Origin of the sequence: Serratia symbiotica (genome assembly GCF_000821185.2) — a bacterium.
Taxonomy (GTDB): domain Bacteria; phylum Pseudomonadota; class Gammaproteobacteria; order Enterobacterales; family Enterobacteriaceae; genus Serratia; species Serratia symbiotica.
In genome coordinates this window covers 2,583,910-2,699,252 of record NZ_CP050855.1, presented here as the reverse complement: position 1 = coordinate 2,699,252, position 115,343 = coordinate 2,583,910, and the positions used below count along the sequence as shown (strand labels likewise).

Genomic DNA, 115,343 nt, shown 5'->3' with positions numbered 1-115,343 from the left:
GGCACGGTTGTAGCCCCTGTTCAATAAGTTGGCGGCAGACTTGCTGTTTTTCGCTGCTCATCAGTGCGCCACAGAGCACTTCACCCTGAGCATTAATGGCTTGCCAGAGGAACAAACGCTGAGCCTTCAAGACTGTTCTCCACCTTCTGTGGTGATATCTACCACGCGATACAGCTCTTCTAGCGAGGTGACTCCTTTGGCAACCAGAGCCAGCCCAGCTTGGAGCAACGTTATATGCCCCTGAAGACAGGCGATGTCTGCCAGTTGGCGAGGGGAGGTGTTCTCCAGCAGACCGGTTTGCACCTCCGGTGTAATGGTCAACAGTTCATAGACCCCAATGCGGCCATAGTAGCCGCCAAAACAGTGTTCGCAGCCATTGGCTTGCCAGGCAGTCAGCGGCTCCGGCCACAAGTTGGCTGGAAAGTGTACTGGTTTATTCAGTGGGTAGCGGCAGTGTTCGCATAATCTGCGCACCAGCCGCTGGGCGATCACCAGTTTCAGGCAGGCAGCGATCAGATAGCCGGGGATGCCCATGTGCGTCAGACGCGTCAGGGTTTCGCCGGTGGAGTTGGTATGCAGCGTCGATAACACCAAATGGCCAGTCTGTGCAGCCTTAACGGCGATCTCGGCGGTTTCCCGATCGCGTATTTCACCGATCATGATGACGTCGGGATCTTGCCGCAGCAGGGCGCGTAACACCCGTGAGAAGCTCAGTTCGGTTTTGATGTTGACCTGGGTTTGATTGACACCAAATAGCGGGATCTCGATCGGATCCTCGACGCTGCACAAGTTGCTCTGCGTGTCATTCAATTGACGCAGGCCGCTGTATAACGTTATCGTTTTGCCGCTGCCAGTTGGGCCGGTGACCAGGATCATGCCCTGCGGATTGGCCAGTGCCGCCGTATAGCACGCCAGCGCTGCCTGGCTCATCCCCAACCGATCCAACGGCAATTCCTGCCGCTCGGATGGCAGGATGCGCAATACCACTTTTTCACCGTGCAACGTTGGTAGCGTAGCGATACGCATCGAATAACGGGCGTTATCCAGCCACAGGCTGAACTGTCCGTCTTGCGGCAACCGGCGTTCGGCAATATCTAACTGCCCCATAATCTTCAGCCTGGTGCTCAGTCGTGTGGCCAACTCAGGCGGCGGTGATGCACTGGCCTGCAAAACGCCGTCGATGCGCAAGCGGACGCGAAAACGCTGTTGATAAGGCTCAAAGTGAACGTCTGAGGCACGGCGATGAATGGCTATACGCAGCGTTTGGTTGATAAACTGCACCACCGGTGCATCGCTGTCGTCGTCAAGGGAAGCGGTATCGAGTTGATACTCGGCGGTGGCTTGTGCTGGCGGTTCAACCTGTCGTTGGCGCTGATGCAATGCCAGCTCAAGCCGGGCTGCTGGCCATTGCTCCAGGTGTATGCGTTTGCCCGTGGCGAAACGCAGCGCCGCCAGCAACCCCTGGGGTGCCTCCTCGCTGAGTGCAACTGTCAGGGTGGTGTGGTTTTCGCTGAGTGCCAGCGCTTGATAGCGCTGACACAGGGTCTGAACTTCTTCGCTGATCGCCTCATCCATCACCGTTACTCTACGGCGGTGTCGAAGTGGAAGACATCCTGGCATACCTTGGCCAGATTGGCGTTTTCGCTGGTGCATAGGCGAGTCCAGCGAGTTTGGCCACCGGGATTTTGCGTGGGTGTCAGCGCCACTTTTAACCCCAGCAGCGTCTGAGCGCCAGTGAGGGTGATCACCCCCCGGCTGACTTGCACCGCGCTGACGTAGCGCGAGGAGCCGTTGGTAGGAATGCCCTTGCTGCCGGCGTTGCAGTCGGTTGGCACACCGTCGTCCAGTAGGCACAATTCTACGGCCATTTTATACGGTGTCATCACCTGCAACATGTCGGCCAGCGCTGCTTTATGGATGTAACCTTGGTAGGTGGGAATGCCAATGGCGCTCAATATGGCGATAATAGCAATCACCACCATCAGTTCAATCAGGGTAAAACCGCGTTGTGATTCCATTTGTTGTTTCCTCCATGTCAGTATGGAGGGCAGGGTAGTTGACCCAATGGCGCGTTTCGAGGCGCTTTGGCGCATTTCCCAGCGTGCTTCTGATACAAGTTGTCGCGGTTGCAGCAGGAAAAAAAAAGTTGGGGCTTGCCTCGCAATTTTGGCGCGAAAACGCCCCGCCGTAGCGGCGGGGAATTATTTGAAACGCATCGACAAGTCGAGAGCAATCACATGCTTGGTCAGTGCGCCCACTGAAATATAGTCCACGCCGGTTTCGGCAAAGGTGCGCAGCGTTTCGCTGGTGACGTTGCCAGAGACTTCTAGCTGGGCGCGGCCTTGGGTTTGTGCTACCGCTTGGTACATCATCTCGACGGTGAAGTTGTCCAGCATCACGATGTCGGCACCCGCGTCCAGTGCCTGTTGTAACTCATCTAGCGATTCTACCTCCACTTCAATCGGTATATCAGCATTCTGCCGAAAAGCTTTCTCTACCGCGTTTTTGATCGAACCGCAGGCGATGATGTGGTTTTCCTTGATAAGGAAAGCATCGGATAACCCCAACCGATGGTTGTTGCCGCCACCGCACAGCACCGCGTATTTCAGCGCGGTGCGCAAGCCGGGTAGCGTCTTGCGGGTATCCAGCAGACGGGTTTGAGTGCCGTGCAGCAGTGCCACGTAGCGGCTGACCTCAGTCGCCACGCCGGACAGCGTCTGCACAAAGTTCAGCGCAGTGCGCTCGCCGGCCAGCAGAACTTGGGCTGGGCCGCTAAGATGACACAATGGTTGATTCGGCGTCAGGCGGTCGCCGTCCGACACCTGCCATGTCACCTTCACCTGGTTGCTCAGTTGGATAAAGACTTCGTTCAGCCAGCCTTGGCCACAGAACACGCCAGCTTCACGGGTGATGATGGTAGCATTGGCCTGTTTGGCCGCCGGTAACAATTGCGCGGTAAGATCGCGCTCGGCGTTGACTACACCGCCCAGATCTTCACGTAGCGCCTGGGCGACGGCATAGGGAATATCACTGTCAATTCGTTCAAGAAGCTCGGTGCGGCGGCGGTGGGCACTGTAGCGGCGTGTCGGCATGGGAAACTCCGAAATGGACGGTGGGATTACGGGGGAACATGCTACCCTGTTACCAAAATAAGTACCACCATCGAGCGGTGTCTGATGCAGTGGGAAATGGCTTGATGATGGAGTAACCAGCGCGGGCTAACTGCACAGCGTTTGGCCGTTAGGCGGATTTGGCAGTTTACCGGTACGCGTGATCCAGCAAGGTATCCTTATTATTTTGCTGACATTCCGTCACGGTGGTGTGACCTAGCCTGGCGGGTGTTTGACGGGCATCTCTGGAACAACGCTATGCTTGAGAATAGGAAAAGGGAGAGGAGTCGCTAATGACGTTGTTTACGCTAGTACTGGTTTTGGCATGGGAACGCCTGTTCAAGCTGGGTGAACACTGGCAGTTGGATCACCGCCTGGAGGTGGTGTTCCAGCGGCTGCATCGGGTGTCGCTGGCGCAGACGCTGCTATTGACCCTCGCTTGGATGGGGGGAATGTGGGGCATGCTGTGGCTGGCGCAAGGGATGTTCTTTGGCATAGTGACACTACTGCTGTGGATTATTATTGGCTTGCTGTGCATCGGGGCTGGCATTGAACGCCAGCATTACCACGCCTATTTGCAGGCCGTGCGGCAGGGGGATAGCCACGCCAGCGACCAGATGGCGGAAGAACTGGCGCTGATCCACGGTTTGCCGATAGATTGTAGCGAAGCGCTGCGCCTGCGCGCACTGCAAAATGCGCTATTATGGATTAACTTCCGCTACTATCTGGCACCGATATTCTGGTTTGTGGTCTGTGGAGCCTATGGGCCGATAGCACTGGCGGGATATGCTTGTTTGCGCGCTTATCAAACCTGGCTGGCGCGCCACCCTACGCCGCTGGATCGTTCACATTCGGGTATTGATCTGTTGCTGAACTGGCTGGACTGGCTCCCGGTACGGGTGGCGGGAGTGGGTTATGCGCTGTTGAGGCATGGTGAGAAAGCGTTACCAGCCTGGTTTGCATCCTTGGGTGACCGTCATTCTTCATCGTATCAGGTGCTGACGCGGTTAGCGCAATTCTCGCTAGCGCGTGATCCGCATAGCGATCCGCTGCAGACGCCGCGCGCTGCGGTGGCGCTGGCGAGCCAGGTGACGGTGACCCTGGTAGTAGTGGTGGCGCTACTGACCATTTACGGCATGCTGCTGTAAATGGCAGCAAAAAACAACGGGTGCTACGGCCAGCTCCCGTTGTTTTTACCGTGCAAGCTTACAGCTTGGCGAAGCAGCGTTGCGCGGCGTCGATAGTGCGCTGAATATCTGCCTTACTGTGTGCCACGGACATGAAGCCCGCTTCAAACGCCGAGGGTGCCAGATAGATGCTTTCTTCCAGCATCAGGTGGAAAAAGCGCTTGAAGCGCTCCACGTTGCATTGCATGACCTGCTGATAGCAGGTGACCGCTGAGGCGTCAGTGAAAAACAAGCCGAACATGCCGCCGACATGGTTGACCACCAGTGGGATGTTTTCTTCTTTCGCCGCGTGCCGCAGACCTTCCGCCAACCTGTCGGTCAGTTCGGTCAGTGTCTGGTGTACGCCTACCTGCGACACTGCGGTCAAGCAGGCGTAGCCCGCTGCCATAGCGATCGGGTTGCCGGACAGGGTTCCTGCTTGGTAAACCGGGCCGGTTGGTGCCAGCACGTCCATCACCTCACGGCGTCCACCGAAGGCTCCTACCGGCATGCCACCGCCGATAATTTTACCCAGGCAGGTCAGATCCGGTTCGACGTGATAATAGGACTGCGCCCCAGCCAGCGCTACGCGGAAGCCGGTCATCACTTCATCGATGATCAGCAGTGCGCCATATTCGTCGCATAGTGTGCGCAGGCCCGGCAGGAACTCCGGTAGCGGGGGTACGCAGTTCATGTTGCCGGCCACGGGTTCGACGATGATGCAGGCGATTTCTGAAGGGTATTGCTCGAACGCCGTGCGCACTGAGTCCAAATCGTTATAGGTGCAGGTGAGGGTGTGCTTGGCAAAGTCCGCAGGTACGCCCGGCGAGTTTGGCTGGCCGAGGGTCAATGCGCCGGAACCAGCTTTCACCAGTAGGCAGTCGGCGTGGCCGTGGTAGCAACCTTCAAACTTGATGATTTTATCGCGGTGGGTGTAGCCACGCGCCAGACGAATGGCACTCATGGTGGCCTCGGTGCCTGAGTTAACCATGCGCACCTTATCCATGGTCGGCACCAGTTCGGTGACCAACTGCGCCATGCTGATTTCTATCTCGGTTGGCGCACCGAAGCTTAGGCCGCGCTGTGCCGCTTCGATTACCGCGTTGCGGATCGCCGGGTGATTGTGCCCCAGCACCATCGGCCCCCAGGAGCCGACATAATCGATGTAGGCTTTGCCATCGACGTCGAACAGGTATGCTCCCTCTGCCCGCTCGATAAACAGTGGCACACCGCCGACACCCGTGAAAGCGCGTACCGGAGAGTTAACCCCACCGGGGATCACCTGTTGCGCCTGGGCATACAGACTTGCGGATTTGCTGGGTAAACTCATAAATCGGCTCCTGGATTTTTTTGAATGATTTGACCGCGCTATTCTAGAGGAGAGTGTCGCGTTATGAAATGTTCATCGACAAAGAGTGATGAGTCGCAGTGGGCGGCTAAGAGCCTACTGGGATAGGCTCTTAGCCAGTGGTAAGGTGACGGAGAAACGGGGTAAAGCAAATGGGGTGAATACTTGAACACAATACTTAGGTATCGGATAATCGTCAGTATTAATCAGGCAGCTAGTGTAGCGATCTGATGCTGAACCAGGTTGGGAGTAAAAGAGTATGAATGATGAAACTGCATTGCCCCTGCAATTTACTGAGGCAGCAGCAAACAAGGTTAAATTTCTGATCGCTGATGAAGAAAACCCGAACCTAAAGTTACGAGTTTACATTACCGGCGGCGGCTGTAGTGGGTTTCAGTACGGCTTCACATTTGACGACAAAATCAATGATGGCGACATGACCATTGAGAAGCAAGGTGTGGCGCTGGTGGTCGATCCGATGAGCCTGCAATATCTGGTGGGGGGGGCGGTGGATTATACTGAAGGGCTGGAAGGCTCACGCTTTGTGGTGACCAACCCGAATGCCAAAACGACCTGTGGCTGTGGTTCCTCATTCAGTATCTGACTTTTCCCCGCTAGGGTATGACCCGTCTTCCCTCATGGCTGGCGGGTTAATGCTCCTGTTATTTCCTACACGACAGTTTGTTCGGTGAGGGGCGCTTGGCTGCACTTCAACCGCGTTTGGCCAGGGCTTGCAGCATGGCGTTAACCATCATCGTGGACTGTTTGGCCGCCACTGTGAGGAATTCGTCAAAGCTGATGTGGGATACGCTGTCGGCGACGTCGGAGATAGCGCGCACCACCACAAACGGCGTGCTGAACAGGTGGCAGACGTGGCTGATCGCTGCAGCTTCCATTTCAACTGCCACAACGTTTGGGAAGGTGGCGCGAATACGTGCCAACGGTTCTGCACCATTGATAAATGCATCGCCGCTGCAAATCAGGCCGCGCACTGCGTTCAGGTTTAACTGTTTGATGCCACTTTCTGCCAGAGCGATCAGCGCGCCATCGGCCACGAACGCTGCTGGGCAACCGGCCATCTGGCCTGGCTCATAGCCAAAGGCGGTTACGTCGGCATCGTGGTAACGCACTTCTTCGGACACCACGATGTCGCCAACCTTCAGCGTGCTGGCAAGGCCACCGGCGGAGCCGGTATTGATCACCATGTCCGGCTGGCAATGTTGCAGCAACAGGGTGGTGCCTATGGCCGCAGAGACTTTGCCGATACCGGATTTCAGCAGGGCAACGTCGACGCTGCCGATCTGGCCGGTATAGATTTCACTGCCCGCGCGTTGAAGGGTTTGACGGTTTTCGATTTGATCGCGCAGTAGGGCGACTTCTTGCTCCATTGCGCCGATGATGGCTACTTTCATAAATAACACTCGCTGATTAGGTAGGGGAATTGCACCATAGTCTATCATGGCTGTCAGAGAGATAATTCATTGCATCCGCTGGCGGGAATTGTTATCACAGAGGTAGGTGCGACTGAGGAGAAACAGATGTCCGGGATCGACTTCAAGCAAAAAATCAGCTTCCTGCGGCCATTCGGCAAACCTATTGAGGCCAAAGATGAGTACGACATTGTGCGGCAGTTTGAGAGCGATCGCGGGCGCATTATCAATTCTGCCGCCATCCGCCGTTTGCAGCAAAAAACCCAGGTCTTTCCGTTGGAGCGTAATGCGGCCGTGCGTAGCCGCCTGACCCATTCGATGGAAGTGCAGCAGGTCGGGCGGCATATCGCCAAAGAGATCCTCAACCGCTTCAAACTGGCTGGGCGCATTGATGAGCTTGGCCTGACCCGGTTGCTCGCTCCCTTTGAAAGTATCATCGAAACGGCCTGTCTGATGCATGATATCGGCAATCCGCCGTTTGGCCACTTCGGCGAGTCGGCGATCAACGACTGGTTCACCCAGCGGCTCGATCCTGCCAGTTGCGGCAGCGGGCCGGGTAGCCACGATAGGTGTCGGGTTGAGCTGCTACGCCTGCATCAGGGTGAAAGCGATCTTAACCGGCTGCGCAGCCGCATTCGTCAAGATCTCAGCCATTTTGAAGGCAATGCTCAGGCGATCCGCATGGTCTATACCCTGCTGAAGCTCAACCTAACTTACGCGCAGGTGGGTTGCATTTTGAAATATACCCGCCCGGCCTATTGGGCGAGCGAGATCCCAGCTAGCCACAGCTACCTGATGAAAAAGCCCGGTTATTATTTGGCGGAGGAAGCGTATGTTGATCGCTTACGGCGCGAACTGCATATGGGCGAATTCAACCGTTTCCCTCTGACCTATATTATGGAAGCCGCCGACGATATTTCTTATTGCATTGCCGATCTCGAAGACGCCGTGGAAAAAAATATCTTCACCGTTGAGCAACTTTATCAGCATCTCAAGCAGGAATGGGGGGAAGTGATCACGGGGGATTTATTCGATAAAACCGTTGCCAGTGCCTTCCGCAAAATTGACAGCGGCGGGGATCAGTTCTTCATGTATTTGCGGGTATTGACTGTGAAGCGGCTGGTGCCACACGCGGCGAAACGCTTTATCGACAACCTGGAGGCGGTGTTTCAGGGCCACTTCAATCAGGCATTGCTGGAGGATGCTGGACAAGAATGTAATTTATTGAAAATATTTAAGAATGTGGCATTCAAACGTGTGTTCAACCACCCAGAAGTGGAACAGCTTGAGTTACAGGGGTACCGGGTTATCAGCGGTCTGCTGGACATTTACAGCCCGCTGCTAGCGATGCCGTTGGCCGATTTCACCCGGCTGGTGCAGCAGGACAGCCATCGCGCTTATCCGATCGAAACGCGGTTATACCACAAGCTTTCCACTAAACATCGGCTGGCCTATGTCGAAGCCGTGGAAGGGTTGCAGCATCTATCGGCAGAACAACAGGCGATTAGAGAATATTATTTCCGCGCACGTTTACTGCAAGACTATATCAGCGGAATGACCGATCTTTATGCTTATGATGAATATCGGCGATTAATTGCAGCAGAATAATTAATTGGGTAATTAATTGTTGTTTTCCCGTGCTACAGTCGGTGAGCCGTTTTGTAAAGACAGACAATATTTGTTTACTATTACCAATAACCTGCGTCGGAACTTTAGGCTATTAATTAGCTCTGACAATGCACCGGATGGATTGAAAGACTTTTCTTAACGACTCGATAAAAGAGACATACAGATGAAAAAAACCGCATTAATCCTGAGTGCACTGACATTCAGTATGGCGATGGGGCCGCTCAAGGCCAGCGCCGCCGACACCACGTTTTCCAGCTCGCAACCGTTGCCAAGTTTGGCACCGATGCTGGAAAAAGTGATGCCTTCTGTGGTGAGCATCAATGTAGAGGGTAGTACTACGGTCAATACGCCAAGAATGCCACCGCAGTTCCAGCAATTCTTTGGTGAAGACTCGCCGTTTTGCCGCAATGGTTCGCCATTCCAGGGTTCGCCGCTGTGTCAAGTTGGGCCGGATGGGCAGCAACAGGGTACACAGCAGAATTTCCAGGCACTGGGTGCCGGGGTAGTGATTGATGCAGCCAAAGGCTATGTCGTGACCAACAACCATGTGGTGGATAACGCTAATAAAATTCAAGTAAAGCTGAGTGATGGCCGGCGCTATGACGCCAAAGTGATCGGCAAAGATATGCGTTCCGATATCGCCCTGCTGCAACTGAAGGACTTTAAGAACCTGACAGCCATCAAAATGGCAGACTCCGATCAACTGCGCGTTGGTGATTACGCTATCGCCATCGGCAACCCTTACGGGTTGGGTGAAACCGCCACTTCAGGTATCGTTTCTGCACTGGGTCGCAGCGGCCTGAATATCGAAAATTACGAGAACTTTATCCAGACTGACGCCGCGATTAATCGTGGTAACTCCGGTGGCGCATTGGTCAACCTGAACGGCGAGTTGATCGGCATCAACACCGCGATCCTGGCACCGGATGGCGGCAACATCGGCATCGGCTTTGCCATCCCAAGTAACATGGTGAAAAATCTGACGGCGCAGATGGTCGAATATGGTCAGGTGAAACGTGGTGAACTGGGCATTAAAGGCACCGAACTGAACTCTGAACTGGCCAAAGCGATGAAGATCGATGCGCAGCGTGGGGCTTTTGTCAATGAGGTTGTGCCTAAATCCTCCGCCGCCAAAGCAGGCATTAAGGCTGGCGATGTGATCGTCACCATCAACGGCAAAGCTATCTCCAGCTTCGCTTCTTTCCGGGCAGAAATCGGCACGTTGCCAATTGGTAGCAAGATGGCGTTGGGTATCATCCGTGACGGTAAACCGATGACCCTTGACGCCACGCTGGAGCAAAGTACCCAGACGCAGATCGAGTCTGGCAATATCTATACCGGTATCGAAGGAGCCGAGTTAAGTAATACCCAGATCGGCGCTCAGAAAGGTATCAAAGTGGACAACGTCAAGGATGGCAGCGCCGCCGCACGCATTGGCCTGAAAAAGGGCGATGTGATCCTGGGCGTTAACCAACAGCCGATCCAGAACCTGGGCGAATTGCGTAAAATGCTCGACAGCTCGCCTCCTGTGTTGGCGTTGAATATTCAGCGCGGCGAGAACAAACTGTATTTGCTGATGCAGTAACCCTTGCCAGCAGGCAATGTAAGGGCGCAGTTCACAATGAACTGCGCCCTTTTATACACTAAATAACTCATGTGGCAGGCAGACGGCAACGCAGCGACAAATCGCTTGGGAACCGATTTGAGCAACGTTTGCTGAACCTCAGGGATAAGGTTGATTAATCCCCCAGGCGCTGACACCCGTCAGTAATTGGGGGGAATGGGGAAAGCTTACGCACAGGTAACTTGAAGTATGACGGGCATAATATGCCGCCACTGTGACTAGGTTCTACCCATTGCTCAACATTAAGAACCTATCCCATTAGGCTATTTTATTTGCCATTTTGTACCTGGGCAGAGATCACCCTCCTCACGGACTTCTTGTATGCGCTGGTTGTTCCACGCTGTCGGTGCGTAAACGGGCTACAACAATGTACGCCTACGGGCATAGGCTGTAGGCCAGTTTTTTCCTGTTCGGTCATTGTTTATCGGGTCAGTTGAGCCGGGTTGTCATCGCGGTCTAACACCTGGAAACGGAGTGCGCGGGCGATACCCGGCATCGGCTGGCCTTGCATGTCTTTCAGCTCCAGGGTCAGCAACTGGCTGATTTTTCCGTCTGCCGTCAAGGTGCTGCTGTTGGCGTCAATCAGTGGGGCTTGCACCGTTACCCGGGTTTCGTTCGGATCCGAGATATTGCCCTGGCTGTCTACGGTGACACCGCTGGCGGTGTAATGGTTGACGCCCAGTTTGAACTGATAGGCGGGCAACACCAGGCTATAGTCCTGGGCGCTGTCCTGAACGATTTTGCCGCCTGCTGCCAACAGCACCGGGGCTGACCAATCGATACGCGCTAGCGCGTGACTGCTGGTGACCGAGACTTCCAGGGATTTTTTCTCCCCACCATAGCCGGTCACCTGCGATGCGGTATGCAGGCGGATCAGTTCCTTCTTGCGGTACGCCAGGATAATGTTGTTATTTCTCTCCACCAGGGCGTAGCGGCTGCCTGCCAGGCTGCGCATTGCCGCCACGGCAGTGGGATTGATCTGCTGCTGTCATGGCATACATGGTCACGCGACAGGTCATAATCAGTAAAGAAATTGGCACCGAGCCTATAACGGGGCGCGAAGTGGCGCAGCCCGGCACCGAGGTTAAGCTGGGTACGCTCATCGGTGCGGTGCAGGCTGCCCTGGGTGAAGAGCAGGTTGTCGCCCTGGTCATACAGCGGAGCCAGCAGGTCAAACTGCGAGTTTTTCAGCGAGAAGTGCTTATCCGCGCCCAACTGCACACGGGCGGTGCCGAAGCGGCGCAGCCACGTTATAGCGATAGTTAAGCTGGAAAGTATGGTGGCGATCCTGGCAATAGTCGCGAGGAGCGCCTGTTTTACCGAAGCCATGCTTGCGAGTAGGTTCAGTTTGCTGGCAAGACTGGAAAGTTCGCTGACTAGACGCGCCAACGCCCCGCCTGTCGGAAACTTCAGCAACGGAATAGCCGCGTTCGGTGATTTGACGAACAGCGACTTCCTAAAATTCAGGGGTAAATCGTGGCAGGGGCCAGTCCATTACCCTAGTCAAGGTGCCAAATAAACGGGGTTCTCAGCAATCTAAGACACTCTTTGGCGTGTCTTCTTACGTTATGCTGGATGGAGTATTACTCAGGTGGGTACGTGCCGCCTGTCTCACCAGTGCAATTTCATCCAATAGCTCCAACCACTCCGGTTCTAACTGTGCGTGGCTGACGCCCTGACGCAACTGCTGCTCCAGGTAGAAACACAACTGCTTCAGGCGTGGTACGCCGTTGTAGCTACAACTGCCATGCAACTTATGGATCAAGTCGAGAATGCTGTCGTCCGGCTGGCCGTCGAGCAGCGCTTGTACCCGTTCGTCGACCTGTGGCAGGAAACCGAGTAGCATCTCTAGCATGTCGCGTGCCAGATCCTGTTTGTTGGCTGCCTGGCGCAGCGCCATCGGCCAGTTGAGCGACAATAGCTGTTCGGCGACGTGCGGCTCGCCGCTGTGATAGCGGGATAGCACACGGGTTAGCATTGCTTCGTCGATCGGTTTGGCCAGATAGTCGTCCATTCCGGCCTTGAGCAGATGCTCGCGTTCGCCGCTGATCGCGTGGGCGGTGACTGCGACGATCGGGGTTGACTTATGGTGCGGTAGTTGGTGGATCAATTCACTGGTGCGGATGCCGTCGATCTTCGGCATCTGAATATCCATCAGGATCAGATCCAGCACGTTGTCGCGTGCCAGCGCCAGTGCTTCTTCACCACTTTCGCATAGCAGGGTTTGCTCCACTTGTTCTGCCAGCAGAGTGCCAATAAGTTTCAGGTTAGCCGGGTTATCGTCGACTGCCATCACCGTTAGCGGCAGTCGTTTGCGCTGTGGTTGGGGGCTGAGGCGCAGTGGTACCTCCATCCGCAGCAGTGGGAATAGGCGATTGCTGGTGATCGGTTTGATCAGGCAACCGAGTGCGCCCTGCTGCTTCAACTGTTCTGCATCGATCTGCGATTGATATGACAGCGCCAGGATCACCCGGCTGGTCACCTTCAGCGCCGCTAGCAGCGTGTTATTATGCTGCACCATACTGCTGGTGACCGGGATTGGTGCGCCAATGAGCAGAAAGTCATATTCGTTTTTTGGTAACTGGGCCAAGGTCAGCGAATGGGTGATCACCAGTGGGGTGACGCTAAGCATATTGAGTGTCGCTTGCGCCGCCGCCGGGTTGGATTCGATGTAAGCCAGCGTTTTACCGCGCAGATCCGTCAAGCTAGGTTGCAATGATGGCATGCCTTCGTTCAGGTCGAGTTGGATATAGAACCAGAAGGTCGAACCACGGCTAAGTTGGCTGTGGAAGCAGATATCACCCCCCATCTCCTTCACCAGCTTTTGGGTGATCACCAGCCCCAGCCCGGTGCCGCCGTGGCTGCGGGAAATGCTGGCATCCGCCTGACGGAACGCCTGGAAAAGCTGCGATTGCTGGCGCTCGGAAATGCCGATGCCCGTGTCGTGGATCTGCACTTCCAACTCCACCCTGCATTCCAACTGTTTACGCAGCTCGACGCGAATATCGATGCTGCCGGTCTCAGTAAATTTGACCGAATTGCCCAGCAGATTGGTGATGATTTGCTGCAAGCGCCGCGCGTCGCCGAACACCTGCTCTGGCACGTTGTTGTGCACGTCCAGCGTCAGCTCCAGCCCTTTCTCATGAGCGCTGGGGGCCAGCAGCACTATCACGTCATCCAGGGTTTCGCGCAGCGAGAACGGGATGTGTTCCAACACCAGTTTGCCGGCTTCCAGCTTAGGTGTGCCACGAATGTACCCTATGGCAAATAAGGGTGCAATGCTGTGCGAGAGATGAGGGGCGGCCCCTCGGAGGCGGTGTCCAGATGCAGCCTTCAAACTACCCTGAGCTGCTGCCGTTAAGAGCGGTGGTGGTGAGCGTCAGGGAAAAGGCGCAGTCAGATGCGTCATGTATGTGTTGTGAAGATGAACGAGAGTGAACTGTAGATGCAGTGTCGAAAGGAACAAGATGATGTCAAAAACGCGCTTTCTAAGCGGTGCGTGATAAGTCCAGCGGTTATCTGGTTACTGGCTGGTCGGCATCCGGCATATAGACAGCATGAGCACAACACAGGCTCTGGCATGGAACGTGGGAACCTGTCGTCCCGATGCGAAGGGAGCGGCGTCGAGCAGAAACCCTGCGAGCGCCAGAGTACCAATGCGGGGCACAGGGGCAGATGGTTCCGTAGTAGTGATGAAGCGTCTGTAATGGACGTGGAGCGAAGGGGGCCAGTCGTTGGGGCTGTACTGCAGGCCAACCGCATAAGCGGGAGGAGCCTGTGAACCAGTCCAAACCGTTTGCGTTATCCAGACATGCCGTCTGGAGCGCGTACAAGAAAGTAAAAGCCAACAAAGGCAGTGCTGGGATCGATGGTCAGTCGATTGAGGAATTTGATAGGAACCTCGTGGGGAACTTGTACAAAATCTGGAACCGAATGGCCTCGGGCAGCTATATGCCGCCAGCGGTTCGGCGTGTTGATATACCCAAGGCGACGGGTGGAACGAGACCCCTGGGGATCCCCACAGTCTCGGATCGCATTGCGCAGATGGTTGTCAAAGACATGCTGGAGCCGATTCTGGAGGCACTGTTCCACAATGACTCTTATGGCTATCGCCCGCACAAATCTGCGCACGATGCCCTGAGGATGGCCCGGCATCGATGTGTAGTGGCACACTGAATTTGGCCACCTGAACAGAGGTGATATGCTCACCTCAGGACATTACAGGTGCTTCAATGAAAAAAAGAAATTTCAGTGCAGAGTTCAAACGCGAATCCGCTCAACTGGTCGTTGACCAGAACTACACCGTGGCAGATGCAGCCAGTGCTATGGATGTCGGCCTTTCCACAATGACGCGATGGGTGAAGCAGTTGCGTGATGAGCGGCAGGGAAAAATACCTAAAGCCTCTCCCATTACTCCTGAACAAATTGAAATACGTGAGCTGAGGAAAAAAATACAACGTATTGAAATGGAAAACGAAATATTAAAAAAGGCTACCGCGCTCTTGATGTCAGACTCCCTGAACAGTTCTCGATAATCGGGAAACTCAGAGCGCATTATCCGGTGGTCACACTCTGCCACGTGTTCGGGGTTCATCGCAGCAGCTACAAATACTGGAAAAACCGTCCTGAAAAACCAGATGGCAGACGAGCTGTATTACGCAGCCAGGTACTGGAACTGCATAGCGTCAGCCATGGCTCTGCTGGCGCAAGGAGTATCGCAACTATGGCAACCATGAAGGGCTTCAGGATGGGACGATGGCTCGCCGGCAGGCTCATGAAAGAGCTGGGGCTGGTCAGTTGTCAACAGCCCACTCATCGGTATAAATGCGGTGGCCTTGAACACATCGCTATCCCGAATCACCTTGAGCGGCAGTTCGCAGTGACAGAGCCTAATCAGGTGTGGTGTGGCGATGTGACCTATATCTGGACAGGCAGGCGCTGGGCCTACCTCGCCGTTGTTCTCGACCTGTTCGCGAGAAAACCGGTGGGCTGGGCAATGTCGTTCTCACCGGACAGCAGGCTGACCATCAAAGCGCTGGAGATGGCGTGGGAGGCCCGGGGAAAACCAGCCGGAGTGATGTTCCACAGCGATCAGGGCAGCCATTACACAAGCAGACAGTTCCGGCAGTCACTGTGGAGGTATCGGATCAGACAGAGTATGAGTCGGCGTGGAAACTGCTGGGATAATAGCCCAATGGAGCGCTTCTTCAGGAGTCTGAAGAACGAATGGGTACCGGTGACGGGTTACATAAACTTCAGCGATGCAGCCCACGCAATAACGGACTATATCGTTGGGTATTACAGCGCGCTCAGGCCGCATGAATATAACGGTGGGTTACCACCAAACGAATCGGAAAACCGATACTGGAAAAACTCTAACGCGGTGGCCAGTTTTAGTTGACCACTACAATGCTGGCGTACTGACTGGGTGCTGGACGTGGACATCAAGGGGTTCTTCGACAATATCGATCACGAACTCCTGATGAGAGCGGTGTGCAGGCATACGGACTGCAGATGGGTGAAACTCTACATTGAGCGATGGCTGACCGCATCGGTGTGTATGCCGGACGGAACGGTGCAGATGAGGGACAAGGGAACGCCTCAGGGCGGAGTCATTAGTCCATTACTTGCCAATCTGTTTCTGCATTATGCATTCGATATGTGGATGACGCGGGAATTCCCCGTCGTCCGGTTCGAGCGATACGCTGATGATGTAGTCATTCACTGCAAGAGTCATGCTCAGGCAATGATGCTGCGTGGCAGGCTCAGAAAACGGCTGGCTGAGTGTAAGCTGGAGATGAGTCCGGGCAAGACTAAAGTCGTTTACTGCAAGGACAGGGAAAGAACGGAAGCATATCCTGAAATCAGCTTCGACTTTGTGGGCTATACGTTCAGGCCAAGAAAGTCCTTCTCGAAAGAGGGAGAGCTGTCGGTGAATTTCCTGCCAGCAATGAGCGGCAGAGCTGCGAAGGCAATCCGGCAGACGGTACGGGGCTGGGATCTGAGCCACAAAACGCCGTTATCGCTGGAAGTCATGGCCCGTTGGCTCAACCCCATGTTACGGGGCTGGGTTAAGTACTATGGTCACTTTTATCGTTCAGCAATGAACTGTATAGCCACTCATGTAGATCTGCACCTTGCGAAATGGGTCGCCCGCAAATATAAGCGGGTCCACGGTAGTCTGGCTCAGGCATATGAATGGTTAAGACGGATACAGCGCGCCAGGCCCGGTCTGTTTGCACACTGGGAAATTTGTACGCGGCGTGAGTGGTCAACGACAAGAGCCGGATGACGGGAGACTGTCACGTCCGGTTCCGTGGGAGCGCAGGGGGGAAGTTCCCTTGCGCGACCCGATAGAAGTCCAGCACGTCGTTGATGATGGTCAGCAGGTTATTGGCCGAACGCTCGATGGTTTGCAGGTAATCGGCTTGGGTTATACTCAGATCGGTTTTCAGCATTTGACGGGTAAAGCCGATAACGCCGTTCAACGGGGTGCGTAGCTCGTGCGACATATTAGCCAGAAATTCGGACTTGATACGCGCCGCTTCCTGGGCTCGCTTTTTCGCCAGATCCAGTTCGACGTTTTGGATCTCCATCTGTTCCAAAGTTTCGCGCAGATCGGAGGTGGCCTGATCGATGTTCTGCTGCATTTCTTCGTGGTAGGCGGTGAGCGACATCGCCATCGAGTTGATGCCGTTCTTCAGCGTGTGCAGTTCGCCAAGCATAAAGCCTTCGACACGGCTGTCGAGCTGGCCTCGGCGAATGCGGTCAACGGTATTCACCATATTGCGGATTGGGCCAGTCACGTCACGCATCAGGCGGTAGGCGAACAGCATAGAGATGCACATGCACAGCAACAGCAGTAGGGTGGAGATGAACACTTCTTTATATTGCTGTAGCCGCACCGACTATAAACCCAGCTCGATCGCCACATAGCCTAGGTTGTTGTCAAGATTGCCGCTATTGTCGGCAGTTCCATCGGGATACTGGTTTTCGGACCAGATTGGCGTGCGCAGGATCAGCGAGTCGCCGCGCCGGGTCAACATGAGATCGGCAGGAAGAGGTGCCCCTGTCGGTAGCTGTAGTCGGGCGAAGTTGTGATGATGATTGGAGGTGACAAACAGGTTATTCTGCGCATCGAACACGGTAATCGAACGCACAATCTCTGAATGACGGCGGTGCAATAGACTGACTAGCTGCCTGACCGATTCGCGGCTGTGGAAAATCATGCCGTACTCGCTGGCCACCGCCAGCGGCTCGATAATGTTGACACCGGCGTTAACCAGTTGTTCCTGCAACTCGTTATAGCGATGCACCACAAAAGAGGTGCTGAGCAGCAAACCAATCAGCAAAGTTGGTGCCAAAATTAGGATCATCATGCGCGCACGCAGGCTGTATTTGGTCATGGGATTCCAATGATAGGAGAATTGACAACTGACGCTAGCTCAGAACCTATCCCAGCAGGCTATTTTATTTGCCATTTTGGCCCTGGGCAGTGCCCACAATCATCACATACGCCATGTATGCTGCGAGGATTGCGCGCTGTCCTGGTCTAAACTGGCTTCAACTAATTATACGCCTACTGGAATAGGCTCTTAATATAAACCAGCACATCATCGACAAACATGGCGCAATTCTACCCTGTCAAACGCCGTATGACGACTTGGCTGAATTGACAAATCACTGAGCGGCCTCGATTCCATTGCCCAAGGCAGGGTGCAAACGGGCAGAAATCCAGTTGACCCCAAATAAGCCCCCATCGCCCGTAGTGGGCAGAAGCGTACTGGTACCGCTCATGTAAGGTGTTGCCACGCTGGTAGTGAATGGGCAATATAATGGGCATAAGAATATCCTTAAGAAAATGTCTCGTTTTCGATGAAAACAGGGAGGCAGACGTTGAGCGACAAGATGGATGGCGCAAAGAGTCGATCAGGCGGTGCTGGAACCTACCCGGGCCGGGACGCTTGGAAGGATGTCACAGATTATGATCACTGGGTGTGATGTATCCCACACTACGAAGGCAAGCGACTGGGTACCGGTTAGTGTCTGGCATGCGTGCGGGTGCGGTATACCCGTGATACTTCACGTTGCTTGTGCGTTAGCTTTCTTTGCTTACCCCTGTCACTGACTGGTTAAGCGCCTGGGGATTAATCAACCCCATCCCTGAAGTTAAGCCTGCGGCCCAGTGCAAGCGCGGTTCAAATTGGTTCTCGACCGATTTGTCGCTACGTTGCTGCCTTCCAGCAACTCGAATTATTTAGGGTATAAATGTTTCCGCATACGGGGCATCTTGGTCAATGGCGCTGCAAAGTAGAGAGGGGTTGGTTATGGTTGCGGTAAGGAGTGCACATCTGAATACGGCGGTTGAATTCGCTCTTGATGAGTGGATAGCCAGTTTGGGGCTAACTAGCCCACAGTCATGTGAGCGATTAGCCACAACCTGGCGTTATTGTGAACAGCAGACCCAAAACTACCCTAATGCGCCGCTGTTGTTGTGGCGTGGGCTTGAAATGGTAGAAATTCTCTCTACCCTGAGCATGGATAATGACAGTATGCGCGCCGCGCTGCTGTTCCCATTGGCGGATGCCGGCATCGTGCAGGAAGAGACCCTGACCGCAACGTTCGGCAAGGAGATCACCTATCTGGTACATGGTGTGCGCGATATGGATGCTATCCGTCAACTGAAAGCCACCCAAAATGGTTCGATGGCCTACGAGCAGGTCGACAATGTGCGTCGTATGTTGTTGGCGATGGTGGAGGATTTTCGCTGTGTGGTGATCAAGCTGGCGGAGTGCATCGTCCACCTACGTGAGGTAAAGGACGCGCCCGAAGATGAGCGCGTGTTGGCCGCCAAAGAGTGTTCCAATATCTATGCACCGCTGGCCAACCGCCTGGGCATCGGTCAAATCAAATGGGAATTGGAGGATTTGTGCTTCCGCTATCTGCACCCGGACGAATACAAGCGTATCGCCAATCTGCTGCATGAGCGCCGCATTGATCGCGAACAATTTATCGACGATTTCGTTGCATCGTTACGCGGTGCCATGGCTGATGAGAACGTCAAAGCTGAGATCTATGGACGCCCGAAACACATCTACAGCATCTGGCGTAAGATGCAGAAAAAACATCTTTCCTTTGACGAACTGTTTGATGTTCGGGCGGTGCGTGTGGTGGTCGAGCGTTTGCAGGACTGTTATGCCGCGCTAGGGATTGTGCATACCCACTTCCGTCACCTACCGAACGAATTTGACGATTACGTTGCCAACCCGAAGCCCAACGGCTATCAGTCGATCCACACGGTGGTGCTTGGCCCACGTGGTAAAACGCTGGAAATCCAGATCCGTACCCGCCAGATGCACGAAAACGCCGAGCTAGGCGTGGCCGCGCACTGGAAATATAAAGAGGGTGCCGGAGCGACGATGCGTTCTGGTTACGAGGAGCGCATCGCCTGGTTGCGCAAACTGATCACCTGGCAGGAAGAGATGGCGGACTCCGGCGAGATGCTCGATGAAGTGCGTAGCCAAGTGTTTGATGACCGAGTGTATGTCTTTACCCCGAAAGGTGATGTCGTGGATCTGCCGGCGGGGTCGACGCCGCTCGACTTTGCCTACCATATCCACAGTGATGTGGGGCACCGTTGCATTGGTGCCAAGGTTGGTGGCCGCATCGTGCCTTTTACTTATCAGTTACGGATGGGTGATCAAATTGAGATCATCACTCAAAAACGGCCCAACCCGAGCCGCGATTGGTTGAACCCCAACCTGGGCTACGTGACCACTAGCCGTGGGCGTTCGAAGATCCACCACTGGTTTCGCAAACAAGATCGTGACAAGAACATTCTCGCCGGGCGCCAAATGTTGGATAACGAGTTAGCGCACCTGGGCATCAACCTGAAAGAGGCTGAAAAATTGCTGATCCCGCGCTATAACATGCACTCGTTGGATGAGGTATTGGCGGCGATCGGTGGCGGCGACATTCGCCTTAATCAAATGGTGAACTTCCTGCAAAGCAAGTTCAATAAGCTGAGCGCCGAAGAACAAGATCGCGAAGCGCTGCGCCACCTGGTGCAACATAAAGCGCCGCCGCCAACTCGCTGTAAAGACAACGGCCGAGTAGTGGTGGAAGGGGTGGGTAACCTCATGCATTACATTGCTCGCTGCTGCCAGCCGATCCCCGGCGACCCTATCGTCGGCTTTATCACCCAGGGGCGTGGCATCTCAATTCACCGTGCCGATTGTGATCAGTTGATTGAACTACAGTCACATGCACCGGAGCGTATCGTCGATGCTGTATGGGGGGAAAGCTATTCCAGCGGGTATGCGCTGGTCGTGCGTGTGATGGCGAATGATCGCAGTGGGCTGCTGCGTGACATCACCACCATTTTGGCCAACGAGAAGGTCAATGTGTTGGGTGTCGCTAGCCGCAGCGACACCAAAAAGCAACTGGCTACTATTGATATGGATATCGAAATCTACAACCAGTTGGTACTGAGCCGGGTGTTGGCGAAGCTTAATCAACTACCAGACGTGATCGACGCCAAACGTTTGCATGGCGACTAAGTCCCCTGTGCCTTTCGAATCGTATCGTTTTGGCTACCAGCGCCTGGATGCGATTGGCAATAAACTGTGCGGGTACAGAAATGAGTGCCCATCCTTTTTTTATTCTCAGAGATTTTCCTATGACTTCATCTCCCCCGCTGCAACGCCTGCTGAATATTATGACAACGCTGCGCCACCCGCAGGCGGGTTGCTCATGGGATCGCCAGCAGACCTTCGCCACCCTCGCACCTTATACACTGGAAGAGACCTACGAAGTACTGGACGCCATTGAACGTCAGGACTACGCCGACCTGCGTGACGAGTTGGGTGACGTGCTGTTCCAGGTGGTATTTTACGCCCAGATGGGGCAGGAACAAGGGTTGTTCAATTTCGATGAAGTGTGCAACGCTATCAGCGACAAACTGGAGCGCCGTCATCCGCACATTTTTGGTGCCGACAGCGAGAACGTGGCGGCGCGTTGGGAGCAACTGAAAGCCGATGAGCGTGCCGAGAAGGCACTGTATTCGGCATTGGACGATATCCCACAGGCGCTGCCAGCGCTGATGAAAGCGCACAAAATCCAAAAGCGCTGCGCTGCTGTCGGCTTTGACTGGAACACCTTAGCTCCCGTGCTGGACAAGGTGTATGAAGAGATCGACGAGGTGATGCATGAAGCCCGCCAGGCGGTAGTTGATGAGCAAAAACTGGAGGAAGAGATTGGCGATCTGCTGTTCGCCACGGTCAACTTAGCGCGCCACCTCGGCCATAAGGCTGAAAACGCCTTGCAGGTGGCGAATCGCAAGTTCGAACGGCGTTTCCGCCAGGTGGAAGAGATCACCAGACAGCAAGGGCTACGCCTGGAAGAGGCTACGCAAGAGCAAAAGGAAGCGGCTTGGCAACAGGTTAAACGCCAAGAAAACTGATCCACAGGCGCGGTACCCGATGTTGATGGGTGACAAGGCCCATTCAAGTTGAAACGGTTAAGAACTTATCCCATAAGGCTATTTTATTTGCCATTTTGGCCCTGGGCCGTGCTCACCCTCCTTACGGACTCCCTGTACGCTGCGGTTGTTGCGCTGTCCTGATCCAAACTGGTTGCAACAATGTACGCCCACTGGGATAGGCGCTAAACTTCAAATCTGCCACGTTTAAACCAGGCGTGGTAGCAGGAAATCCAACAAACTGAAACAGAAGGTGTTTTATCGTGACAGCGAGACAGTAAAATAAGATTTTTTCTGTTAACTGGCTGTTTTATCAATAGTTATAGTGGTGTTGAAGGATAAAAACCCCGATGAAGACCGGAGGGGGGCAGAGATGATGGGCAGTAAAACGATCGTTTGTAGGCCGAATGAGGTTCGGGTATACTGTTTTCCCGTCCTGGTTCCCATCGTCTTTAAACCTAAACTCTCAGGTTCAGCATGACAACTAATTATATTTTTGTGACCGGCGGGGTTGTATCCTCTCTGGGTAAAGGCATTGCCGCAGCCTCCTTGGCGGCTATTCTTGAAGCCCGTGGCCTCAACGTTACCATCATGAAACTGGATCCGTACATCAACGTCGATCCGGGTACCATGAGCCCGATTCAGCATGGGGAAGTTTTTGTCACTGAAGATGGCGCAGAAACCGATCTGGATTTGGGTCACTACGAGCGCTTCATCCGCACCAAAATGTCGCGCCGCAACAACTTCACCACCGGCCGTATCTACTCCGACGTTCTGCGTAAAGAACGCCGTGGCGATTATCTGGGTGCCACCGTGCAAGTTATCCCGCATATCACCAACGCGATCAAAGAGCGCATTCTGGAAGGCGGCGAAGGCCATGATGTGGTGTTGGTGGAAGTCGGCGGTACTGTTGGCGATATCGAATCACTGCCGTTCCTCGAAGCCATCCGCCAGATGGCGGTGGAAGTCGGCCGTGAGCACACCCTTTACATGCATCTGACGCTGGTGCCTTATATGGCAGCGGCGGGTGAAGTGAAAACCAAACCCACCCAGCATTCCGTAAAAGAGCTGCTTTCAATTGGTATCCAGCCGGATGTGCTGATTTGCCGTTCTGATCGCACAGTTCCTGCTAACGAACGCGCGAAAATCGCACTTTTCTGCAACGTACCGGAGAAAGCGGTTATTTCCCTTAAAGATGTTGATTCTATTTATAAAATTCCAGGTCTATTGAAATCTCAAGGGTTAGATGATTATATCTGTAAACGATTCAGCCTGAATGTGCCGGAAGCGAACCTGGCAGAATGGGAACAGGTGATCTACGAAGAAGCCAATCCGGGCGGCGAAGTGACCATTGGCATGGTAGGAAAATATGTCGAACTGCCAGATGCCTATAAGTCGGTGATTGAAGCATTGAAGCATGGCGGGCTGAAAAAACGTCTGACCGTGAACATCAAGTTGATCGACTCGCAGGATGTGGAAACCCGTGGCGTAGAAGTGCTAAAAGGGTTGGATGCGATCCTGATCCCTGGCGGTTTCGGTTATCGCGGCGTGGAAGGCATGATCATGGCCGCGCGCTATGCGCGTGAGAACGCGATCCCTTACCTGGGCATTTGCCTGGGGATGCAGGTAGCGTTGATGGAGTTCGCCCGCCATATGGCGGGTATGGAGAACGCTAACTCAACCGAGTTTGCCCCAGATTGTAAATACCCGGTGGTGGCGTTGATCACCGAATGGCGTGATGAAGACGGTAACATCGAAGTGCGCACCCAAGAAAGCGATTTGGGGGGAACGATGCGTGTCGGTAGCCAGCCATGCCACCTGGCCGAAAACAGTCTGGTGCGCCAATTGTACGATGAACCGACCATTGTTGAACGCCATCGTCACCGCTATGAAGTTAACAACATGCTGTTGAAGCAGATCGAAGCCGCCGGGCTACGCGTAGCCGGTCTTTCTGCCGACAACAAGCTGGTTGAGATCATTGAACTGCCAAATCACCCGTGGTTTGTGGCCTGCCAGTTCCACCCGGAATTTACTTCAACACCGCGTGATGGGCATCCGCTCTTCGCGGGCTTTGTGAAAGCCGCTGGTGAGTATCAGAAGCGCCAGATGAAATAACCTATCGGTAGGTAGCCGCACGGTGAGAAGCGCGTGCTGCTTATCTTGAGTTTTAATTTAACTTGTACTGAGGAAACCTTAATGTCCAAAATTGTTAAAGTCATCGGTCGTGAAATCATCGACTCCCGTGGTAACCCGACTGTTGAAGCCGAAGTGCATCTGGAAGGCGGCTTCGTCGGTCTGGCTGCGGCACCCTCAGGGGCTTCTACTGGTTCCCGTGAAGCCTTGGAACTGCGCGACGGTGACAAAGCTCGTTTCTTGGGTAAAGGCGTATTGCAAGCCGTTGCCGCAGTAAACGGCCCGATCGCTCAGGCTGTACGGGGTAAAGATGCCAAAGATCAGGCGAACATTGACAGGATCATGATCGAGCTGGACGGCACCGAGAACAAATCCCAATTTGGTGCTAACGCCATTCTGGCGGTTTCCCTGGCTGTGGCGAAGGCTGCCGCTGCCTCCAAAGGCATGGCGCTGTACGAACATATCGCCGAGCTAAACGGCACCCCAGGCAAATTCTCCATGCCACTGCCGATGATGAACATCATCAACGGCGGCGAGCATGCGGACAACAACGTCGATATTCAGGAATTCATGATCCAGCCAGTTGGCGCGAAAACCCTGAAAGAAGCGGTGCGCATCGGCTCTGAAGTGTTCCATCACCTAGCGAAAGTACTGAAAGCCAAAGGCATGAACACTGCAGTGGGCGATGAAGGCGGTTACGCGCCAAATCTCGGTTCCAACGCTGAAGCACTGGCAGTTATCGCTGAAGCGGTAAAAGCGGCGGGTTACGAGCTAGGCAAAGATGTGACCTTGGCGATGGACTGTGCGGCTTCCGAGTTTTACAAAGACGGTAAATACGTGCTGGCTGGTGAAGGCAACAAAGCTTTCACTTCTGAAGAGTTCACCCACTTCCTAGAAGACTTGACCAAACAGTACCCCATCGTGTCGATCGAGGATGGCCTGGATGAATCTGATTGGGATGGTTTTGCCTATCAGACCAAAGTGCTGGGCGACAAAATCCAGTTGGTGGGTGACGACCTGTTTGTGACCAACACCAAGATCCTGAAAGAAGGTATCGAAAAAGGTATCGCTAACTCTATTCTGATCAAATTCAACCAAATCGGTTCTCTGACCGAAACTTTGGCCGCTATCAAGATGGCAAAAGAGGCTGGCTATACTGCGGTGATCTCTCACCGTTCAGGTGAGACCGAAGATGCCACCATCGCCGACCTGGCGGTAGGTACTGCGGCGGGCCAGATCAAAACCGGCTCCATGAGTCGTTCTGATCGCGTTGCCAAATATAATCAGTTGATTCGTATAGAAGAAGCGCTGGGTGACCGCGCGCCGTTCAACGGCCTGAAAGAAGTCAAAGGTCAGTGATGACAGCCTGATTGGCGGCTAAATTTAAAACCCGCTGCGGCGTAATGCCAGTCACTTAGAGCCTATCCCAGTGCAGTCAGTTTGGATACGGACAGCGCGCAATACCCACAGCGTACAGGGAGTACCTGAAGATGGTGAGCACTGCCCAGGGTCAAAATGGCAAATAAAATAGCCTGATGGGATGGGCTCTTATGGTGGCTGGCGTTTTTTATGGGATAAACCTGGTTAATTAGCGAAAAGGGAGACATGCGAAAGTCCAAGGAAGGGGCATTTCATTAACATTGAAATGATAACTATTATTATTTATTCTTGTGTTGTTAATTTTCTGCCAGATGATAGTGTAACTTTCTATGTCAATCAGCGCGACGCAGGCCCCTGTAGACAGTTTTTCCACGCTTTATCAGTCGCATCATCGCTGGTTGAGGTCTTGGCTACAGCATAAGTTAGGTTCGGCCTCCGACGCGGAGGATCTGGTACAGGATACCTTTATGCGCGTGCTGCTTGGCGGCAGTGCACCGGAGATCCGTGAACCAAAATCGTTTCTCTGCACGCTTGCCCGGCGGGTGATGGTGGACTTCTATCGTCGCAACATGCTGGAACAGAGAGGAAAGGAAACACTGGAATATCTGCCGGAACAGCAGATACCATCACCGGAACTACAGCATGTCATGCTGGAAACCCTACAGCAGATTGACGTCATGCTTGATGGGTTAGGTGACAAAGTTCAGTGTGCCTTTCTGCTATCCCAACTGGAGGGGCTGACCTATGCGCAGGTTGCCGTGCAGCTAAGGGTATCGGTCAGCTCAGTGAAGAAGTATATGGCGAAAGCCACTGAACACTGTCTGCTGTTCCGTCTGCGGCAAGAATCAGGATCATGGCCAACAGGATGACTGAACAACAGCACCAGGCGCGGAAAATGGCCGCAATCTGGTTTGCCATCCTGCGTGGGTGATGCCATGCCACCACACTATCGCCCCAGACTGCTGGATTGTATCGACGATATGGCAGACTTACCTATTGGCCATTGCACCACACCGATCGCCTGCTGATGGTTTTAGCCCAAACGCTGACCATCCCAATACCGACGTTTAACCGTTACTAGGTAGGTGTGAATAAAAAAAATAAATAAAAATGATAAAAATTCTCATTCCTATTGTCCCTTTTCATCTCCTCATTCGACTCCTTAGACAGAGAACATAAGAACCTGATGGAGAGGTTCTAAATATCCTGTCAATAAATGGAGACTATCATGTCTGATTCTTGCACGCGTCTTCAGCGCGTTTTTAGCAAAACAACACCTTTAGCTTTGGCTATTCACTGTACCTTTGCTCCGCTAGCCCTCTTAGCCCCCGCAATGGCGGTAGCGGTGACCCAGGATAGGGCGTTAAATTACCGTATCGCCCCTGGTGATCTGGAGAGTGCGCTCAACCAATTTGCCACCACCTCCGGCATCGCCCTGTCGCTAGATGCGTCAGTGGTCCATGGCAAAACCAGTCCGGGGTTGAACGGTAACTACTCCGTTGAACGGGGCTTGAACGCTCTGCTCGACGGCAGTGGAATGCAGGCAAAACGCCTAGGAAACCATGCGTTTACTCTTGAGGTGTTACCGGCGGTCGCCGCCTCTGACACCCTTACAGTAGTGGGTGACTGGCTGGCCGATGCCCAGGAAAATGATGTTTTCGAACATGCCGGAGCGCGCGATGTACTGCGCCGTGAAGATTTTGTCAAAACCGGGGCCAGCAGCGTTCGTGAAGCACTGAACCGTATTCCCGGTGTGAATGCTCCGGAAAATAACGGCACCGGCAGCCATGATATGGCGATGAATTTTGGTATTCGTGGCCTTAATCCCCGTCTTGCCAGCCGATCTACCGTGCTGATGGACGGCATTCCGGTACCTTATGCGCCTTACGGCCAGCCACAGCTATCCTTTGCCCCGGCTTCATTGGGTAATATGGACGCGGTAGACGTGGTGCGCGGCGGCGGCGCAGTTCGCTATGGGCCACAAAGCGTAGGCGGCGTGGTCAATTTTGTTACCCGCGCGATCCCGAAAGATTTTGCTATTGAAGCCGCAATGCAAGGCTTGCTGTCGCCCACCTCTAGCCAGAATCACCCTAAGGGGAGTGGCAACCTGCTGATTGGCGGCACCGCCAACAATGGTCTTGGGGCGGCGCTGCTTTACTCCGGTACTCGTGGCAGCGACTGGCGCGAGCACAGCGCGACAAAAATCGACGATGTGATACTGAAAACCCGCTACGCCCCGAACGATGTTCACACCTTCAGTAGTTTGCTGCAATATTATGAAGGCCGTGCGCAGATGCCCGGTGGCCTGTCGCGGGCGAATTACAATGCCGATCGTTTCCAGTCAACCCGTCCTTATGATGAGTTCTGGGGCCGTCGTAAACTGGCCAGTCTTGGCTATCAGTTCCAGCCTGATAGCCAGCACAAGTTCAATATTTTGACCTTCTACACCAATACCTTGCGTAGCGGCTACTTGGATCAGGGCAAAAACCTGACTCTCTCACCGCGTGAATATTGGGTGCGTGGCGTCGAACCACATTACAGCCAGAGTTTCACTCTAGGGGAAACCGCTCATGAGGTCGGTGTGGGTTACCGGTATGTCAGTGAATCTTCTCACGAGTTGCGTTACACCAGCCTGGCCAGCAGCGGAAAACTGCCCACCAGCAACAGCCCGTATGATCGTGACACCCAGTCCGGCACCCAGGCCCACGCTTGGTACATTGACGACCGTATTGACGTGGGTAACTGGACACTGACGCCAGGTATGCGCTACGAGCGTATCCAGTCTTATCAGAACAACTTTATCAAGGGTAAAAGGCAGGAGATTGGCTATAGTGCGCCGCTGCCCGCGTTTAACCTGCTCTACCATCTGAATGACGCTTGGAACCTGTATGTCAATACCGAAGGTTCATTCGGCACCGTGCAGTACAGCCAGATAGGTAAAGCGGTTGGTAGCGGCAGTGTAGAGCCGGAAAAAGCGCGTACCTGGGAGCTGGGTACCCGTTTTGATAATCAGGTGTTGCAGGCCGAAGCCGGACTATTTTTGATCAACTTCAGCAATCAGTATGACGCCAATCAGGTTACTGACAGCGTGACAGCACGCGGAAAAACCCGCCATACCGGGCTGGAAACCAAGCTGCGTTATGACTTGGGCGACCTTTCACCCTCACTTGAGAACTTCTCAGTTACCACCAGTTATGCTTACGTCAATGCAGTCATCCGTGAACAGGGTGGCTACCATGGCAACCAGGTGCCTTTTTCACCCAAACATAAAGGTACGATGGGCATGGATTATCGCACCGGTAGTTGGACTCTTAACCTCAACGGTGAATACCAGTCCGCGCAGTTTGCTAACAACGCCAACACCGTTGAGGAAAGCGCCGATGGTAGAACAGGTCGCATCCCAGGTTTTATGCTTTGGGGGGCGCGCGCCAACTACGATTTCGGCCCACAGTATGCCAACCTCAATCTGGCCATCGGCGTGAAAAACATCTTTGACCATGAGTACTTCACCCGAGCCTATGACGATAACAATAAGGGGATCTATGTCGGTCAGCCGCGCTCGGTTTACCTGCAAGGTTCACTGAAGTTCTGATACCCTATGTGCAGGGAGGCTGCCTTTGGTGGCCTATTTTGCTGTTTTTTTATCACATGGAGAGGGCATGTTCACACGTTTTATCTGCGTCCTGCTCAGCGTTCTGCTGCCGGGGTTTTCCATCGCACAGGCGATATCGGTTCAGGACAGTAACGGGGATTTTACTCTCGAACGTCCCCCTGGCCGCGTAGTAGTTCTGGAACTCTCCTTTGTTGATGCGTTGGCGGCGGCCGGGGTCAGCCCGATAGGTGTAGCGGACGATAACGACCCGAAACGTATTCTGCCCGCGGTGCGCGACCATCTAAAGCCGTGGCAGTCTGTTGGTACCCGCGCTCAGCCCGCTCTGGAAACCATCGCGGCGTTGAAACCGGATCTGATTATTGCCGATAGCGCCCGACACGCAGGTATTTATCGTCAACTGTCCAGCATTGCCCCTACTTTGATGCTGAAATCACGGAATGAAACCTACGAACAGGATCTGCAATCGGCAGCGGTCATTGGAAAGGTTCTGGGTAAAAACACTGAAATGCAACAGCGCCTGGCGCTGCACCGTCAGCGGATACAACAGTTTGCCAGCCAACTGCCTAAAGGGCTGAAGGTGGTGTTTGGCACCTCGCGCGAACAGCAGTTCAACTTACACAGCCGTGGATCCTATACCGGCAGTGTACTGACGGCGCTGGGCATGGCGGTTTCTGCGCCGATCAATCAGGCGGCGCTCTCCAGTATCAGTCTTGAGCAGTTGCTGGCGATCAACCCAGACTGGCTGATCGTGGCTCACTACCGACCACAGAGTATCGTTCGCGACTGGCAGCAAGATCCGCTGTGGCAGATGCTGACGGCGGCGCAGAACAATCAGGTCGCTGTGGTTGATAGCAATAGTTGGGCACGGATGCGCGGGATATTTGCCGCCGAGCACATTGCCTCAGACCTGGTGGCTATCCTTCATCACCGGCCGGTGCCCCCGGCACAATGATGTCTGGCAGACCGCTTATCGCCTGGGGGGGGCCGCTTGCCCTGTTGGCTGGGATCTTCTGGCTGTCACTGTTCAGTTGGTCGCCAGTGCCGATCGGTTCCTGGCAAGCTATCTCCGCGCTACTGCCGGGCAAGGTTAGCGTTTTGTCGCAGGCGCTGGTACTTAATTTGCGTCTGCCGCGCAGCCTGGTGGCGATACTGCTGGGTGCCAGCCTGGCAGTAGCGGGTTGCCTGCTGCAAACGCTGACGCGTAACCCGTTAGCTTCCCCGTCACTGCTGGGCATCAACGCTGGTGCATCACTGGCGATGGTTGTCACCAGCGCCTTCGATCCGTCATGGGTAGCGGGATACAGCATCGCACTGCTGGCGGCGATGGGCGGCGGCCTAAGCTGGGGTGTGGTGATGCTGCTGGGCAGGGGATGGGATACCGCTGGCGATCGCAGCCGCCTTATCCTCGGCGGGGTGGCAGTGTCTGCCTTATGCGCGGCGCTGACGCGTGCCACCTTGCTGTTGGCGGAAGACCACGCCTGGGGCATATTTCACTGGCTGGCAGGAGGGATCGCCCATGTGCGCTGGCGTGAGTTCTGGCAGTTGCTACCCTTCAGCATCCTGCTGCTACCGCTGGCCTGGTTGTTCGCCAGCCGTCTGAACCTGCTACAGCTAAGCGATGACAGCGCTCGTACCCTCGGCATTCGCCTGGGGCAGCTACGCCTGCTGGTCAACCTGGTGGTGGTTCTGCTGGTGGGAAGCTGCGTGAGCGTTGCTGGGCCGGTGGCTTTTCTTGGCCTGCTGGTGCCGCATATGGCACGCGCCTGGATCGGCAACGATCTGCGCCTCATGCTACCTATCGGTATGCTGTTTGGCGCAGTGCTGATGCTACTGGCAGACCTACTGGCGCGCGCGGTTGCTTTTCCTGCGGAACTCCCCGCCGGCGCGATGCTGGCGCTGATCGGAGCACCTTGTTTTATCTGGCTGGTCAGGAGGCGTACGTGAAGAAACCCGCCTTGACGCTGGCTATCCTGTTGATGTTGGTAGCCCTCGTCCTGTTGCTGTCAGTGCGCTACGGCAGTGAGACCCTGAGCTTCGCCGACCTGCATCGGGCGTTACAGCCTGCCGACAGCCACTACTTTGCTTTAGTGGAGTACCGCCTGCCGCGCATCTTGTTGGCACTGCTGGTGGGGGCCGCGCTGGCGCTCTCTGGGGTGCTGGTGCAAGGGGTTATCGGCAATCCGCTCGCCTCGCCAGAGATCCTCGGCGTTAATCATGCCGCCGGGCTGATGTCGATCGGCGCGCTCATGCTGTTCCCTGGCCTGTCAGTAATGTGGCTGCCACTGCTGGCCTTTATTGGCGCACTGCTGGCCTTTGCTCTGTTGCGGCTGGCCGCAGGCAACAGCGCCCCCCTACGCCTGGCACTGCTGGGTATTGCCTTGACTGCGCTGTATGCCAGCATCACCGATTATTTGATGCTGTCACATCCGCTGGAGATCAATCAGGCATTAATGTGGCTCACCGGCAGCCTGTGGGGGCGTGGCTGGGCCTTTGTGTATGTCGCCCTCCCTTGGCTGTTGCTGCTGCTACCACTCAGTTTGCTGCTGTGCCGTCCGTTGGATCTGCTGGCGCTGGGAGAGGAGCAGGCTACTACCCTCGGGATTAACGTGCGACATGCTCAACAGCTTATCCTGCTGCTGGCGTTGGCACTGGCAGCTATCAGCGTAGCGCTCTGCGGCCCGCTAAGCTTTATTGGCCTGCTGGCACCGCACCTGACCCGTCGCCTGGTGGGAGGGCGTCATCACTGGCTTATCCCCGGAGCCATGCTGATCGGGGCATTGTTGCTACTGCTGGCCGATTTACTGGCGCGTACCCTGCACCCTCCGCTGGAATTGCCCGCTGGCGTCCTTACGGCGATCATAGGTGCCCCTTATTTTTTCTGGCTTTTAATGAGAACCCGTTGATGATGCCACTGATCCTTACCGGGCTGAGTGCTGGATATACCAATAAGCCCGTTCTGCAATCTCTTTCCCTTGCCTTGCCCGCAGGGCGTATCACCGCTTTGCTTGGCCCTAACGGTTGCGGCAAATCAACACTGCTACGCTGCTGTGCCCGGCTGCTCACCCCGCAGGGTGGAGAGGTTCTGTTGGGGAACGAGGATCTGGCCTCTCTGTCAGCTCGCCAACTGGGTCAGCGTCTGGCGCTATTGCCACAGCAACATCTGGTTCCCGAAGGCGTGAGCGTGCAGGAACTGGTTGGCTATGGGCGTAGCCCGTGGCTAAATCTATTTGGCCGTATGGGAACCTTGGATCGCCAACGGGTGCAGGCGGCCATGGAACAGACGCAGATCGCTCAGTTGGCCACTCAGCAGGTGTGCAAGCTCTCCGGGGGGCAGCGTCAGCGGGCATTTCTTGCCATGGCGCTGGCGCAGGATACCCCGCTGCTACTGCTTGACGAGCCAACGACCTGGCTGGATATCAATCATCAAATCGAGCTGATGGCCCTGTTACGTGAGCGACAGCAGCAGGGCAGAACCGTGGTCGCAGTGTTGCACGATCTTAATCAGGCCAGCCGTTACTGTGACCATTTGGTTCTGATGTCCGCAGGCTGCGTGGTGGCCAGCGGTACGCCGGAACAGGTGATGACTCCTGCGCTGTTGCAACAGGTCTTTGCAATTAAGGCGGAGGTTCACCCGGACCCGGTTTCAGGACGCCCTATGTGCATCGTGTTATAGGTGCCGGGAGAACTCGGAATCAAAAGGTTGGCCCTTAAGACCCCCTGCTTCTTGCGTTCCGTTGAGTTGCATGAAAGAGTCATTGGTGCTTGCATAGAAAAATACACGTTCCACTAATGAGCGGCATCACCAAATTTTTGTAGATGGCCTACCCTGATTGCTGTGACAACAAGTTTTCCATCTTCAATGGTAAGCGTTCCGCCAACTCACATGGTTTAAAAAACACAGCCCTGACAACATGGCCTCCTTGCTCTTATCCTCGCGAGGTCTAGCCCGCCCGAACTCCAGCAGGGTCGGGGATTTACAAGGCGTTGAGCACACACTCAAACGCTGTCCTGCCCTGCTGCGTTATCTGGACAACGCTCTGATGCCAATAGATAACAACTGGATAGAGAATGCGATCCGCCCGGTGGCTGTGGGGCGAAAGAATTGGTTGTTTGTGGGTTCAACAAGCCTAGCCTACACGCAGTACGTAAGGAAGGTGAGCACTGCCCAGGGCCAAAATGGCAAAAAAATAGCCGGGTGGGATAGCTTGTAAATAATTCAAGTTGCAGTAAGGCGGTAACGCAGCGACGAATCGGTCGGGAACCGATTTGAACCGCGCTTGCGCTGCGCCGCAGGCTGAACCTCAGGGATGAGGTTCATTAATTCCCAGGCGCTGACACCCGTCAGTGACTGGAGTGAGCGAGGAAAGCTCACGCACAGGCAACTTGAAGTATGACGGGTATATAATTTATCTCTCCGATCGACTTGGTTTCTCAGGAACAGTGTGATGTCACTGCAACAGGGCTTTTTGCTCACCCGCCACTGGCGAGATACGCCCATCGGCACCGAAGTGGAGTTCTGGCTGGCGACTGACGCAGGGCCACAGCAACTGCGACTGCCGCCGCAGACTTCCGTGGCCTTCATTCCGGCGGAACAGCGCCAGCGCGCTGAGCGGCTTTTATGCGAGGAATACCAACTGGAACTGAAGCCGCTATTATTGACGGATTTTCATCGCCGCCCGATGCTGGGGCTGTATTGCCATCAGCACCGTCAGTTGATCAAGCTGGAAAAGCGGCTAAAAGAGGGCGGCGTTTCAGTTTACGAAGCCGATATCCGGCCACCGGAGCGCTACTTGATGGAACGCTTCATCACCGCGCCGGTGTGGTTCAGTGGCCAAATCAATGGCAGCGGGCCACTGCTCAATGGCCAAATGAAACCCGCTCCCGCCTATCGCCCAGCGCTGAAGCTGGTCTCACTGGACATCGAAACTACCGCCTACGGCGAGCTTTACTCTATCGCACTGGAGGGCTGCGGTCAGCGGCAGGTTTATATGTTGGGGCCAGCCAACGGCAGCGATGCCGCGCTGGATTTCTGTCTGGAGTATTGCGTGAGCCGCCGACAAATCCTGGAGCGGTTAAACCAGTGGTTGGAACAGCATGATCCCGATGCGATTATCGGCTGGAATCTGGTGCAGTTCGATCTGCGGGTGCTACAGAAACACGCCGAACGATATCAGATCCCGTTACGGCTGGGGCGCGGTGGCAGCTTACTGGAGTGGCGCGAGCACGGCTTCAAACAGAATCACTTTTTCGCCTCCGCCGCTGGGCGGCTGATTATCGACGGTATCGAAGCGCTGAAGTCCGCCACCTGGCACTTCCCTTCTTTCAGCCTGGAACACGTCTCGCAGACATTACTGGGAGAAGGCAAATTGATCGATAACCCCTATCAACGCATGGCAGAGATCGACCGGCGCTTTGCCGAGGACAAACCGGCGCTGGCTCGCTACAACCTGAAGGACTGCGAACTGGTGACACGTATTTTCGCCAAGACCGACCTGCTCAACTTCCTGCTGGAACGCGCCACCGTCACCGGGCTGGCGGCCGATCGCAGCGGCGGGTCGGTGGCGGCGTTTAGCCACTTGTATATGCCGCGCATGCACCGGCTGGGTTTTGTAGCACCCAACCTCGGTGAACAGCCAGAAGAGCACAGCCCCGGCGGGTTCGTGATGGAGCCGCAGCCCGGCCTGTATGATTCGGTGCTGGTGCTTGATTACAAAAGCCTGTACCCGTCGATCATTCGTACTTTCTTGATCGATCCAGTCGGGCTGGTGGAAGGCATGCGCCATCCCGATGATGCCGATTCCGTACCCGGTTTTCGCCAGGCGCGCTTCTCACGCAGCAAACACTGCCTGCCCGCGATCGTCGAGCAGATCTGGCAGGGGCGCGAGGCGGCTAAACGCCAACACAACAAGGCATTATCTCAAGCGTTGAAGATCATCATGAATGCACTATACGGCGTGCTGGGATCGAGCGGTTGCCGCTTTTTCGATCCGCGCCTGGCTTCTTCCATCACCCTGCGTGGTCATGAAATCATGCGTCAGACGCGCGCATTGATCGAAGCCGAGGGCTATCAGGTGATTTATGGCGACACCGATTCCACTTTCGTCTGGCTGAAACAGCCGCACGATCAGCAGCAGGCGGCGCAGATCGGCCAGTCGCTGGTGCAGCAGGTTAATCAGTGGTGGCAACAGCATTTGCAGCAGCAGTTTGGGCTGGAGAACGCGCTGGAGCTGGAGTTTGAAACTCATTACTCGCGCTTTCTGATGCCGACCATTCGCGGGGCTGAACAGGGCAGTAAAAAACGCTACGCTGGTTTGGTCATCCGCGCCGATGGCAGTGAGGAGGTGGTGTATAAAGGATTGGAAACGGTACGCACCGACTGGACACCGCTGGCACAGCAATTCCAGCAGCAGCTCTATCAGCGCATCTTCAAACGGCAGCCTTATCAGGATTATGTGCGCGACTACGTCAGCAAAACGTTGAACGGCGAATTCGACGATCGGCTGATTTACCGCAAGCGGCTGCGCAGAAAGCTGGACGAATACCAGCGTAATGTGCCGCCGCACGCCCGTGCCGCACGTATCGCCGACGACTACAACCGCCAGCAGGGGCGGCCGTTACAGTATCAGAACGGCGGCTGGATCAATTATGTGATGACCGTTGCCGGGCCGGAACCACTGGAAGCGCGGCATTCGGCCATTGATTACCCCCACTATCTGGAGCGCCAACTGCAACCGGTGGCAGACGCTATACTGCCTTTTCTGCACGATGATTTCACTACGCTGGTCACCGGGCAGATGGGGTTGTTCTGATAGTAGAATGATTCACCTAAGGGTGATAAAAAATCATCAGGGTTTACAGGTGACGAACGCATCGCCTTCCATTACCATAGCGCCCTTTCCAATTTCTGAATCATTCTCCGCGTTATCGGGTTTGCCCCTCAGCCTTGATTACCGGCTTTGGGATCTGTGACACCGCCCCGGTCAATGACCGGATACAACCTACAATAAACTGGGTTTATTACAGGTCGCTGCGCCGCAGTGACAAGACTTACTGACAAGAAATCGAGCCGATAATATATGCCTTTTACACTTGGTCAACGCTGGATCAGCGATACGGAAAGCGAATTAGGACTGGGAACCATCGTGGCACTCGATATGCGCATGATCACCCTGTTTTTCCCTGCCACCGGTGAAAACCGCCTCTACGCTAGAAACCATTCACCGATCACCCGTGTGATGTTCAATCCAGGCGATACCATATGCAGCCATGAAGGATGGCAGCTCATAGTGGAAGAAGTAAAAACGGATCACGGCCTGTTGACCTACATCGGTACCCGCTTGGACACCCAAGAAAGCGGCGTGGCGATGCGTGAAGTGCTGCTGGACAGTAAGCTGACCTTCAGCAAGCCGCAGGATCGCCTGTTTGCTGGTCAGATCGACCGGATGGATCGCTTTGCGCTGCGATTGCGCGCACGTAAAAATCAGAGCGCGCAATATCGTCTGCCGTTCGCTGGCCTGCGTGGCATGCGAGCTAGCCTGATCCCACACCAATTGCATATCGCCTATGAAGTCGGCCAACGCCATGCGCCACGCGTACTACTGGCGGACGAAGTGGGCTTGGGTAAGACCATTGAAGCTGGCATGATCATTCACCAGCAGTTGCTGGCAGGCCGTGCCGAGCGCGTGCTGATCGTGGTGCCGGAAACTCTACAGCACCAGTGGCTGGTCGAGATGATGCGCCGCTTCAACCTCTATTTCTCACTGTTCGACGATAGCCGCTACGCTGAAGCCAAGCTCGACAGCAGCAATCCGTTTGAAACCGAGCAACGGGTGATCTGCTCGCTGGGTTTCGTGCGCCGCAATAAGCAGCGTCTGGAAGAGTTGGTGGACGCTCAGTGGGATTTACTGGTGGTCGATGAAGCCCACCACCTGGGCTGGAGTGAAGAAGCGCCAAGCAGCGAATACCAAGTGATCGAACGGTTGGCCGAACATATTCCCGGCGTGCTGCTGTTAACCGCCACCCCGGAACAACTTGGTCAGCAGAGCCACTTTGCCCGTCTGCGCCTGCTGGATGCAAGCCGCTTCCACGACTACCACGCGTTCGTCGCCGAACAGCAAAAATACCAACCCGTAGCCGATGCCGTCACCTTGCTACTGAACGGTGAGCGCTTGGCCGACGACAAACTGGCTCTGCTAGGCGAACTGATCGAAGCGCAGGACATCAAGCCGCTGCTGAAAACAGCCAATAGTGGTGGCGACAACGCCGAACAAGCGCGTCAGGCGCTGGTAACCCTGCTGATGGATCGCCACGGTACCAGCCGCGTGCTGTTCCGCAATACCCGTAACGCTGTGAAGGGATTTTCCCATCGCCACCTCCATCTGATCAGCTTGCCGCTGCCCCCCCAGTATCAGACGGCGATTAAGGTATCCGGCATCATGGGTACCAAACAATCAATCGAAGCCCGCGCGCGCGCTATGCTATACCCGGAGCAAATTTATCAGGCGTTTGAGGGCGAGAACGCCACGTGGTGGAACTTCGATCCACGCGTGGAATGGCTGCTGGATCACCTGATCGCCCATCGCCACGAAAAGGTACTGGTGATCTGCGCTAAGGCTGAGATCGCACTGCAACTGGAGCAAGTACTGCGCGAACGTGAAGCAATCCGCGCAGCGGTGTTTCACGAAGGGCTGTCGATCATTGAACGTGACCGCGCTGCCGCCTACTTCGCCACCGAAGAATCAGGCGCACAGGTGCTGCTGTGTTCCGAAATCGGTTCCGAAGGCCGCAACTTCCAGTTCGCCAGCCAGTTGGTGATGTTTGATCTACCATTCAACCCTGATCTGTTAGAGCAACGCATCGGCCGTCTGGATCGCATCGGTCAGATGCACGACATCCAAATCATGGTGCCGTATCTGGAAAATACCGCGCAGGCGGTGCTAGGGCGCTGGTTCCATGAAGGTTTGGACGCCTTTGAACACACCTGCCCGACCGGCCGCACCATTTATGACAGCAGCTATGAGCAGTTACTTGGCTTCCTGGCTGCGCCCACTGAGCAGCATGGGCTGGATGAATTCATCCACACCTGCCGCCAGCAACACGACCAACTGAAAGCGCGGTTAGAACAAGGCCGTGATCGGCTGTTAGAAATGCACTCTAACGGCGGCGATTCCGCCCAGATACTGGCGAACGCCATTGTTGCACAGGATAACGACATCAACTTGGTGAGTTTTGCACTCAACCTGTTCGACATCGTCGGCATCAATCAGGACGAGCGCGGTGACAACCTGATCGTACTCACGCCATCCGACCATATGCTGGTGCCGGATTTCCCCGGCCTGCCGCAGGACGGCTGCACGGTCACCTTTGACCGCAATCAGGCATTATTACGTGAAGACGCGCAGTTTATCAGTTGGGAACACCCCATTATCCGCAACGGTTTGGATCTGATCTTATCCGGTGATATCGGTAGTTGCGCGGTGTCTCTGTTAAAAAACAAGGCACTGCCAGTCGGCACTCTGTTGGTGGAGTTGGTATACGTGGTGGAGGCGCAGGCACCGAAACACTTGCAGTTGACCCGCTTCCTGCCGCCGACGCCGATCCGCATGCTGGTGGATCGCAAAGGCAACAATCTGGCGACACAAGTCGAGTTCGACAGTTTCAACCGCCAACTGATTGCAGTCAATCGTCATACCGCCAGCAAGTTGGTCAATACGCTGCAGCAGGACGTTCACGCCATGTTACAGCAGGCGGAAGGTCTAGTAGCAGAACAAGCACGCACCTTGATTGAACAGGCGAAGCAGGAAGCGGACGACAAACTGAGTAGCGAGTTGGCACGGTTGGAAGCGTTGAAGGCGGTCAACCCAAATATTCGCGACGACGAACTCGAGGCGCTGGCGTGCAATCGCCACCAAGTGTTGGCTAACCTCAATGAAGCCAGTTGGCGGCTGGACGCCATTCGTTTAGTGGTGGTCACCCACCAATAATTGGCGCGATGCACAGATCCCGCCTAGTCCTTTGCAAGTGGAGCCGAGATGAAACCCTACCATCCCCCGCAGGAGCCGATGCTTATCCTGTATCAGGATCAACACATCATGGTGGTCAACAAACCCAGCGGCCTGCTGTCAGTACCGGGTCGGCTGCCGGAAAACAAAGACAGCCTGCTGACACGTATTCAGGCTGACTTCCCAGCCGCCCAAGCGGTACATCGGTTGGACATGGCTACCAGCGGGGTGATTGTAGTAGCGCTCAACAAAGCCGCCGAGCGCGAGTTGAAGCGCCAGTTCCGCGAACGCGAACCGAAGAAATACTATATCGCCCGCGTTTGGGGCCATCTGGTGCAAGATGAAGGGGTGGTGGCGCTACCGCTGATTTGCGACTGGCCGAACCGACCACGGCAAAAGGTATGTTTTGACACCGGCCGAGCGGCGCAAACGGAATATCGGGTGCTGTCGCGGGATGCCGATGGCTGCACACGGGTGAAGCTGATGCCGATCACTGGCCGATCTCACCAGCTACGGGTGCATATGCTGGCGCTGGGGCATCCGATCCTCGGTGACGGTTTCTACGCCCACCCCCAAGCGCAAGCGCTGGCGCAGCGGTTGCAACTGCATGCGCAGACGCTGCACCTCACCCATCCAGCGTTTCATACGCCAATGCATTTCCACGCCGAACCGGACTTTTGATCTCAATGACAGCAGGCCCTGCATGCAGAGCCTGTACGGTTACTTGAAACCTCTCTCATTTTTGATCAGGTCATATGCCGCCTGGATCTCCTGCGCTTTTTGCTTAGCCATTTCCATCATTTGCGGTGGCAAGCCTTTCGCCACCAACTTGTCTGGATGATGCTCACTCATCAGTTTGCGATAGGCACGCTTGATGGTGGTGGCATCGTCGCGGCTGTTGACGCCCAGCACTTTACACGCATCTTCCATCGTTGGCCCGCGCTGTGCCTGCTGGTAACCGCCTCGCTGGCCGCCACCGAAGCGGCGTCCGCCCTCCATCATGCTGAGGAACTGATCGAACTGTAGATGTGAAATGCCCAGTTCTTCGGCGATGACATACAGTACCTGCCGCTCATTCGGATGCAGCAAACCGTCGGCAAACGCGGCCTGAAACTGAATTTCCAGAAACATCCGAATCAGGTCGAAACGGCCAAAACAGATGCTGCGCAACTGTTGCAGCGTCTCGCGCAAAGGAAACTGGCTCTGTTTGCCTTCACGAAACGCCTGCTGCGCGGCAATGCGCGCTTCGCCATGCAGTTGCAGACGATCCATAAACAAGCTGGCGACCTGAATATCTACTTCGGTAACACGCCCTTTTGATTTGGTCAGGTGCCCCATCACCTGAAAAGTGGTGCGAAAGAACAGCCCTTGCCGCGTTTGCTGGTCGGTGAAAAACCCCCGGTTGTGCTTATTGCTGCGCGCATTATCGACCATATGACCGATCACCAACCCCAAAACTACACCCCAGAATCCCGCGCCAAGCCAAATGGCGGCGATGACCCCAAGCAGTTTTCCCCAATACTGCATATACTCCTCAATTGTTATGCTGAAAGCCGCACAATACCTGGCCTGTTAGCTCAGGGTTAGCGATTTTTCCCAAAATTTGGATTATCATACCTGTCATTTATCTTTGCGCCTACGACGATACAAGTAAACGGTAGGAATTACCTCTAGCGCAACACAGATGAGTAATATAGTCTCTGACCGTTTGCCGGACACGATGCCTCTGATGACGGAACACCACAACCACGTATGAAAAAAAGTTTCCCAACACTGCTGGCCATGATGATTTGGACGGCACTTTACAGTCAGCATGCTCTGGCTGATCTGGCTGAGCAGTGCATGCTTGGCGTTCCTGTTTATGACAAACCTTTGGTCAGCGGCGATCCTGACAACCAGCCGATCACCATCAATGCCGATGAGTCGCACGCCGACTATCCGCAGAGTGCGCTGTTCACTGGCAACGTCAACATCGAGCAAGGCAACAGCACCCTCACCGCCAAGCAGGTGGAACTGAACCAGATGCAGCATCCAGGGCAGGCGGACGCGGTGCGCACTGTGACTGCCACTGGCGATGTGCACTACAGCGACCCTCAGATCACATTGGCAGGCCCCAAGGCTTGGTCAAACCTGAATACCAAAGATACCGATGTCTATAAAGGCGACTACCAGATGGTCGGCCGTCAGGGGCGCGGCGCAGCTAACAAAATGAAGATACGCGGCGCTAACCGTTACACTATTATGGAAAACGGTACTTTTACCTCCTGCTTGCCGGGAGACGATAGCTGGAGCGTGATCGGTTCCGAAGTGATCCATGACCGCACAGAGCAGGTGGCAGAAGTGTGGAACGCCCGCTTGCGTATTGGCGGTGTTCCGGTGTTCTATAGCCCCTATATGCAATTGCCAATCGGCGATAAGCGCCGTTCCGGCTTCTTGATCCCGAACGCCAAATACGGCAGCAACAATGGCCTTGAGTTCATATTGCCGTATTACTGGAACATCGCGCCCAACTATGACGTCACCCTTACCCCGCATTATATGTCGAGACGCGGTTTGCAATGGCAAAACGAATTCCGCTATCTGGTGCAGCCTGGCTCTGGACTGATGGCGCTAGACTGGTTACCAAACGATAAGGAATACAAAAAGGACAATGCTGACAACAGCACCCGCTGGTTGTTCCACTGGAACCACCACGGGCTAATGGATCAGGTGTGGCGTTTCAACATCGATTTTACCAAGGTCAGCGATGCCAAATACTTTACCGATCTGGATTCGAAGTATGGTTCCACCACCGATGGCTACGCCACGCAGAAGTTTAGCTTTGGTTATGCCAATGAAAACTGGAACGCTATTTTAAGCTCCAAGCAGTTCCAGATCTTCGACAGCACCGACCACTCTAACTCTAATTCCTACAAAGTGCGGCCACAACTGGATCTGAACTACTACAAAAATGATCTCGGCCCGTTCGACTTTCATCTATACAGCCAGATAGCCAAATTTAACAGTATCAATCCGTACAGCCCAGACGCCACCCGTTGGCATCTGGAACCCACGCTCAATCTACCACTAACCAACGGCTGGGCCAGCCTGAACACCGAGGCCAAGCTGCTGGCATCCCATTACCAGCAGAACATACCTGACCACTTTGCCACCCATTATGTCAACCGAAATAGCACTAATGATTATAAGGCTGTGGCACCGCATCTTGATGACTCCGTCAATCGCGTGCTGCCGCAGTTCAAGGCTGACGGCAAGCTGGTGTTCGAACGCCCGATGATCTGGTCGGAAGGTTCTACCCAGACCTTGGAACCGCGCGTTCAATACCTCTACGTGCCGTACCGCGATCAAAGCAACATCTATACCTACGATACCACGCTGCTGCAAACTGATTATTCCGGTCTGTTCCGCGACCGCACATACAGCGGCCTGGATCGCATCGCCTCGCAGAACCGCGTGTCCAGCGGTTTAACCACACGCATTTATGATGACGCGCTGGTTGAACGTTTTAACGTTTCCGTGGGTCAAATCTACTACTTCAACCGTTCAGGCACCGGTGACCGTAGGACAAGCTACGATAACAACGATCGTACCGGCAGCTTGGCATGGGCCGGTGATACCTATTGGAAGATCGACGATCGTTGGAGCCTGCGCGGCGGCTTGCAGTATGATACCCGCTTGAACAGCGTCTCATTGGGTAACGGTGTGCTGGGATACCGCCAGGATCCAGAGCGTGTGGTGCAGCTAAATTACCGTTACGCCACACCGGAATATATCCAGACAGCCCTGAACACCGACCAAATCCCTGCCTACCAGCACGGTATTGCTCAGGTGGGCGTGACAGGCAGTTGGCCGATTGCCGATCGCTGGGCCGTGGTGGGCGCGTATTACTACGATACCCGTGCCAGGCAATCCGCCGATCAGTTACTGGGGCTGAAGTACAACACCTGCTGCTGGTCGGTAACACTGGGCTATGAACGCAAGATCACCGACTGGAATAACAGCAACAATATCAGCATTTACGACAACAAAGTTTCCTTCAATGTCGAACTGCGCGGTCTAAGTAGCGACCACAGTCTCGGCTCTGCGGAAATGCTGCGCTCCGGTATACTGCCGTACCAACGCGCGTTCTGATATTGGGTAGCATGTTGAAAACGAGAACTTTCACCCGCATTTGCGGATTACATAATGGGAAATGTTATGAAGAACTGGAGAACGCTTATTCTCGGATTGGTGGTTTGTGCTAATGCCGCGTTCGCAGCACCCCAAGAAGTGGATAAAGTCGCTGCCGTTGTGAATAACGGTGTTGTGCTGGAGAGCGATATCAACGGCCTGTTGCAATCGGTGAAACTCCATGCACAGCAGGATGGCCAACCACTGCCGGACGACAATTTATTGCGTCACCAGATCATTGAGCGTCTGATTATGGATAATATTCAGCTACAGATGGCTCAAAAAATGGGCATCACTGTATCCAATGCCGATCTGGACAACGCGATTGCTAATATCGCCGCGCAAAACAAGATGAGCCTCAATCAACTGCGCAACCGCTTGTCTTACGAGGGCCTGAACTACAACACTTACCGCTTGCAGATCCGTAAAGAGATGCTGATCGCCGAAGTGCGCAACAACGCAGTACGCCGCCGCGTGACTATCCTGCCGCAAGAAGTGGAAGCGCTGGCAAAGCAAGTGGGTGCCCAAAATGTCAGCGATACCGAAATGAACATCAGCCACATCCTGCTCCCTTTGCCGGAAAACCCATCGCAGCAGCAGGTGGACAGCGCAGAAGCACTGGCTAGAAAACTGATGGGCGAATTGCACAACGGCGCTGACTTCGGCAAACTGGCGATCACCTACTCCGCCGATCCCCAAGCGCTTAAAGGCGGCAACATGGGCTGGGGCAAGCTGCAAGAGATCCCAACCTTGTTCGCCGAGCACCTGGTCAATGCCAAGAAAGGCATTATCGTCGGCCCTATCCGTTCCGGCGTTGGCTTTCACATTCTGAAAGTGAATGACATCCGTGGTGCCAGCCAGTCGGTATCCGTGACCGAAGTGCATGCCCGCCATATCCTGCTGAAACCTTCAGTGGTGATGACCGATGATCAGGCGCGCACTAAGTTGGCAAGCATAGCGCAAGATATCAAAAGCGGCCGTACCAAGTTTGCCGATGAAGCCAAACACCTGTCTCAAGATCCCGGCTCTGCCCTGCAGGGGGGCGATCTGGGCTGGGCCTCTCCAGATATCTACGATCCGGCGTTCCGCGATGCACTGCTGAAACTGAACAAAGGCGAGATTAGCGCACCGGTACACTCCGCCTTCGGCTGGCACCTGATCCAATTGCTGGATACACGTCAGGTAGACAAAACCGATGCCGCGCAAAAGAATCGCGCTTACCGCATGCTGTTCAACCGCAAATTTGCTGAAGAAGCGCAGACCTGGATGCAAGAACTGCGCGCCCAAGCCTATGTGAAGATCCTCAATGGCCATGCCCAGTAATAAACGTATCGTGATGACTCCCGGCGAACCTGCCGGGGTAGGGCCAGATTTGGTGGCAGCGCTGGCGCAGCAGGATTGGCCTGTTGAACTGGTGGTGTGCGCGGATCCAGCATTGCTGCTTGAGCGCGCCCACCGGCTGAACCTGCCGCTGACGCTGTGCGATTATCGCCCACAACAGCTTGCTCAACCGCAGCGCGCTGGCACACTAACCGTGCTGCCGGTAGCCACCGCTTATCCGGTCACGCCAGGTGAATTGAACGCCGGTAACAGCGCCTACGTGGTGGAAACCCTGGCGCGTGCCTGCGATGGCTGCCTGAACGGTGAGTTTGCCGCGTTGATCACCGGCCCGGTAAATAAAGGCGTGATCAACGACGCAGGTATGCCGTTTATCGGCCATACCGAATTCTTTGCCGATCGCAGCGGTTGCGATCGGGTGGTGATGATGCTGGCCACCGAAGAACTGCGCGTGGCGTTGGCAACCACCCACCTGCCACTGCTAGCAGTACCGGGTGCTATCACCCAGCACAGCCTATTCGACGTTATCCGCATTCTCGATCGGGATCTGAAAACCAAATTTGGCCTGCCCCAGCCGCAGATCTACGTCTGCGGGCTGAACCCGCACGCCGGGGAAGGCGGCCATATGGGGCGCGAAGAGATAGACATTATCCTTCCAGCGCTTGAGGCACTGCGTGCTGAAGGTATCCACCTGACCGGCCCACTGCCAGCGGATACCCTGTTTCAGCCCAAGTATCTGCAACATGCCGATGCGGTGCTGGCAATGTATCACGATCAGGGTTTGCCGATACTAAAATATCAGGGGTTTGGCCGTGCAGTGAATATCACTCTTGGGTTGCCTTTTATCCGTACTTCGGTCGATCATGGTACTGCTCTGGAACTGGCTGGCACTGGCAGCGCCGATGTTGGCAGTTTCAAAACGGCCTTGGATCTCGCCATTAAAATGATAATTAATTGTAATGAATAACAGAGTCCACCAAGGGCACTTTGCCCGCAAACGCTTTGGACAAAACTTTTTAACTGATCAATTTGTCATCGATAGCATTGTCTCTGCCATTCACCCGCAACCGGGCGAGGCGATTATTGAGATTGGCCCCGGCCTGGGCGCATTGACCGAGCCAGTTGGCGCACGCATGGATCGCATGACGGTGATCGAGTTGGATCGCGATCTGGCGGCTCGGCTAGCAAACCATTCATCGTTGAAAGACAAGCTGACCATTTACCAGCAGGACGCCATGACGGTGAATTTCGCCGAGATGGCCAAGCAGGCAGGCCAACCGTTGCGCGTATTTGGTAACCTGCCGTACAATATTTCGACACCACTGATGTTCCACCTTTTCATCTATACTCAGGCAATCTGCGACATGCACTTCATGTTGCAGAAAGAGGTGGTTAACCGTCTGGTTGCTGGCCCAGACAGCAAAGCCTACGGGCGTTTGAGCGTGATGGCGCAATATTACTGCAACGTTATTCCGGTACTGGAAGTGCCGCCGACTTCATTCACCCCGGCACCGAAGGTCGACTCCGCCGTGGTACGTTTGGTGCCACACAGCGTAATGCCAAATCCAGTGAGTGATGTGCACATGCTAAGCCGCATCACCACTCAAGCGTTCAACCAACGCCGGAAAACTATCCGCAACAGCCTAGGCGATCTGTTTACGCCAGTACAGTTGATGGAGTTGGGCATCAATGCTTCGCTCAGAGCAGAGAACATTTCTGTCGCGCAGTACTGCAAGCTGGCCAACTGGCTTTCAGACAATTCTGCGCCGCAGCAATAAGGAGTTGTTGCCATGATTGATTCACCCCGCGTATGCATTCAGGTTCAAAGTATTTATGTGGAATCACAATCGATACCTGAAGAAAACCGTTACGTCTTCGCCTATACCGTCACCCTCCGCAATCTGGGCCGTTTCAACGTGCAGCTACTGGGCCGTTACTGGTTGATCACCAACAGCAACGGCCGCAAGACCGAAGTGCAAGGCATCGGTGTGATCGGCGAACAACCCCTGCTCCAGCCCGGTAGCGAGTTCCAATACACCAGCGGTACCATTCTCGAAACGCCGCTGGGTACCATGGAAGGCCATTACGAAATGGTTGACCACCAAAGTCAGTCGTTCCGCTGTGCTATTCCCGTGTTCCGCTTAGCTATCCCTACACTGATCCATTAACTATGTCTACCTACCTTATCGGCGACATTCATGGCTGTTTCACTGAACTTCAAGCGCTGTTGGCTCAGGTTTCTTTCAACCCACAATGTGACCGGCTATGGCTGACCGGCGATCTGGTCGCCCGTGGCCCTGATTCACTGGAGGTGTTGCGCTTTGTGCGTTCACTCGGCCCAGCGGTTCGCCTGGTGCTGGGCAACCACGATCTGCACCTGATGGCGGTCTACGCTGGCATCAGCCGCAATAAACCCAAAGACCGCCTCAACGCACTGCTGGAAGCGCCGGATGCCGACGAGTTGATCAACTGGCTGCGTTGCCAACCGATGCTACAAGTGGATGATGAGCTAAAGCTGATGATGGCGCACGCTGGCATTACGCCACAATGGGACATTGAGACTGCAAAAATCTGTGCGCGTGAGGTAGAGACGGTGCTGCGCAGTAACAGTCACCCACTGTTTCTGGACACCATGTATGGCGATATGCCGAACAACTGGACGCCAGCACTGAGCGGCTTGGCACGCTTACGTTTTAGTACCAATGCATTGACGCGCATGCGTTACTGCTTCCCAAACGGCCAGCTTGACATGATTTGTAAAGATGCCCCCGGCACGGCACCTGCACCATTGAAACCCTGGTTTGAACTGCCACGCTTAGTGGATACTGGTTATACCCTAATCTTCGGTCACTGGGCATCGTTGGCAGGCAAAGGCACCCCGGAAGGTATTATCGGGCTTGATACCGGCTGCTGCTGGGGCGGGAAGCTGACCATGCTGCGCTGGGAAGACCGCCGTTACTTTACCCAGCCGGCCAAGACAGCACCAACCGTTTAGCTACGTCCTGAGTAACCTTAGGGTGAACTCATCTTCCCATTGTATTTCAGTTCGTTAGCATTGGTTTTCTCTCAAATTATTGGATTAATGAGGAAAATGGATGCAACTGTAGTGGCACACTGAATTTGGCTACCTGAGTTGTTATGCTCATCTCAAAAGCTTAAAGGTGAACCAATGAGCAAAGCATTTACTGCTGAGTTTAAACTTGAAGCGGCAAAATGGGGCCTCGACTAGAATTACACATATTCAGAGGCCGCGAAGGTGATGAATATCAGCCTATCTGCCATCAACCGCTGGGTTAAATCGTTACGTATGGAGCGTCAGGGGAAAATTCCTCCGGGGCTTGCTCTAACACCTGAGCAAACCGAACTCAGGGAGATGAAAAAGCGGATAAAACGCATTGAAATATAAAAAGAAATATTAAAAATAAGCGTTCCGCCAACTCATAGGGTTTAAAAAACACAGCCCTGACAACATGGCCTCCTTACTGTTATCCTCGAGAGGTCTATTAGGGCAACACCGTCATCCCGTTTCTCACTTGAGCACATGGTTCGGCACGTCAACGCCTGGCACCTCAGTGGGCTTACCCCTAAACAATATGCGCTGCCACACGACATTCCCTTTAACCGTCTGAGAAACTGGATACCACGGGTTTCTGCCCCCGCCACGCGCACCGACTTTATTCCCGCACAGGTCATCACTCCCACCTCCAGAGAAGCGTCCGTTATGCTCCATTTGCCACGTGGTATCTCGCTCTCATGTTCTCTGGTAATAAGGGGATTGACTGGCACAAAGTGACTGGAGATGACCTGCAAAAGTGGCATTTCTAATGTGATGAATATCAATTCATCCGTGATGAGGTCAGCGAGCATCTGGAATATGTTCCCGCTCGGTTTGTCGTCCATCGCCATGGGCGTCCGCAATACAGTTGTGATAACTGTCAGACGGTTCATGCTGCCCCGTTGCCCGCTCAACTGATTGACAAAGGTCAACCCGATCCCGGGTTATTGGCTCAGGTGGTGATTGCCAAGTGCTGCGACCCTCTGCCACTGTACCGGCAGCAAGCCATTTATCATCGCGCCGGGGTCGATATTCCCCGCAGTGCCGTGCTTGAGGGCTGGCAAGGGACGTTGGTTGTCGACGATTACACCGGGTACAAGACACTGTTCACCCAGCCGGACATTCAGGTGTAGTGGTCAACTAAAACTGGCCACCGCGTTAGAGTTTTTCCAGTATCGGTTTTCCGATTCGTTTGGTGGTAACCCACCGTTATATTCATGCGGCCTGAGCGCGCTGTAATACCCAACGATATAGTCCGTTATTGCGTGGGCTGCATCGCTGAAGTTTATGTAACCCGTCACCGGTACCCATTCGTTCTTCAGACTCCTGAAGAAGCGCTCCATTGGGCTATTATCCCAGCAGTTTCCACGCCGACTCATACTCTGTCTGATCCGATACCTCCACAGTGACTGCCGGAACTGTCTGCTTGTGTAATGGCTGCCCTGATCGCTGTGGAACATCACTCCGGCTGGTTTTCCCCGGGCCTCCCACGCCATCTCCAGCGCTTTGATGGTCAGCCTGCTGTCCGGTGAGAACGACATTGCCCAGCCCACCGGTTTTCTCGCGAACAGGTCGAGAACAACGGCGAGGTAGGCCCAGCGCCTGCCTGTCCAGATATAGGTCACATCGCCACACCACACCTGATTAGGCTCTGTCACTGCGAACTGCCGCTCAAGGTGATTCGGGATAGCGATGTGTTCAAGGCCACCGCATTTATACCGATGAGTGGGCTGTTGACAACTGACCAGCCCCAGCTCTTTCATGAGCCTGCCGGCGAGCCATCGTCCCATCCTGAAGCCCTTCATGGTTGCCATAGTTGCGATACTCCTTGCGCCAGCAGAGCCATGGCTGACGCTATGCAGTTCCAGTACCTGGCTGCGTAATACAGCTCGTCTGCCATCTGGTTTTTCAGGACGGTTTTTCCAGTATTTGTAGCTGCTGCGATGAACCCCGAACACGTGGCAGAGTGTGACCACCGGATAATGCGCTCTGAGTTTCCCGATTATCGAGAACTGTTCAGGGAGTCTGACATCAAGAGCGCGGTAGCCTTTTTTAATATTTCGTTTTCCATTTCAATACGTTGTATTTTTTTCCTCAGCTCACGTATTTCAATTTGTTCAGGAGTAATGGGAGAGGCTTTAGGTATTTTTCCCTGCCGCTCATCACGCAACTGCTTCACCCATCGCGTCATTGTGGAAAGGCCGACATCCATAGCACTGGCTGCATCTGCCACGGTGTAGTTCTGGTCAACGACCAGTTGAGCGGATTCGCGTTTGAACTCTGCACTGAAATTTCTTTTTTTCATTGAAGCACCTGTAATGTCCTGAGGTGAGCATATCACCTCTGTTCAGGTGGCCAAATTCAGTGTGCCACTACACCTGGTCAAAATACGCCGAAGTCTGGTGCGGGATATCGTTGCTACGTCGCAATTAAGGCGCAGTCGTTCACGGGGGGGAATTCGGCATCCTCGCTATTGAATACGTTCATACTGGGTAACGGAATGGCAGAAAGCTTCGTCAAAACGATCAAGCTGACTACATCGGTATAATGCCAAAACCTGACGGGCTAACGGTGATACGGAACCTTGCGATGGCGTTCGAGCACGACAATGAATGGCATCCGCACAGCGCACTGGGATACCGTTCGCCACGGGAATATCTGCGGCGTCGGCCCCATAATGGGTTAAGTGATAAAAGATGTATGGAAATATAGGGGCAATCCAAGGGAGCAGGCCCACAGATGATCGACAAATTTGTGCATCGCCAACAACGTGGCAGCATGAAAGATAAAGAGTATCTCAACCTTTATAGACACATCCTGCGGTACAGGTTTCTTTCACCCTCACCGCCGTCAGTTCCGGCAACTGGGGTTTGAGCTGTTGCCAGATCCAGGTGGCGAGCACTTCGCTGGTGGGGTTTTCCAATCCTGGAATATCATTAAGGTAATGGTGATCCAAACGTTCCCAAATTGGTGTGAACACGGCCTTAAGCTCGGCAAAATCCATCACCCAACCGGTATGGGGGTTCACTTCACCGGTCACTTCCAGACGCACCATAAATGAATGCCCATGCAGGCGAGCGCATTTGTGGCCCTCCGGCACATGCGGCAGACGGTGTGCGGCTTCAAATTGAAAATCTTTAAACAGCGTGGTTGCCATTATTACGGCCTCATTGACTCAAAAAACGCAGCATAGTACCGGAAAGTGCATCTGCTTGCCATTTATACTGCTTTGCTTTACCCGGCTAACATTTTTTATGTGGTGCGAGTCAGCACCTATTGGCTGGGCGTGTAAGTAGTTAATTGAGATGTATTCGGAAATGAAGGGAAATTTTTATATTTCATATGGATAAAAACGTTTTTTAATGCTTGGAGTGTTATCTATTACCGAATAAACAGCTTAGAACCTATCCCATAAGGCTATTTTATTTGCCACTTTGCACCTGGGCTGTGCTCACCCTCCTCACGGTCTCCCTGCACGCGCCGATTGTTGCGCGCTGTCCTGATCCAAACTGGCGGCAACAATATAGGCCTAATGGAATAGGTTCTTTAGTCGTTTTGGTTATTATTTATTGCTATCCCTTATTTAATCGTTACTCATCTGCTCGGTAACCTTACAAACTCACCTGATCTTTTTAGTATACCCGACTGAACGAAGAGACAGCGACTGATACTGGTGAAAGCCTCTTTGGATAGGCGTTCAGTATAAATAGGACATAAGCACTGCCATGACGACTCAGGTTCCTCCAACCCCTTTGCTCCCGCTGACGCCCGAACAATTGGCGCGCTTGCAGGCAGCGATTGGTGAGTATTCGCCAACGCAGTTAGCGTGGCTGTCAGGCTACCTCTGGGGAATGATTAACCAACAGCTTGGAGCCGTGACCACTTCGCCCACTGCTGCCAGCATCACCATTATTTCCGCCTCCCAGACTGGCAATGCGCGCCGTTTAGCGGAACAGTTACGTGACGATTTGCTGGCCGCCAAGTTGAGTGCCAATCTGATCAACGCTGGTGATTACAAATTCAAGCAAATCGCGCAAGAGCGTCTGCTGGTGATTGTCGCCTCGACCCAAGGGGAAGGTGAACCAGCGGAAGAAGCGGTGGCGCTGCATAAATTCCTGTTCTCGAAGAAAGCGCCGAAGCTTAACGACACCGCCTATGCGGTGTTTGGGCTGGGTGATACCTCTTATGAGAACTTTTGCCAGTCAGGTAAAGATTTTGATGGCAAACTGGCTGAACTGGGGGCTGAACGTCTGGTAGAACGGGTTGACGCTGATGTGGAATATCAAACACTGGCTACCACCTGGCGCAAACGGCTGGTAGAGGTGTTAAAAGTACGTGTGCCGGTGGAAAACGCCACAGCGGGTGTGCTGGCCAGCGGCGCGGTCGCTCAGCTCGATAGCAGCCCCTACAGCAAAGAACAACCGCTGACCGCCCAACTGGCGCTAAAACAGAAGATTACTGGCCGTCGTTCAGATAAGGATGTGCGCCATATCGAGATCGACCTTGGCGATTCAGACCTGTGCTACCAACCGGGCGACGCACTGGGCGTGTGGTTTGACAACGATCCGGCGTTGGTGGATGAACTAGTACAACTGCTGTGGCTGAAAGGTGACGAACCGGTGGTGGTGGGGGGTAAAACCTTGCCGCTGGCGGGAGCGCTGCGCAGTCACTTCGAATTGACGCAGAATACCCTGCCGATCGTCGATAAATACGCGGCACTTTCACGCGACGAAACGCTGATCGGCCTGTTGTCGGATAAGGTGGCGTTGCAGCAGTACGCCCACCACACGCCGATCGTCGATATGGTACGTCAGGCCCCGGCCGATCTGAACGCCGAGCAGTTGATTGGTCTCTTGCGTCCGCTGACGCCACGTCTGTACTCCATCGCCTCCTCGCAGGCCGAAACCGCAAACGAAGTGCATATCACCGTTGGGGTGGTGCGTTACGACATTAATGGCCGCGCCCGTGCGGGTGGTGCATCGAGCTTCCTGGCCGATCGTTTGGAAGAAGATGGCGACCTGCGAGTGTTTATCGAACATAACGACAACTTCCGTCTACCGGCCAACCCGGACGCACCGGTGATCATGATTGGCCCTGGCACCGGCATTGCGCCGTTCCGCGCCTTTATGCAACAGCGTAATGCTGACGGGGCTGGCGGTAAAAACTGGTTGTTCTTTGGCAACCCGCACTTTACCGAGGATTTTCTGTATCAGGTCGAATGGCAGCGCTATGTGAAAGACGGCCTGCTGACACGCATCGATCTGGCGTGGTCACGCGACCAACAACATAAAGTTTACGTACAAGACAAACTGCGCGAACAGGGCGCAGAAGTGTGGCGTTGGCTCCAGGAAGGCGCGCACATTTACGTCTGTGGTGATGCCAACCGTATGGCGAAAGACGTGGAAAACACATTACTGGCACTGGTGGCCGAGCACGGTGGCATGGATACCGAGCAGGCGGATGAATTTTTGAGTGAGCTGCGCCTTGAGCGCCGTTATCAGCGAGATGTTTACTGATGAGTGATAAACACCCTGGGCCTCTGGTGGTTGAAGGCAAACTGACTGACGCCGAGCGCATGAAGAAGGAAAGCCACTTCCTGCGTGGCACTATCGCCGAAGATTTGAATGATGGTCTAACGGGCGGTTTCAACGGTGACAATGTTCTGCTGATCCGTTTTCACGGTATGTACCAGCAGGATGACCGCGACATCCGCGCCGAGCGCACCGAGCAGAAGCTGGAACCGCGCTATGCGATGATGCTACGCTGCCGTCTGCCGGGTGGCATCATCAGCCCGCAGCAGTGGCTGGACATCGACAAATTTGCCCAGGAAAGCACGCTGTACGGCAGCATTCGCATCACCAACCGTCAAACTTTCCAGCTTCACGGCATTCTTAAGGGTAATGTCAAACCAGTACATCAGTTGCTGAATCAACTGGGGCTTGATGCGCTGGCGACCGCCAACGACGTGAACCGCAACGTACTTTGTACCTCTAACCCGGTGGAGTCCGAGCTGCATCAGGAGGCTTACGAATGGGCGAAGGCGATCTCCGAACATCTGCTGCCGCGTACCCGCGCCTACGCAGAAGTGTGGCTGGATCAGAAAAAGGTGGCCACCACCGATGAGGAGCCGATCCTCGGAGCCACCTATTTGCCACGTAAATTCAAAACGACGGTAGTGATCCCGCCGCAAAATGACGTCGATCTGCACGCCAACGACATGAACTTTGTGGCGATCGCTGAAAACGGTAAGCTGGTGGGTTTCAATCTGTTGGTGGGGGGCGGCCTGTCTATTGAGCACGGTAACAAGAAGACCTATGCGCGCCAAGCCAGCGAATTTGGCTATCTCCCGCTAGAGCATACGCTGGCAGTGGCGGAGGCGGTAGTCACCACCCAACGCGACTGGGGCAACCGCACCGACCGTAAAAACGCCAAAACCAAATATACGCTGGAACGTGTCGGGGTGGATGTCTTCCGCGCCGAAGTGGAAAAACGCGCTGGCATCCGTTTTGCGCCGATCCGCCCGTACCACTTCACTGGTCGTGGTGATCGCATCGGTTGGGTGAAAGGCATCGACAACCACTGGCATTTGACACTGTTTATCGAGAATGGCCGTCTGCTGGATTATCCAGGGCGTCCGCTGAAAACCGGTATGGCCGAGATCGCCAAGATCCACCAGGGCGATTTCCGCTTAACCGCCAATCAGAACCTGATCGTCGCTGGCGTAGCGGAAAGTGAGAAGGTGAAGATCGAAGCACTGGCGCGCGAACACCGGTTGATTGACGACAGTGCCAGCGATCAACGCAAGAACTCGATGGCCTGCGTATCGTTCCCGACTTGCCCGCTGGCGATGGCGGAGGCCGAGCGTTTCCTACCGGCATTCGTTACCCAGGTGGAAGGGCTACTGCATCAGCACGGCATAGGCGATGAGCACATTGTGCTGCGCATCACTGGTTGCCCAAATGGCTGTGGCCGCGCGCTGTTGGCGGAACTTGGGCTAGTGGGCAAGGCAGTGGGGCGTTATAACCTGTATTTGGGGGGCAACCGTGAAGGCACGCGCATTCCGTGCATGTATCGCGAAAACATCAATGAAGAAGAAATCCTGAAAGAGATCGACTATCTGGTTAGCCGTTGGGCGCAAGAGCGCCATGCCAATGAAGGGTTTGGCAATTTCACCCTCCGCGCGGGTATTGTCCGGCCGGTAGTCGATCCGGCGCAGGATTTCTGGGACTGAGGCAGTTCGGCACCTGGGCAGCGAAGCCAAATAAGGGCCTATCCCAGTAGGCGTACATTGTTACAGCCAGTTTGGAGCAGGGCAGCGTAACAACCGGCGTGTTCAGGGAGGATGTGAGGAGGGGGAGTACTGCCCAGGGCCAAAATGGCAAATAAAATAGCCTACTGGGATAGGTTCTAAGCATCGTAATATTCCAAGCATTAGGAGGCAGGCAAGTATGGCGGAATTCGATCCGGCGGCGCTGAATGCGCTGCTGAAATCCGGGCAGGCCCTGGCGGTAGTGAACGGCCAGTTAGAAGCCCTCTCTGCCGAGCAACGGGTTGAATGGGCATTGAAGCATCTGCCCGGCGAGTTTGTGCTCTCTTCCAGCTTTGGTATACAGGCAGCGGTGTGCCTGCATTTGGTCACCCGTATCAGGCCGGATATCCCGGTGATCCTTACCGATACCGGCTATCTGTTCCCGGAAACTTATCAGTTTATCGATCAGTTGGTTGACAAACTGAAGCTAAACTTGCGGGTGTTCCGTGCTGAACAGTCTCCTGCTTGGCAAGAGGTGCGCTATGGCAAGCTATGGGAGCAGGGCGTGGAAGGTATCGAAAAATACAACCAAATCAACAAGGTTGAACCGATGAACCGGGCGCTGGAAACGCTGGGGGCGCAAACGTGGTTTGCTGGCCTACGGCGCGAGCAGTCTGCTAGCCGCGCCACTTTGCAGGTGCTGGCGGTGCAGCGCGGGATATTTAAGATCCTGCCGATCATCGACTGGGATAACCGCAAGATTTACCAATATCTGACCGAACACGGTCTAAGTTATCATCCGTTGTGGGAGCAAGGCTATTTGTCGGTCGGCGACACCCACACCAGCCAAAAATGGCAACCGGGCATGAGCGAAGAAGAAACCCGCTTCTTTGGCCTGAAGCGCGAGTGCGGTTTGCACGAAGACTAGGCTGTGCCCGGTCATTGACCGTGGCGGTGTCGCAGAGCCAGAAGCCGGTAATCAAGGGAAGGGACCGGCATAGCGGGCCGATGTAAAAAGCCCGACGATGAAGAGTCCCGGTTTTTGGGGCGTGCTCCGAAGGGTTGGGACTATTTGAACGCGTACTTAGGTGACCTGCTGCTTATTTGGCTCACTTTCTCCCTGAACGCGCCGGTTGTTACACTGCCCTGCTCCAAACTGGCTGTAACACTGTACGCCTACTGGGATAGGTTCTAAGTAGCGGTAAATCAATCCATGGCCCAGTAGATGCCAGCCTTGTCAATGCTGCAGCATATGTCGCCACAGCGCCGTGCCGATATCCTGGCGGGATACGGATTCCGGCTTGATACGCTGCGCGCCCGGCCTGGCCAGATATTTTTCCAGATAGCGGGGATCCGCTGTCTGGAAGATCCCGCATTGATGGCGGTGTACGCCTTTATTACGGGGGCGCTGCGCGCGTTGAGTGTGCTGCACTGTCAGCCCTTCATGCTGTTTCAACCAACATTGATGCATCATTGGGGTGTGCGATTCTAAATTTTCTATTGTACTCATCGGTTTTTGATGTAAATTTTATTAATTTTTAATGAGTTATTGGTTTTTATGGTTATCATTAGGCTTCACGTTGTCTCATCGAATATCATGAAATCCTACATTTGAATGTAGGTTAAAGTGTAGCTTGCCAACCGATAGCCTGGTAAAATATGGGCACATACAGCGCAACCTACATTTATGTTCATGACTGCATAAGGTGCATGATAACGGAGTCTTTATGGTAGGAAAACAAGAGGGAAAGCCACTTTCGTTTAAAGCGGTAGAAATGATGAAGCCTGGCGACAAAGATAAGGCTGATGTAGGCGAAAATCGTGGCTTACGTGTCTCCTGCGGTGCAACTGGGGTTAAGTCTTTTTTCTACCGTTACACAAGTCCTCTGACTGGCAAGCTTGCTCAGGTTAAAATTGGTAACTTCCCGCAGACTTCTCTCGCCGCTGCACGTCTTAAACTCCACGAATTAAAGCTCCTCCGACAGGAAGGTCGGTGCCCTGCCTCAGAGCTTAAGCAAGATAAGCTCCAGCGTGCGATTGAAGCTGAACAGGCTAGTATCCCTGAATTGACCGTACAGGGATTAGTTGAACTGTATCTTACCGAGCGTATTGAGGATCGTAAAACGAATGATGGGAAGATCATTCCCGGAGCCAGAAAGCCTAAAGGGCAGGCCGAGGTCCGCCGTACTCTCTATGGTGATGCCGTTAAAACCTTAGGAACACGAAATGCTGCTGAGATTACGCGCCAGGATATCATTAATTTAATCAATAGCATTGTAGCCCGAGGGGCAACCGTACAGGCCGGTAATGTTCTGAGGGAACTTTCACTCGCTTATGAGTTTGCAATTGGCCTTGGGCGTTTTGATGACAGTTTTGCGAATCCGGCCTTGTTAGCAAAATCCAGCTTACGACAGACCAGAATTAAGCTCACAAACGAACGAGGAACCCGAGTACTGAGCGAGGACGAGCTTGCTAAATTCCTTAAATGGCTTCCGGGCTCTGCTTATACGCCAACGATCAAAAACGTGTTACGGCTGACTCTCTGGACCGGGTGTCGTACCGGTGAAGTCTGCAATATGGCATGGAAGGATGTTGATCTTGAAAAAGGCACGATTCATCTGCGAGAAACTAAAACAGGGATAGAGCGCTACGTACAGTTATCTGATCAAGCGATCGACTTTCTCAACGTTCTACGCCTTACCTCTGACAAATATCTATTCTCTTCGCAAGCCACAAAGAAGCCTATCCAGCAGAAGTATCTAACTGAAAACTCATGGCGTCTACGTGAAAGCGGTCAAATGCTTGATATACCTCATTGGACGCCGCACGATCTGCGTCGTACAGTACGAACGGGGTTATCTCGTTTGCAGTGTCCAAATGAGGTAGCAGAGGCCGTATTGGGGCATACACGTGGCGGCGTTGAAGGGATTTGTAATTTGTATAAGTATGATGCAGAGTGCCGGAAGTGGTTGCAGGTGTGGGCGGATTATTTGGATAAATTGCTATAAATTCCTGATTAGACGATGAACAAGGTTTTTTATTTTAATATATTGATTTTTATGATTTATTTATTTTTTCTTCTTGTGTGTACTCATGATTGTACTCATTTTAGCGTCGGCTCGCGTTCGTAATTGCAAGATCGTAGGTTCGGCCCCTATTATCGGCACCATTTCAAACTCTTCTCAAGTCTACCGAAATCAACTTAAAGCCCGTAGACTGCGGTTTCTAGCCCGTATCTTATCTCCTGCTATCAACTGGACTCAACCGGAATCAAGTCACAGTTGGGGGCATTCTGTGTTCGGTTCAGGGGGGTGCCCCCAATGAAGCTTAAAGCCCGACAGGTAGACGCTACTAAACCCAGAGAGAAAGCCTACAAACTATCGGATGGCGCGGTTTGTATCTTTAGGTTGTTCCCTCTGGTTCCAGAAACTGGCGCATGAAATATCGCTTCAACGGGAAAGAGAAGTGTATGGCCTATGGTGTGTAACCTACAGTGACCCTCGCACAAGCGAGGGCATTACGTGAAATTCACGGAACACTTGAGTTTAGCATTGACAGATTATCAACTTGATAGTTTAATTTTTAATTTATTATTTCACTTTTGGTTAATCTATGTCATCAAAACTAAACTGGCTTTTGCAGAACACTGCGCCGGGTTCTTTGGTATTACAGTCTTGGTTGACCAAAAACGGCATAAGTCCTTCTTTAGCCAATAAATATATGCACAGCGACTGGTTGCAAAAGCTACGTGCAGGTGTATACGTGCGGAGTGGGCGCGAGCCTAAGTGGAGCGATGCCGTCTTATGCTTGCAAAATCAGTTGGGGGTTTCAGTGCATCTGGCGGGGCTTACTAGCTTGACCTATCAGGGACGCTCTCATTATCTTCACTTAACACGCCAGACAATTTGGCTTTGCGTCGGAGATAAAGTTTCATTACCAAAGTGGTTCAAAGAATTTCCCAATGTCGAGTGGCTTGTACTTTCAAATCAGAAGCTCAATATGCATGACGAAAAGTATCTGACCGAAGTAGAAATTAAGGGAGAGCGGTTGAAAGCGAGTGTACCGGAGTTAGCTGCTTACGAAATAGCTAATGCAGTGCCTGGTTCGCTTTCATTTGAGCATGCTGCGGAGCTGTTTCAGGGGTTGGTAAATCTAAGCCCGCGTAAAGTCGAAGTGTTGTTGCAATCCAGTCGCGCAGTGAAAACTAACCGACTTTACCTGTTTCTGGCTGATCACTATGCTCATGCATGGGGTAAGCGAATAGATAAAACCAACATTGATTTGGGAGCCGGGAAACGGCAGATCATATCTGGTGGCAAGCTGGACCAAAAATATCAGATCACTGTTCCAGATAGTTTTGTTAGCAAAGGAATCTCACATGGATAGTCAATCACCTTATTATCGGCAAGTTGCGTTGCTGCTTAGTGTATTACCTGTTGTGGCATCAGAACGATGCTTTGCGTTAAAAGGTGGAACGGCAATAAACTTGTTTATTCGTGATTTTCCACGTCTATCGGTTGATATCGATTTGGCTTACATTCTGCTGGAGAGCAGAGAAGTGGCATTGCCGAGCGTTCGGGATGCTTTGATGCGTATTGCTAAAATACTACAACAACAGGCTGGTATTTCGGCGGTACTACAAACGAATAATCCTGATGAAATGCGCATTGTTGTTTCTTCTCAGGAGGCACAGATAAAGATAGAAGTTTCGCCTGTTGCTCGAGGTACCCTGTATCCTCCAGAAGAACGTGATGTTGTTGAAGCGGTAGAGGACGAGTTCGGTTTCGCTACTATTCAGGTAGCATCGCTTGCCGACCTCTATGGTGGCAAGCTTTGTGCTGCGCTGGATAGGCAACATCCCCGTGATTTTTATGACGTTAAAATGTTGCTCGAAACGCAAGGTATTGATCGCCACATTTTTAATGGTTTCATCACCTATCTGCTAGGACACCCGCGCCCAATATCAGAGGTGCTTAATCCCCGCTGGAAAGATATTTCTGGGCTATATGCGAATGAATTTAATGGAATGACATTCGATGCGGTCTCTCTGGAAGAACTCAATGCGATACCCAACTTAATGGTTATTGCTCTCAAAGCACAATTCACGCTGCGGGATTATGATTTTTTGATGTCTTTCAAAAGTGGTCAACCGGATTGGAGTCTAGCTCCTGAAGATCAGATTCAGTATCTACCAGCGGTCAAGTGGAAGTTGCTAAATATTGGGCGCATGCCAAAAGATAAGCATATTCAGGCGTTGGCGAAGCTTGATGCGGTTCTTGCCGAGTGGATAAGGTAGTTTAGAATTCTTTATATATATTCACCTACGGTGTGACTATGATGTTTTTCGTAAACTTAATGTATGAATCAGGCAAAGTAGGGCAGGGTAGTAACAGCAGATAAATCAAATGGTTAATTAAGTGTGGGTTAAATTATAGGTTTCGTTTTTCGAATATAAATAATATTTGTTTATCAGCGCTAACACACCAATGCATCAGGGGCGTGTCATGAAGACAGAAAGCAGGGGGCATGATCGCCTCCCGGAGGAAAAAAACCGCCCGTACCGATAGCGAAACGTGCAGGCCGGTTGGTTTGCCCTTAACGTGCTGGTGCCGGTCTCTGACATCTCTCAGGTTGGGCGCTACACCGGCCGCAATGTTGCCCGGCTCTGGCAGTGTATCCAGACTGTCACGTCGTGCTGGTCTGTGGATGACTATCATCCGGCCAACTGGCCTCAGGCCGTGGTGGACAGCGGCCTCCCGGCCATCGGACTCCTGCTGATGCTGGTGACAGTGGGGGGGAGCGTCAGCCCGACTGGCTAGCTGCGCATCGGCAGTGTGTTGCTGGTCATGGGATTGCTGAGCGCCACCGGTTTCGTGCAGGCACTGGGGGTAAACTACCGGCTGTGGCAGTTGGAAGCGCAGCGGGTCTCGGCGTCAGAGCAGGGCGGGTTTCAGGCATTCCTGCGGGAGAGGCGCTGGTGTCGCCGGGTACTCACCGCCGGTTTACGGCGATAGTGGATTTACCTGTACCTTAAAAGGTACAGGTGTTATTCTGTGTTCAACAGGTAACAGGAGAGACATATGCATGCATTAACGTTCACAGACGCGAGGAAACACTTCGCCGAGACAATGCAGCGCGTCAGTGACAACGCCGAGCCGGTACGCATCTTGCGACGTGATGCCCCTGACGTCATCATCATTGGTGCCCATGAATACGACGCCATGGTTGAAACGCTACACCTTTTCAGCAATCCGGTGAACGCCGCCCATATCAATGCGTCTCTGGATGAACTGGAACGCGGGGATATCGTCGAGATTGACGTTTGAAGATCCGGTTTACCCGACGGGCTGCCACCGATTTCCAATACTGGCAGAAAAACAACGTCAAGGTATACGAACGCGTTCAATTGCTGATCAAGGCTGCTCACGCTGATCCGTTTTGTGGTATCGGAAAGCCTGAGCGGCTTCGTCACCACAAAAATCCTGCGCTGTATTCACGCCGTATAGACAGGGAACATAGACTCGTTTATAGCGTCACTGACGGTGAGTTAACGATAATTGCCTGCCGCTTTCACTATGAAAGCCTCTGACCGGGCTTGACATCCCCCTTGTTCGAGGAAAGGGGACGCCCGCCGTCTGCCGCCCCTCGGGCGGCTTCTGTTGTCTATCCGCTCATATTCTTTAAGGTTTACCATGAAGCTACTGAAACCCCTTCAAGCGGTGGCGCTGCTGTGCGCCGTATCCTGCCCGGTGTTCGCCGCCGACGTGGACTATCAGACCATCAGCGACGCCGCACAGAAGACGGGTGACCTGTCCAGACAGGTGCTGGTGATGATATTTGGGGACGTGGAACCCGGGCAGCCCACGCTGATAGGCTCGCTCTTCGCCATGCTCTGCACGGTGGCGCTGGTGTGGTTCCTGGTCGTGACCCTGAAATCACGCTACCAGGGGGCAGGAGGTACAACGCCTGAAATCTGCGGCGGGCGACGAAATCTGGACGCTCATCGCCAATATGGGCACCCGCATCACGGTGAAGATTCGGGATTCGAAGGATACGCTGGAAATCTTGCAACTGAAGGCGGGGACGGAGTACCGGCCGGAGATGCAGACCATGGTGCAGCAGGTGGGTCTGATGGGCAGCCACTGGCGTGACGATAACCGGGTGATCCTGCGTGAGCAGAAAAAAGTGGATGTGGCAGAAGTGCGGGCGCTGCAGGAGGGGGAGAATGTGACCCTGTTTAACGGCACCCTGCTGCGTTGCAGCGCGTTGTATATCAAGGATGCGGACAAGTTTGCGTCGGAGGCGGTGCGCATCAACCGGTCTTCCCCACGCCTGCGGGGGTATTTCCCCCTTATCGTCATTACTTATTCCAATATTGAACTAGTCATTCCTTTTCGTCATTTCAGGGGCTAAATCTCAGCCCGTATAGTCAGATTATCTTTCTATAATTCATGAAAAGGCTGTTGTGGACTACCTACCCATTTTTGCTGACCTGAAACAACGCCCGGTGCTGGTGGTTGGTGGTGGTGAAGTGGCGACGCGCAAAGTCGATCTGCTTCAGCGCTCCGGGGCTGAAATACGCATAGTGGCGCAGTCGCTGTTACCCGAACTTGAACAACAGTGGCAGCAGGGGCGGCTTATCTGGTTGGGAACAACTTTCGAGCCTTGCCAGTTGGATGAAGTATTCCTGGTGATTGCCGCTACGGATGACGGTGCGCTAAACGCCAAGGTGTTTGCCGCAGCGGACAAACGCCGGGTGCTGGCCAACGTGGTGGACGACCAGCCGCGTTGCTCATTTATCTTCCCATCGATTATCGATCGTTCACCCTTGGTAGTCGCTGTCTCTTCCAGCGGCCAGGCCCCGGTACTGGCGCGCATGTTGCGCGAAAAGCTGGAGGTGCTACTGCCTGCCAGCTTGGGGCAGATGGCGGAAGTGGCTGGGCGCTGGCGTGGCCGAGTCAAACAGCGGTTGATGTCGATCAGCGAGCGCCGCCGTTTCTGGGAGAAAACCTTCGGTGGCCGTTTCTCTACGCAGGTAGCCAATGGCCAGAGTGCACAGGCAGAACAACAGCTAGAACAGGATTTGCACCGCTTCGCCCAAAGCGGCGAAAGTACCCAGGGCGAGATAGCCTTGGTGGGGGCCGGGCCGGGTGATGTGGGGTTGTTGACCCTGCGCGGACTACAACTCATGCAACAGGCGGACGTGGTGTTGTATGACCATTTGGTTAGTGACGAGATCCTCGATCTGGTGCGCCGCGATGCTGAGCGTATCTGCGTGGGTAAACGCGCTGGTGCACACTCGGTGATTCAGGAAGAGATCAATCGTCTACTGCTGGCGTTGGCGCAGCAGGGCAAACGTGTAGTGCGTCTTAAGGGAGGCGACCCGTTCATTTTCGGTCGTGGTGGCGAAGAGCTACAGGTGGCAGCGGAGGCAGGCATTCCGTTTCAGGTGGTGCCGGGCATCACTGCCGCCGCTGGGGCGACCGCCTATGCCGGCATTCCGCTGACCCACCGTGATCATGCGCAGAGCGTGACCTTTATCACTGGTCATTGCCGCCCCGATAGCGACGGTTTGGATTGGGCTGATCTGGCTCGGTCACGGCAGACGTTAGCGATTTATATGGGTGCTATGAAAGCGGCGGCCATCAGCCAGTGCCTGATGGCCCATGGTCGTGTAGCTGCTACGCCAGTGGCGGTGATCAGTCGGGGTACGCGTGCCGATCAGCAGGTGCATATAGGCACGCTGCAACAACTTGAAGAGTTGGCTCAACGGGCAGCGCTGCCCGCGCTGCTGGTGATCGGCGAGGTGGTGGCACTGCATCATCAAATCGCCTGGTTTGGGCAGCAACCGCAGGCAGCAGGGACATCGCGCCCGGCTGTTGTTAATTTGGCTTAAGAAAGGCTTTTAAAGAATGGCTATGGACGAAAAACGACTCACTCATTTGCGGCAGTTGGAGGCGGAGAGTATCCATATCATCCGTGAAGTCGCCGCTGAATTTGGCAATCCGGTGATGCTGTATTCTATCGGCAAGGACTCTTCGGTGATGCTGCACTTGGCACGCAAGGCATTCTTCCCCGGCACACTGCCGTTCCCGCTGCTGCATGTGGATACGGGGTGGAAATTCCGTGAAATGTACCAGTTCCGGGATCGCATGGCGCAGGAATACGGTTTCGAACTGCTGGTGCACAAAAACCCGGAAGGGGTAGCGATGAATATTAACCCGTTTATGCATGGCAGCACCAAGTATACCGACATCATGAAAACCGAAAGTCTGAAGCAGGCGCTGAACCAATATGGTTTCGATGCCGCCTTTGGCGGTGCGCGCCGCGATGAAGAGAAGTCGCGTGCCAAGGAACGCATCTATTCCTTCCGTGACCGCTTGCACCGCTGGGATCCGAAAAACCAGCGCCCGGAGCTGTGGCACAACTACAACGGCCAGATCAACAAGGGCGAAAGCATCCGCGTGTTCCCGCTATCGAATTGGACTGAGCTGGATATTTGGCAGTACATCTTCCTGGAAAAAATCGACATTGTGCCATTGTATTTGGCGAAATCACGGCCAGTGGTGGAGCGCGATGGCATGTTGTTGATGGTGGACGATGATCGCATCGTTCTACAGCCGGGAGAAGTGATCAGCCAACGCAGGGTGCGTTTCCGCACCTTGGGGTGCTGGCCGCTAACCGGCGCGGTGGATTCGGCGGCGCAAACGCTGCCGGAGATCATCGAAGAGATGCTGGTCTCTACCAACAGTGAGCGCCAGGGGCGGATGATCGACCGTGATCAATCCGGTTCAATGGAATTAAAAAAGCGTCAAGGGTATTTCTGAGGAGCCACTGGATGAACAAGGTAATTGCTCAACAAATTGCCGCCCAGGGCGGCGTCGAGTCTTATCTGCATGCTCAGCAACATAAAAGCCTGCTGCGTTTTCTGACCTGCGGCAGCGTTGACGATGGCAAAAGCACCCTGATCGGGCGTTTGCTGCATGACACGCGCCAGATCTACGAGGATCAACTGTCTACGCTGCACAGCGACAGCAAGCGCATTGGCACTCAAGGTGAGAAACTCGACCTGGCCCTGTTGGTGGACGGCCTACAGGCCGAGCGAGAACAGGGTATTACCATTGATGTGGCCTATCGCTATTTCTCGACCGAAAAGCGCAAATTTATTATCGCCGACACTCCAGGGCATGAGCAGTACACGCGCAATATGGCTACCGGCGCGTCCACCTGTGATCTGGCGATCCTGCTGATTGACGCACGCAAAGGTATGCTGGATCAAACGCGCAGGCACAGCTTTATCGCCACCCTGTTGGGCATTCGCCATCTGGTGGTAGCGGTGAACAAGATGGATTTGGTGGACTATCAAGAATCGGTGTTCCACCAGTTCAAACAGGACTACCTGACCTTTGCCCAACAGTTGCCAAAGGATCTGGATATCACGTTTGTGCCGCTGTCAGCGTTGGATGGCGATAATGTGGCGCGTGAAAGCACGCATATGCCTTGGTACAGCGGCCCGGCGTTGCTGCACGTGTTGGAGTCTGTGAACGTGATCAGCGATCGGGAAACCCAGCCGCTGCGCTTCCCGGTACAGTACGTCAACCGCCCGAACCTCGACTTCCGTGGTTATGCTGGCACGTTGTCTGCCGGTGTGGTGCGCGTGGGGCAACGGGTGAAGGTACTGCCTTCCGGTGTAGAGTCCACAGTGGCACGCATCGTCACCTTTGACGGCGATTTGCAAGAGGCGGTACCGGGCGAGGCCATTACCCTGGTGCTACAGGATGAAGTGGACATCAGTCGCGGCGATCTGCTGGTGGATGCGGGTGAAACCCTGAAGGCGGTACAGCGCGTGCTAGTGGACGTGGTGTGGATGGCCGAACAGCCGCTGTTGCCGGGCCAGAGCTATGGTATTAAGGTGGCTGGCAAGAAAAGTCGTGCGCGGGTAGAAGGCATTCGTCATCAGGTGGAAAGTAACTCGCTGGCGCAGTACCCGGCGGAGAGGCTGCCGCTAAACGGCATCGGATTGGTGGAACTGACCTTCGACGAACCGCTGGTGCTGGATAGCTACCGGAGCAACCACGATACCGGCGGGCTGATCATTATCGATCGTCTTAGTAACGAGACGGTCGGTGCTGGCCTGATGCGCGAGGCGCTGCTGAAAGCTAAGGACAGTGCATTCAGCGCCTTCGAGCTGGAACTGAACGCGCTGGTGCGCAGGCATTTCCCGCACTGGGACGCGCGTGATCTGCTTGGAGGTCAATAAAATGGCCGCTATCCATCTACGGCCGACAGGGCCGGACGACAAGAATGTAGTTTGGCACCCGCATGCGGTGACACGAGTAGATCGTGAAGCCTGCAACGGCCATAAGGGTGCGCTGCTGTGGTTTACCGGGCTGTCCGGTTCGGGAAAATCCACTGTTGCTGGTGCGTTGGAACAGGCGTTGCATGCGCTGGGTATCAGTACCTATCTGTTGGACGGCGATAATGTGCGCCATGGCCTGTGTGGTGATCTGGGCTTTTCTGACGATGACCGGCGGGAGAATATCCGCCGGGTCGGCGAAGTGGCCAAGCTGATGGTCGATGCCGGGCTGGTGGTGCTGACGGCGTTCATTTCACCCCACCGCGACGAACGGCAAAAAATACGCGAAATGTTCGACGTTGCGAGCTTTATCGAGGTGTTTGTTGATACCCCACTGGCAATTTGTGAAGCGCGCGATCCGAAGGGATTGTATAAAAAAGCGCGCGCCGGTGAGCTGCGAAGTTTCACCGGAATTGATGCGGTTTTCGAGGCACCGCAACAGCCTGATATTCGTTTGGATGGCCAACAATTGGTAACAAACTCGATTGCGCAATTGTTATACGTACTGCGTGATAAGACTATTATCGAACCCTGAATTCAAAAAGCCTGTGGTGTTTGCACCGTAGGCTTTTACGTTAAGAACCCATCCCAGTAGGTGTAACATTGTTGCAGCCAGTTTGGATCAGGACAGCGCGCAACCACCGGCGTGTATAGGGAGTCCATGAGGAGGGTGAGCACTGCCCAGCCAAAATGGCAAATAAAATAGCCTAATGGGATAGGCTCTTCGCTTTTAAACGCAGGAAATACTTATCTGTGGGCTAAATTGGTGCTGAAAAGCCGCTCTCAGTGTAGAGTCCAACGAAAAGTTGTGGGATGATTAGGCGGTTTTTCAGGGGACGGGGATGGGAAAACTTACGCTGCTATTGCTGGCCTTGCTCAGTTGGTTACAGTATTCACTGTGGCTGGGCAAAAATGGTATTCACGATTATGTGCGAGTCAATGAAGACATTGTGGTTCAACGGGGCAACAATGCTAAATTGAAAGCGCGTAACGATCTGTTGTTTGCCGAAATTGACGATTTGAATGAGGGCCAGGAAGCGCTCGAAGAGCGTGCGCGTAATGAACTGGGCATGATCAAGCCTGGTGAAACTTTCTATCGTCTGGTTTCCGACCAATACAAACGCTACGCGGTTCCCCCTTCGCAGACCAACGTGCAAAAATAGCGCATGAATCATCCCGCGACAACCTTGCCATCGGTCACTGCTGTCCTGCCCGCTGCCGGTATTGGCAGCCGCATGCAGGCTGATTGCCCGAAACAGTATTTAACCATCGGCCACCGCAGCATTCTTGAACACGCCATCGACGCGTTGCTGCGCCATCCGCGCATTCAACGGGTCATAGTCGCTATTAGCCTTGGAGACCAACAGTTTGAGCAGTTACCGATTGCCGCTGATCCCAGGGTAAGTGTCACCATTGGTGGTCGGCAGCGCGCTGATTCAGTGCTGGCTGGCCTGCAATTGGCGGGTGAGGCGCAATGGGTGTTGGTACATGATGCTGCGCGCCCTTGCTTGCACGCCGACGATCTTGCACGCTTACTGGCAATCACGGAACACAGTAAAGTTGGCGGCATTCTCGCCGCGCCAGTGCGCGATACCATGAAGCGTGCTGAGCCTAGCCTAGGCACCATTTCCCATACCATTGAACGCCAGGAGCTGTGGCATGCGCTGACGCCGCAGTTGTTCCCGCTGGCGTTACTCAAGCATTGCCTGCAACGTGCGTTGGATGAAGGCGTGACTATCACTGACGAGGCATCGGCGCTGGAGTATTGTGGTTATCATCCGTTGCTGGTGAGTGGGCGTTCGGACAATATTAAAGTAACTCGGCCAGAGGATTTGGCGCTGGCCGCGTTTTATTTGACTCAGTTGGACAACTAAGGAGCGCAGTATGCGTATCGGTCACGGTTTTGACGTACATAAATTCGGTGGCGAAGGGCCGCTGGTGATCGGTGGCGTTCGCATCCCTTACGAAAACGGTTTACTAGCCCATTCAGACGGTGATGTTACCCTGCATGCGGCGACGGATGCCCTATTGGGGGCGGCGGGGTTGGGGGATATCGGTAGGCTGTTCCCTGATACTGATCAGGCGTTTAAGGGCGTAGATAGCCGCGAACTGTTGCGCCAAGCCTGGAAGCGTATCCGCGCCAAAGGTTACCACTTGGGCAACCTGGATATTACCATTATTGCCCAGGCACCGAAGATGGCTCCATACATCCCGCAGATGTGTATTTTCCTGGCAGCAGATCTGCAATGCCATATAGGCGATGTTAACGTCAAGGCCACCACCACCGAACAGCTCGGTTTTACTGGGCGCGGCGAAGGCATTGCCTGCGAAGCCGTCGCTTTACTGATCAAGGAATAGCTGCATGGATATGGCCAATCTGACCTGGCTGCATGGCCGGCCACAGAGTATCGGCATGTTGAAAGCGAACCCAGAAGACTTCATGGTGGTGGAGGAGTTGGGGTTTGAGCCGGACGGCGAAGGCGAACACGTTTTGGTTAACATCCGCAAAACAGGCTGCAACACCCAGTTCGTGGCGGATCACCTGGCGCGCTTCGCTGGCATTCATGCCCGCTCCGTCGGTTACGCAGGGCTGAAAGATCGCCATGCGGTGACTGAACAATGGTTCTGCCTGCATCTACCGGGTAAGAAAACGCCTGATTTCTCGCAGTTTGCGCTGGAGGGCTGCGAAGTGTTGGCTTGCGCCCGTCACCTGCGCAAAATGCGCATCGGCACGTTGAAAGGCAATGCCTTTACGCTGATATTGCGTCAAATTTCCGATGGTGATGACGTTGAACGGCGCTTGCGGGCGATTGCCAGCGGCGGTGTGCCGAACTACTTTGGTAGCCAGCGTTTCGGTCGCGGCGGCAATAACCTGGTGATGGCGCGGCGTTGGGCCAATGACGAAATTCGCGTCAAGGAGCGCAGCAAGCGCAGCTTCTATCTTTCCGCCAGCCGCAGTGCGCTGTTCAATCATATTGTCAGTCGCCGTCTGGCTGATGGCCTGTCGCGTACCGTGCTGGCGGGCGATGCCCTACAGCTCAGTGGCTGCGGTAGCTGGTTCATTGCCAAAGTAGACGAGTTAGAGACGCTCCAGCAGCGTCTGGATGCTGGTGAGTTAACCATCACTGCTCCGTTACCGGGGAACGGCGAACCAGGCACCGCTGGGGATGCTTTAAAATTTGAACAACAATGCTTAGCGGAACAGCCGGATTTGCTTACGCTTTTAAGGCGCGAGCGTGTTGAACCCGCTCGCAAGGCCCTACTGTTGCAGCCGCAAAGTATGCGGTGGAATTGGTGGGATGATGTCACCGTTGAATTACGCTTCTGGTTGCCCGCAGGCTGTTTCGCCACCAGCGTTGTTCGCGAAATCATGCAGCAGGATAGTAATGATGCGGATATTGCTGAGTAATGATGATGGCGTTACCGCGCCAGGCATTCAGGTGCTGGCGGCGGCGCTGCGGGAATTTGCCGATGTACAAGTGGTCGCACCGGATCGCAATCGCAGTGGTTCTTCCAATGCATTGACGCTGGAGTCGCCGTTGCGCACCTTGACGTTGGCCAACGGCGATATTGCTGTGCAGCAGGGTACGCCGACCGACTGCGTATTTCTGGGCGTTAATGCGTTGATGCAACCTGCACCAGATATCGTGGTTTCAGGTATCAACGCTGGCCCCAACCTCGGCGATGACGTTATCTATTCCGGCACCGTGGCGGCTGCCACGGAGGGACGTCATTTGGGCTTGCCCGCGCTGGCGGTGTCACTGAACGGCCAGCAGCACTATACAACTGCCGCTATTATTACCTGCCGCATACTACGGGCGCTACAGCGTGAGCCGCTGCGTACGGGAAAAATACTGAATATCAATGTACCTGATTTGCCGCTGGCAGCGATCAAAGGCATCCGCGTGACCCGCTGTGGCAGCCGCCATCCCGCCGATAAGGTGTTTTGTCAGCAAGATCCGCGTGGGCAGAACCTCTATTGGATTGGGCCACCTGGTGATAAGTTTGATGCCGGGCCAGATACCGACTTCGCGGCGGTTGAACAGGGCTATGTGGCGATAACGCCACTACAGGTGGATGTAACCGCTTACACGGCTCAGGAGGTCGTGAAAACATGGTTAACCAATGCAAGGGTTAACGGGGAATGGTGAACAAGCGTATGCAAACTTTGCTGACGCAGCTACGCCAGCAGGGAATACTGGACGAACGGTTGCTACAGGCGATCGAGGCTGTGCCGCGTGAACGTTTTGTTGACGAGGCGTTTGAACACAAGGTCTATGAAAATACCGCGCTGCCTATCGGTTCAGGCCAGACTATTTCACAGCCTTATATGGTGGCGCGGATGACCCAACTGCTGAACCTGAAGCCCACCTCACGGGTGCTAGAGATTGGCACTGGCTCCGGTTATCAAACCGCCATTCTGGCACATCTAGTACAACACGTTTGCTCCGTTGAACGCATTAAAGTCCTGCAATGGCAGGCCAAGCGCCGTTTGAAACAGCTCGATCTTCATAATGTCTCTACCCGCCATGGTGACGGTTGGCAGGGTTGGGCATCGCGTGGCCCATTCGATGCGATTATCGTCACCGCTGCGCCGACGGAAATTCCGCAGGCGTTAATGGAACAACTGGACGATGGTGGCATGCTGGTGCTACCGCTGGGGGAACAAGCTCAAACCCTCAAACGTATCCAACGTCGTGGCAATGAATTTGCCATCGACAGCGTTGAAGCGGTGCGCTTTGTGCCACTGGTAAGAGGTGAACTGGCCTAGCGATTTTCCGGTCTTCCATCGTCTGCGCGATCTGTTGCACTTTCATCACCTTTGGATAAGGTTTTATTGTTTCAATAAGACTGATTTTCAATAAAATTGCCTGTCTTATGGTGCGGCAGCGCTAATTTGATTAGCATTGGCGCGCTGTTTTGATGTTCTGGCAGAAGGTCACCTGGCGTTTAGGGAGCGGCTGGGAACTTCTTTGTATCGCAGAAATTGAGAAAGAGATAAAAGCTCGGCTACGATGTAAAGGGAATGTTGGATACATCGCTGATATTGCTGTGGTGGGGGAAACATGAGCACGGGGATCCCAATGATGAATTTACGCCGGGTTGCGGTGTGTATGTTGTTAAGTTGGTGGCTGGCGGGTTGTACGAATAATACATCGACACCAGCCCCCATCAGCAGCGTGGGCGGTGATGGAGCCGCTGCATCTGGTAATGTCGGCGGCCAGCAGGCTAGCTCTGATGGCCGCATTGTTTACAACCGCAGCTACGAGTCGATTCCTAAAGGGAGCTACAGCGGTAATACATATACCGTCAAGCGCGGGGATACACTATTTTATATTGCCTGGATCACCGGTAACGATTTTCGGGATTTGGCACAGCGCAATAATATTCCCGAACCTTACAGTCTGAATGTAGGCCAAAGTATTCAACTTGGTAATGATTCTGCCAACGGAGACGGTGGCATGCTGGTGGCAACCGATGCCACCAAAGGGGGCGTTCCCAAACCGCCATCCAGCAACCAGATGCAAACTGCAATGGTTGATTCTTACTCAACTAACGCGTATTCTAATGATTCGGATAAACAAAATGTATTATCCGCAGCAGTTGGGAGCGCAGTGTCTCCTGTTATCGCCCCGGCAGCCGCTCCACCTGTGAGCAGCACCGCGTCGATAAGCAGTTGGAGATGGCCGGCTGAGGGTAAGATTATTGATAACTTTTCCTCATCAGAAGGTGGGAATAAAGGAGTCGATATCGCCGGCCCCGCTGGGCAGCCTATCTTCGCTACCGCCGAGGGTCGCGTAGTGTATGCAGGCAATGCTTTACGGGGTTACGGCAATCTAATCATCATCAAACATAATGATGATTACCTGAGTGCCTACGCTCACAACGACACAATGCTGGTTCGGGAACAACAAGAAGTGAAAGCGGGTCAAAAAGTAGCCACCATGGGTAGCACCGGAACCAGTTCAGTACGTTTGCATTTTGAAATTCGTTACAAGGGGAAATCCGTAAACCCGCTGCATTATCTTCCGCAGCGATAGAATGAGCAGAATACGTTGTGTTCTGCTCGCGGTATCACGGGTAGGAGCCACTTATGAGCCAAAATACGCTACAAGTTAACGAGTTACATGATGATACGGATTTCGACCAAAATGGAACTGAAGCTGAATCATTTGATGAAAAAGCGCTGTTAGAAGAAGAGAGCAGCGAGAATGATTTAGCAGAAGAAGAACTATTGTCTCAAAGTGTTACCCAGCGTGTATTGGATGCGACACAGCTTTATTTGGGTGAGATCGGCTATTCCCCCCTGCTTACCGCAGAGGAAGAGGTTTATTTTGCACGGCGTGCTCTGCGCGGTGATGTGCTATCCCGCCGTCGTATGATAGAAAGCAACCTTCGTTTGGTGGTGAAAATTGCTCGCCGCTACAGCAACCGTGGCCTGGCACTGCTGGATCTGATTGAAGAGGGTAACCTTGGTCTGATCCGCGCAGTGGAAAAGTTTGACCCGGAACGCGGTTTCCGTTTCTCCACCTATGCAACCTGGTGGATACGTCAGACGATTGAACGGGCCATTATGAACCAAACCCGTACCATCCGCCTGCCTATCCATATCGTCAAAGAGCTTAATGTCTACCTGCGCACCGCGCGCGAGCTTTCTCACAGACTGGATCATGAACCGAGCGCTGAAGAGATTGCGGAGCAACTCGACAAACCAGTCGGTGACGTTAGTCGTATGCTGCGTCTCAATGAGCGTATCACCTCGGTTGATACGCCATTGGGCGGTGATTCAGAGAAAGCGCTGCTAGATATTCTGGCCGACGAGAAAGACAACGGGCCTGAAGGCACCACGCAAGATGATGATATGAAACAGAGCATCGTCAAGTGGCTATTTGAGCTGAATGCCAAACAGCGGGAAGTGCTGGCCCGGCGTTTTGGTCTGCTGGGCTACGAATCGGCAACGTTGGAAGATGTAGGCCGGGAGATTGGTCTAACGCGTGAACGTGTGCGTCAGATTCAGGTTGAAGGGTTGCGCCGCCTGCGCGAAATTTTACAGACGCAGGGGCTTAGCATTGAGGCATTGTTCCGCGAATAACGAACGTAGACGATTGACCCTAGCAAATAAAAACGGTGAGCATGACACTCACCGTTTTTTATGTCTACGATCCATGACGGATCACATCATGTTTTTCAACTTATAGAGCCACTCTAGCGCCTGACGCGGCGATAGTGAATCTGGGTTCAATGCCTCCAGCGCTGCCACTGCGGGTGAGGTTTCCTCATCCAACAACGTCATCTGAGTTGCATCAACGGTGCCAGCGGCGGTGTGGTGGGAGAGCGACTCTAATTCACGCAGTTTTTGACGTGCGCGTTTGATGACATCGCTCGGTACACCGGCCAGTGCTGCAACCGCCAAGCCGTAACTCTTGCTCGCTGCACCGTCTTGCACGCTGTGCATAAAGGCGATGGTGTCGCCGTGCTCTAGTGCATCCAGATGCACGTTGACCACGCCTTCCATTTTCTCCGGCAAGGTGGTCAGCTCGAAGTAGTGGGTAGCGAACAGTGTCATGGCTTTGATGCGGTTGGCCAGATTTTCAGCGCACGCCCAGGCCAGTGATAGACCATCGTAGGTAGAGGTGCCCCGGCCGATTTCATCCATCAGCACCAGGCTGTGCTTGGTAGCATTGTGCAGGATATTGGCAGTTTCGGTCATCTCCACCATAAAGGTAGAACGGCCTGAGGCTAGATCATCCGCAGCACCAACGCGGGTAAAGATGCGATCCACTGGGCCGATATGGGCTTTAGTGGCTGGCACATAGCTACCAATGTGCGCCATCAGGACAATCAATGCCGTTTGGCGCATATAGGTGCTTTTACCGCCCATGTTGGGGCCAGTTATGATCAGCATACGGCGCTGTGGCGACAGTGACAGCGGGTTGGGGATGAAAGGTTCGCTCAGCACCTGTTCCACTACCGGGTGGCGGCCTTCGGTAATGTGAAGCCCCGGTTGTTCGCTCATCGTGGGGCAAACATAGTGTAGGGTATCGGCGCGTTCGGCCAGGTTGGTCAGCACGTCTAGCTCGGCCAGTGCAGCAGCGCTTTGCTGCAACTCCGCCAGATGTGGCAGCAGTAGATCGAACAGCTCGTCGTACAAGTTTTTTTCGATCGCCAGAGCCTTGCCTTTGGAAGTCAGAACCTTGTCTTCATACTCTTTTAGTTCAGGAATGATATAGCGCTCGGCGTTTTTCAGCGTCTGACGGCGTACGTAATGGATTGGCACCAGATGGCTTTGTCCACGGCTGACCTGAATGTAATAGCCGTGCACGCCATTGAAGCCCACCTTTAGAGTATCAAGCCCCAACTTTTCACGCTCGCGGATTTCCAGTCGATCCAGATAGTCGCTGGCACCGTCCGCCAGTTCGCGCCACTCGTCCAGTTCGCTATTGTAGCCAGGGGCAATAACACCGCCATCGCGCACCAGCACTGGTGGGGATTCGACTATCGCCCGTTCCAGCAGATCCAACAACGCATCGAATTGACCAACCTGCGACAGTAACTGTTGCGCATGCGGTGTATCCACATTTTGCAATAATGCGCGAATGTCCGGCAACTGTTGGAAAGCGTGGCGCATACGTGCCAGGTCGCGTGGACGGGCGGTGCGTAGCGCCAGACGCGCCAGGATGCGCTCCTGATCGCCAACCTGTCGCAGCGAAGGCTGCAAATCGCTATATAGATCTTGCAGCTTGCCAATGGCCTGCTGGCGATCGTTCAACACGTTGATGTTGCGGGTCGGCATGTGCAGCCAGCGCTTTAGCATGCGGCTACCCATGGGTGTCACGGTATGGTCGAGGATCGCCGCCAGTGTATTTTCACTACCCCCGGACAGGTTTTGGGTCAGTTCTAGGTTACGACGTGTGGCAGCATCCATGATGATGCCGTCCTGCTGTCGTTCCATAGTGATGCCACGAATATGTGGCAGTGAAGTACGTTGGGTATCTTTGACATATTGTAGTAAGCAGCCAGCGGCGCGCAGTGCCCGATGCGCCTGCTCAACGCCGAAGCCGATCAAATCGCGGGTACCGAACTGCAAATTGAGCTGCTGGCGCGCAGTCTCCAGCTCAAATTCCCACAGTTGGCGGCGGCGCAGGCCGTGACGCTGTTCGATCAGCGCCATCTGTTCAAAGTTTTCTGGATAGAGAAGTTCTGCAGGGTTGGTGCGTTGTAACTCTGCTGCCATGGTTTCACTATCTTGCGGCTCGGCGATACGGAAGCGGCCAGAGCTGACGTCCAGCGTCGCGTAGCCAAAACCGCGAGTATCCTGCCAGATCGCCGCCAGCAGGTTATCCTGACGCTCTTGCAGCAGCGCTTCATCGGTAATGGTACCAGGGGTGACGATGCGAACCACTTTGCGTTCGACCGGTCCTTTGCTGGTGGCTGGATCGCCGATCTGCTCGCAGATGGCGACAGATTCACCTAACTGCACCAGCCTAGCCAGATAGTTCTCCACCGCATGGTGCGGCACGCCAGCCATCGGGATAGGTTCACCCGCCGAGGCTCCGCGCTTGGTCAGGGAAATATCCAACAATTGCGATGCGCGTTTGGCGTCGTCATAGAACAACTCGTAGAAGTCACCCATGCGGTAGAACAGCAGGATTTCGGGATGCTGTGCTTTTAATCGAAGATACTGCTGCATCATCGGCGTATGGCTGGAGAAGTCCTTGTTAATGTCTTCGTTCATATTGATTTTACTCATTTTTTTATTCTTACAGGTGCTCATGTGGCCCCGGGTAAATCCCCTTTAAATCCACATAAACCCATAAATTTGTAGCTCACTTGTAGCCTAGAATGTGATAGGTTACCTTCTAATCATTCTTGGGCTACAAATAGTGGTGATACTTTGAAAACAACTCTCAGTCAGGCTTTTATTATCAATAAGTTAAGCATTGGTGTGAAGCCCACCCTTAACCATGCGGGAAAAGTCGTTTTCGAAGCAAACCCAGAGCATAAACCTTACATAGTTTTTGATGACCACCGCGACTCACCAGTTGGCTTTGGTGTGAAGGTCAGTTTGACGAAAAAAACGTATGTAATCCAGAGAAGAGTGTCTTCCGGTGATCGTAGTGTGAGTGAAGGTAAGAAACCTAGTTCTGTGCTCAAAGTAAAAGTTGGCAATGTTTCTGATTTTCCGAATATCGATCAAGCTCGTGAAGTAGCCCGACAGTTGGTTCAGACCATGATCGCAACAAAGAGGAATCCCAATAGAATCAAGCGAGAAACAGAGGCTTCTGAACTCACTATCAGCGAAGTCTTTGCTCAATACAGAAATCATTTGATGGGTAGATCTAAACCAGCGAAACCCAACACACTTAATGTGCTGAGCAAAGCAGAAAACAGGCTTTCTGAATGGTCAGGGCTTCGAGTGAAGGATTTAACAGGCAATGAAATTCTTCGCAAGTTTGATGAAATCGCAAGTAGAGCAAGGACGGCCGCAGAGCAAACATTCCGCTGGGCTAACGTTGCTGTAAAACACGCAATCGAGATTGAAGCAGGGAATGCTCAGACCCAGCAACGACAACCCTCTTTGTCCTACAATCCATTCTCTATCTTGAAAGTTCAGAAGAAGTTCAGGACTCGTTCTGAGCTTGAGGATAGCTATCGTGCTAAAGGTGTTAGAAATCCGCTTTCTCCAAAAGACACCTTAGGTAGGTTTTTGACTGCATTACACAATAAGAGAAGCTTTAACCGCCTTGGTTGTGATTATCTTCTACTGACTGTCCTGTTAGGTGCCAGAAAAGAAGAAACAGCATCTTTGTGTTGGAGGGAAGCTATCACCAATGAAGAAGCAAAAACGACCAGTTATGTTGATCTTGAAAGCCGAATGATTCGATTCTACGACACTAAAAACCGTAATGATCATGAGCTTCCGATCTGCGATGCAGTTAAGAGGATTTTAGAAGATAGACGGGACATTGTTCAGGAAGCAGAAACTCGTCCAGAAAAACAGAAATGGGTATTCCCTGCTCGATCAAATCGTAGCAAAGCCGGCCATTACTCTGACAGTAAAAGTTTGAGAGAGTATATTTGTGCCGACGCTGGTATTACTAAACTTGGTATGCATGATTTGAGGCGAACATTTGGGCGTGTAGCCGAAGAGCTTACGTCATATGCTGTTGTGAAAAGGTTGCTAAACCATCGCAACACTACAGACCCGACAGAAAGATATGCGGTACCTGACGAAGAACGAGTATTTGAAGCTCTTCAACGGATTGAGTTGCACATGCTGATGACAGCACCTAAGTTATACAATACATTGTTAGCTTCAGCACAGTATCCGCCGTTGCCAGAGGTTCAATAGAACAAAGCATAAGCAGTGCTTGAGCCTATGGGGACTAACAACGAAATTTTGATACCTACGTCATAAAAAGTAGCAGGGATAGAAATTATAGTTCCTTTCTGTGATTAAAAACATTCATTATTTAAGCATGATAATTATTTTGCTGTTAATTTATGAGGATTAGAATTATATGGATGACTCAATAAAAATAAGAATCAACAACCAAATCTTTAAGTACGAAGTTAGACTACCTTCATCTGGTGTTGATGATAACACATTTACACTGGATTTTTTTGATGGCAAGTATCGTCAAGATGACTTGGTTGGATTGATCCGAGATGTTGTCCCTTACTTCTCCTTAACAGCAGATGAAATGAAAGAGCTAGATCCCTCTGAGATCAATAAACGCAGCTTTACTCGAATCTCTGATGCCAGACGACAGGCAAAGGGAGATTATGGAGAGTTAATGCTATTTTTAATTCTGAGTATTTTCTATGATGTTCCGAAATTCGTAACTAAAGCAAGATTACGTTCTACAACGAGAGAGCAGATAAAGGGATTTGATTGCGCTCACTTCTCTGTGGATAATGGTAAAATTACTCTTTGGCTAGGCGAGGCAAAATTTCACCAATCCATCAGCGGAGCTATTTCATCAGCACTAAGTTCATTGTCTGAGCATCTTAACGACAAAAGCAGAATAGCAAGTGAACTGAAATTATTAGGTGGTGAAATAGAGATAAATAAGACACTTGATAAAAATCTTTACCTGCAATTGAAAAGCTATGTTGATGGTGGAAAAAGTTTAGATTCAGTCGAAATTGCCGTCCCTGTATTATTGACTTACGATAGTAAATATATACTTCAGTGCTGTGGTAAAGGTAAGGTTATAATTAATCAAGACCCTTTCCTCTCAGAGCTGGGAACTGAACTGACTAAACATTTTCAAGATATATATAAAAAAAGCTGGCCAAAAGACTCCAACATCAAATTAGTGTTTTTCCTTTTTCCTTTTGAAGATATTGCAAAGTTGAAAGAAAAGATTGAGTTAGTTGAACAGGCGATGAAGTTTTAATAACGAGGATGCTATGAGTATTGAAAATTTTGAAATGGAATTAGATAAAATCAAAAACTCAAAAGGCAAGAAAATCAATCTAGTTGAAGATTTTCTAATCGATATTTACCGTCGCCTTGATCATACTGAGAATTATAATTCGTGTATTAAAGCTATATGCCATATTGCAAACCTTCAATTAGAAGATGCTATGGTTCAACAACTTTTACACGATTGCATCATTAAATCGAGAATATTTTTATATGATGATATGTTAGGGAATAGTGATATCGGTTATAACCCAAACATTTCTCCACAAGACATATTTTTGAAATCTTTCTATACAAGTTCGGTGTCTGAAACAACGCTAACTAAACCGCAAAAAGAGATTTTTAATGAGTTTCAGAAGAGTAGGCGATTGATTGTAAGCGCTCCAACTTCATTTGGGAAAACTAGAATAATTAGAGAGATCATTTCTCACAATGAATACAAAATGGTTGTTATCATTATGCCGACAGTATCATTACTTTCTGAAGCATATAATGATTTCAAGCATGAATTCTCTGATAGATATATAGTGTCAAAGTCATCTAAAATAAAAATAGAGGAAAAAAAAGAATATATCCTTATTCTTACGCCAGAAAGAATGAGTGTTTTAATGCAAGATAATATTAATTTGAGAGTCGACTTTTTTGTAATGGATGAGATTTATAAGGCTGACTATAAACTAAATGATGATAGATATAAAGTATTTGCTGATATATTATATAGACTAACAAAAAGCGGTGCAGACTTATACTTGATTGGTCCATACATTAGCGCATTCAGTGAAAAGTTCAGAAGTAAGTTTAATATCAAGATGCTGAGGTATGATATTGAAATAGTCCAAAAAGATTATTATGAACTTGATGTTGTTTCTCGGAGAGGTTCACACCTTATCGAGGGGGTTGATATTCGTGTCGTTGGTGATAAATATAAAAATCTTAAAAAAATAACAGGAAATGATAAAATTGATGGTAAATATTTGATATATAGATATCAAAAACAATATGTGGAAAGTTTAGCTGAAAAATTCATAAAAGATTTAGATGATAAAGAATACAACAGAAGCCTCGTCGACTATCTGGAGAATAATATCTCTAAGAGTTGGTCATTGGTTCAGTGCTTAAAGAAAGGTGTTGCCTTTCATCATGGTGCAATGCCGAGGCATATACAAGATCTACTTATAGATGAGTTTAATAAAAATAACGAAGAAGGCGTTAAGTATTTGTTTTGCACTACATCGCTAACTGAAGGTGTAAACTCCACTGCCAAAAATGTCGTTCTTTATGATCTAAAAATTGGAGATGGAAATCAAATAAAAAGTCTCGATAGAAGAAATATTGAAGGTCGGGCTGGCCGATTTATGCAACACTTTCTTGGTAGAGTTTTTTATTTCGACCATGTTGATAGGGATATTAATGAGGATACTAATGTAGAAATAGAGTTTGTGGATAGTAGTAATCCAGATATAGAAACATTGGTTCAGTTAAGCGAGAGTGATATAAGTGAAGATTCTCGAAATAAATATAAAAGTTTTGTTGAGTATCTAAGTGGGTTAAATATCCCACTCAATCTTTTAAAGGATAATAAGTTCGTCGATATCAGCGGTCAGATAACGTTGATAGAGCATTTGAGAAATGATGCTAATTTTGCTAATTATCACTATTCCACTCAATATCCTGTCATTGAAAAGCTGGAAAGTATTCTGTCAATTATCTATGATTGCTTATTTACTAAAAGCAATCGTGGAAGGAATTTTGATGGTGATATAGGGAAAAAAATATTATTGGATTTGACTAAGTATTATATTTATAAGCAACCCTCTTTTCCCGTTCTTCTAAACTCTGGAACTCTAAAATATTTAAGGGAAAAAGAAAATGCTCGTATAAGGCTAACCTTTGATCTAATAACAAAGTACTTTGAATTCATTTGGCCCCGGTATATAAAAGCTTTTGAGAACCTATTCAATTTTGTAGCAGGAGAGAAAGGGACAAAGAATATAAGTCTGGATTACATTGTTTCTCTTCTGGAGTATGGTACGAATAATAATCATGAAATTATCCTGCGTGATGCAGGTATACCAAGAGAGATAATAATAAAAATATCAACTATATTTTTTAATTGTGAGAGTTATCAGGATGTTCAATCAATATACAAAAAAAGAAGGAACGAAATAATAAATAAGTTGAGCAATATAGAATTAAGAATTTTAGACAAATATATTTAAAGTTTAACAGCACATCTTACTGGATAAAGGGGGATGACTAATGAGCGTTATTGAGACATTAAGAGAGCTATCTGAGGTATGGAGGCTATTTAGTGATATGCCTGATGATGCAACGCTCAACGTTGAGTTAGCATCGCTTTATCTCGGCATCAGCGTAAAATCATTAGCCAGGTATAGACAAAATGGTGGTGGACCACAGTATATTCAATACCAGTCTGAGGATAGTAAAGCGAGAAACCAGCGTATTAATTACCTCTTAAGAGATCTTCGTTCTTGGCGAGATGACCACTGTAGTGGTCAACTAAAACTGGCCACCGCGTTAGAGTTTTTCCAGTATCGGTTTTCCGATTCGTTTGGTGGTAACCCACCGTTATATTCATGCGGCCTGAGCGCGCTGTAATACCCAACGATATAGTCCGTTATTGCGTGGGCTGCATCGCTGAAGTTTATGTAACCCGTCACCGGTACCCATTCGTTCTTCAGACTCCTGAAGAAGCGCTCCATTGGGCTATTATCCCAGCAGTTTCCACGCCGACTCATACTCTGTCTGATCCGATACCTCCACAGTGACTGCCGGAACTGTCTGCTTGTGTAATGGCTGCCCTGATCGCTGTGGAACATCACTCCGGCTGGTTTTCCCCGGGCCTCCCACGCCATCTCCAGCGCTTTGATGGTCAGCCTGCTGTCCGGTGAGAACGACATTGCCCAGCCCACCGGTTTTCTCGCGAACAGGTCGAGAACAACGGCGAGGTAGGCCCAGCGCCTGCCTGTCCAGATATAGGTCACATCGCCACACCACACCTGATTAGGCTCTGTCACTGCGAACTGCCGCTCAAGGTGATTCGGGATAGCGATGTGTTCAAGGCCACCGCATTTATACCGATGAGTGGGCTGTTGACAACTGACCAGCCCCAGCTCTTTCATGAGCCTGCCGGCGAGCCATCGTCCCATCCTGAAGCCCTTCATGGTTGCCATAGTTGCGATACTCCTTGCGCCAGCAGAGCCATGGCTGACGCTATGCAGTTCCAGTACCTGGCTGCGTAATACAGCTCGTCTGCCATCTGGTTTTTCAGGACGGTTTTTCCAGTATTTGTAGCTGCTGCGATGAACCCCGAACACGTGGCAGAGTGTGACCACCGGATAATGCGCTCTGAGTTTCCCGATTATCGAGAACTGTTCAGGGAGTCTGACATCAAGAGCGCGGTAGCCTTTTTTAATATTTCGTTTTCCATTTCAATACGTTGTATTTTTTTCCTCAGCTCACGTATTTCAATTTGTTCAGGAGTAATGGGAGAGGCTTTAGGTATTTTTCCCTGCCGCTCATCACGCAACTGCTTCACCCATCGCGTCATTGTGGAAAGGCCGACATCCATAGCACTGGCTGCATCTGCCACGGTGTAGTTCTGGTCAACGACCAGTTGAGCGGATTCGCGTTTGAACTCTGCACTGAAATTTCTTTTTTTCATTGAAGCACCTGTAATGTCCTGAGGTGAGCATATCACCTCTGTTCAGGTGGCCAAATTCAGTGTGCCACTACAGGTATTAATCAGATACTCAAAGAGTTAAAGCGAAATGAAACTCAACTGATCCTGATGGAAGCCACCGGGGGACTTGAGTCTGGTGTGGCTGGCTATCTTCAGTCTGAAGGTTTCGATGTGGTTGTTATCAGTCCCCGACAGGCGCGAGATTTTGCCCGCGCAATGGGCTATCTGGCTAAGACCGACCAAATAGATGCCAGAGTCCTGCTACAAATGGCAAAAGTTATTAACCAGCATCCTGAGCGGGAAAAATATATTCGTCCCTTACCTGATGTTCACAGGCAGTTGCTGGCAGCAATGGTGGTCAGACGCCGACAATTAACGATCATGCTTACAGCTGAGCGGAACAGGTTGCATCCATCGCATCCTCAGAATCATGAAAGTATCAGATTTATAATTTCGGTATTGAAAAGTGAAATGGCTCGCGTAGAAGCTGAAATGTCAGCCTATATTTCGGAAAATTTCAGTGAATTATCTGCATTATTGAGCGCCGTTAAAGGTGTTGGTGCAGCGACTGTTGCCGTGCTGCTGGCTGAGGTTCCGGAACTTGGAACGTTATCACGACGTGAAATTAGTGCGCTTATTGGGGTTGCTCCAATAAACAGGGATTCCGGCACGATGCGCGGTCGCCGAACGGTATTCGGAGGGCGAGCCTCCGTCCGAACAGCTCTCTATATGTCAGCCCTGGTCGGGACGAGGCACAACTCAGTAATTAAAGAGTTCTATACACGCCTCGTTGCCGCTGGAAAACCCAAAAAGGTTGCACTGACCGCCTGCATCAGAAAACTACTGACCATCCTGAACGCAATGCTGAAAAATAATGAAGCATGGGATCCGTTGTATCACCAACATGCTTCGTAATCGGGCTTGAAGACAGTTGCTATGCTCAAAATATATTTCAGCACCGTCTAGTGGGGTGGGGTCAGTCCACTTAAAGAAGATTAGGAATAGTGACTTGGATACTATAATACCGATTATTGATAAAATAAGAGTTTGTTTGGATATACACCTGATTCAATGACATTGAATGAAAGGTGAGTTCAGTTATAGTTAGAATGATTATTTTTTTATTTAGTAAATTTAATCTTTAATATCTTATATAGTGGTATTATCATCATCGTCTAATTTAAATAAATGCGCACAGGATCTCGCCCTATGTCCTAACCCATTTATTGCCATATTAACGATGCTCAGATGTATATGCTGGGTTATAGCAAAAGTGGCGTTGGAAGGTCTTTAGGTCTTGATTAGTAATGCTGTGCACCTAACATCGAGTGACCGCTACTCCAAGCATGGGGTTTTTGTTGTATCGTTAGCCGGTTACTTCAACTTATATATTATACCACATCAAAAAGATATAAGCTCGACAAGTATGAGTTATGACAAAATTTGTTATTGATCAAAAGATTATGCTTCTGATATATTAATGATGAGTTTTTATTGTTCGTTTAGCCTTTGTTGGGGTATCTATTGGGATATTTGTGATCCATTTAATGCTGCAACAGCAAGGAGAACAGATTAACTCCTGGATCAGATTTCAGGCGTTGGATTTGGATTCAAGGATCGATGGTGAAGCGGTATGCATGCTGCTTACGCAACCAGTGCAGATACTCTGCTTCGCTTCGTAGTGATCGTACAGTCACCAGAGCTGGAACGTCAGGTTGGTATCGTGGTCATAGCTATGGCACGATGATCGTAATATCATGATACTAAAAGATAAAGTAAATATTACTTGAATTGACATTTTATCCTCATCGGGTGATAAAGAGATGTAGCGTGGAGAGAGAAACGCTACACATGCAGGGAAGAAGTCTTGCATATTCATCAAAATTGGCATGAAATTCGGGGAATATCTGCATACTGTTCGTCGTTGATAACAGTCATGGAATAGCAGGCAGACCATCAAAAGCTGGGCTTCTTGGCTCATTAGGCTGGCTGGGATAACCGCCAATCGCTTATGGAAAGAAATGGTGGAAGCAGGGGTTGGTGGCATTGGGGCAACTGTTAAAGATGTCGGTAGCAAAATGGTGAGATACAATCCGGTTCGTCAAACTTATGAGTGAAAATAACCCCGGATAAAAGCCGCGTGGTAACTTGCTTTGGGCATGCTACCGCATGTCGGAGCTGAAATATAAGAAATAGTTGGATCAAATGATTCAGTCGCGCAGTGGAACGTGCCCTGCCTGAATTTCAAGGCGTCGTCTTTGACGGGGTGAACTGATACACATGCAGCAACTGAGGCCATAACCAGCAAATGGAATAAGGGAATTGCCGAAGGAGAGGCAAATCGCCTGAATATGCTGAAACGTCAGATGTACGGTTTATCGCCGGGTTCGAGCTACTGAGACGGAGGACAATGAGTTCTCATGCGTAAATGGAGCCACCCACTAGCGGGAAACCCACTTTGCACCTTTGGTAACAATATTAGGAGAAAATATCTTTATGCGGAAAGTTATGGCTAATAATGAAGAGACATTGGACGCTATTCTTTTATCCAATGGAGTTGTTTTTGATCCGTTAAAACGCACTCTTGCCCAGGATCAAACACAGACAATTGTCACACTATCTGAAAACGAAGTATGCCTTTTGAAAATGCTATTGACCAGAACATGCAACAATAAACGGGAGATCATGCATGAAGTCTGGGAAAAACGCGGCTTGATTGTCACAGAAAGCAGCTATTATAAGTTGGTTCGCCAGTTACGCATCTCTTTCGAGCAAGCCAATCTCGATGGCAATTTGATAAAAACATTACCTAGAATAGGTATTACATACGTTGGTACGAATTGCATCACAGTCTCAAGCAGTAGCGTATCGAACGAAGAAAAAATCAATGGTTTCTGGTATATGGAAAAATCAGTGTACAATTTCACCATTCTTACTTTAAGCCTGGTGATTAGTGCACTTTGTCTATACTTATATATTATCGAGTAATAATAAATGAATATTATTAACATCAAACGTTTTTTGAAACTTAGTAGTAGCATGCTAATTCTGAACTTTTTTTTATGCGGATGCACTCATCTTGCTAATGATACCAAGAAAGGGGAAGAGTATTATCTTGAGGGAAAAATATATGCTAAGAAAGGGGATATTCCTATAAATTCAATAGCTACTATATCAATCACGCAGAATAAATCAGTTGGTGAACAAGAGTTTACCCTCCTCGAATACAATATATCGGTAAAGAAGTCAAGCCATACTATACCTTTTCGCGTGTCTTTACCTAAAGATGCCACCTTTCTTACCAGAAAACTCAATATAAGTGCAAGGATCGAGAATAACGGGGATTTAATTATGATGAGCGATAAAATAATACCGATTTCCTACCAGTCCGATGAGCCGCTGATACTTACTGTTGATGCATCCTAACTCTTTACTGTCAGTTAAAGCTGGAAAAGCAGGCATAAATAAAGTCATTATTGAGGAAAAACACTACCGCTTCTCACGCTGAAAACGTTACTTGCAGATAGGTGTGGGCGATAAGAGGTAGCCATACTGTCCTTCTAACCTCAATCCTAAGCGGTTGGAGTCTTTTTTGTGCGCTAGTAAGCCAGCAAAACACAAGCAGGAATAATTTTTATTTGTGTGATTCATAGGCATTGTTTCAATTTTCTCAGCTCAAGTTCAAACTTGTAATTCTGTTCCTGTATGTGTTCTTCACTGGGCTGATAGTTTGCGTGAACGGCATCAGAGTATGGCGTTTGCTCAACAAGTTCGAAGTAGCGCTCCATTGGCGTTTTACCGATGTGAGCGCTATGCGGCCATTCTGCCAGCAGTTCCTCCAGGTCAGTAGCTGAGAGGTCTAGGGTAGCGTAAAACTCAGCTTTTTCTGTCTTTTGGGAACGTTCAACTTTGCCATTAAGATGGGGCGAAGCTGGTTTATTTGGACGAAACTTGATACCGTATTCTTTCAATCTTTCCAGCCGGGGCCAATTTTACAGGTATCCATCTGATACCCGATCACCGGGAACAGGGCGTTCGTCGCGAATGAAATCAGCTTTATGCCGGAATTTAACAACAGGTTTAACCTGATTCTGGCAAAGAACTTTGTGGATCGTTGCTATTGCCAGTGAAATTGAATGAAGTCGTTTTAACTCGCTCTGAATCCGCCTTGCACCCAGATTTCGCCGTGAACGTAACTCCAGAATCAGAGCGATTTCGCCAGCGCCGGATTTCGCTGATGGTGAGCGTTTAGGGCGGCAGCTATGGCTTTCCAGACCAGCGATACCCTGAAACAGATATCTGCGCCACCATTTACGCAATGTGGGGCGAGAAATGCCGCCGCGACGGCATACGAATCCCGCATCACCTGACGTTTCATAGCATTTTACCCACTGTAGCCGCTGCTGAATTTCCCTGTTCATGGTGAGTCATTATAGTGAAAAGATGTCTATGAATCACACATTTTATTTGTGGAGGTTATTCCTGCTGAGGAACTGGCGATATCAAGTCTTTCTGACGAAAGAAATTTTTCTTTGTGTGAACTATTTTCATAATATTATCGGCATACTTTTTCCCATGATGAGCTGTTTCTGAGTGATATGCCCCGACAGCACGCCAAGTGTAACCATATTTCTTGAATTTAAGGCTGAGTAAATAGGCACCAGCCTCAATGTTGGTACAAGGCTGCATCAACAAACGTTCATCACTGATAATCCCGGCAGATTTTAGCAAATTAATATTCACTGAGTTTATTTGCATCAGCCCAGAGTCTTGGCTGCCATTGTTGTTAATGTTGCATACATCAGGATCCCAACCTGATTCTTGAAGGATAATGGCCTCAAGAATACTTTCAGGTACATCCCAGCGCATGGCTGCGTTCGATAAACATGACGAACAGGCTGTAGCACAAGAGAAAGTAAAAGTGATCGCCAGATAAAATTCGATAATCGAATGTAAATAATTAGATCTCGTTAGATTCATCATCATCATCATCATCATCATCATCTTCACTGATTACCTGGCCAAAGTTTTCTAGGGAGTGCTCATTTAACTGGGCTACCATCATTCCTGATGCTATATACATAGAATAAGCGGGATTGAACTTCTCTTTAAGCAGTGCTTCAACCTCCGGTGAGTCTGCGTTTTTAAGCTCCTGGATCAAGCCAGCAATAAATTTTTCGCGTGATTCTCCAGATAGGCTGCTTAACTTATGATTAAGTAGTACGTAAGTTTCTCTTTTACTTTGTGTGGTGAGAAGGCGTTCAATGAAATCTTCGATGGTTTTCTTCTCTGCTTCTGACAGATCAACGCTTTCACCCATAGATGTAATTTCCTCTGTTTTTTGATTTTCTCCTATGGAGTCTGTTCTGCTTTGCCACGCTTGTGTAACCCGATGCTCGACGTCATTGCTGTTGTTTAGTGGCAGATTGGTTGACATTGTTACTAATGTCTTCAGGACGGAATGAAGTAGAGGAAGTGTCATCTGTATTTCCTGTTAGGTTGGCTAATTCTGCAATCTTCTGATAACAAGCATTTCTTGCTCCAAGGATCTTGCATCGTAATGGCATAGGTAATAATTTAGGTAACATGCGCTGTGCTGCATTGGTTGGTGAGAAATGTAGAATTTCATCGCCCGTCTCCATAGCGATACCATCCTCTGCCCCACTACGCACGGTAATGTGCTGAATTTCCGTGAGGATCGGCTTAAGTCTATTCATTAAACCCGTTGGCACATGCATTGTTATTTGCGGCGCGTCGAGTTGTAGATTGATAAAATGATGACTGATGATTTCATACATTCTGGGATCGTTGAATAATTCTATCAGTATCGTATGTAATTGAGTCTGGCTGTGTGCAAGCGCCTGTTGATATTGGCGTTGGCTTAATTCTATCCCCTGGAGCATATCGGCCATTAATTGTCGCACCCCGTCCTGGTAGCCTTGCTCGTAGGCCATTTGTCGTATCGCTTGCGCTTCGGATTGAGCCTGTTGACAATATTTTGCCACTTGTTTCTTGGCCGAGTTTATCAACTGCTTGTGGTAGCGGCTCGCTTTTATCGCCTGATGTTTGATTAGCACCTTTTCTTGGGCAGTTTGCATAATATCTGGTTCAGGTATGTTTGACATAGTGGCAAGCTCCTTCGATCAGGTTCCAGGGTAAAACAACCTCAACTGGCGTTTTCATTAAACACTGAATTGCCGGACGAAACATATATTTGAGCCGTAGGCTATAAACCGGACTAATTGAAGTTAAGCAGGCAATGAGTTGTGCAGCACCTGCTGCCAACAACGTTTGTGGTGATATAATTTCCCAATCTGGCATCGGTTTGATTCTGCCAGCAACCTGCTGATGCAAAGTGGCATAGCGGGTATTTTCAACCCACCAGGGTAATGGAGCGGGAAGCAAATAGACGCCTAGAATCCAAGCTATTTTGGGCAAATCCACCCATTGTTCAATCATAACGTCGGGTAACTTTGGCGTTCGTGCATCCGACAGTGGCAGTTGATACTGCGCCAGCAAGCGCCGATTGTGTGCATGCTGTAATGCAAGGGGGAGCGAAAGATAATCAATTCCACTGTGCTCTCTGTGAAAGTAACTTCCCGGTTCTAACAGGATTTTCTGATGAGCGAAGAAAGTTGACTTATTGACCAATGCCATCGTCATTTTTCTCTTCACTGGCTGCGGGGGGTATTTCAGAACGCTTCTGCTGAAGTTGACGCCATAATAGGAACAGCGCAATAACGGCTACCAATAGCAATGTAACAGTAATAGAAATGAGCAGCGTCGTCATGTGAGACATACCTGATTCTTCTGTGACATGGTGCTGCAACGGTGGCCGTTCAACCACTACCACGGAAACATTATCAAAATTGGTGTCCGCAAAACTGTTGGTCAGAAATAATTTTATTTTATTCATGAGAAGTTTGGGGGATTCATCACCTGCGTAGGTCACCAGGCTTGAAACCTGTTGAGGTTGTTTTACGCGGTTATCGCTACTCAGTGGGTAGCTAACATGAACCCGTGCGTTGATTATGCCGGGAATGGTCAGTAGGGACTGCTGCAAACGCTGTTCTATCAACGAAAGTAAGCGCGCACGCTCCGCCTGCGGAGAAGCGACAAGAGAATCCCCAGGGAATGCCTGGATGATTTCCACCGGTTCTTTTGATGGCAGATTATATTGACGCAACAGATCGACAGCGGTGACAAAATCGCGGCGCGCTACCTGAATTGATTGGCCTTGCTTGCCATTTTCCTGGCGCACTCCTTCTATGCCATTTTCCTGCAAAATAGCCAATACTTCATTACATTGCCGTTGGTTGAGTGCACTAAGCAACATTTTGTTATCACAGCCACTTAGTACCAAGAGGGAAAAAAAGATAAATATTTTCTTAATATTTTTCATTTTTACTGTGCTTTTAATACACTATCAATAGCGGATGCACCTCGATGAGTCAAAGTACTGACCATATTAATGGCAAGACTGTAATTGCCGACGCGGTTCTGTAGTTCTAATAGCACCGCCGGGTTAGTCGCATCGCCATACTTTAGCTGGTTGATGATATTGGTTTTTTCCTGGGTAGCAGCAGCGGTATAGGTTGAAAAAAGGTTCCTAACCCGATCTTCAATTCCGTAGTTGTCACCTGTCATTATTTCGTCGTTGTTGACAACGGAATGTATGATGGGAGAAAAATTAATAAATGCTGGCATGATATCTCCTTGTTAATCATAGAATGTTGCACATATATACCGGTCATACTTTAAGTTGCATGTCCATTAGCTTTCCTCAGCTTTCCTCGCTCACTCCAGTCACTAACTGGTGTAAGTTCCTAGGGATTAACAAACCTCATCCCTGAGGTTCAGCCTGCAACTCGAATTATTTAGGGTGTATAACATTCTGTGATGGTTGGTTTACATATTACGTATAATAGCTTGTGAAGTATCCTTGATGGATTTCATCACGTTACTCTGTGCCTGACGTGCGCTGTTATAATGACCATTGAGTGCAGAAATCTTTGCCAATACGATTGGGTTATCCATCTCATTATTAGCATCTTCAAGCGCATTTTTAAGCTCATTAGCCAATGTCTCAACACGGGCATTGAGTAAACTCCCATTGCGGTACATCATGCCCCAATTATTTGTTGATGCAGTATCAACTTTCTCGTACTCAGATGTTGTCCAATTACCGTTTGAGTTAATTCCTGATATGGGCATAGCGTTACCTTTTCTGTTGATGATGGTTTAGAACTAAAGCGTATTGAATAACCAATGATTGTTATCCAGTAGAACATAACCGTTTGAGTTTTGCACAAACGATCTCCCCACTAGAGGGTTGGTTGCCAAAGATACTGAGAATTGAACGCTTCTTACCCCCCATTTTTTAGCAAATCTTTCAGCAAAATCAATAACTGAAATAGTTTGTTTATCATTCATGCTGGCATTGATAATAAATATAGAAGTATTCTTCTTATTTACCCTGCGCCATGGGACATTACTTTCCGCCAGCCCTTGCTCAACCCTTTGCAATAATTCCTCTGGCGTATAAACCTCTACAATGACATGTGAATAGCTGAGAAGAGACTGGTTCAGTATCTTTTGAATAAGTTCTTTATCTGGATTAGAATAGTTTCCTCTTAACAGCCGAACAATCGGCTGATCGGGCCGAGAGAGATCTACTTTCAATAGGTTGGGTAGTAAATTATCTAATCGGGCTTCTATCTCTGCTTCAAGTGTGCTGATTTTCTTTATGGCGACGGGTTCGGAATAATGTTGCTGTAGTAAACGTTGGGTACTCCAATCGACGTCCCGCTGTGTTTGTACTAACACCAGGCTTTTGCCATTTCCACCTGTGGTGACCGTCAACGGGGAACTGCTTCCTTGCAGTAGGCTTTGCAAAGTTTTAACTTTGCGCACGTTGCTGTCGTAATTTATTCCTAACCAGACCACGGTCAACACCAGCAATGTTATTCCTGCCACATAGGCAAGTTTGGTTTTCAGCCCTGCCAAAGCAGGTGTCTTTATTGGCAAATCTTTGACACCCTTTGCGTGTATACTCTGGCAGACCGGAGATTCAGGAATATTCCAATTCCCATTTAATGGCTTGATAATTATAGGGAAATGATCGGAAAGCATCAGTTCCTGAAAGTTAATGGGCAGCGTTGTTTTTGGAAGATCGCCACTGACTGCTAAAAACAACTTATCATCACTACTGCCGCACTCCCTGGAGGTGGCAGCATTACTTGAAATGATCGCCAATTCATATCTGCACAGTTCGCTGGGTAAATAATAGGTGGTGAAGCCATTGTCATCAGTTTCACTGCAAAAGGCATACTCTGGGCCTGTAATGATGCGGTGAGCATCAACTTTGAGCATCAATTCGCTGCCGCTCAAATTGCCACTTGCCACTTTCATTATGCAAATAAGTTTATCGGCGTCCTTCATGAAGCGGGTCTCAACTGTTTGACATTAATGAGAATTATGGGTTTATAGGTAACGGCTTTCATTGGAATTTTTCTTATTAATTTTTACTGGTGGTATTTCCTAGCAGTATAAATTATTCCGAATGTTTCCATATCCTATGGCGAGATAATCCTGCACTATTTTTCGTGTCTAAATTAGCATAAGCGTACTGAATATGAGGAAAACAACGGTGACTTCAAAATGTAGTACGGCTATGTTCGTTGATCCGATACAGTGTTTATCCTTACATCATGATCTGGTTCTTGCAATAAATACTAGCGAAAAACATGTGTTGTCTTCTTGTTCTACAATTTCTGGAAAAGAGATCGTTACTAATCGATCATCAATAATCATTTGCCCTGATATGAATTCGATAGTAGCGGATAAGAAATATTGGACTATACAATGTATGCCACTTTCGCGGTTCACAGAAATTCTGGCAACAATTGATGCCGCTATGGGGCAATCATTACTGTATGACCTAGACAAAAAGGTAACGACGAGGCACGTATGGCAAGATGTTGTTAATCTGCCTGATGAAATCATTCAGAAATCGTCGCTACATTATATTTTGGTTGATCTTATTTTGCATAGTTATCCAGTTTTCTCGGATTGGTGCAATATATTGCGCAAGTGTGAACCTTATGGAATTATGCGTTTCTTACTTTCATCTACCCAAATTGGGGATAAAGAGAAGTTAAGCATCAATCATCTGAGTCAACGTTATGGCTTATCTGCTCCCTACTTTAGGCAATTGTATCGAGAAAATTTTAAAGGAACAGCCAAGAAAAAGCTTATGGATATACGTCTGGCATCTGCCATTTTAAAACTCATCGAGAGTGAGTGTTCAGTGCTCGATGTCAGTATAGATTCTGGCTATTACTCGGCAGCACATTTCACTACTACTTTAAAAAATGAGATAGGCTTGACACCATCAGAAATAAGGCGTTTGGAGAAAATTTTATATGAAGGCTAACCGCAGAAGTGTGATGTGGTTTTTTCTGCTTGCACTGGTGGTGAATATTAACAATACCGGTGCGGAAATGTTAGCATCACTTCCTGTTGAACAGGAAAAAATCAACGACTCTTTTGTCGCTAATAATATCATGGTTGGCAAGTTGTTTGACGTGCTATCAGAAAGGCTGGAGAAACCCATCATTCTTAGCAAATCTGCGGCGCAAAAGCGGGTTACAGGTAACTTTAATCTGGCGAATGCCGATATGATGTTTAAAGCATTAACGCGGCGAATAGCACTGGTTTGGTACGATGATGGTGCAGGGATCTATGTTTATGACAACAGTGAAATGCGCAGCACAATTGTAAGAACCCAAGCTGCGGATAGCTCACAAGTCCTCGATTATATAAGAAAAACTGGGATTTATGACAGCCGTTTCACCGTACGTTCTCAGGGGGATAGTCATCTGCTTTTTGTGGCGGGGCCTCCTCTCTATGTGGAACTGATTAGTGCGGCAGCCTCCTATCTTGACGAGCGTACTCAACAGCAAGAACTGACCGGCGGCGAAGTGGCGGTTATCCCATTGAGGCACTCTTCAGTGACAGATCGTACCTACAATCAGCGGGGTCAGAATATCACTATCCCTGGGATGTTATCGTCAATCAACGCACTATTTAAAAATAGCGGCACACAGGGGGACGATGTCCTTAAAATACATTCTAAAGAGGGGAACGCCTACCCTATTGAGGATGGGTTTCCCAAACCGCCATCATTAGGCGGTAGCAAAGCTTCAGTAGATCACAATAAAAACTTCTCCTTAGTTGCCTATCCCGATAGTAATAGCTTGGTGGTGAAAGGTAGCCCGGAACAAATTCGTTATGTTCGCCAATTAGTGAACGCACTGGATGACAGCCGACGACAGGTAGAGCTTTCCTTATGGATCATTGACGTGGTACGCGTCAAATTAGATGATCTTGGTGTGCGTTGGGAGAGCGGAAATTGGGATACGGGTGGTGGTAAGGTGACCTTTAATCGCAGCACACTTACAGATAGCACCAAGTTCCTTGCTCAGATCAATGCTATCAGCAAAAACGGCAGCGCACGGATCGTCTCACGTCCGGTGATTTTGACCCAGGAGAATGTTCCGGCGCTGTTTGACAACAACACCAGTTTCTACGCGCGCCTGCAAGGTGAAAGGGTGGCATCTCTGGAAAAGGTGACCTATGGCACGATGATCAGTGTGTTACCACGTGTTTCCGCCAGCAGAAGCGTTGAAATGGAGGTCAATATTGAAGACGGGGGACTGAGCCGTGATAGCAGTGGCAATACCGCTGACGTCGGGGGGTTACCGCAGGTGAATCGCACTAGTATTAACACCGTCGCGCGGATTGCAAAGAATAGCAGTCTTCTGATAGGTGGATATACTCGCGATCAGACTGAAATCAATGAAAGCCGCATCCCGTTTCTCAGTGACATACCCGTATTAGGCAACCTGTTTAAGTTTCGATCGAATAATCAACAAAAAATGATCCGCATATTTTTGATTCAGCCTCGCTTGTTGGATGAAAACGAGGCCTGGGATGGTCGTCAGTTCTCTGACAGCGATCGGTTAACCACGCACGATATTCGGTTACACAGTACCATTCAATTTCTACAGAAATATGTGAGCCAGCCATGGCAATAATACCCGTGGGAGGCAGTGCACGCTTTATTGTAGGACAACGCGATAAAAGTGCTCCAGCGGCAAAAGCAGAGGATGATTCTGACAAAGTTGCACAAGGGCAAGGTGTTATCAATAACAACAATGAATATGCTTCCATGGCTATGCTCGCCGCCAGCCATGTGCGCCGCCGTGGCTCGCAGGCCAATGCTCAAGAAGAGTGGATGAAGTTTGCAGAACGCATCCTTGACAGTCAGGCCGACGAAAAAATTCTCCACGTTGAAGATGCACTCAGTCAGCAGCTGATGAACCCTCGGCAAATAAGGGCCTGTTTACTGCAGTTCTTTGCCGATCCCAGTGATATATTAATGGTATTGGCGGCGCTGATTCAGCGTAGGCGGCTGAATGAAAAGCAGCTTGAAAGACTAAAGGAATTACAAAAGCAGCTCCAGGCAGAAGATCTCGATCGTAGCGCAGAAGCTGGGATCAATATTGCCCTGGTGGCAAAGGCTTTTGCGCAAAAAACACAACGTACGGCTGGCAATCTGCGCATGCTGTATCGAGAGTTTCTTCGCCATGATGGCCCGGTTGTTTATTTGTATGAACAATGGGCTGAAGAGCAGGCCCCTCATGAACATGAGAATATCCTGCGTTTTCTGACGCGTGCGTTGGCCTATGACCTGCAGGTATTGCCATTAGGCCATTCCAATATCAATGAATTTAGCCATTTCTTCAATCGCATCAGTCGATTACGGGAAACGCAATCGGTAGAAAGGGTGTTCAGGCAACATTTTCAACATGCTGGGTTTGATTTTATTAACCAATCCGGCGAGAAGGCGTTCAGCAAGTTATTTACTCGCGGCATCCGAAGCCATAAAAGCTTTAACGATTATCTTCTGGTATTTTTCTCAGAACACCTGAGTGTACTTAGTATTGATAGATGTGCCCGGTTTTTACAGATTTTGATTGTGGCATTTTCTACATTACCAACAGGCATTTTTCTCTCGCCAGAAGGTCGAGATAGCTTGATTAATGAATTAAAAGAATATATGGGACATGTTCTGGTGCAAGAGCTTGAAATTGCTCGCCGGAAATTAAGTGAAGGGAATTAAGCGATTCATGAGTAAAGTCACTGGGTTACTGTTAGGCATGCGTAATCGGCCAGAGTTGATGCTTTTGATTATTATGGTAATGATCATTGCTATGCTGATTATACCATTACCGACTATTTTAGTCGATCTTTTGATAGGACTGAATATTATGGTTTCAGTTCTTATCTTCATGGGGTCTTTCTATATAACTCGGGTGCTAAATTTCCAGTCTTTTCCGGCAATTTTGCTTATCACGACGCTATTTCGCCTGGCGCTATCGATAAGTACAAGCCGACTTATCCTGCTGGAAGCAGATGCCGGTGAGATAATTAATACATTTGGCCAGTTTGTTATCCAGGACAATTTAGTGGTTGGTATGGTGGTGTTCTCTATCGTGACCATAGTGCAGTTTATTGTTATTACTAAAGGTTCAGAACGTATCGCAGAGGTAGCTGCGCGTTTCTCGCTGGATGCTATGCCGGGCAAACAGATGAGTATTGATGCCGATCTGCGAGCGGGGTTAATAGATGAAGCAGTGGTAAAAGAAAAACGCCGCGATATAGAAAACGAGAGTCAGCTATTTGGCTCTTTTGATGGGGCGATGAAGTTTATCAAAGGCGATGCCATCGCCGGGATCATTATCATCATCGTTAACCTTATTGGTGGCATCGCTGTTGGTATGGCACAATTGGGTATGAATATATCTACTGCGCTGCATACTTATACCTTGTTGACGATCGGTGATGGGTTAGTGGCGCAAATCCCGGCGTTGCTGATTTCTATCAGTGCGGGGTTGATTGTAACTCGTGTCGGCGGTAATGATAAAAACCTAGGTGAAAATATTGTTGCAGAACTTTTTACCAACGATTTTACTATTCTGATAACGGCGATCATTGTTTGCGCCATAGGATTTTTACCCGGTTTCCCGACGATTATCTTCTTATTTTTGGCCGGGTTGATGCTAGCCTTGTTATGGTATCGTACTTACAAAAAACGCAAGGATAAACGGCTCCTTTCCGAGGAGAGGCAGAGTGAAACTGAGGTGGCTGAAGGTGAAATGCTGCGCGAAAATCAACACGGCGAGATGGAATACATACCGGAAACTTTGCCAATTATTATTTCAGTCAGCCAGGTACATAAGCGCCGTTTAGAAGAAGGGAAATTTCTTTCTCGTATTATGAAAGATATATTTATAAATTATGGTTATCGTATTCCAGATATTGCCATAAATTACTCTCCGGTGGTGCCAGATAATACAATTATTATACTGATTAACGAAGTATGTGCCGGTGATTACAGTATTTTTTTTGGCGGTTTTCGCCTTATTACTCCTAATGATGAGTTGGAGTGTCTGGGGTTAAACCTTATTAGTTTTAGTGATGAACAAGGTGCGGTTACCACTTGGGTCAAAGAAAATAATGCCGAGGAAGTGAAACAATTAGGTATCTTGGTGCGTGATGATATGACCGAAATTATCGATTGTGTCGGCACTTTATTGCTGCGTCATATTAATGAGTTTTTCGGTATTCAAGAAACAAAAAATCTGTTGGACGATTTGGAAAAGAAATACCCAGAGTTATTAAGAGAATGCTATCGCCACGTAACGGTACAGAAAATTACTGAAGTTTTCCAACGTTTATTAATGGAAAAGATTTCAATCCGCAACATGAAGCTGATCCTGGAGACCTTGGTACAGTGGGTGCCGAAAGAAAAGGATGGCATGATGTTGGTTGAATATGTCCGTGGTGCCATGGCACGCTATATTTCATCGCGCTTTGCTGTAGATGGGCGTCTGAATGTGCTGATGATTAACGCACAATATGAAGATATGATCCGCCAGAGTATTCGCCAAGCAGCTGGGGGGACTTATTTACATTTGGAACCTGAGAAAAGTGATGACATCATCCAAGCCTTTGCGCTGGCATTAGAAACCTTATCTTTCTCTCTTCGCGATGTCAGTGTCCTGGTTCCAGTTGATATTCGTCGTTTTGTAAAGAAAATAATCGAAATCCGTTTCCCTGAATTGGAAGTGCTCTCATTTAATGAAGTATCCGAAATGGTTAAAGTCAATGTTATTAAAACAATCTAGGGGATATTAGTATGAAATATCGTTTTTTAGAAGCTCTGAATGATTTCTTGAGCGCTTATGGACGTGATGATTTAATTAATAGCCAGTTGGATTGTCATTCAACCATTCAACTGGATCTTGAATCGTGTCCGCCAATTAACATTGATCTGGCGACCAACGATATTATTATCTGGAGCAACATCGCTGATTACAATCCGTCCTATGTTGAGGCGGTAAGCGCTAGCTTGTTGAATCAGCTAATTACCTATTCTCCTAGGTACTTTATGGCTGGACAGCCTGCGTTGAATGTTGTTGATAGCACGCTCGTGCTTTCTGCAGTGATGAAAGAGGAGGCCCTCACCTACCAACCGATGTTTGCTGGCATGCTGGAAGAGTTTTATGAGCGTTGCAATCAGCTAAGAACTTTATTTTCCGTCTGAGCCATGAAACTTTTTGATAGCTGTGCGCACCCAAAACGGATTCATGGTTGCCTGATAGAGGCCCCTCTCCATGGGGTATTTATTGGTGAAATCTGTCAGATTGAACGTTCTCTGTGCCAACCCGAAGTGATTGCCAGAGCTGTAGTGGTTGGGTTTCGGGAAGGGCAGACTCTTCTCAGCTTGATTGGACGATCACAAGGTCTCACGCGTGAAGTGGTGATCCGCCCTGATGGGCAGCCATTTGTCTTCGAGATGGGTGAACACCTGGCTGGCAAGATCTTCAATGCTGCTGGTGAAAAAATAGGCGTGCTGACACATCAGACCACAGAATTTCAACCCCATCAGGCTGTTTTACGGCGAGTGGATAGTCCAGCCGCAAGTGTCAGCCTGCGCAGCCCAGTTTGCGAACCTTTGACGACCGGCGTAAACGCAATCGATGGGCTGCTCACCTGTGGTAAAGGGCAACGTATGGGAATTTTCTCAGCAGCAGGCAGCGGTAAAACTTCTCTAATGAGTATGATTATGAATCACGCGAAGGCAGATATTTGTGTGATTGCCTTGATCGGCGAACGAGGCCGTGAGGTGACGGAGTTTATTCATGAATTACGCGCTTCGCCACGCAGTAGCCAGACTATTTTGGTTTATTCCACATCAGACAGCCCGGCAGTTGAACGCTGTAATGCTGCCTTGCTGGCTACGGCGATGGCGGAATATTTTCGGGATCTTGGGCGCGATGTCCTGCTATTTGTTGATTCAATGACCCGCTACGCGCGTGCGCTGCGCGATGTGGCGTTGGCCGCCGGTGAATTGCCTGCCCGACGTGGATATCCCGCTTCCGTTTTTGAACAATTGCCACAATTACTGGAACGTCCGGGGGCACTGCGACAGGGTTCGATAACCGCATTTTATACTGTTCTGCTTGAGAGTGAGGAGGAAGCAGACCCCATTGGGGATGAGATCCGCTCAATTTTGGACGGGCATATTTATCTCAGCGCCAAGCTGGCAGGACGTGGTCATTATCCGGCCATTGATGTTTTAAACAGCGTTAGTCGTGTATTTTCACGCGTGACCACGCCGCCACACCGGCAAGCTGCAGCGCAGATGCGCGACATGCTGGGGCGTCTGGCGCAAATACAACTGTATCTCGATCTTGGCGAGTATCAGCATGGTGAAAACGCGGAGAACGACCGTGCATTGGAAAGAAAAGAGGCGATCGAGGCTTTCTTACGTCAGTCGATGGATTCTTCCACGGATTTCGCTGATACGCTTAGCCAACTTAAGGCGTTGACAGCCTGATGATAAAGAACTTGCTGAGCTTGGTGGAGCGGCGTTTGGAACGCCTGGTGCGTGAGAAAAGTGTGCTGCATCGCACCATGAATGAGCTACAGCAGCAACAGCTTGACGTTCAGGCACGCATTCAGGTGATGAAAACGCAAAGTGGACTCTATGAGCAGCCAGCAGAGTTCACGCGTACGTCTTTTTTTGAACGTCAACGCCATAAAGCGGGGGTGCTGGCCGAAATTGCCCGTTTGTATTTTCAACTAGAGAATTTACAAGTGGAGCTACAGCTACTTGTTTGCAAACAGAACCAGTTACAACGCCGCTTACGCGAAACGAATAACAGGTGTGAAAAATTCCGAATTTATCTGAAGCAGCTACGTATCAAACAGTGCTTAAAATCGGAAATACAGCAACAAAACGATTTTGAGGAGTTGTCCATCTATGCTGGCAATAAACCCGATACACAGTAGTGCTCCTGATCATCAAATAGATGAACCTCACCAGCCTTACCGACCTGCGCTGAAATATAAAGATAATTCGCAGGTTGTGTCCACAGCGCTTCAGGAGGCGCGAGAAGCGGCAAATCTGTTGGTTGAGAAACTACGCAAGAAACGCGCAGAAGCGTGCACGCCTGTGCCGTTAGCACTGCCAATGATAACGTTGGACGGCATGCCACCTGGTGCCTGCTTGAGTGAACTTGGGGATATGGCACTTGAGGGGATGCAAGAGGCTTTGCCTCTGGTAACAGTCGCGTTGTTAGACATGTCCCCCGTATTGGAAAAAGCAAGTGCAAGGCATCAACGACTGAGCAACGCTTTCCCATCTCATGCTGATGCAACCGCGCAAAGCGGTTCTATGCCAAGAGAACTGTTGTCGGCAGAGCCTGGCAGGTTAAAGCGGGATAATGGAGTCCGGGAGATCGCATGTGAACCTTCAGTGTTAGGTACTGACAGGGAAAGCTCCTTGCTTTCTGCCGCCTTTGCAACAGCCGATAAAGCGGTAGTAATGTTTTCTGCAGACGTTTTGCTACCTATGGTATCTATTAATGGCCTCGTTTTGGACAGCAAAGGGGAAACCCAGGTAATACCTACAGACCCATTACTGACTCCCGCGAGGTTAAGCGACGAATCAACGTGGATGGTGCATGTTGGACAGCATAAAGCCTCCGACATAATGCCTCCGCTACTGGTCGCGCAGACGGTGAGTTCTGTGGCAGAAAACAGCATCACACCTGAACACGCCGTATTCAGTTACGCACAGGCGTTGCCGACGGCTCTGTCAGAATCGACCCTGGCCGAGGGGCCAAAGGCACATATGACGGGGGGACGCACGCTGAGTTATACCTTTAGTCAATGGCGTAATAGCCCAACGGTGACATTTGAATTATCCGCATCTGACAGTCTCATCGCCATGACCGATAGTGCTGAAGTTCAACAGGCGCTTTTGGAGAGTCAGCATTGGCTGATGACGGAGAGTGAGTTGCACTTCCGTGAACGTCAGCATCGCGAGAAACGACAATCATCGGATCAGGAAGAAGCATAATCATGCTCAATATCCGCAGAATTAGTGCGCGACAGGCCGAGGTGACACGCTGGCAACAACGGTATCACCCGGAACGGTACATCACCATCCCACGCGGTGCAGATCGCTATTTTCAGCTATGGCTGGTCAGTGCAACAGAAAAAATTCGTGCGTTAATTCCGGCTGATAGCTGGTGCCGTTTTACCTACCCTGAGTTGGTCAACTGTGCTTGGCAGGGCTTAGACGATCTGGCTATTACCGATATTTTCACCATGGAAAATCAGGGTAAGACTTTTTTTGCTGGTCATTATCGCATTGACAATCCGCAGATTGTCATGGGAATTAATGATGGTCAGCCATGGTTAACGCTGGATGAACCGGCATTGGGGACTGTGCTGATGGCATCACCACTTAATCAGCTATCAGTCAGGCCCCCACCAAATCCGCTTTGGGCGAACATAACACAGCGGATCGATTGGGTATTAGGGAACAGCCATATCAGTGCCTCTCTTTTGCGCTCAATCGCATTACATGACGTGTTACGTATTCAGCAATTGCAGTTGTGTTTGACGGTTGCCGGACGCCAGATAGCGTGTTTCCAAAAAAAACAAGAAGGACTATTAATGGTGGAAGAGATGATTGAAAACCCTGTCCAAAAGGAAGAGGTTCCTGCCAATTTGCATGATGATATTCCGCAAGAGGCACTGGCTCCTTTCGATTTGGCTAACATTAGCGTGCAACTGACCTTTGTGCTGGGTCACAGCGATATCCCGCTATCTGAATTGGCGTACATTCAGCCTGGGGCGACGTACTCCATCGGCGCGGATAAAGAGCGCGAGGTCAAGGTATATGCCAATAAGCAGTTAGTGGCGGAAGGGGAGCTTATTTATATTGGTGAAGAAGGGGAATTGGGCCTTGAGATCACGCGCCTTGCATGCAAAGGACAGTTGGGGTGATAAGCACGATGCCAACGATACCGGGTGACGTTCCTTTACTGGCGATTGTAGCCTTTTCCACGTTACTGCCTTTTATCATTGCAGCCGGTACTTGCTATCTTAAAATATCGATCGTGCTGGTGATGGTACGCAACGCCATGGGGGTGCAGCAGGTTCCTTCCACCCTTGCACTTAATGGGATAGCGTTCTTGCTTTCACTGTTTGTTATGATGCCTGTCATCCAGGATGTGCATCAATATATGCGCCATGAGCACGTTGATTTTAGTCATGCCGATTCGGTGGAGAAATTTGTTGATGGGGGACTGGGGGGCTATAAATCATATCTGAAGAAATACTCTGACTCAGACTTACTCACCTTTTTTGAGTCGCTACAACAGGGGCGCAGCGAAGAAGAAACCGCGAAAGATGAACGTGAGCCAACACTATTCTCTTTACTGCCCGCTTATGCCTTAAGTGAAGTCAAATCGGCATTCCAAATAGGATTTTACATTTATCTGCCGTTCGTGGTCATTGACCTAATTATCTCCAGCATTCTGTTAGCATTAGGCATGATGATGATGAGTCCGGTGACTATCTCCGTGCCGGTGAAACTGATTTTATTCGTGGCGATAGACGGATGGTCGCTAATTTCCAAAGGATTGATAATGCAATATATGGAACTGGCACAGCATCAGTAGAGGAACTCATTGATGGATGAAATAATTTATGCCAGTAATAAAGCCATGTTACTCATCGTAGTACTGTCGGCAATCCCTGTGTTGACGGCAACCATTGTGGGATTATTGGTTGGCTTAATTCAAACGGTCACACAGCTTCAGGAACAGACCTTGCCATTTGGTATCAAGCTACTGGCGGTGTTTGGTACATTATTTATGACATCTGGCTGGTTGGCGGATAAAGTGATTAGTTATACTAAGGAAGTGCTAGCTATTGCTCTCGCACCGACTGGGATCCTCGGATGACCTCTGAAGTACAGTCTTTCTATTTTTCCTGTTACCTTGCTTTTCAATCTGGTCTGATGACCTTGGCACTGGGCTGGATGCGCGTTGCGCCTGTTTTCTTTTTTTTACCGTTTCTCAGTACAAAATTACTTAATAACGGGATTATTAAGAATTGTATAGCAATTTTTATCGTCCTCGGACTTTGGCCTTTTTTTTCTTCACGTACTAGCGCTCCCCTGGACATTGGGCTTGTCGAAGCATTACTCTATGAATTTACCATTGGTCTGGTATTGGCTTTTATTCTCAGCTTGCCTTTTTTGATTGCCAATATTATTGGCGAACTTATCGATAACCAGCGAGGGGCAACGATTAGCGATACTATCGATCCAGCTAACGGCATTGAGTCTTCGGAACTTTCGGTATTGCTCAACCACATATTGGTCATGATATTCCTGGCGCAAGGAGGTATGCACATGTTGGTACAGATCCTTGCGGACAGTTATCGGCTGTTGCCGTTTGCCGCAGGTTTTTCTCATTTTAACAGCCTGCCTTTGGGGAATTGGCTAAACCAACTGGTGACACGTGGCATCATACTGGCAGCCCCCATTCTTATCACCTTATTTATCACAGAGGTTGCGTTAGGTCTGTATTCACGATTTTGCCCCCAGTTGAATGCCTTTTCCTTATCGCTGACGATAAAATCCATCATTGCATTTAGCGTTCTCTTACTCTATTTCCAGAATGAAGTCCCCTCAATTTTGGTTAATATGGTTTCAATAGATCCGCTGTACGATATTTTCGCGCCTCAACAACATTTGTAATGGAGATAAAGAATGGCGGAGAAAACGGAAAAGCCTACCGAGAAGAAGATCAGAGATTCGGCTAAGAAAGGGCAGAGCTTCAAAAGTAAAGATATGGTTGCAGCGGTGGTATTGGTTACGGGTGCCTTTTCCATTGTTGGCTTTTCCAGCCTAATGGAATTGGGAGGGTTAATGCAAAAGATCCTGCTAGCACCAGGCGAAATGGGCCTAGCCGCTTTACTGCAACGGCTTTTTAGCCTTTTTTCACACGCTGTTTTGCCGGTACTGGTAGCCTCTTTTTTACCCGGAGCCGTCATCACTTTATTGCAAAGTCGCTTCCGCTTAGCGACAGAAGCAATAAAAATCGATTTCTCTCACCTGAACCCCGTCTCTGGATTCAAGAAGATTTTTTCTGTTCGTTCCCTGAAGGAATTGGCGAAGGCATTTCTCTATTTATTGGTTTTTTTCACCTCTGCATGTCTCTTTTTTGTTATTTGGCGTGTAGATATCTTCACACTCTATCTTGCCACCTTGAATGGGATGATAGGACAGTGGGTTCACCTCTGTATTGTTTTTATCATCATGTTTCTTGCGGTGGCACTCATCGTATTGCTGGCAGATACACTGACGGAGTTTTTCCTATTTATAAAAGATCTGAAAATGGAAAAACAGGAAGTTAAAAGGGAACATAAAGATAATGAAGGTAACCCACAAATTAAAAGTACCCGCAGAAGTATGCATCAGGAGATATTGTCGGAAGAAGTTAAAACCAGCGTGAAAGGGGCTTCATTTGTTATGGCTAACCCGACCCATATTGCCATGGCAATATATTTTAATACTGACGTAGCCCCTCTCCCCTTTCTTCTTCTCAAATCTCAGGGGTTACAGGCTAAAGCCGTAATTGCTTATGCCGAGGGGCAGGGTGTTCCCGTAGTGCGTGATATTCCCCTGGCACGTCAGCTATGGCGACATTACCGTAAAGACAGTTTTATTGATGAGCAGGGGCTAGACGACGTGATGCGCATTATTACCTGGCTGATACGCGTCGAACTGGAAAAGATGGGCATCGATGCTGATAGCGTATTGGATCACCCCTCCCCCTCAGAAGCCTCTTGCGGCCAGCCTGAGCAGCAGATGGGGGCAGGTCATCCCCCTTAAGCTCACTTTTTATAAGAGAGATCGTATTATTTAAATTATGATGCAGCCCGATCAGTTGCATCTTATCTTTCCTAATATTTACTAGGAGTTTGTATATGAAACAGCAGGAAGATGCAGCGCAGGAGCAAACAGACGAGATGGAAGGTTTACTTGACGAGGTTTGTCAGGCACTGATGGATGGTGCTACTTATAAGGATATTCACGGCATTCCTCAAAATACAATGGATGGGGTTTATGCTTATGCCTATGAATTCTATCAGCAAGGAAAACTGAAAGAAGCTGAGACTTTTTTCCGCTTTCTCAGTATCTATGATTTTTATAACGCTGACTATGTCATGGGGTTGGCAGCCGTATATCAGTTGACTAAACGTTATGAAAAAGCAGCAGAACTTTATGCCTTGGCATTTGTTTTAGCAAAAGACGACTACCGCCCACTATTTCATGCCGGTCAGTGCAATCTCATGTTGAAGAAAAGTAGTGCTGCGTTGCATTGCTTTGAAAGCACTTTAAATTACAGCACCGATGACGATCTTAAGAAAAAAGCATCGGTCTATTTGCAAGCAATAAAGAAGAACTTGGCAAAAACAGAGCAAGAAGAAACTCATCCTGATTATAGGTAACAAAATGGCGAACATTACAGAGATTAGTTGTGAGCGAATCGCTAATATTCGCGCTTTTTCTCAGGGTATCAATATTAATAAAGTTGTGAGTGATAGCGCTAAAGAGCTGCTGGAGTTGGAGGATGCTTGCCGCAACCTGGTGGCCAATGAACAGGAGAAACGTTATCGCCAAGATAGTATGCCCACCCTGGCAGAACCAAAGGTAAAACTGGCTGATATTCGGTTAGCTAGTCAGGCCTGCCAGACGGGGGGCAGCGAGGAATCAAGTGCCAGCCGAGCTGCGGGGCAGCAAGAACCCGGTTTTAGTGCAAACGCTTCCTTGCTGGGGTCGATGGCGACATTGCGCAAGCTATTACATGCAGGTAACTTGGAGGATTTACGTAACCAGTTAGCGCTGATTACGGCTGAAAAAACTGCGATACGTTTGCAAGGGGAAAAGTTACTCTCAATTTTTGAGAAAAGCTTGACTCAGCTAGAGGAAGCAAACAAACAGTTGGAAGAAAGTCAGCAAGCCCTGAAGGATGCCAATAACCACGTTAACGATCTGACAGAGCAGCAAAAAAGTTTGCAAGAGCAGTACGAGTACGCAAACCAACAGTTGTCACAGACGCAGGATGAGCTGGCCCAGGCACGTGCAAAGCGGGCAGAAATCCCTGAGCCACCACAAACCGAGGATCAGCAAAAAAGCTACCAGCAGTTGTCAGAAAAGATTAACCAGTTACAAAAACAGTTGGATACGCAACAGGGTAATGTCCAAACGTTGACGGAAAAACAGGCCAGCTTGGCGGATAAATTAACTGATGCAAAGCAAATCGTGACACAGCTTGACGCCAACGTGCATAAGGCGGCGCAGGCAGCAATCGAGAAAGCACAGCAGGCTGATCAACATCGTTCTGCGATAAACAAGCTTGTCGATAGTGCCCCACGCAAGGTGCCAATAGATGGCGATAACCTGGAGAATGCGTTGGCATTATTGACGCTACTTACTGCGCAATTAAAAAAAACGCTGGGCGAAGATGCGATTAAAAATATGCGTCGGCAGCAAGATGTGATTGAAGCTCTCAATGAAGCTTCGCGCAAAGATCAAGAAAAAAAGGCGAATGAAGCCGATGAAGCACAGCGTAAAGCCGAGGCGGCAAGCAAAGCGGCTGGCTGCATCAGTAAAACACTCGGCATAATTATGTTGGTGGTATCCGTGGTGGCGACGGTCGTCACATTCGGTACCGCTGGTCCATTAATGATGGCGGTGGCCGCGATAGGCCTCGCGATGGCAGTGGCCGATGTGGTGCTTGAGGCTAACGGATGCAGCACCTTGATGGAAATGGCAGCCAATGAAATCGCAAAAGGTGTGTCTAGTTTACTGATTCAGTGCGGTGTTGCGCCAGAAAAAGCCAAACAAATTGCCAATATTGTCGGAATGGTTGTCGCTGCGGTGGCTTTCTTGGCGTTGTCCCTGCTTTCGGTGTCTTCTTTCGTCAAAAACGCGGGGACGGCGGTGGCGAAAACGTTGCAAACGGGCACCAAAATGGCCGCCAACGTGTTGAAAAGTGCGGCGAAAGCGCTTTCAGATAAATTTATTAATATTTTGATGAAAATTTTCAGTAAAACAGGAAAATTGACCCAACAGTTCACTAAATTCGCCAAGAATACGAAAGAAGTCATCAAACTTTCCGACGTCACGGCACGTAGAATTGAAATGGGAACAAAGGGCGCCAATATGGTTATGGGAGTGACCAAATCAGCCGTTGGCGGTGGGCTGAATTTATACGCCAGTGCGCAGATTAGCGATATGAAAGCGCTATTAGGTGCGTTGATCAAAGATAACGAAAGCATTCAAGCATGGGTAAGAGCTCTTGAAGCGTTGATCAAATCTTGGGCGAAAGATTTTGACCAACACAGTACAGACTTCGACAACATGCTGACAGCAACAAACGAATCTGGTCGTACCAAAGCTAACTTAATGAAAAGCAGTTATGCATAATTTTCAGGAGATATACTGATGTCACTCACCATCGAGCAAACGGGAAACTTTCAACCTACCTCGCGGGTTAGCCAGGATGTCATCCCACTTGTCAAGCAGGGCACTGCGTCAGGGATCCACTTCAGCCAATTAGATTTGCCTGACATTGGCCCAGCGCTGGCCGATTTCACATCCCAGAGTGAGAGGCCGCAGTTAACTGCGCCTGTCTTTTACCCACAGCAGGCCGAAGTATTGGCACAGCTAAAGAAACTGGAAGAACCAGAAAACGCCGAACGCCTGGATGATTTGCGTATCGCACTTACCACCACGCCAAACGATATTAATCAGGCGCTTCATGTGGTTTTACAGCGGGAACTGGGTAACAGCACAAACGCGGGTTCACGCGCACGGGTAGAAGCGGTACAGATGGATGAAGTTGAGCAACGCAATGTGGTACAGGCAGCCCAGGCGATGCTAGTGGGGTCGTTGTTGAAAGAGAGCAATACGCAGCAGGCGGCAGAACCCAGTGTTAAGAATAAAACAGACTCCGCTGATGCGGCCAAACAGGAGCCGTTTGTTGGCATCCAAACTAATGAAATGATGCGCTTCTTGCTTAGCGTTTTGCGCCAGGTAATGGCAGAAATCTATATTTCAGAGCGCCGTATCAACACGATGTTTGCCGAACTCAGCGCCAGCATGGCCGAAAAGTCAGCAGCATCCAGCGTGAGAGAAGGAAAAGAGATTTACAAAGGCGCGTTAATGAGTTTTGCTACCACGATGCTAATTACTGGTGTTGGTGTCGCTTTCCAATCTCGTGGGTTATATAAGCAAAATAAAGCGGTGCAAACTTCGCTTAAGAGCGTGAACAATAATGGTAAACACTCGAATGGATTGAAGCTAACGCAACATCAAACCGGAGAGTCGGCAAAAGGCACAGGCTTCCATATTGGCGCAGATGGGCAGCCGGTCGCACCGGTAAATACGCCTCCCTCGGCTCAGCAAGCACAACATCAGTTGCAACAGCAGCGGCCCGTCATGGATACGATGGAGAATACAGATCTACACAGGCTAAGATATGAGCAGAAAGTCAATAAATATCGCACTCATAACAGTATTGCTGAGCAATTGACCCGAAATGGCGATAGTGCTGGGCAATTGGCTAACGCCTCTAATATGACGGCGGTAAAAGGTGCTGAAGCTGACAAGACACTACAAAGTACGGCATCAGATATCACCCGTAGCGTTGCAAAAGATAAAGAAGATCAGGTCAGCAAGAGTGAAGAAACGATTAAAAAGATGCGCAGTAACATCAACGAGATGCAAGAAATGACAAACAAGACTAAACAGAGCCTTATCAGAGGCTAAATAAAGGTACCCTGCCATGACGACTATTTCTTCCAGCAATTTTTTACCGCAACTAACGCCGCCTCTGGGTGAAGTGGTGGATAACGGAAACCGGATCCAGGCCCAGGTGCCGTTTTTAAGCGGCACAGAGGCATTCAGCGCACCGCAATGGCAAGACGATCTTTATGTACAAGCAGCATATTTGTTGCAAAGCAACCAACACATTCTGCCGTTAAGTGATCCGCAAGCTGATGCCCACAGGGGGAACCGTATGGTTACCCCTGACGCCGAAGATATCACTAACGATGCGCGGCAGCTGCTACGCGATCTTAAGCGTAGTGAAGATAATTACCGCACTGCACAAACGAATGCGCTGGAGGCCTCTTCCGACGAAGAGGATGTTGGTACTCCCCCTCACATCAAAGCGCTGGAGGATTTGATTGAAAAAATCCACACGAAATATCAAAAGCTTTACGCCAAAATTACTGAAAAAGCTTCACAGTATATGAAAGATGTCAATCAGGCGCTGGGGAAAATGAGTGATTACATTAATGCGGGTAAAGATGGAAAGATTATCTTCGATAAAGAGGGGTTTCTTAAGGCGTTCAAGGACTCATTAAGTAAATATTTCGATTTTAACCAAGACGGCAGTATATCGCCGAAATCTATCCATAATTTTACCGGCGATGACAAGGCACTCACCTTTTGGAAAGATAAATTGGGCAGTGGCTATATCGTACGACGTGGTTCATCTGGTGATATTGAGATATTACCAAACTCGGATGCGATAAAAGGTATCATTGACCGTATAGATGGACTCAAAGGTGAAAGTGTAAAGGGGGAGGGGATAGAACTTTCCGGGCAAGCTTTCCAGGCTTTTCAAACTGCCATTGATAGCCAGAAAAATACGGTGAATAATAACGTCTCCGAGTTGCTGGAAAGATTCCGTCAGGACAACAGTAGCTTTGAAACGCTTATCCAATTATTGCAACGAATGACTGAAGACTTATATCGCTATAACGCGGGTTATATGAATGTGTAAATTATGGCTCCGCTATTCTTCTGGCTTTTAGCAGGATAATTAAGAACCCAATCGGCGTATTACGAGTGTGATATTTGGATGTTTTCGTAATATGAGATCTGGTACAGAAGATCTTCAGGATATGACTGATGCTGTAACATAAGCCAAGAGTTTATGGGGGATTATCATGGAGGCAGGGGTGGCATATTGATAGAGATATATCGATTCTGCTGCTGATTGTGGTGTGACAAAATATTTTCCGAAGAGTTAATATATGAATATTGATCAGAAAATCAGTGATATATGTCGAACAGCTTCCCCGCGCTACTCAAGTGCTGGTCAGCATAACACTGTTGCCGGCGATATTAGCAACATTAAATTTGATGCCCCAGATTCCAGCAACCCTCTTTCCATGGAAGAGTATACCAGAATCTCCTTTACTACAAATTCTTTTAATGGGCCTACACTGTGCGATCTAAATAGAGAAAAACAACTTGAAACTCTGTTTGAGTTCTTAAGTTCATCAGGGAAAAATATCAGTGCAGAAGATTTTAATCTTGTGATGCAGACTGGGGCTGGCAACAGAAGCAATATAATACATGCGAGTTTGCAGGATAATATCTCAACTGCGTTGGCGTTGTTCCAGTTGATACCGGCAGAAATGCGCGAGTCGCTCAAAAAGGACGTTAGTGCTGCTTTCACAGCGATGAAAAAGCATAAACCAACGGACGATAAAACGGCAAAATCGGCTAAAAAGCAGTTCAATAAACTGAACCATGCCTTGATGAAAAAGGTAGGGCTTGATAACTGGCCATATGGAAAAGCGGCCTTGGAGGAGTTGTGTAAAAAGTTTATGGCTACCTCCGTCCATCCAGATATCTTAAATAAGTTGCAGCAAAGTGGCGTTATATCACAGGAACGTAGACGAGAACTCGAGGCTAATCCCGACCAGATTAAGCAATATCTCTATAAGGCGGTTGATGAACAAAATGAGCGCACGGCTGCAGTGCACAAGTCCTGTTTTTTTAACTATCATACTATTGATGATAAATGTTTTTGTCTGAGATTGTTATTTCAGTCGATGGAGTATAAAACTACATTCATTGCTGATTTGTTGAAAAAAAAAATGAGTGTTAAGGTGCCGCTATCCAGCGAGGGTTCCGCTACACCATCGTCACAGCAAGCCGCTACCGAACAGCCCATTATTACACAGCCCACGTTAATCCCTGGTGCAGAGCAAGGTGCGGTGACTCAAGACTATCATGCTACCGCAAGGCGGGTGTATAACGATAACCTGTTTTTTAATAATGAATTAGGTGAGCTGTGGCAAAATTTCACGAGACAGGTTGAGTCTATACAGAATATTTTCCTACTGCTAAATCGTTTGCTTCCTGGTCAGGATACTGTGAGCGGGAATTCCATCGGCGGCAGCGTAAAATCTAATCCCTTGAATATTGACGGGAGTGGTACCCCCACACTCTTCTCAAAAATTGATATGAACGCTGACAAGCAGGAAGAGGAAGGTCAACCTTTGACAGTTGGCCATACTTTGCAAAACCCAGGGGGTGAAAACGTTGATAAATTTCCTATCAATGAGAAAGCTGCTTATAAGTACAATGCGCAGGATTCTTTATACAATGTTTCGCAGACGGATAATCGCACCAATAAAACGCAAGAGATTAAGCAAAACAATAATAACTTTCACGTTGTACTGGGGGATACTTCCATAACCGTTGGAAATCGTTCGCAGGAGAATGTGTTCAGCAGTATCCATTTTTCTTCGATAAAAACTTACTCTACTATTCTTGAAAGCAGCACCATGGCTAATCCATCAGTATCAGAAAAGACAGATAATTTATCTGATACAACTGACAATGATTCAATTTCTGATCGAGTCGAAAATCAATCAACAGTTGATGCTGAACAGCCACTGGAAAAAACTTCCTATACAGAACCTACGCCGAAGAAACCCTCTTATAGGCTAAATGCGCAAGGAACTTCATTTGGTGTTGACATCACGGGGCAGTCCACCGCAACCGATAAGCATCTAATTCAAGAGCGCGTGGTATTAACCCGAGGGGGGCAGGTTAACAATTTGGCTGCTATGCTGGCCTATGAAAAACTGAACAGGGATTAAGCCATGTCTCAGGGGGATCGCCATCATCGCTGGTTGGAAAAAGAACTCGCGCAGATCCTTACTTATTCCAATCAGTCACCGCACATTAACCTGCAAGCTCGATTGATTGTGGATCTGCATATTGATTCATTGGAGATGTTGGAGCTTGTCTCAGCGGTTGAGAAATACACGCAACAGCCGCTGGAGGACAAAATCTGGATGGTATGGTATAGGTTGCAGGACGTTTTGGATTATCTTAATTCATGCGATAATTGTAACCGAACGGCGAACTCGCGTTGTGTGATTAAAATAATGTAATAAGCTGGCGGATATTAACTGAAGCTGTTTTCGGCGTAGGGTAATAGTTGTTGGAGGCTATGGTGGGGCCAGGTGGGTAAGCGGGTAGCACATCACGCAACCAGATAGACGGGTCGTGGCCGTTGAGTTTGGCGGTTTCCAACAGATTCAGGATAGCTGCCATCCGTTGTCCGGCACGCAACGACTCGGCAAAGAGTCCGTTCTTGCGGCCTACGGCTACCGGACGGAGGCAGTTTTCCATGCGATTGTTATCTATGGGCACGTGGCTATCGTCAAGATAACGCAGTAATGCTGACCAGCGTTTCAGGGGATAGTCCAGCGCTTTGCGTAACCTGGAGTTGGGGGCCGTCTGCGCTTGTTGCAACAACAGCCATTGATGGAAGGCGTCCAGCCGGGGGGTGGCATAGCGCTGTCGCCATTGACGTTTTTTATCCGCTGACCGATGTTTGATTTTGCGCTCAAGCCTGTACAACTCATGGATAGTATCTAGAGCTAGCTTCGCCACCGGGCTTGGGTTGGCAGTGAACAGCTCGAAGAACGTGCGCCGGGCGTGCGCCCAACACCCGGTGTCAACCGCCTGGCCGCTTGCCGAACAACGCCTGGTAACCAGCATCACCGTCCACCACCAGGGTAACGCGCCAGCCCTCAAGCACATCGCGGGCATACTGACCACTGCGCCCCGGTTGGCAATCATAAAGCACTATCGCCCGCTCGGCACCTTGTGCGGTGATATAGAGCCACAGATAACCGCGTGAGGTTTTGCCCTTGCCGGGGTCGAAGATATTTTGGTGCTTTTGGCTCAGGTAACAGCGTGACCAGTTGCTGCTCGATATCGGCGGCATCGGCCTCGATATCTTCATCGAACAGCCCGCGCTGTTTCCCCTGGAAGGCTTCGCTTTTACGCCCGAAGCGCCACTGACGGGCATTTTTCAGTGCCTCTTCCCGTTGCTGGATATAGCCTGCCAGTGTCTGGCTTCGCTGTGTCTGCGGCTCTTGGTTCACGAATAATTTCAACACCAGAGCGCACAGTTCATCGGGGTTTTGTGAGGCCAGCACTACATCGATATTCATGCCCTTGTTTTATCAGTGCAATAGCGTATTGTCATTGATAATCAATGTATTAATGATGGTTTTCCGTTATTTCATGAAAAGTCATTGCTTCCTTCATTGAAAAACACAGGTTCTACTAATTGGATATATCACCCTGATTCGCTAAGGAGAAGTTATGAGTGAAAGCCAACTGCGTCAACTCAGCATTCTGGTGGGGGAAAAGCTAAAAGCGAAAGGGTATTGGATCACTTGCGCGGAATCCTGCACTGGCGGTGGCATTGCTAAAGCTATCACCGATATTGCTGGCAGCTCGGCCTATTTCGATCGCGGGTTTGTCACCTACAGCAACGCGGCGAAGCGCGATTTGCTAGGGGTGGCGGAAGCGACATTAACTGTTCACGGGGCGGTCAGCGCAGAGGTAGTACGCGAGATGGCGTTAGGCGCGCTACATGTCGCGAAGGCTGATCTGGCACTCTCGGTAAGCGGCATTGCTGGTCCTGAAGGTGGCAGCGAGGAAAAACCAGTGGGAACGGTGTGGTTTGGCTTCGCCGATGGTGGCCGAGTGTTGGTACGCAAGGGACATTTTGTTGGTGACCGCGATGCGGTGCGGCTTCAGACGACGGTTTTTGCGCTGCGGACCACCCTTGAAGAATTTTTGTGAAATTAGGCTTGATACTGTATGACCGTACAGTATAATTAGTGACATTTCCTATACAACATACAATCAGTGGCAGTATGGGGTAATATCGGCATTGCGAAATGAAGGAGCAAAAATGGCTATTGATGAGAACAAGCAAAAGGCGTTAGCTGCGGCACTGGGCCAGATTGAGAAACAGTTCGGCAAAGGCTCCATCATGCGCCTGGGTGAAGACCGTTCCATGGATGTAGAAACGATCTCCACCGGTTCATTGTCACTTGATATTGCACTGGGTGCTGGTGGTCTGCCGATGGGGCGGATCGTCGAGATCTATGGCCCGGAATCCTCCGGGAAAACTACTTTAACGTTGCAGGTTATCGCTGCGGCGCAGCGTGAGGGCAAAACCTGTGCATTCATTGACGCTGAGCACGCACTAGACCCAATTTATGCGAAGAAGCTGGGTGTGGATATCGACAACCTGTTGTGTTCCCAGCCGGACACGGGTGAGCAGGCGCTGGAAATCTGTGATGCTCTGACCCGCTCTGGTGCGGTTGATGTCATCATTGTTGATTCCGTGGCGGCGCTGACGCCGAAGGCGGAAATCGAAGGCGAAATCGGCGACTCACACATGGGTCTGGCGGCGCGTATGATGAGCCAGGCGATGCGTAAGCTGGCAGGCAATCTGAAAAACGCTAACACCCTGCTGATCTTCATCAACCAGATTCGTATGAAAATTGGCGTGATGTTCGGTAACCCTGAAACCACCACCGGTGGTAACGCCCTCAAGTTCTATGCTTCTGTCCGTCTGGATATCCGTCGCATCGGCGCGATCAAGGAAGGAGACGAGGTCGTGGGCAGTGAGACTCGCGTGAAAGTGGTGAAAAACAAAATCGCTGCGCCGTTCAAGCAGGCTGAGTTCCAAATCATGTACGGCGAAGGCATCAACAGCCGTGGTGAATTGGTCGATTTGGGCGTTAAGCACAAAATGATCGAAAAAGCAGGAGCTTGGTACAGTTACAACGGTGAGAAAATCGGCCAGGGTAAGGCCAATGCTTGCAACTTCCTGAAAGAAAACCCGGCCATCGCCGCCGAGTTGGACAAAAAGCTGCGTGACCTGCTGTTGCACAATACGGGTGAACGGGTTGCTGCTATCAGCGAAGACACCGGTGGTGACGAAGCGGAAACCAGCGAGCAATTTTAATCGCTGACGATGGTGTACCGCTGTTGGTGGGGTACAGCCATCCAGACTAATCAGGTTTGAATGATGAATGACTTGCTAAACCGCGCCATACGCCTGCTGTCGCAACGCGATCATAGTGAAACTGAGCTGCGACGCAAACTTGCGGCGCAGCCGTTTATAGCGAAAGCCCAATGTGGCGGTAGAATGTCGCATGCTTCAACGCCAGTCCTTAAAGCCCCCCTTGAACCTGCCATCATCGAGCAGATTATCGCCTACTGCTATCAGCATAACTGGCTGGATGACCAACATTTTGCCCTTAGCTATATCGGTAGCCGCTGTCGTAAAGGATACGGTGTACAACGCATCCATGCTGAATTGGCGCAGAAGGGCGTGGATAAAAAACTGGTGCAAGCGGCGCTGGCGGATTGTGATATTGACTGGTGCAAACAGGCGAAACAAGTGGCGCAGAGGAAATTTGGCGATGTGTTGCCGACAGACTGGAAAGAAAAAGCCAAATTGCAGCTTTATCTACGCTATCGTGGCTTCTTCC

General features: G+C 50.8%; 98 protein-coding genes and 15 pseudogenes (2 of these 113 only partly in view). 87 read left to right on the top strand and 26 right to left on the bottom strand.

The genetic code is table 11. The features are described from left to right. From hofC to nadC, 4 genes are all read right to left on the bottom strand, one after another. Positions 1-130: the 5' end (the start) of a protein transport protein HofC gene (gene hofC / locus SYMBAF_RS13480; RefSeq protein ID WP_040262747.1), read on the bottom strand. The gene continues 1,070 nt to the left of window position 1, outside the view; the window shows 130 of its 1,200 coding nt (coding positions 1-130); the start codon lies at positions 128-130; the stop codon falls past the left edge of the window. Next, on the bottom strand, positions 127-1,575 hold the full coding sequence (gene gspE, locus SYMBAF_RS13475; protein WP_040262884.1) for a type II secretion system protein GspE: 1,449 nt from the start codon (positions 1,573-1,575) through the stop codon (positions 127-129). The genes hofC and gspE overlap by 4 nt, the downstream gene beginning before the upstream one ends. A 5-nt stretch (positions 1,576-1,580) precedes the next feature. Then, a complete protein-coding gene (gene ppdD / locus SYMBAF_RS13470; protein ID WP_040262749.1) occupies positions 1,581-2,018 on the bottom strand; it encodes a prepilin peptidase-dependent pilin in 438 nt (145 codons plus the stop codon). 183 nt (positions 2,019-2,201) lie between these two features. Beyond that, entirely contained in the window at positions 2,202-3,092 is an 891-nt protein-coding gene (nadC, locus tag SYMBAF_RS13465; RefSeq protein ID WP_040262751.1) for a carboxylating nicotinate-nucleotide diphosphorylase, read from the bottom strand. A 311-nt stretch (positions 3,093-3,403) separates the two neighbouring features. Between nadC and ampE the strand changes: the two genes are divergently transcribed. Beyond that, positions 3,404-4,258, top strand: coding sequence for a beta-lactamase regulator AmpE (ampE, locus tag SYMBAF_RS13460; RefSeq protein WP_040262752.1), 855 nt, complete (start codon positions 3,404-3,406; stop codon positions 4,256-4,258). A gap of 58 nt (positions 4,259-4,316) precedes the next feature. Here ampE and hemL read toward each other — a convergent pair whose 3' ends face one another. Continuing rightward, positions 4,317-5,606: a glutamate-1-semialdehyde 2,1-aminomutase gene (gene hemL / locus SYMBAF_RS13455; RefSeq protein WP_040262754.1), complete on the bottom strand. Its 1,290-nt coding sequence runs from the start codon at positions 5,604-5,606 to the stop codon at positions 4,317-4,319. 277 nt (positions 5,607-5,883) lie between these two features. Here hemL and erpA point away from each other — a divergent pair, with 277 nt between their 5' ends. Then, positions 5,884-6,228, top strand: coding sequence for an iron-sulfur cluster insertion protein ErpA (gene erpA / locus SYMBAF_RS13450; protein WP_006709559.1), 345 nt, complete (start codon positions 5,884-5,886; stop codon positions 6,226-6,228). Positions 6,229-6,334: 106 nt separating this feature from the next. Here the strand turns inward: erpA and mtnN are convergent, their stop codons facing one another. Next, complete coding sequence (gene mtnN / locus SYMBAF_RS13445) at positions 6,335-7,036, bottom strand: 5'-methylthioadenosine/S-adenosylhomocysteine nucleosidase (protein ID WP_040262757.1); 702 nt, start codon at positions 7,034-7,036, stop codon at positions 6,335-6,337. A 126-nt stretch (positions 7,037-7,162) separates the two neighbouring features. Between mtnN and dgt the strand changes: the two genes are divergently transcribed. Together dgt and degP are read left to right on the top strand one after the other, a co-directional pair. Then, positions 7,163-8,662 (top strand): dGTPase, encoded by a 1,500-nt coding sequence (dgt, locus tag SYMBAF_RS13440; protein ID WP_040262759.1) that lies wholly within the window; start codon positions 7,163-7,165, stop codon positions 8,660-8,662. 184 nt (positions 8,663-8,846) lie between these two features. Further along, the gene (degP, locus tag SYMBAF_RS13435) at positions 8,847-10,268 is read left to right on the top strand and encodes a serine endoprotease DegP (RefSeq protein ID WP_040262760.1); all 1,422 of its coding nucleotides are present in this window, start codon (positions 8,847-8,849) and stop codon (positions 10,266-10,268) included. Positions 10,269-10,800: 532 nt separating this feature from the next. Here the strand turns inward: degP and SYMBAF_RS13430 are convergent. The 3 pseudogenes from SYMBAF_RS13430 to SYMBAF_RS13420 all read right to left on the bottom strand — a co-directional run. Next, positions 10,801-11,543: pseudogene (locus SYMBAF_RS13430) on the bottom strand (inverse autotransporter beta domain-containing protein); the annotation flags it as partial. A 139-nt stretch (positions 11,544-11,682) separates the two neighbouring features. After that, positions 11,683-11,802: pseudogene (locus tag SYMBAF_RS13425) on the bottom strand (transposase); the annotation flags it as partial. Positions 11,803-11,868: 66 nt separating this feature from the next. Then, positions 11,869-13,545, bottom strand: a pseudogene (locus SYMBAF_RS13420) (response regulator); the annotation flags it as partial. Between the two features lie 539 nt (positions 13,546-14,084). Between SYMBAF_RS13420 and SYMBAF_RS13415 the strand changes: the two are divergent. From SYMBAF_RS13415 to SYMBAF_RS13405, 3 genes are all read left to right on the top strand, one after another. After that, the gene (locus tag SYMBAF_RS13415; RefSeq protein WP_082026802.1) at positions 14,085-14,483 is read left to right on the top strand and encodes a reverse transcriptase domain-containing protein; all 399 of its coding nucleotides are present in this window, start codon (positions 14,085-14,087) and stop codon (positions 14,481-14,483) included. Positions 14,484-14,539: 56 nt separating this feature from the next. After that, positions 14,540-15,708 (top strand): IS3 family transposase gene (locus SYMBAF_RS13410; protein ID WP_152609001.1). Its coding sequence is split into 2 segments (ribosomal slippage): positions 14,540-14,789 and positions 14,789-15,708, totalling 1,170 coding nucleotides; the frame shifts between segments, so codons are not numbered across the junction. A 27-nt stretch (positions 15,709-15,735) separates the two neighbouring features. Further along, entirely contained in the window at positions 15,736-16,599 is an 864-nt protein-coding gene (locus SYMBAF_RS13405) for a reverse transcriptase domain-containing protein (protein WP_052447609.1), read from the top strand. 46 nt (positions 16,600-16,645) lie between these two features. On the opposite strand, the pseudogene SYMBAF_RS13400 reads toward SYMBAF_RS13405, so the two are convergent. Next, positions 16,646-17,713, bottom strand: a pseudogene (locus SYMBAF_RS13400) (histidine kinase dimerization/phospho-acceptor domain-containing protein); the annotation flags it as partial. A gap of 921 nt (positions 17,714-18,634) precedes the next feature. Between SYMBAF_RS13400 and relA the strand changes: the two are divergent. From relA to rluA, 15 genes and pseudogenes are all read left to right on the top strand, one after another. Then, positions 18,635-20,866, top strand: coding sequence for a GTP diphosphokinase (gene relA, locus SYMBAF_RS13395; RefSeq protein WP_040262767.1), 2,232 nt, complete (start codon positions 18,635-18,637; stop codon positions 20,864-20,866). Positions 20,867-20,985: 119 nt separating this feature from the next. Then, positions 20,986-21,768 (top strand): nucleoside triphosphate pyrophosphohydrolase, encoded by a 783-nt coding sequence (gene mazG / locus SYMBAF_RS13390; RefSeq protein ID WP_006709725.1) that lies wholly within the window; start codon positions 20,986-20,988, stop codon positions 21,766-21,768. Between the two features lie 495 nt (positions 21,769-22,263). Next, positions 22,264-23,901, top strand: a complete 1,638-nt coding sequence (gene pyrG / locus SYMBAF_RS13385) for a glutamine hydrolyzing CTP synthase (protein WP_040262769.1) — start codon at positions 22,264-22,266, stop codon at positions 23,899-23,901. Positions 23,902-23,982: 81 nt separating this feature from the next. After that, a complete protein-coding gene (eno, locus tag SYMBAF_RS13380; RefSeq protein ID WP_040262772.1) occupies positions 23,983-25,278 on the top strand; it encodes a phosphopyruvate hydratase in 1,296 nt (431 codons plus the stop codon). 350 nt (positions 25,279-25,628) lie between these two features. Continuing rightward, positions 25,629-26,168 carry a ferric citrate uptake sigma factor FecI gene (fecI, locus tag SYMBAF_RS13375; RefSeq protein WP_040262775.1) on the top strand — a complete coding sequence of 180 codons (540 nt, stop codon included), beginning with the start codon at positions 25,629-25,631 and terminating at the stop codon, positions 26,166-26,168. A 359-nt stretch (positions 26,169-26,527) separates the two neighbouring features. Further along, positions 26,528-28,891, top strand: coding sequence for a TonB-dependent Fe(3+) dicitrate receptor FecA (gene fecA / locus SYMBAF_RS13370; RefSeq protein ID WP_040262777.1), 2,364 nt, complete (start codon positions 26,528-26,530; stop codon positions 28,889-28,891). A gap of 67 nt (positions 28,892-28,958) precedes the next feature. Further along, positions 28,959-29,864, top strand: a complete 906-nt coding sequence (locus SYMBAF_RS13365; RefSeq protein WP_040262779.1) for a Fe(3+) dicitrate ABC transporter substrate-binding protein FecB — start codon at positions 28,959-28,961, stop codon at positions 29,862-29,864. Next, complete coding sequence (gene fecC, locus SYMBAF_RS13360) at positions 29,864-30,856, top strand: iron-dicitrate ABC transporter permease FecC (RefSeq protein ID WP_040262781.1); 993 nt, start codon at positions 29,864-29,866, stop codon at positions 30,854-30,856. Before SYMBAF_RS13365 ends, fecC begins: the two co-directional genes overlap by 1 nt. Then, on the top strand, positions 30,853-31,815 hold the full coding sequence (fecD, locus tag SYMBAF_RS13355; RefSeq protein WP_082026803.1) for a Fe(3+) dicitrate ABC transporter permease subunit FecD: 963 nt from the start codon (positions 30,853-30,855) through the stop codon (positions 31,813-31,815). The genes fecC and fecD overlap by 4 nt, the downstream gene beginning before the upstream one ends. Before the next feature lie 2 nt (positions 31,816-31,817). Continuing rightward, the gene (gene fecE, locus SYMBAF_RS13350) at positions 31,818-32,585 is read left to right on the top strand and encodes a Fe(3+) dicitrate ABC transporter ATP-binding protein FecE (protein WP_040262892.1); all 768 of its coding nucleotides are present in this window, start codon (positions 31,818-31,820) and stop codon (positions 32,583-32,585) included. Between the two features lie 18 nt (positions 32,586-32,603). Then, positions 32,604-32,702, top strand: a pseudogene (locus SYMBAF_RS13345) (IS1 family transposase); the annotation flags it as partial. Positions 32,703-32,904: 202 nt separating this feature from the next. Further along, positions 32,905-33,033, top strand: a pseudogene (locus SYMBAF_RS17885) (IS66 family transposase); the annotation flags it as partial. 324 nt (positions 33,034-33,357) lie between these two features. Next, on the top strand, positions 33,358-35,721 hold the full coding sequence (locus SYMBAF_RS13335) for a DNA polymerase II (protein ID WP_040262783.1): 2,364 nt from the start codon (positions 33,358-33,360) through the stop codon (positions 35,719-35,721). Between the two features lie 267 nt (positions 35,722-35,988). After that, positions 35,989-38,895: an RNA polymerase-associated protein RapA gene (gene rapA, locus SYMBAF_RS13330; protein WP_040262786.1), complete on the top strand. Its 2,907-nt coding sequence runs from the start codon at positions 35,989-35,991 to the stop codon at positions 38,893-38,895. A 48-nt stretch (positions 38,896-38,943) separates the two neighbouring features. Then, complete coding sequence (gene rluA / locus SYMBAF_RS13325) at positions 38,944-39,594, top strand: bifunctional tRNA pseudouridine(32) synthase/23S rRNA pseudouridine(746) synthase RluA (protein ID WP_040262788.1); 651 nt, start codon at positions 38,944-38,946, stop codon at positions 39,592-39,594. A gap of 39 nt (positions 39,595-39,633) precedes the next feature. Here the strand turns inward: rluA and djlA are convergent, their stop codons facing one another. Then, complete coding sequence (gene djlA, locus SYMBAF_RS13320; RefSeq protein ID WP_040262790.1) at positions 39,634-40,440, bottom strand: co-chaperone DjlA; 807 nt, start codon at positions 40,438-40,440, stop codon at positions 39,634-39,636. 225 nt (positions 40,441-40,665) lie between these two features. Here djlA and lptD point away from each other — a divergent pair, with 225 nt between their 5' ends. The 9 genes and pseudogenes from lptD to SYMBAF_RS17880 form a co-directional block, all read left to right on the top strand. Beyond that, entirely contained in the window at positions 40,666-43,044 is a 2,379-nt protein-coding gene (gene lptD / locus SYMBAF_RS13315) for an LPS assembly protein LptD (RefSeq protein WP_040262792.1), read from the top strand. 66 nt (positions 43,045-43,110) lie between these two features. Further along, positions 43,111-44,406 carry a peptidylprolyl isomerase SurA gene (gene surA / locus SYMBAF_RS13310; RefSeq protein WP_040262794.1) on the top strand — a complete coding sequence of 432 codons (1,296 nt, stop codon included), beginning with the start codon at positions 43,111-43,113 and terminating at the stop codon, positions 44,404-44,406. Then, entirely contained in the window at positions 44,396-45,388 is a 993-nt protein-coding gene (gene pdxA, locus SYMBAF_RS13305) for a 4-hydroxythreonine-4-phosphate dehydrogenase PdxA (protein ID WP_037388772.1), read from the top strand. Before surA ends, pdxA begins: the two co-directional genes overlap by 11 nt. Further along, positions 45,381-46,199 (top strand): 16S rRNA (adenine(1518)-N(6)/adenine(1519)-N(6))-dimethyltransferase RsmA, encoded by an 819-nt coding sequence (gene rsmA, locus SYMBAF_RS13300; protein WP_040262796.1) that lies wholly within the window; start codon positions 45,381-45,383, stop codon positions 46,197-46,199. The genes pdxA and rsmA overlap by 8 nt, the downstream gene beginning before the upstream one ends. 12 nt (positions 46,200-46,211) lie before the next feature. Continuing rightward, positions 46,212-46,589 carry a Co2+/Mg2+ efflux protein ApaG gene (gene apaG, locus SYMBAF_RS13295; RefSeq protein WP_040262798.1) on the top strand — a complete coding sequence of 126 codons (378 nt, stop codon included), beginning with the start codon at positions 46,212-46,214 and terminating at the stop codon, positions 46,587-46,589. Positions 46,590-46,591: 2 nt separating this feature from the next. Beyond that, positions 46,592-47,395 (top strand): annotated as a pseudogene (apaH, locus tag SYMBAF_RS13290) (bis(5'-nucleosyl)-tetraphosphatase (symmetrical) ApaH); the annotation flags it as partial. 270 nt (positions 47,396-47,665) lie between these two features. Beyond that, a pseudogene (locus tag SYMBAF_RS13285) lies at positions 47,666-47,827 on the top strand (transposase); the annotation flags it as partial. A 135-nt stretch (positions 47,828-47,962) separates the two neighbouring features. After that, on the top strand, positions 47,963-48,214 hold the full coding sequence (tnpA, locus tag SYMBAF_RS18520; protein WP_404829927.1) for an IS66 family insertion sequence element accessory protein TnpA: 252 nt from the start codon (positions 47,963-47,965) through the stop codon (positions 48,212-48,214). A 50-nt stretch (positions 48,215-48,264) separates the two neighbouring features. Continuing rightward, positions 48,265-48,543, top strand: a pseudogene (locus SYMBAF_RS17880) (IS66 family transposase zinc-finger binding domain-containing protein); the annotation flags it as partial. A 69-nt stretch (positions 48,544-48,612) separates the two neighbouring features. On the opposite strand, the gene SYMBAF_RS13275 reads toward SYMBAF_RS17880, so the two are convergent. After that, positions 48,613-49,781 (bottom strand): IS3 family transposase gene (locus SYMBAF_RS13275; RefSeq protein WP_152609001.1). Its coding sequence is split into 2 segments (ribosomal slippage): positions 48,613-49,532 and positions 49,532-49,781, totalling 1,170 coding nucleotides; the frame shifts between segments, so codons are not numbered across the junction. A gap of 189 nt (positions 49,782-49,970) precedes the next feature. Here SYMBAF_RS13275 and SYMBAF_RS13270 point away from each other — a divergent pair. Further along, a pseudogene (locus SYMBAF_RS13270) lies at positions 49,971-50,188 on the top strand (integrase core domain-containing protein); the annotation flags it as partial. Positions 50,189-50,273: 85 nt separating this feature from the next. On the opposite strand, the gene queD reads toward SYMBAF_RS13270, so the two are convergent. Then, entirely contained in the window at positions 50,274-50,633 is a 360-nt protein-coding gene (gene queD, locus SYMBAF_RS13265) for a 6-carboxytetrahydropterin synthase QueD (RefSeq protein WP_040262804.1), read from the bottom strand. Positions 50,634-51,201: 568 nt separating this feature from the next. On the opposite strand from queD, the gene cysJ reads away from it, so the two are divergent. The 26 genes and pseudogenes from cysJ (at position 51,202) to rpoS (ending at position 73,174) form a co-directional block, all read left to right on the top strand. Continuing rightward, positions 51,202-52,992: an NADPH-dependent assimilatory sulfite reductase flavoprotein subunit gene (gene cysJ, locus SYMBAF_RS13260; RefSeq protein ID WP_040262806.1), complete on the top strand. Its 1,791-nt coding sequence runs from the start codon at positions 51,202-51,204 to the stop codon at positions 52,990-52,992. Next, entirely contained in the window at positions 52,992-54,707 is a 1,716-nt protein-coding gene (cysI, locus tag SYMBAF_RS13255) for an assimilatory sulfite reductase (NADPH) hemoprotein subunit (RefSeq protein ID WP_040262808.1), read from the top strand. Before cysJ ends, cysI begins: the two co-directional genes overlap by 1 nt. 217 nt (positions 54,708-54,924) lie before the next feature. Beyond that, positions 54,925-55,653, top strand: coding sequence for a phosphoadenylyl-sulfate reductase (locus SYMBAF_RS13250; protein WP_040262810.1), 729 nt, complete (start codon positions 54,925-54,927; stop codon positions 55,651-55,653). Positions 55,654-55,965: 312 nt separating this feature from the next. Beyond that, complete coding sequence (locus SYMBAF_RS13245) at positions 55,966-56,217, top strand: hypothetical protein (protein WP_185899907.1); 252 nt, start codon at positions 55,966-55,968, stop codon at positions 56,215-56,217. 235 nt (positions 56,218-56,452) lie between these two features. Next, positions 56,453-57,733 (top strand): tyrosine-type recombinase/integrase, encoded by a 1,281-nt coding sequence (locus SYMBAF_RS13240; protein WP_040262814.1) that lies wholly within the window; start codon positions 56,453-56,455, stop codon positions 57,731-57,733. A 312-nt stretch (positions 57,734-58,045) separates the two neighbouring features. After that, positions 58,046-58,209 (top strand): annotated as a pseudogene (locus tag SYMBAF_RS17875) (Arm DNA-binding domain-containing protein); the annotation flags it as partial. Between the two features lie 128 nt (positions 58,210-58,337). Then, complete coding sequence (locus SYMBAF_RS13235; RefSeq protein ID WP_040262816.1) at positions 58,338-59,111, top strand: type IV toxin-antitoxin system AbiEi family antitoxin; 774 nt, start codon at positions 58,338-58,340, stop codon at positions 59,109-59,111. Beyond that, positions 59,104-60,021, top strand: a complete 918-nt coding sequence (locus tag SYMBAF_RS13230; protein ID WP_040262818.1) for a nucleotidyl transferase AbiEii/AbiGii toxin family protein — start codon at positions 59,104-59,106, stop codon at positions 60,019-60,021. Before SYMBAF_RS13235 ends, SYMBAF_RS13230 begins: the two co-directional genes overlap by 8 nt. A 277-nt stretch (positions 60,022-60,298) precedes the next feature. Then, entirely contained in the window at positions 60,299-60,544 is a 246-nt protein-coding gene (locus tag SYMBAF_RS13225; protein ID WP_052447611.1) for a hypothetical protein, read from the top strand. Between the two features lie 15 nt (positions 60,545-60,559). After that, the gene (locus tag SYMBAF_RS13220) at positions 60,560-60,739 is read left to right on the top strand and encodes a hypothetical protein (protein ID WP_152609008.1); all 180 of its coding nucleotides are present in this window, start codon (positions 60,560-60,562) and stop codon (positions 60,737-60,739) included. A gap of 66 nt (positions 60,740-60,805) precedes the next feature. Further along, complete coding sequence (locus SYMBAF_RS13215) at positions 60,806-61,051, top strand: type II toxin-antitoxin system Phd/YefM family antitoxin (protein ID WP_006708173.1); 246 nt, start codon at positions 60,806-60,808, stop codon at positions 61,049-61,051. Beyond that, the gene (locus SYMBAF_RS13210) at positions 61,048-61,314 is read left to right on the top strand and encodes a Txe/YoeB family addiction module toxin (protein WP_082026805.1); all 267 of its coding nucleotides are present in this window, start codon (positions 61,048-61,050) and stop codon (positions 61,312-61,314) included. The genes SYMBAF_RS13215 and SYMBAF_RS13210 overlap by 4 nt, the downstream gene beginning before the upstream one ends. A 103-nt stretch (positions 61,315-61,417) precedes the next feature. Next, positions 61,418-61,876 carry a hypothetical protein gene (locus tag SYMBAF_RS13205; protein ID WP_040262821.1) on the top strand — a complete coding sequence of 153 codons (459 nt, stop codon included), beginning with the start codon at positions 61,418-61,420 and terminating at the stop codon, positions 61,874-61,876. Further along, positions 61,836-62,138, top strand: coding sequence for a hypothetical protein (locus tag SYMBAF_RS13200; protein WP_175576940.1), 303 nt, complete (start codon positions 61,836-61,838; stop codon positions 62,136-62,138). The genes SYMBAF_RS13205 and SYMBAF_RS13200 overlap by 41 nt, the downstream gene beginning before the upstream one ends. 52 nt (positions 62,139-62,190) lie before the next feature. Next, a complete protein-coding gene (gene cysG / locus SYMBAF_RS13195; RefSeq protein ID WP_040262825.1) occupies positions 62,191-63,621 on the top strand; it encodes a siroheme synthase CysG in 1,431 nt (476 codons plus the stop codon). A gap of 22 nt (positions 63,622-63,643) precedes the next feature. Then, positions 63,644-64,552, top strand: coding sequence for a sulfate adenylyltransferase subunit CysD (gene cysD / locus SYMBAF_RS13190; protein ID WP_040262899.1), 909 nt, complete (start codon positions 63,644-63,646; stop codon positions 64,550-64,552). An 11-nt stretch (positions 64,553-64,563) separates the two neighbouring features. After that, positions 64,564-65,985, top strand: a complete 1,422-nt coding sequence (gene cysN / locus SYMBAF_RS13185) for a sulfate adenylyltransferase subunit CysN (RefSeq protein WP_040262827.1) — start codon at positions 64,564-64,566, stop codon at positions 65,983-65,985. Position 65,986: 1 nt separating this feature from the next. Next, positions 65,987-66,616, top strand: coding sequence for an adenylyl-sulfate kinase (cysC, locus tag SYMBAF_RS13180; protein WP_040262829.1), 630 nt, complete (start codon positions 65,987-65,989; stop codon positions 66,614-66,616). A 307-nt stretch (positions 66,617-66,923) separates the two neighbouring features. Beyond that, positions 66,924-67,244 (top strand): cell division protein FtsB, encoded by a 321-nt coding sequence (gene ftsB, locus SYMBAF_RS13175; protein WP_040262831.1) that lies wholly within the window; start codon positions 66,924-66,926, stop codon positions 67,242-67,244. A 3-nt stretch (positions 67,245-67,247) separates the two neighbouring features. After that, positions 67,248-67,955: a 2-C-methyl-D-erythritol 4-phosphate cytidylyltransferase gene (gene ispD / locus SYMBAF_RS13170; RefSeq protein ID WP_040262833.1), complete on the top strand. Its 708-nt coding sequence runs from the start codon at positions 67,248-67,250 to the stop codon at positions 67,953-67,955. 10 nt (positions 67,956-67,965) lie between these two features. Then, positions 67,966-68,439: a 2-C-methyl-D-erythritol 2,4-cyclodiphosphate synthase gene (gene ispF / locus SYMBAF_RS13165; RefSeq protein WP_040262835.1), complete on the top strand. Its 474-nt coding sequence runs from the start codon at positions 67,966-67,968 to the stop codon at positions 68,437-68,439. Positions 68,440-68,443: 4 nt separating this feature from the next. After that, positions 68,444-69,490 (top strand): tRNA pseudouridine(13) synthase TruD, encoded by a 1,047-nt coding sequence (truD, locus tag SYMBAF_RS13160; protein WP_040262836.1) that lies wholly within the window; start codon positions 68,444-68,446, stop codon positions 69,488-69,490. Continuing rightward, positions 69,468-70,232 carry a 5'/3'-nucleotidase SurE gene (gene surE, locus SYMBAF_RS13155; protein ID WP_152609009.1) on the top strand — a complete coding sequence of 255 codons (765 nt, stop codon included), beginning with the start codon at positions 69,468-69,470 and terminating at the stop codon, positions 70,230-70,232. Before truD ends, surE begins: the two co-directional genes overlap by 23 nt. Next, complete coding sequence (locus SYMBAF_RS13150) at positions 70,226-70,852, top strand: protein-L-isoaspartate(D-aspartate) O-methyltransferase (RefSeq protein WP_040262840.1); 627 nt, start codon at positions 70,226-70,228, stop codon at positions 70,850-70,852. The genes surE and SYMBAF_RS13150 overlap by 7 nt, the downstream gene beginning before the upstream one ends. A gap of 313 nt (positions 70,853-71,165) precedes the next feature. Further along, a complete protein-coding gene (nlpD, locus tag SYMBAF_RS13145) occupies positions 71,166-72,122 on the top strand; it encodes a murein hydrolase activator NlpD (RefSeq protein WP_040262842.1) in 957 nt (318 codons plus the stop codon). A 53-nt stretch (positions 72,123-72,175) separates the two neighbouring features. After that, positions 72,176-73,174, top strand: coding sequence for an RNA polymerase sigma factor RpoS (gene rpoS, locus SYMBAF_RS13140; RefSeq protein ID WP_040262844.1), 999 nt, complete (start codon positions 72,176-72,178; stop codon positions 73,172-73,174). Positions 73,175-73,255: 81 nt separating this feature from the next. On the opposite strand, the gene mutS is transcribed toward rpoS, so the two are convergent. Next, the gene (gene mutS / locus SYMBAF_RS13135) at positions 73,256-75,817 is read right to left on the bottom strand and encodes a DNA mismatch repair protein MutS (protein ID WP_040262900.1); all 2,562 of its coding nucleotides are present in this window, start codon (positions 75,815-75,817) and stop codon (positions 73,256-73,258) included. Between the two features lie 159 nt (positions 75,818-75,976). On the opposite strand from mutS, the gene SYMBAF_RS13130 reads away from it, so the two are divergent. The 4 genes and pseudogenes from SYMBAF_RS13130 to SYMBAF_RS17870 form a co-directional block, all read left to right on the top strand. Next, positions 75,977-77,434, top strand: a complete 1,458-nt coding sequence (locus tag SYMBAF_RS13130; protein WP_040262846.1) for a tyrosine-type recombinase/integrase — start codon at positions 75,977-75,979, stop codon at positions 77,432-77,434. Between the two features lie 169 nt (positions 77,435-77,603). Continuing rightward, positions 77,604-78,485 (top strand): Hachiman antiphage defense system protein HamA, encoded by an 882-nt coding sequence (locus tag SYMBAF_RS13125; RefSeq protein ID WP_040089239.1) that lies wholly within the window; start codon positions 77,604-77,606, stop codon positions 78,483-78,485. Between the two features lie 13 nt (positions 78,486-78,498). Then, entirely contained in the window at positions 78,499-80,733 is a 2,235-nt protein-coding gene (locus SYMBAF_RS13120) for a DEAD/DEAH box helicase (RefSeq protein ID WP_185899906.1), read from the top strand. A 40-nt stretch (positions 80,734-80,773) separates the two neighbouring features. Further along, positions 80,774-81,022: pseudogene (locus SYMBAF_RS17870) on the top strand (hypothetical protein); the annotation flags it as partial. 8 nt (positions 81,023-81,030) lie between these two features. Here the strand turns inward: SYMBAF_RS17870 and SYMBAF_RS13115 are convergent. Then, positions 81,031-82,199, bottom strand: a protein-coding gene (locus SYMBAF_RS13115; protein ID WP_152609001.1) for an IS3 family transposase whose coding sequence is annotated in 2 segments (ribosomal slippage) — positions 81,031-81,950 and positions 81,950-82,199 — 1,170 coding nt in all. Because the reading frame shifts where the segments join, the coding sequence is not laid out codon by codon here. 66 nt (positions 82,200-82,265) lie between these two features. On the opposite strand from SYMBAF_RS13115, the pseudogene SYMBAF_RS13110 reads away from it, so the two are divergent. The 3 genes and pseudogenes from SYMBAF_RS13110 to SYMBAF_RS13100 form a co-directional block, all read left to right on the top strand. Further along, a pseudogene (locus tag SYMBAF_RS13110) lies at positions 82,266-83,132 on the top strand (IS110 family RNA-guided transposase); the annotation flags it as partial. Between the two features lie 1,593 nt (positions 83,133-84,725). Next, positions 84,726-85,205 carry a winged helix-turn-helix domain-containing protein gene (locus SYMBAF_RS13105; protein WP_040267135.1) on the top strand — a complete coding sequence of 160 codons (480 nt, stop codon included), beginning with the start codon at positions 84,726-84,728 and terminating at the stop codon, positions 85,203-85,205. Between the two features lie 6 nt (positions 85,206-85,211). Beyond that, positions 85,212-85,643 carry a hypothetical protein gene (locus SYMBAF_RS13100; RefSeq protein ID WP_052447864.1) on the top strand — a complete coding sequence of 144 codons (432 nt, stop codon included), beginning with the start codon at positions 85,212-85,214 and terminating at the stop codon, positions 85,641-85,643. Between the two features lie 221 nt (positions 85,644-85,864). On the opposite strand, the pseudogene SYMBAF_RS13095 reads toward SYMBAF_RS13100, so the two are convergent. The 9 genes and pseudogenes from SYMBAF_RS13095 to SYMBAF_RS13055 form a co-directional block, all read right to left on the bottom strand. Further along, positions 85,865-86,638 (bottom strand): annotated as a pseudogene (locus tag SYMBAF_RS13095) (helix-turn-helix domain-containing protein). 55 nt (positions 86,639-86,693) lie between these two features. Beyond that, a complete protein-coding gene (locus tag SYMBAF_RS13090) occupies positions 86,694-87,221 on the bottom strand; it encodes a lytic transglycosylase domain-containing protein (RefSeq protein WP_237162882.1) in 528 nt (175 codons plus the stop codon). Then, on the bottom strand, positions 87,178-87,654 hold the full coding sequence (locus SYMBAF_RS13085; RefSeq protein WP_040267080.1) for a hypothetical protein: 477 nt from the start codon (positions 87,652-87,654) through the stop codon (positions 87,178-87,180). The genes SYMBAF_RS13090 and SYMBAF_RS13085 overlap by 44 nt, the downstream gene beginning before the upstream one ends. Continuing rightward, on the bottom strand, positions 87,620-88,342 hold the full coding sequence (locus SYMBAF_RS13080; RefSeq protein ID WP_237162880.1) for an HrpE/YscL family type III secretion apparatus protein: 723 nt from the start codon (positions 88,340-88,342) through the stop codon (positions 87,620-87,622). The genes SYMBAF_RS13085 and SYMBAF_RS13080 overlap by 35 nt, the downstream gene beginning before the upstream one ends. Beyond that, the gene (locus SYMBAF_RS13075; RefSeq protein WP_226020256.1) at positions 88,326-88,874 is read right to left on the bottom strand and encodes a hypothetical protein; all 549 of its coding nucleotides are present in this window, start codon (positions 88,872-88,874) and stop codon (positions 88,326-88,328) included. Before SYMBAF_RS13075 ends, SYMBAF_RS13080 begins: the two co-directional genes overlap by 17 nt. Continuing rightward, the gene (gene sctJ / locus SYMBAF_RS13070; protein ID WP_040267076.1) at positions 88,858-89,619 is read right to left on the bottom strand and encodes a type III secretion system inner membrane ring lipoprotein SctJ; all 762 of its coding nucleotides are present in this window, start codon (positions 89,617-89,619) and stop codon (positions 88,858-88,860) included. The genes SYMBAF_RS13075 and sctJ overlap by 17 nt, the downstream gene beginning before the upstream one ends. Positions 89,620-89,621: 2 nt before the next feature. Then, positions 89,622-89,924, bottom strand: coding sequence for a type III secretion system inner rod subunit SctI (gene sctI, locus SYMBAF_RS13065; protein WP_040267075.1), 303 nt, complete (start codon positions 89,922-89,924; stop codon positions 89,622-89,624). A gap of 201 nt (positions 89,925-90,125) precedes the next feature. Continuing rightward, a complete protein-coding gene (locus tag SYMBAF_RS13060; RefSeq protein ID WP_040267074.1) occupies positions 90,126-90,431 on the bottom strand; it encodes an EscF/YscF/HrpA family type III secretion system needle major subunit in 306 nt (101 codons plus the stop codon). A 33-nt stretch (positions 90,432-90,464) separates the two neighbouring features. Continuing rightward, positions 90,465-91,658 (bottom strand): PrgH/EprH family type III secretion apparatus protein, encoded by a 1,194-nt coding sequence (locus SYMBAF_RS13055; protein ID WP_237162878.1) that lies wholly within the window; start codon positions 91,656-91,658, stop codon positions 90,465-90,467. A 232-nt stretch (positions 91,659-91,890) separates the two neighbouring features. Between SYMBAF_RS13055 and SYMBAF_RS13050 the strand changes: the two genes are divergently transcribed. The 19 genes from SYMBAF_RS13050 to SYMBAF_RS17865 all read left to right on the top strand — a co-directional run bounded on the left by SYMBAF_RS13050 (position 91,891) and on the right by SYMBAF_RS17865 (position 111,926). Continuing rightward, a complete protein-coding gene (locus SYMBAF_RS13050; RefSeq protein ID WP_040267073.1) occupies positions 91,891-92,652 on the top strand; it encodes a helix-turn-helix domain-containing protein in 762 nt (253 codons plus the stop codon). Then, entirely contained in the window at positions 92,642-94,315 is a 1,674-nt protein-coding gene (gene sctC / locus SYMBAF_RS13045) for a type III secretion system outer membrane ring subunit SctC (protein ID WP_040267072.1), read from the top strand. Before SYMBAF_RS13050 ends, sctC begins: the two co-directional genes overlap by 11 nt. Further along, the gene (gene sctW / locus SYMBAF_RS13040; RefSeq protein ID WP_040267070.1) at positions 94,306-95,403 is read left to right on the top strand and encodes a type III secretion system gatekeeper subunit SctW; all 1,098 of its coding nucleotides are present in this window, start codon (positions 94,306-94,308) and stop codon (positions 95,401-95,403) included. Before sctC ends, sctW begins: the two co-directional genes overlap by 10 nt. Before the next feature lie 7 nt (positions 95,404-95,410). Then, positions 95,411-97,471, top strand: coding sequence for an EscV/YscV/HrcV family type III secretion system export apparatus protein (locus SYMBAF_RS13035; RefSeq protein ID WP_040267068.1), 2,061 nt, complete (start codon positions 95,411-95,413; stop codon positions 97,469-97,471). Between the two features lie 11 nt (positions 97,472-97,482). Beyond that, positions 97,483-97,890, top strand: coding sequence for an InvB/SpaK family type III secretion system chaperone (locus tag SYMBAF_RS13030; RefSeq protein WP_040267067.1), 408 nt, complete (start codon positions 97,483-97,485; stop codon positions 97,888-97,890). 3 nt (positions 97,891-97,893) lie between these two features. Continuing rightward, positions 97,894-99,186, top strand: a complete 1,293-nt coding sequence (gene sctN, locus SYMBAF_RS13025) for a type III secretion system ATPase SctN (RefSeq protein WP_040267065.1) — start codon at positions 97,894-97,896, stop codon at positions 99,184-99,186. Further along, a complete protein-coding gene (locus tag SYMBAF_RS13020) occupies positions 99,186-99,641 on the top strand; it encodes a hypothetical protein (RefSeq protein ID WP_040267062.1) in 456 nt (151 codons plus the stop codon). Before sctN ends, SYMBAF_RS13020 begins: the two co-directional genes overlap by 1 nt. Next, a complete protein-coding gene (locus tag SYMBAF_RS13015) occupies positions 99,613-100,713 on the top strand; it encodes a hypothetical protein (RefSeq protein ID WP_040267061.1) in 1,101 nt (366 codons plus the stop codon). Before SYMBAF_RS13020 ends, SYMBAF_RS13015 begins: the two co-directional genes overlap by 29 nt. Before the next feature lie 2 nt (positions 100,714-100,715). After that, positions 100,716-101,648 (top strand): FliM/FliN family flagellar motor switch protein, encoded by a 933-nt coding sequence (locus SYMBAF_RS13010; protein ID WP_040267059.1) that lies wholly within the window; start codon positions 100,716-100,718, stop codon positions 101,646-101,648. Positions 101,649-101,665: 17 nt separating this feature from the next. Then, a complete protein-coding gene (locus SYMBAF_RS13005; RefSeq protein ID WP_173424359.1) occupies positions 101,666-102,325 on the top strand; it encodes an EscR/YscR/HrcR family type III secretion system export apparatus protein in 660 nt (219 codons plus the stop codon). A 12-nt stretch (positions 102,326-102,337) separates the two neighbouring features. Beyond that, entirely contained in the window at positions 102,338-102,610 is a 273-nt protein-coding gene (locus SYMBAF_RS13000) for an EscS/YscS/HrcS family type III secretion system export apparatus protein (protein ID WP_040267057.1), read from the top strand. After that, on the top strand, positions 102,607-103,410 hold the full coding sequence (gene sctT / locus SYMBAF_RS12995) for a type III secretion system export apparatus subunit SctT (protein ID WP_040267055.1): 804 nt from the start codon (positions 102,607-102,609) through the stop codon (positions 103,408-103,410). The genes SYMBAF_RS13000 and sctT overlap by 4 nt, the downstream gene beginning before the upstream one ends. 12 nt (positions 103,411-103,422) lie before the next feature. Next, positions 103,423-104,547, top strand: coding sequence for an EscU/YscU/HrcU family type III secretion system export apparatus switch protein (locus tag SYMBAF_RS12990; protein ID WP_052447862.1), 1,125 nt, complete (start codon positions 103,423-103,425; stop codon positions 104,545-104,547). Positions 104,548-104,642: 95 nt separating this feature from the next. Continuing rightward, a complete protein-coding gene (gene sicA, locus SYMBAF_RS12985) occupies positions 104,643-105,167 on the top strand; it encodes a type III secretion system translocator chaperone SicA (RefSeq protein ID WP_040267053.1) in 525 nt (174 codons plus the stop codon). Positions 105,168-105,171: 4 nt separating this feature from the next. Further along, positions 105,172-107,148, top strand: a complete 1,977-nt coding sequence (gene sctE / locus SYMBAF_RS12980) for a type III secretion system translocon subunit SseC family protein (RefSeq protein ID WP_040267050.1) — start codon at positions 105,172-105,174, stop codon at positions 107,146-107,148. Positions 107,149-107,379: 231 nt separating this feature from the next. Continuing rightward, entirely contained in the window at positions 107,380-108,492 is a 1,113-nt protein-coding gene (locus tag SYMBAF_RS12975; protein WP_160289826.1) for an IpaC/SipC family type III secretion system effector, read from the top strand. Between the two features lie 16 nt (positions 108,493-108,508). Then, the gene (locus SYMBAF_RS12970; RefSeq protein WP_040267048.1) at positions 108,509-109,513 is read left to right on the top strand and encodes an IpaD/SipD/SspD family type III secretion system needle tip protein; all 1,005 of its coding nucleotides are present in this window, start codon (positions 108,509-108,511) and stop codon (positions 109,511-109,513) included. A gap of 253 nt (positions 109,514-109,766) precedes the next feature. Then, positions 109,767-111,629, top strand: coding sequence for a hypothetical protein (locus tag SYMBAF_RS12965; RefSeq protein ID WP_152609189.1), 1,863 nt, complete (start codon positions 109,767-109,769; stop codon positions 111,627-111,629). A gap of 3 nt (positions 111,630-111,632) precedes the next feature. Then, a complete protein-coding gene (locus tag SYMBAF_RS17865; protein ID WP_052447860.1) occupies positions 111,633-111,926 on the top strand; it encodes an acyl carrier protein in 294 nt (97 codons plus the stop codon). Positions 111,927-111,940: 14 nt separating this feature from the next. On the opposite strand, the pseudogene tnpC reads toward SYMBAF_RS17865, so the two are convergent. Both tnpC and SYMBAF_RS18515 read right to left on the bottom strand, forming a co-directional pair. Next, positions 111,941-112,708 (bottom strand): annotated as a pseudogene (tnpC, locus tag SYMBAF_RS17860) (IS66 family transposase); the annotation flags it as partial. After that, positions 112,617-112,997 carry an IS66 family transposase gene (locus SYMBAF_RS18515; RefSeq protein ID WP_082027040.1) on the bottom strand — a complete coding sequence of 127 codons (381 nt, stop codon included), beginning with the start codon at positions 112,995-112,997 and terminating at the stop codon, positions 112,617-112,619. The pseudogene tnpC and the gene SYMBAF_RS18515, both read right to left, overlap by 92 nt. 154 nt (positions 112,998-113,151) lie before the next feature. On the opposite strand from SYMBAF_RS18515, the gene pncC reads away from it, so the two are divergent. From pncC to recX, 3 genes are all read left to right on the top strand, one after another. Further along, positions 113,152-113,637: a nicotinamide-nucleotide amidase gene (pncC, locus tag SYMBAF_RS12950; RefSeq protein ID WP_040267046.1), complete on the top strand. Its 486-nt coding sequence runs from the start codon at positions 113,152-113,154 to the stop codon at positions 113,635-113,637. 112 nt (positions 113,638-113,749) lie between these two features. After that, on the top strand, positions 113,750-114,814 hold the full coding sequence (gene recA / locus SYMBAF_RS12945; RefSeq protein ID WP_040267045.1) for a recombinase RecA: 1,065 nt from the start codon (positions 113,750-113,752) through the stop codon (positions 114,812-114,814). 63 nt (positions 114,815-114,877) lie between these two features. Further along, positions 114,878-115,343, top strand: the 5' portion of a protein-coding gene (recX, locus tag SYMBAF_RS12940; protein WP_040267043.1) for a recombination regulator RecX. The gene runs 38 nt beyond the window's last position; 466 of the gene's 504 nt are visible here — the first part of the coding sequence; the start codon lies at positions 114,878-114,880; its stop codon lies beyond the right edge, outside the window.

What these genes read in the sequence shown, in the direction of transcription:
- gspE (WP_040262884.1), bottom strand. Translation starts at nt 1,575, where the DNA reads ATGGATGAGGCGATCAGCGAAGAAGTTCAGACCCTGTGTCAGCGCTAT.
- ppdD (WP_040262749.1), bottom strand. Translation starts at nt 2,018, where the DNA reads ATGGAATCACAACGCGGTTTTACCCTGATTGAACTGATGGTGGTGATT.
- nadC (WP_040262751.1), bottom strand. Translation starts at nt 3,092, where the DNA reads ATGCCGACACGCCGCTACAGTGCCCACCGCCGCCGCACCGAGCTTCTT.
- ampE (WP_040262752.1), top strand. Translation starts at nt 3,404, where the DNA reads ATGACGTTGTTTACGCTAGTACTGGTTTTGGCATGGGAACGCCTGTTC.
- hemL (WP_040262754.1), bottom strand. Translation starts at nt 5,606, where the DNA reads ATGAGTTTACCCAGCAAATCCGCAAGTCTGTATGCCCAGGCGCAACAG.
- erpA (WP_006709559.1), top strand. Translation starts at nt 5,884, where the DNA reads ATGAATGATGAAACTGCATTGCCCCTGCAATTTACTGAGGCAGCAGCA.
- mtnN (WP_040262757.1), bottom strand. Translation starts at nt 7,036, where the DNA reads ATGAAAGTAGCCATCATCGGCGCAATGGAGCAAGAAGTCGCCCTACTG.
- dgt (WP_040262759.1), top strand. Translation starts at nt 7,163, where the DNA reads ATGTCCGGGATCGACTTCAAGCAAAAAATCAGCTTCCTGCGGCCATTC.
- degP (WP_040262760.1), top strand. Translation starts at nt 8,847, where the DNA reads ATGAAAAAAACCGCATTAATCCTGAGTGCACTGACATTCAGTATGGCG.
- relA (WP_040262767.1), top strand. Translation starts at nt 18,635, where the DNA reads ATGGTTGCGGTAAGGAGTGCACATCTGAATACGGCGGTTGAATTCGCT.
- mazG (WP_006709725.1), top strand. Translation starts at nt 20,986, where the DNA reads ATGACTTCATCTCCCCCGCTGCAACGCCTGCTGAATATTATGACAACG.
- pyrG (WP_040262769.1), top strand. Translation starts at nt 22,264, where the DNA reads ATGACAACTAATTATATTTTTGTGACCGGCGGGGTTGTATCCTCTCTG.
- eno (WP_040262772.1), top strand. Translation starts at nt 23,983, where the DNA reads ATGTCCAAAATTGTTAAAGTCATCGGTCGTGAAATCATCGACTCCCGT.
- fecI (WP_040262775.1), top strand. Translation starts at nt 25,629, where the DNA reads ATGTCAATCAGCGCGACGCAGGCCCCTGTAGACAGTTTTTCCACGCTT.
- fecA (WP_040262777.1), top strand. Translation starts at nt 26,528, where the DNA reads ATGTCTGATTCTTGCACGCGTCTTCAGCGCGTTTTTAGCAAAACAACA.
- SYMBAF_RS13365 (WP_040262779.1), top strand. Translation starts at nt 28,959, where the DNA reads ATGTTCACACGTTTTATCTGCGTCCTGCTCAGCGTTCTGCTGCCGGGG.
- fecC (WP_040262781.1), top strand. Translation starts at nt 29,864, where the DNA reads ATGTCTGGCAGACCGCTTATCGCCTGGGGGGGGCCGCTTGCCCTGTTG.
- fecE (WP_040262892.1), top strand. Translation starts at nt 31,818, where the DNA reads ATGCCACTGATCCTTACCGGGCTGAGTGCTGGATATACCAATAAGCCC.
- SYMBAF_RS13335 (WP_040262783.1), top strand. Translation starts at nt 33,358, where the DNA reads ATGTCACTGCAACAGGGCTTTTTGCTCACCCGCCACTGGCGAGATACG.
- rapA (WP_040262786.1), top strand. Translation starts at nt 35,989, where the DNA reads ATGCCTTTTACACTTGGTCAACGCTGGATCAGCGATACGGAAAGCGAA.
- rluA (WP_040262788.1), top strand. Translation starts at nt 38,944, where the DNA reads ATGAAACCCTACCATCCCCCGCAGGAGCCGATGCTTATCCTGTATCAG.
- djlA (WP_040262790.1), bottom strand. Translation starts at nt 40,440, where the DNA reads ATGCAGTATTGGGGAAAACTGCTTGGGGTCATCGCCGCCATTTGGCTT.
- lptD (WP_040262792.1), top strand. Translation starts at nt 40,666, where the DNA reads ATGAAAAAAAGTTTCCCAACACTGCTGGCCATGATGATTTGGACGGCA.
- surA (WP_040262794.1), top strand. Translation starts at nt 43,111, where the DNA reads ATGAAGAACTGGAGAACGCTTATTCTCGGATTGGTGGTTTGTGCTAAT.
- pdxA (WP_037388772.1), top strand. Translation starts at nt 44,396, where the DNA reads ATGCCCAGTAATAAACGTATCGTGATGACTCCCGGCGAACCTGCCGGG.
- rsmA (WP_040262796.1), top strand. Translation starts at nt 45,381, where the DNA reads ATGAATAACAGAGTCCACCAAGGGCACTTTGCCCGCAAACGCTTTGGA.
- apaG (WP_040262798.1), top strand. Translation starts at nt 46,212, where the DNA reads ATGATTGATTCACCCCGCGTATGCATTCAGGTTCAAAGTATTTATGTG.
- tnpA (WP_404829927.1), top strand. Translation starts at nt 47,963, where the DNA reads ATGGTTCGGCACGTCAACGCCTGGCACCTCAGTGGGCTTACCCCTAAA.
- queD (WP_040262804.1), bottom strand. Translation starts at nt 50,633, where the DNA reads ATGGCAACCACGCTGTTTAAAGATTTTCAATTTGAAGCCGCACACCGT.
- cysJ (WP_040262806.1), top strand. Translation starts at nt 51,202, where the DNA reads ATGACGACTCAGGTTCCTCCAACCCCTTTGCTCCCGCTGACGCCCGAA.
- cysI (WP_040262808.1), top strand. Translation starts at nt 52,992, where the DNA reads ATGAGTGATAAACACCCTGGGCCTCTGGTGGTTGAAGGCAAACTGACT.
- SYMBAF_RS13250 (WP_040262810.1), top strand. Translation starts at nt 54,925, where the DNA reads ATGGCGGAATTCGATCCGGCGGCGCTGAATGCGCTGCTGAAATCCGGG.
- SYMBAF_RS13245 (WP_185899907.1), top strand. Translation starts at nt 55,966, where the DNA reads ATGCTGCAGCATATGTCGCCACAGCGCCGTGCCGATATCCTGGCGGGA.
- SYMBAF_RS13240 (WP_040262814.1), top strand. Translation starts at nt 56,453, where the DNA reads ATGGTAGGAAAACAAGAGGGAAAGCCACTTTCGTTTAAAGCGGTAGAA.
- SYMBAF_RS13235 (WP_040262816.1), top strand. Translation starts at nt 58,338, where the DNA reads ATGTCATCAAAACTAAACTGGCTTTTGCAGAACACTGCGCCGGGTTCT.
- SYMBAF_RS13230 (WP_040262818.1), top strand. Translation starts at nt 59,104, where the DNA reads ATGGATAGTCAATCACCTTATTATCGGCAAGTTGCGTTGCTGCTTAGT.
- SYMBAF_RS13215 (WP_006708173.1), top strand. Translation starts at nt 60,806, where the DNA reads ATGCATGCATTAACGTTCACAGACGCGAGGAAACACTTCGCCGAGACA.
- SYMBAF_RS13205 (WP_040262821.1), top strand. Translation starts at nt 61,418, where the DNA reads ATGAAGCTACTGAAACCCCTTCAAGCGGTGGCGCTGCTGTGCGCCGTA.
- SYMBAF_RS13200 (WP_175576940.1), top strand. Translation starts at nt 61,836, where the DNA reads ATGGTGCAGCAGGTGGGTCTGATGGGCAGCCACTGGCGTGACGATAAC.
- cysD (WP_040262899.1), top strand. Translation starts at nt 63,644, where the DNA reads ATGGACGAAAAACGACTCACTCATTTGCGGCAGTTGGAGGCGGAGAGT.
- cysN (WP_040262827.1), top strand. Translation starts at nt 64,564, where the DNA reads ATGAACAAGGTAATTGCTCAACAAATTGCCGCCCAGGGCGGCGTCGAG.
- cysC (WP_040262829.1), top strand. Translation starts at nt 65,987, where the DNA reads ATGGCCGCTATCCATCTACGGCCGACAGGGCCGGACGACAAGAATGTA.
- ftsB (WP_040262831.1), top strand. Translation starts at nt 66,924, where the DNA reads ATGGGAAAACTTACGCTGCTATTGCTGGCCTTGCTCAGTTGGTTACAG.
- ispD (WP_040262833.1), top strand. Translation starts at nt 67,248, where the DNA reads ATGAATCATCCCGCGACAACCTTGCCATCGGTCACTGCTGTCCTGCCC.
- ispF (WP_040262835.1), top strand. Translation starts at nt 67,966, where the DNA reads ATGCGTATCGGTCACGGTTTTGACGTACATAAATTCGGTGGCGAAGGG.
- truD (WP_040262836.1), top strand. Translation starts at nt 68,444, where the DNA reads ATGGATATGGCCAATCTGACCTGGCTGCATGGCCGGCCACAGAGTATC.
- surE (WP_152609009.1), top strand. Translation starts at nt 69,468, where the DNA reads ATGATGCGGATATTGCTGAGTAATGATGATGGCGTTACCGCGCCAGGC.
- SYMBAF_RS13150 (WP_040262840.1), top strand. Translation starts at nt 70,226, where the DNA reads ATGGTGAACAAGCGTATGCAAACTTTGCTGACGCAGCTACGCCAGCAG.
- nlpD (WP_040262842.1), top strand. Translation starts at nt 71,166, where the DNA reads ATGATGAATTTACGCCGGGTTGCGGTGTGTATGTTGTTAAGTTGGTGG.
- rpoS (WP_040262844.1), top strand. Translation starts at nt 72,176, where the DNA reads ATGAGCCAAAATACGCTACAAGTTAACGAGTTACATGATGATACGGAT.
- mutS (WP_040262900.1), bottom strand. Translation starts at nt 75,817, where the DNA reads ATGAACGAAGACATTAACAAGGACTTCTCCAGCCATACGCCGATGATG.
- SYMBAF_RS13125 (WP_040089239.1), top strand. Translation starts at nt 77,604, where the DNA reads ATGGATGACTCAATAAAAATAAGAATCAACAACCAAATCTTTAAGTAC.
- SYMBAF_RS13120 (WP_185899906.1), top strand. Translation starts at nt 78,499, where the DNA reads ATGAGTATTGAAAATTTTGAAATGGAATTAGATAAAATCAAAAACTCA.
- SYMBAF_RS13105 (WP_040267135.1), top strand. Translation starts at nt 84,726, where the DNA reads ATGGCTAATAATGAAGAGACATTGGACGCTATTCTTTTATCCAATGGA.
- SYMBAF_RS13100 (WP_052447864.1), top strand. Translation starts at nt 85,212, where the DNA reads ATGAATATTATTAACATCAAACGTTTTTTGAAACTTAGTAGTAGCATG.
- SYMBAF_RS13090 (WP_237162882.1), bottom strand. Translation starts at nt 87,221, where the DNA reads ATGATGATGATGATGATGATGATGATGAATCTAACGAGATCTAATTAT.
- SYMBAF_RS13085 (WP_040267080.1), bottom strand. Translation starts at nt 87,654, where the DNA reads ATGTCAACCAATCTGCCACTAAACAACAGCAATGACGTCGAGCATCGG.
- SYMBAF_RS13080 (WP_237162880.1), bottom strand. Translation starts at nt 88,342, where the DNA reads ATGTCAAACATACCTGAACCAGATATTATGCAAACTGCCCAAGAAAAG.
- SYMBAF_RS13075 (WP_226020256.1), bottom strand. Translation starts at nt 88,874, where the DNA reads ATGGCATTGGTCAATAAGTCAACTTTCTTCGCTCATCAGAAAATCCTG.
- sctJ (WP_040267076.1), bottom strand. Translation starts at nt 89,619, where the DNA reads ATGAAAAATATTAAGAAAATATTTATCTTTTTTTCCCTCTTGGTACTA.
- sctI (WP_040267075.1), bottom strand. Translation starts at nt 89,924, where the DNA reads ATGCCAGCATTTATTAATTTTTCTCCCATCATACATTCCGTTGTCAAC.
- SYMBAF_RS13060 (WP_040267074.1), bottom strand. Translation starts at nt 90,431, where the DNA reads ATGCCCATATCAGGAATTAACTCAAACGGTAATTGGACAACATCTGAG.
- SYMBAF_RS13055 (WP_237162878.1), bottom strand. Translation starts at nt 91,658, where the DNA reads ATGAAGGACGCCGATAAACTTATTTGCATAATGAAAGTGGCAAGTGGC.
- SYMBAF_RS13050 (WP_040267073.1), top strand. Translation starts at nt 91,891, where the DNA reads ATGTTCGTTGATCCGATACAGTGTTTATCCTTACATCATGATCTGGTT.
- sctC (WP_040267072.1), top strand. Translation starts at nt 92,642, where the DNA reads ATGAAGGCTAACCGCAGAAGTGTGATGTGGTTTTTTCTGCTTGCACTG.
- sctW (WP_040267070.1), top strand. Translation starts at nt 94,306, where the DNA reads ATGGCAATAATACCCGTGGGAGGCAGTGCACGCTTTATTGTAGGACAA.
- SYMBAF_RS13035 (WP_040267068.1), top strand. Translation starts at nt 95,411, where the DNA reads ATGAGTAAAGTCACTGGGTTACTGTTAGGCATGCGTAATCGGCCAGAG.
- SYMBAF_RS13030 (WP_040267067.1), top strand. Translation starts at nt 97,483, where the DNA reads ATGAAATATCGTTTTTTAGAAGCTCTGAATGATTTCTTGAGCGCTTAT.
- sctN (WP_040267065.1), top strand. Translation starts at nt 97,894, where the DNA reads ATGAAACTTTTTGATAGCTGTGCGCACCCAAAACGGATTCATGGTTGC.
- SYMBAF_RS13020 (WP_040267062.1), top strand. Translation starts at nt 99,186, where the DNA reads ATGATAAAGAACTTGCTGAGCTTGGTGGAGCGGCGTTTGGAACGCCTG.
- SYMBAF_RS13015 (WP_040267061.1), top strand. Translation starts at nt 99,613, where the DNA reads ATGCTGGCAATAAACCCGATACACAGTAGTGCTCCTGATCATCAAATA.
- SYMBAF_RS13010 (WP_040267059.1), top strand. Translation starts at nt 100,716, where the DNA reads ATGCTCAATATCCGCAGAATTAGTGCGCGACAGGCCGAGGTGACACGC.
- SYMBAF_RS13000 (WP_040267057.1), top strand. Translation starts at nt 102,338, where the DNA reads ATGGATGAAATAATTTATGCCAGTAATAAAGCCATGTTACTCATCGTA.
- sctT (WP_040267055.1), top strand. Translation starts at nt 102,607, where the DNA reads ATGACCTCTGAAGTACAGTCTTTCTATTTTTCCTGTTACCTTGCTTTT.
- SYMBAF_RS12990 (WP_052447862.1), top strand. Translation starts at nt 103,423, where the DNA reads ATGGCGGAGAAAACGGAAAAGCCTACCGAGAAGAAGATCAGAGATTCG.
- sicA (WP_040267053.1), top strand. Translation starts at nt 104,643, where the DNA reads ATGAAACAGCAGGAAGATGCAGCGCAGGAGCAAACAGACGAGATGGAA.
- sctE (WP_040267050.1), top strand. Translation starts at nt 105,172, where the DNA reads ATGGCGAACATTACAGAGATTAGTTGTGAGCGAATCGCTAATATTCGC.
- SYMBAF_RS12970 (WP_040267048.1), top strand. Translation starts at nt 108,509, where the DNA reads ATGACGACTATTTCTTCCAGCAATTTTTTACCGCAACTAACGCCGCCT.
- SYMBAF_RS12965 (WP_152609189.1), top strand. Translation starts at nt 109,767, where the DNA reads ATGAATATTGATCAGAAAATCAGTGATATATGTCGAACAGCTTCCCCG.
- SYMBAF_RS17865 (WP_052447860.1), top strand. Translation starts at nt 111,633, where the DNA reads ATGTCTCAGGGGGATCGCCATCATCGCTGGTTGGAAAAAGAACTCGCG.
- SYMBAF_RS18515 (WP_082027040.1), bottom strand. Translation starts at nt 112,997, where the DNA reads ATGAATATCGATGTAGTGCTGGCCTCACAAAACCCCGATGAACTGTGC.
- pncC (WP_040267046.1), top strand. Translation starts at nt 113,152, where the DNA reads ATGAGTGAAAGCCAACTGCGTCAACTCAGCATTCTGGTGGGGGAAAAG.
- recA (WP_040267045.1), top strand. Translation starts at nt 113,750, where the DNA reads ATGGCTATTGATGAGAACAAGCAAAAGGCGTTAGCTGCGGCACTGGGC.